Consider the following 115,343-nt stretch of genomic DNA (forward strand, 5'->3'; position numbering starts at 1 on the left):
TTGTCTTTATTCAAAGCGAAGTAAGCTTCAGCTAACACAATGTCGTTAATACCTGCGCCAACACTGTCGACTGCCACATACGTTTTGTTTTTCAACGGTTCAAGGTCATCCCCTAGCTTGGTAACCATTAATAAGTTACTGCCGCTAAGTTCTTGGCATTTCTGCGTTGCAACAACATGTCCGACCACCTTTGCGAGGATCATGGTTTATACCGCCTTATTCCAATGAGTTACTTATTTAGGCGTCCGAGAACAGCCTTGATGATTTGCTCAACATTTTCTTCAGTGATGTCACCTTGAGAAACCACCGCCTCAGCAGTCGCAGCCGTTGTTACAGTGCTGCCAAATCGGTTATCGCCAGTTGGGTTAGCCGCGGCTGGTGATGCTGCCGTAACAGGGTTACGGAAACGGTTGTCATCAAAAATACTCACTTGCGGTTGATTTACCGAAGTTGATGCTGTTGGCTGTGCAGGTGCACAAGGCTGAGCTGGCTGTCTTAAATCATCAATGGAACGTACGCCATAACCGACTTTACGGATGTTCAGCAAGTTCATCGGGCCGACGTTATCTGAACTAGAACCGCCACCAACTGCCCCACAACCGAGCGTTAAAGCAGGTGTGATATTGGTCGTTGCACCAATTCCGCCCAGTGCCGCTGGTGTATTGATCAAAATACGATTGACGGGTTTTTCCAGAGAGAATTGACGAATAACATCTTCGTTCTGCGTATGGATCACCAAGGTATGACCGAGGCCTTCGTTGGTCAGTAAGTCAACCACACGATGGCAAGCTGACTGCCAATCTTCCTCGATATACATCCCTAAAATTGGGCATAATTTTTCGCGGGAGTATGGGTTTTTCGGTGATACGGTGTCTTGTAAAGCAATCAACACACGTGTGTTAGCCGGAACAGTGAAGCCTGCACGTTGACTCAGTGTGATAGCATCTTTACCAACGACTTCAGGGTTGATAGTACCGTTCGTTCTAAGCAACATGGATGCCATGCGTTTCGCTTCATCTTCATTCATGAAGTAAGCGCCTTGAGCGAGCAGTTCACGATGAACTTCGTTGTAAATGCAACGTTCTACAATGATGGATTGTTCTGAAGCGCAAATGACACCGTTATCAAAAGTTTTACTGGTGATGATGTCACTCACCGCTTGTTTGATATTGGCGCTACGTTCAATAAATGCAGGGCCATTACCTGGACCGCCACTAATGGTTGGTGTACCGGATGCGTAAGCTGCGCGTACCATGCCTTCACCTCCCGTTGCCAAAATTAAAGAAACGTCTTTGCTGTGCATCAGCTCTTTCGTTGCTTCAAGAGTCAACATCGTGACGCCATCCACAATACCCGCTGGTGCCCCTGCTTCTAATGCGGCTTTTTTGACAATTTCTAATGTGCGGAAACTGCAAGCTTTGGCATTTGGATGAGGGGAAAAGACAATGGCATTACCCGCCTTCAAGGCAATCAACGTTTTGTAGATGATGGTAGATGTTGGATTAGTAGAAGGAACTAACGCCGTGATCACACCAAGAGGAACCCCCACATCCATGACTTTGTTGACTTTGTCATCATTAATGATGCCAACGGTTTTGAGATCTTTAATGTGTTCATAAACACGCATTGAAGCAAAAGTGTTTTTCAGGACTTTATCTTGCCACTTACCGAACCCAGTCTCTTCATTGGCCATTTTTGCCAGCTCTTCTGCATGAAGTGCGGACTCAATTGCAATGTGTTTAACGATATTATCGATTTTTTCCTGCGAAAATGTCGCAAATTCTTTCTGTGCTTGTTTCGCGTTTCTAACCAGCTCTCTTGCTAGTTGTCTGGATTGCAGATCTTTATCTAATGCAACCATGTCTTCCCCCGTATCGGAGCCAAAATTAATTCATTAACTTGTCGTGTGATTGGCTTTATCAGCCAATTACTTAGGCTTTGTGTTGCTGTGCAATTTTGCCAATATCGTTGTGTGGTCTTGCAATCACACGTGAAGTCACCACTGTTCCGATACGTTTTGCAGCCTCAACACCTGACTCAACCGCTGCGTTAACGGCACCGACATCGCCTTTAACCATCGCTGTTACCAGGCCTGAGCCAACATTTTCATAACCGATTAACTCAACATTTGCGGCTTTACACATGGCATCAGCAGCTTCAATACAAGCCACTAAACCTTTGGTTTCAATTAGACCAAGTGCTTCTTTCATAAGTAATTTCCTGTTTTATTCCGTGACTTTATACTGGGCGACGATTTTCTGAATATCACTATGAGGACGAGCGATAACCAGTGATGTCACGACGGTGCCAATACGAGAGGCGGATTCAACACCTGAATCCACGGCAGCTTTCACCGCACCTACATCGCCTTTGACCATGGCGGTAACTAAACCTGACCCAACATTTTCATAACCAATCAGCACAACATTTGCGGCTTTACACATCGAATCTGCAGCTTCAATACAAGCCACTAACCCTTGAGTTTCAATAAGACCTAATGCGTCACCCATGTTTTTTTCCTCCGGAAAAAGTTATGCCTTATGCTTAATAACGATTTTATTGATATCGTTGTGTGGACGAGCAATGACTAGTGAAGTCACAACTTCACCAACACGCTGCGCTGATTCAACACCTGAATCGACGGCTGCCTTGACTGCTCCGACATCGCCTTTAACCATTGCAGTAACGAGGCCTGAACCGACATTTTCGTAACCAATTAGCTCTACATTCGCCGCTTTGCACATCGCATCAGCCGCTTCGATACAAGCCACCAGACCTTTTGTTTCAATAAGACCTAATGCATCACCCATTGTTGTTTCCTCCGAGAAGCCTTCTTTATTTTTCTTTACCTTCGATATTCCAAGCTAATGTGTCCGAGTACATGTCCCTTGAAATATCTGGGTAATCATTTACGCCAATGGTGTCTGCGCGGTGATCTATTGAACGCAGCCTTTGGCTTCAAACTCACTATAGAACCGAAAAATAAAAACAAAATATAAATCCACAAAACTATAATATTTAGTTTTTTAATCTGAAAATTAGAGTGATTAATTAAGTTATTTACATATTCATACTGAAAAAATTAAAAATTCACGTATCTGTGTTGCAGATAAAAATGGGCTAAATAAAGATTTAGCGTTAGCTAGGTAGATTGTTAATAAAATATTATTGAGCTGATAAAGGGGGGTAATTTGTGAAATGATAACTGTGGGTCTGCTCACTTGGTTATAAGCTTTGCCTACATCAGATATCCGCGAGTTAGGTTCTAACCAAGAGATAGTCTACCTGTCATGATGTCAATTTATAGCTAAATTGAGGATATTGCAGCTTGTGAATACCACATCAGGGAATACGACAAAATAGGAAATAAAGGGAAGTGGGATCGTCAGTTAACGATGAAGTGAACGGCTTCACCGCTAAGCTTATTTATTTAATGAGAACTTAATTAATCAAATATGCTGCCAGGCTTTAACGTGCAGATATAAAGTGGAGAGTTAATTGAACTGAGTAATAAAGCTTTGTCATTGAGCTTTTGCGCATTAAGAAATAGCCCATCATGGCTATCTGACATTTCTCTCATAAAATAATCAAATATCACATTTGGCGATTCATCAATAGAAGAAGCGCTCGCCTCCCACTGACTAATACTATAATGACGCTCCGTCGGTGATATCCGTTTTGTCGTATAGTTGAATTTCACATAGCGCTGTAAATACAACCAGCCCGCTTTAGAATCGGTATAGCCCTCCACCACAATTGAGCCCTTTCCATTCGCGCCAAAATTGAAGTGAATATTGCCGTTAACGTTTTCGTCTTTCATATTTTCAAAGCGCATGATGCCTTTAGTAGAGCACACCATTAAACCATCTTGTTTATTGGAAAATAAGACTGACTGGGTATAAATCGCCACAACAATAAATAACAAAAAACTCAGTAAGCATAATACTTTTCCTGATATCTTCATGATGGTTTCCAAGAATAGTAAAAGTAGTTATCGCAATAGCTAAATGGGTTATCTTCATTGACTGCACAATGTGCAAGAAATACTCGACCTAGTCCGTTAGTCTGTAATTTGTCCCCATAGAAAAAAACAAACCGTTCTTTCTCAACACACTCTAGATTTAAGTTATTCCTAACCTTATCAAAATTTTGTACATAGTTTAGTGCGACAGTGTTATTGATCATTTTTTCATTCGACAATACATCACAATGAGTATGCTCAAGCACGGTCATATTAATCGGCACTGATGGTTGATTTGATAAATAAGCCATGACCGCGAGTAAAACGGAACACAGTAAAAAGACACCGCTAGCGAGATACCAACAGATTTCTTTTTTTTCTGGCGTCAATGTTGATTCTATTTTTTTGAGGTCTACAGGCCCAGAGATAGGTTTGGGAATTGGAGATAAAACAACCTTAGCCTCTTCTATTTCACTTAAGCTAGGGATTAACTCAGAGGGAGGAATTTTAATATCATCAATTAATTCAAGTGAAACATCTGAATTAAACTCTAATCGCCCCCTCGCCACCGTCACAATAATATTTTCAATACCATATGGACGAAATGCTTTTCTTAATATACTTAGGTATTGGTTTAAATTAGACCCTGTAAATAATTCTGTGTATTTGCCTTTCATTAAATGTGACCGTCTAGGCGGTCACCAAACTCAATAATAAAACGACTCATCGCCTGTTTCCAGTTTTGAATTGGCATACTCCATTTTTTAGAGGCTGATTCGATGGCGAGATAAACCACTTTTCTGACCGAATCATCAGTTGGGAATACTTTTCGCTTCTTAATGGCATGACGAATAACACTATTGAGTGATTCAATCGCATTTGTCGTGTAAATCGCTTTGCGGATATCATCGGGGTAAGCAAAAAACGTATTTAAATTCTCCCAATGCGCATACCAACTTTTACTGATTTGTGGGTATTTTTCATCCCAAATAAGGGCGAACTTTTCAAGTGCTATCAGGGCGGAGGCCTCTGTGGCGGCACGATACACCGTTTTTAGCCCAGCGGTGACTGCCTTGTAATCCTTCCATGACACATATTTCAGGCTATTTCGTACCATGTGTATGATACATAACTGGATTTGAGTTTGCGGATATACACTATTGATGGCGTCTGGAAAGCCTTTTAAGCCATCAACACACGCAATCAGGATATCTTGAACACCTCGATTTTTCAGCTCCGTTAAAACCGATAACCAAAATTTAGCGCCCTCATTTTCAGCCATCCACATCCCTAAGAGTTCTTTATGTCCTTCGGTGTTGATGGCTAAAGCAAGAAAAACCGATTTATTGATGACGCTGCCATCGTGACGCACCTTAACGACAATACAATCAAGGTAAACAATAGGATAGAGTGATTCTAAGGGCCGATTTTGCCACTCCTGAACTTGCTCTTTAACCGCATCAGTGACTTTTGAAATCAATGTGGGTGAGACATCCGCATCGTACATTTCTTTGAATGTGGCTACGATTTCACGGGTTGTCATGCCCTTGGCGTAAAGAGAGAGGATTTGACTATCCATTTGAGTGATACGTGTTTGATTTTTCTTGATTAGCTGGGGCTCAAAGCTGCCTTCACGGTCGCGTGGTGTGTTTAACTCAAATTCACCATCATCGGTTAACAGTGTTTTAGATGAGTAGCCATTTCGTGAGTTAGAGCCTGATTTAGGCGCATTTTTCTCATGTCCTAAATGCTCAGTTAGCTCCGCATTTAACGCGGTTTCAACGGTGAGTTTAGTGAGCATCCGAGTGAACTGATTGAGATCAGCTTCGGTTTTAATTCCTTTTGCGAACTCAGCCGCAAGTGCTTTAAGTTTTTTCTCGTCCATAATCTGCCTACTTTTTAGTTGGAGTTAACATATCAAAAGTAGGCAAATACACAATTTAAATTACAGTCTCTTAAATTACTGTTCGATGAAACTAATCCATTATCATCCCATACCGCTTTTAATACCTCATCTCGGGAAACAACGCCTCTGTGTTGAATAAAATAAAATAATAATGCATTGGCAGTTATCGACAGCTGTGTATCCACCTCATCTTCTTTTAAAGATAAAGTGCCATCAACTGCATCATATAGAATGAAAGCATTGATTTTATATTTCACTGTCGCCTCATGTGCTTATTTTATGAATAAAATTGCACTACCGTTATTATTACTATTTTTACTTATGTACTGTTTTTACTTATGGAATTTTTTCAAATGATATTGCCGTTAGCCGACTAACAATCGCATCACGTTCTTGCTGTGATAACGTTTCTCCCTCAGTCAATGACGAAAGCCACAACCCATCAGCCGCATAACGCACTAACGCGCCTAAATAACTGTTATCGAACTCATCCCCCTTTTCCAAATGGTTGGTTACCCAATCTCGCCAGCACTGACGTAACACTGGCTCAGTTGGCATAGCCAAAGACAATAACGCGAGCTGAAAACTTTCATCAGATTCTTTTAACTCACCAATATAGTGCAAATAAGCACGAGAAAAACGCCCATAGGGATTTGGATCATTATCCATAATGGTATGTATTCTCTCATCCATAATCCCCAGCAATTGCACAAACAGTGCATGAATAAGCTCTTGCTTCGTTGGGAAGTGGTGCATTAACCCGCCTTTGCTAACACCCGCTTCCCTTGCCACTGCATTAAGTGAGAGTGAAGAGATCCCTTCTCTGCCAGCAATAATACGAGCAGCTTTCAGTAACTCCACTTGAAGCTTAATGGGATCTTTTTTTCTATGCTGAGCAGATTTATTCATGCAATGAATGATACCGACCAGTCGGTATGTTTCATTTTGACTAAAATCAAGTAACCCTGATTTGTTCATGGGTAAATCTAAATAGTGGAAGAGGACTCACAATATCGAATTATGATAAGTTGTAACCCCATAATTAATTTAAAAATATCAAATATTTTTGATGTTTAGTTATCTATTTTAATTTCACTTAGTTTTGCACATCCTCAGATTATGATGTTTAATAGTGAGAGTGAAACAATGCTCTATTCAATAAATAGCGGTTTGCAGTATTCCTAACTAACTCCCCGTGAAAGAGGTTTTATCATGTCAAATCAATACAATATTGGTGTCATTGTGGGTAGTTTGCGCGCTGATTCATATAATTTAGTTGTCGCTAAAGCCATGACTAAATTATTCCCCACAAATTTCACGTTTAAATTTATCAATATTGGTGAACTCCCTCTCTATAACCAAGATGCAGACCAAAATGTGCCTCCTGTTGTGGCTAATTTCAAATCTCAAATTAAAGCCTGTGATGGCATTATTTTCGCCACCCCAGAATATAACCGTTCAATGCCTGGCGTATTGAAAAATGCGATTGACCAAGGCTCTCGCCCATGGGGAGATAATTCATGGGATGGCATCCCTGCAGGAGTGCTAGGAGTATCTATTGGCAATATTAGTACGGCTATTGCACAACAACATTTGCGTAATAGCTTGGCATTTTTGAATATGCCGACAATGAACCAACCAGAGTGCTATTTGAAGTGGTATGAGGGAATGGTTGATGAACAAGGTAATATTTCACCCAAAAGTAAAGATTTCCTACAACCGTGGGCAGATACCTTTGTGAAGTTTGTTGGTCATAATGCCAAACGTTAGCTATTAAAAAAAGGCATCACAATCGTGATGCCTGAGGTTGTTGACAAAGCGGGATAAAAGCGTGGTTTTTCCCACTTTGTGTTATCAGCCGAAAATCAATAAATTGATTTTCCTAATTTATTTTCAAAACCTATTCGACTTACCGCCAAACATAATATGTTTGTCAGTAGTCTGAGGCATCACAATCGTGATGCCTTTTTATTATCTTCGAACCCTATTTAGCTTGCGACTAAAACAATAATTAACGTCCTGCTTTTAGCTTTTGGAAATATTCTTCATAAATAATATTGGTATTCCCCACATCACTTTGCCATTCGCCTTTTTGCAGAACTTCTTCACTTGGGTAAAGTGATGGGTCATTAGCAATTTCAGCAGGTAATAATTTTTTAGCTTCTAAATTTGGTGTTGGGTAACCAATAGATTCAGCCACTTGAGCTGCAATTTCTGGACGCAATAAGAAATTAATTAACTTATGGGCCCCTTCCACATTTTTGGCGTTAGCAGGAATAGCTAAGCTATCCATCCAGAAAATCCCACCTTCTTTTGGCCACACCACTTCAATCGGTAAGCCAGCTTGCCGCGCGACGAATGCAGAACCATTCCACAACATTCCCACATCAACCTCACCTTCAATAAATGGTGTTGCTGGGTTGTCAGAGTTGAAGGCTAAAATATTTGGGCGTAATTTTTGCAACTCTTTATACGCCTCTTCAATTTGTTTCGGATCAGTCGTATTACCTGAATAACCTAATTTAGTGAGCGCAACTTGGAAAACTTCCCGTGCATCATCCATCATCAGCAAGCTATTTTTATACTCAGGTTTCCAAAAATCCGCCCACGAGGTGACAGACTGTGGGTCAACAGCTTCACCATTAATACCTATCCCTGTCGCACCCCAAATATAAGGCACTGAATAATCATTATTCGGGTCAAATTCTTTATGGATTAAGTTTGGGTCAAGATTTTTAAAATTGGTTAATTTGCTGTGATCAATCTTTTGTAGCATCCCTTCTTTACTCATTTTGGCAATAAAATAAGTAGAAGGCACCACCAAGTCATAAGCCCCTTCTTTATAGGTCTTTAACTTGGTATACATGCTTTCGTTTGATTCATAGGTGGAGTAAATCACCTTGATGCCCGTTTCTTTGGTAAATTGCTCTAATAAACCGGGGGGAACATATTCTGTCCAGTTATAGAAATACAGTACGTCTTTGTTATCGTCAGCGGCAGTTGCCGTGCCAATACTTGCAACCATTAACCCTGCTGCCAGTAGATAGGACCATTTTTTCATTACTGAGTTTCCCTCAACAAAGTGTTTTTATCCCTTAATGCATCAAGTAACCACTTGAATTATTTAGGGTATATATCTTATAGGCTAAATAAAGCCCACCCTCTCGCCATATGGCATCAAAAAAGCGCTGTTATAGAAAAAACCAACACCATCACTCATTTATGATTTCGCTTTTTTCGAGTATTTATCCCGCATCACCCATTGGCTTAAACAAACGAGCAGTAAAGACATAATCAACAATACTGTCGCCAATGCGTTTACTTCTGGGGAGACCCCGACTTTTACCATTGAATATATTTTCAATGGTAAAATCTCATAACTTGGCCCCGTAACAAATGACGAAACCACCACATCGTCCATCGACAATGTAAAACTCAGTAGCCACCCTGCCACAACCGCAGGTAGCGCTAATGGCAAAATGATTTTCCTTAAGATGGTAAACTCACCCGCACCGAGGTCACGTGCAGCTTCGAGCATCTTCACATCAAAGTCCTTTAACCTTGCATACACCGTCACCACTACAAAGGGCAGACAGAATGTAATATGGGAAAAAAGCAATGACCAAAAACCTAGCGAAACCCCAAGGATCATAAATAGAACCAATAACGAAATCGCCATGACGATATCAGGTGACATCATGACCACAAATAACATGCCACCAACAAAAGGTTTTCCTCTAAAGCGATAGCGAAATAATGCAACGGCGGTTAATGTGCCAATGGCTGTCGCGAAAGTCGCTGACAAAACCGCCATGGTTAATGAATGCCCCGCAGCTTCTAATAAGCTATCGTTATTAGCTAGTAATTCATACCATTTAGTTGAAAACCCTTGCCACTGAATACCAAAGCGCGACTCATTAAAGGAATTAACAATCAAAATGATGATTGGAATATAAAGATAAGCGTAGATGATGGCCATAAAACCACCACGCAGAGTACGTCCGATCATTCTTCATATGCCTTTTTATTCAGAAGCTTAGCTGCTCGGTAATACACATACAGCAATAACCCCATCATCACCGTGAGGAAAATGCTGGTTGCTGCCCCGAATGGCCAATCACGAATATTTAAGAACTGGCTCTTAATTACGTTACCGATCAGTAGATTTTTCGCACCACCCATTAAATCCGCGACGTAGAACAGCCCCATTGCTGGTAATAAAACCAGCAAACAGCCTGCAATAATACCTGGCATCGTTAAAGGAATGATAATTTTCACAAACCGTTGAAATTTATTCGCACCGAGATCTCTTGCAGCTTCTATATATGACTTATCCAGCTTTTCAATACTTGAATACAGCGGCATCACCATAAACGGCAACAATATATAAATGAGGCCTAGTATGACGGCTTCAGGTGTATACATAATTTTCAACGGTTTATCGATAACACCAACCCACAGTAAAAAGTCATTTAAGTACCCTTTGGTACTGAGAAAAACTTTTAACCCATAGATACGAATCAATGAATTGGTCCAAAATGGCACAATTAACAGAAACAACATCAAAGGTTGCACCCGTTTAGGTAGCTTTGCCAATATAAAGGCAAATGGATAGCCAATAACTAAACAGAAAAAGGTTGCGATCACCGCCATATTGAGCGAGTGCAGCATGACCTCTGCATACATCGGGTCAGACAAGCGAACGTAGTTATCCCACGTAAAAACTAAGTCGACTAAGTTGGTGTCGCTACGCGTCAAAAAGCTAGTACCAATAATCATGATATTAGGCAAGAAGACGAATAGCAGCAGCCAGGCGACCACCCCAGTGATAATAACGTTCTGCAAAATTTTATGTTTACGAATGATCATCCAGAACTACCTCCCAACTTTCAACCCAAGTCACAGCAACTTTTTGGTTAAGGGAGTGGTCGACATCGGGGTCATCTTCATTAAAGAATTCGCTAACCATGACAATTTTGCCATCTTCCATTTCAACCACTGAGTCTAACGTCATGCCTTTATAGTTACGCTCACGAACGTAGCCAATCAGCCCCGGATGGTTATCTGCATCATTCACTTCTTCAACGCGCAAGTCTTCAGGACGTAATAACACACTGACGTGTTGCCCTTCTTTGACAGAGAGCTCAGTGAAAATATCACATTCATGCCCTTCAACATTGGCTCGAATACGTTTATCATCAATGCGATACAATACTTTCGCATCAAAAATATTAATTTCACCAATAAATTGAGCTACAAACAGATTTTTCGGTTCCTCATAGATTTCGCGAGGAGTACCGTCTTGCTCAATTTTCCCTTCACGCATCACAATGATACGGTCAGACATGGCCAAGGCTTCTTCTTGGTCGTGGGTCACAAAAATAAACGTGATCCCCAGTTTTCGTTGAAGCGCTTTTAGCTCATTTTGCATTTGTTTGCGCAGTTTATAATCAAGCGCAGATAATGATTCATCCAGTAGTAGGACTTTCGGGCGATTCACTACCGCACGGGCTATCGCCACGCGTTGTTGTTGACCACCAGACAGTTGGTTGGGTCTACGCTCAGCAAAATCTTCTAGTTGCACCATACGCAAGGCTTGGTCGACACGTTTTTGGATTTCAGCCGCAGGCGTTTTTTGCATGCGCAGGCCAAATGCCACGTTATCGAAGACTGTCATATGAGGAAATAAAGCGTAGCTTTGAAAGACGGTATTTACAAAACGGTTTTCCGCTGGAATATCCGTAATATCTTGACCATCAAGAATAATTTGACCGCCATCGGCATCTTCTAGCCCTGCAATAAGACGTAAAACAGTCGTTTTACCGCAACCAGAAGGCCCCAGAATGGTCAAAAACTCACCGTTCTGAATGGTTAAGTCAAGCTCAGAAATAATTTGTTTGCCATCAAAACCTTTACTTAAAGATTTTAATTCAATGAGTGGTGTCAGAGAGGTTGTCTCAGTCATTTATTATACACTCTATCCCTAGGAATAATGCAGATAGAATCGCCACCGTTAAAGACTGTATAAGCTTGTCGGAGGTTTACTCTGTCAACTTAAGTAACATAAGTAAATAATTTCCCCAGCAAAGCCCAAAACCAGTAGCGCCATTTAAACTTCATAAGGCATGCATGATAAACACTGTTTTTGCAAATTGAAAGCCATTTTCACAACTTCGTTTGCCTTTCATTATGAATTCTCAATAAATAAAACAGATTTTTGAGAAAAATAAGCGACATAGCGATATATAGAATCAGTCTGTCCATATCTATAGATTTACATGATACATTCGAAGATAAAACTTAAGTCAAATTCAATGAAATTCATAGAGTTAAAACAATTCACAATAAAAATAATAATAATTATGGAATTAATAGTTTTTATTATTTTTAATTTTTTAATTCATATATTTAATGATATAAATTTTAAAACTTCATGCGAGATAAAAATACAATAAGCCTTTACCATAACTAACTCGTCGAGTTTTGATGGTAGTTATATCCAGTAGATATATATCGTGATTATATATAGAACAAAGGCAATAACTGGTAACATCTATAACAAATAATTAAAGTCGCAGTTGATAATATTATTATGTGATTTAAATCTAATTTTCATTAATCCTTATTTTTTATCTCAATAAATTTAACCAATATCATATTATTCTTTGCATCTCTTTGAATATAATAATCAAATTGATATAATTTCAATCTAAACTGTAACTTTTAGTGACTTATTTTGTGATTTTTGTTTCATTATTACACCCATAAATTTTACTTTGTATCTTTCGAGTTAAATCAATTAAAGAATAAACATAAGCCTTCGGGTGATTACCTTTGGAAATTCCACTGAAATTAATATGTGAGTGAGCAAAATGGCTAATAAAGAGTTTTTTTACCAAGAACCTTATCCATTATCTGAGGATAAAACTGAGTATTTCCAAGTCTCTGATAAATATGTTTCTGTAGAACAATTTGCTGGTAAGCAAATTTTAAAGATAGAACCTGAGGCATTAACTCTCCTTGCAGAACACGCAATTTATGAATCCCAGTTTTTTTTAAGAGCTGCGCACCAGAAACAAGTCGCCGCTATCTTACAAGACCCAGAAGCCAGCGAAAACGACAAATACGTGGCGTTACAATTACTTCGCAATGCTGAAATTTCTGCAAAAGGTATTTTGCCAAACTGCCAAGATACAGGAACGGTTGCGGTTGTTGGGAAAAAAGGCCAACAAGTTTGGACAGACTGCAATGACGAAGAGTACCTCTCTCGAGGGATTTATAATGTCTTCCAACACGAAAACCTGCGCTTTTCTCAAAATGCACCGCTAGATATGTTTAATGAAGTCAATACTGGCACAAACCTGCCAGCACAGTTTGACATTTTTGCGACCACAGGTGATGAATATCACTTCCTATTTGTTAACAAAGGCGGCGGTTCAGCAAATAAATCAGCACTTTACCAAGAAACAAAAGCCACCTTAACCCCAGCCAAGTTAAAAAATTTCTTAATTGAAAAAATGCGTAACTTAGGAACAACAGCTTGCCCGCCTTACCATATTGCCTTCGTTATCGGCGGTACTTCAGCGGAAACAACACTGAAAACAGCTAAACTCGCCTCCGCAAAATACTACGACAACCTGCCAACCACAGGTAATGAGTACGGCCGTGCTTTCCGTGATATTGAACTAGAAAATGAGTTATTAGAAGCTTCTCGTCATCTTGGTTTTGGCGCACAATTTGGTGGTAAATATTTTGCTCACGATGTACGAGTTATTCGTTTACCTCGTCATGGTGCCTCTTGCCCAATCGGTTTAGCCATTTCTTGCTCTGCCGACCGTAATATTAAAGCTAAAATTACCAAAAGCGGTTTATGGCTTGAAAAAATGGAACATAACCCAGCCCAATACATTCCTGAATCTATGCGTAACCAAGCTGAAGGAAAAGTGGTACATATCGACCTCAACCGCCCAATGAAAGATATTTTGGCTGAGCTGAGTAAACACCCGGTATCAACACGTGTTTCTCTCAGCGGGCCTCTGATTATTGCTCGAGATATTGCGCATACTAAGCTTAAAGAACGTTTAGATAACGGCGAAGAATTGCCTCAATATTTTAAAGACCACATGGTGTATTACGCAGGGCCAGCCAAAAAACCAGAAGATATGGTTTCCGGCTCTTTAGGTCCGACAACAGGTAACCGCATGGACCCTTATGTTGACCTGTTCCAATCCCACGGAGGTAGCATGCTAATGTTGGCGAAAGGCAACCGAACTCAAGCGGTAACTGATGCATGTAAAAAACACGGAGGGTTTTATTTAGGTAGTATCGGTGGCTCAGCTGCGATTCTCGCTCAAGAATATGTGAAAAGTTTAAATTGCCTTGAGTATCCAGAATTAGGAATGGAAGCGATTTGGAAAATGGAAGTTGAGGGGCTGCCTGCATTTATTCTCGTTGATGACAAAGGCAATAACTTCTTTGAACAAGTCCAAAATGAGACTTGCCGTAAATGCGTTAAATAAGATTTGCCACTCTAGCGCAATGGAATGCGCTAACTTTCGTTAGCCTATATCACTGCATAACGATGTAACATAGCAAAGAGCAGGCTTTTGGCCTGCTCTTTGGTTGTTGACAACGTGGGATAACAGTGTGATTTTTCCCGCTTTGCGTTATCAGCCGAAAATCAATCTATTGATTTTCATCATGTATTTTTAGTCATCTCTTCGGATTAATGTTAATAATAGTTAATACGGACAATCGTTGAGGCGCTAAATGGTCCTGTTTTTACCGCTCCCACCTTTTTAACCGTCGCACTGTAGTCACGTGTAATCGATGTACTCCCTAAGGGGAGTGTTCCGAAAAACTGGAAGTAATTAAATTTTATTTTTTCCGCTTTATCATCCGAAATAATTAAATTAGTCCCGTTTTTTAGATCAATGGCATACTCTCCATTTAACGGGTCTGTAGTTTCGAAGTTAATATTCATGGAAAAATTATCTAAGCAGCCCCGCTTCACCGCTTGTATCTGAAAATCTTTTTTAAACTCTTTTCCTTGATTAAGCTCAGTGATCATTAACTGACCATAGTCAATTTGCTGTGACTCTGGGTAAACTTTAATATCAGCCCCACACTTGAGAAAGCGAATACCTCGTAACCCAGTAATAGAATACTTCAAGTTTTTTGCACCATTGGTATGGTTTATCCCACCACTTCCATCAAACTGGAAAACCGTAAATTGGTTATCCCCTGTGTAGTTACCTGAAGGAGGAACAATACCCGTCACTTTGATATATAGTGTAAAAGTCACTGTTACCGTGACATTCTCTCCGCGGCGAATAGGTGGAGTCCCTAAGTTGACACGCTGCTCATTTTGTTCCAATTGTTGGCCTTGGTAATTCGCGCCTAGTAATAACCCTGTCCCAAGTTTTTGAGATTTCGGATTAAAATACATATGAACAACGTCAACAGCATTACCAAGTACATTGTCACAATAAACGGTTACTGTTAAAGGGTCGGATTGCCAAATAATAGAACCTGCCGTTGTATCAGCAGGAATGGCCAATTGACCTACAGGAACTGCGGGTTTTTCGACGACTCCAGTCCCCTTTTCCACACAATCTAATGCAAAGGTTTTTGGGCTAATAAAAACGAATAGAAATAAAATATAAAAACCATATTTTTGAATAAACTTGTGTATCATGATTTATACACCTTATATGTAAGTAATATTTAAGGTAATTTGCGTTTTAATATTACCCACTGTTAATTCATTTCTTGGTAGATAACTCTCTAGCATGGAATAAATCGTAATTTGCTGGTTATCATCAAAATAGATTGGATAACTACGGTATTCACCATTGGGGACAATATTGCCATCTTTATCCATTAATCGAATCCCATAACCATTTAGAATGGTTTTACCACCAAATAAATTACGGTCTGTACTTTCAGTTGGTTCTGAAATAAACATGATCCGAACAACCGGAACCCTATCATCGCGATTGCGTTTTGGAAAAATACAATCATCAAACTTTAGTTTGATTTCATGCTTAGGGCTTCTGTCTCCAATTTCATTAAAGTAATTCAGAGATATTGGTCCTAATTCAATATTTTGATCTATCGAGTAAAATGAAATCTTACAAGGCAATGCCACCACATTTCCCGTAAAATTAAGATCACCTCTCATCATGCTACTATCTGCATAAGCTTGGCTTCCACATAGAGATAGCATAAAAAGACATATTGAAAAGTAGCAATTTCTCATATCTAAAATCCTATTGGCTCTCTTTTGACAGCTGGCAGGTCGACGCAGCGCATTGGTAAGTCAACATTTTCATGCCACCGTAATCATCCATATAACCGGTATATAACTGATTAAAACTGCTTGCTGGTACGGGAACACTTTCCTTAGAAAGCGGGGCAATCATCACACTTTCAAAACCAGGAAAATTTTTCTGGTTATTATTACTGAGATAACCCAATGTCACATAATATTTAGTTGGATTTTCAATAAGTAATTGCCCACCTGTGTGCGTATATTTCAGCTCTTTAGCCCATACTTTATCGCTGTTATTTTCGATTTGAGGTGGTCGATAAAACATTTTGAGACGGCTTTGAATCGCAATCTGTACGACATTTTCTTTATCTGTCACCGGTGGAATTTCACGCACATTTAAATAGAACAGAGATTCTCTATCTTGTGGAAGAGCATCTATTCCCTCTGTTTTAATAATTTTAATTTGGTTTTTAGCATTCGGCTCAACGCGTTGCATTGGAGGTAAAACGGTAAAAGGTTCAGAAACCTTATTCCCTTTTTCATCTTCCATCCAAGATTGAGCTAAGTAGGGCATTGTTTTGCTTTGGTTATTAATAACCAAACTGATTGATTTATCTTTGCCTGGAAAAATGATCCGTGTACGGTCAATATTAATCGCAGCAGACGCAACTTGCATGCCGACAAAAACTAATGAAAATCCTAAAGCTACTACATACTTTTTACTCATACATCATTCCTTTATTGGCAAGGGATCAGGACTTTACCCTGATTTTTTTCGGCAATATTAGGTAAATTCAAACTACATTGGTTTGCGCCAGCAGCCCATTTCACTATGTAGCTTTCTTCTGGAGCCACACCCGTTAAATAAGCAACACCACTATCTGCAATAATTCCGACTTCTCTTCCTGTACTTAATTCAGTCACACTGGTACCAAGCGGTGGATAATTCCCATTATTCAAACGGATAACTGCTAAAATACGTTTTCCTTGGTTCGCTTTTATTCTCTGAAAACCAATTGAACCCTCAGTTAATGTTTTACCAATAATGTTGTCATTGACATCCACATCGTCAGGCAGTGTATTCATATCAATGTAAACATCTGAATTAGAAAAACTATTTAAGCTTGTCGCAACACCAATCCCAAATCGGTTCGTGACAGATTCACCATTATTAATAGAAATCCCAGCGACATTGTCACTATCAATCATCACTCGAGGTTCGTTGTTAGTCCCGTTACGGTGCATAGCTGCGCCATATTTCGTTGCTGTCATGGAGCCATACCAACTACCGCCAAAAGCACGATATGAGTTCACATTCTCTGTCGCATTAACATTCAATACGCCATAAGGCGATGAATATTGATAACTACCGCTGATATTTGGCTCAGCACGTCCAAGCTTGTGCTGGTCACCACCAACACGCATACTCCAGTAGTTATTATTCTCGTTCGGGCTGTAATAACCTACCGATTGGCCAAAGCTATGGTCATTATCTGCATATTGAGCGTCGTAACTGACTGACGCACCATTTTCAAGTGGCACGGAGAAAGAAAGGTAAATTTGATTATCATCCGTCTCTTCATATTTAATTTTATTAAGTGATAAGGTGCCGGAAATGTTTTTAATTTGCCCTATACTAAATAGCTTACTAAAACTCATACCAAAGTTTGTTGTAGATTCACTATTCCAAAATTGATGGTGAGAAGCATTAAAATAGACAGTTAAGTCCAACGGGCTGATATATTGGTTAAAAGACGCGGTATACACGTTTTTGTCACGTCTAAAATCAAGCACACCATTCGCTGCATCAATATATTGAGGCATAGTTAAGAATTCTTTTTCAGAAAACTTATAACCTGCAAATGTGACCTGCGAATTGGTAGATTCAAAACGTTTAGAATAATTTAAACGGTAGCTGTTACCCGAATAAGAGCCAAAATTATCTACATTTGCATGAGTGCGAGTAATATCAAAGGAAATAGCGCCAAACATATTCATGTTTTGCCCTATTCCTAAGTTTATCGCTTGGTAATTGTTATTATCTACCGTAGCAATTAACCCGCCAAAGATGGATGTGTCACCAAATAAACCATAGGAAGCTTCCCCTACAATAAACTTAGGGTCAACTTTCTGCGAGTGGCCAAATGGGTCAGATTTACCCATAGTAAATTTATAAAGCAGTTGGCCCTGACGAGTTAAAAATGGCAGCGATGCCGCCGTCACTTGATAAGTGGTTTTTGAACCGTCCTCTTCCTCAATGGTGACATCTAAAGTGCCTTGCACCGCTTCAGTAATATCTTGAATATTAAATGGCCCTGGAGCAACTTTAACTTGTTTAATCACACGCCCATTCTGTGAAATAATCACCATTGCATTCGTTTTAGCGATACCCGTCACTTGAGGCGCGTAACCACGTAGTGACGGTGGAAGCATTCGATTATCACTAAAAATAGATGCCCCTATAAAGCGAAAACTATCAAATAAGTCAGTCTTCAAATAAGACTCACCAAGTAAAACTTTTGCACCCATTTGAGGCAAAGCACGAAAGGCATATAACTGAGTCCAATCAAACCGTTCATTCGTTTTACCTTGGGAGCGATTATATTGATATTGATAATCAGCGCGGAAACGCCAAGCCCCTAAGTTAACGCCAGCGGTACCGTTACTACTACCACTGATTGTTTCACTATTATTTTTAGGAGCGGAATAGTTGGCAAACAGGTTATAATCAAGAAATGCACCCATAATTCCATTTTCCCATTGGGAAGGTGGAACCCAGTACGGGTCATCATATTCTAACCAAGCTTGAGGAATAGAAAATAAGATATTCTGGTTGGCTTTGTCAAAGCGATAATTAATATCTAAATTTTTAGATAGCTCAATACACTGGCCATTATTATTTTGCAGAAGTTCTTCCTTAACTTTCTTTTTTAATGCAAAAATATTTACCATCTCTGGTGTAACACAGAGTGTTGAGGTATCTTTACTCTCTTCAATAAATTTAATTAAATATTGCCCTGATAATTTTCGACCATTTAATGTAATATCCGTTAGGTATTCACCTGCAGGAATAAAGTCTGGGTTAGAAAACTGACTTAAGTCAATATTATCTCTATCCTTAGCATCAATAATATTCATATTAAATTCCACTGCATTAGACATTCCAGAAAAGGAAAATGCCAAAGCAATCGAAAATAATATTTTATTTATTTTAAACTGAGGAAATAGAGACATGATGTTCCCTGTAAGAAAAATAAAAATAAAGAAAGAAAAATAACAGGCAAATACATGCCTGTTATTTTAAATAAAAAATTACAGGTAGTTTAAAGCGTAAGTTGCTTGAGAAATGATGCTACCAGTTTCAACTTTGCTACCATTTGCTTCAACACGTGCACTGAATACTAATTTATTTGGACCATCCGCTAATGGCAGCTCAACACTGGTATCACCAACTTTCATTGTTGCGCCATCTGCGTTGATTAAACGAACACCAACACCTTTAGAAGTACCTGTATTAGCCAGTAATTCTTTTGCTGTAGTATCTGGAGTACCCGTGAAAGTTACTTTAACTTTGCTAACTGCAGGGAAGACAACTACATCGCTAGCATCTTTAACTTCACCTAAATCACAGTTTTCTAACTGGATATTATATTGAACGCTTTGGCTATATTTGTTACCCGTTTCTAATACTTTATTTGCAACTTGGCCGAGGTCAACGTTAATTGTACCGTCACCTGGGATTGAGCAAGGTGCATTAATAACTTTACCAGTAAAATTGATGACACCACTACCTTGATCTACAGGTGCTGCCTGTGCAATACCAAATGAAGAAGCGATAATTGTAGCTAATGCAATCTTAGTTAATTTCATTTATATTTTCCTATAAAAAGACGACAGATGTACCAATCACCTAATAATCAATAAATTACTAGGTTGATATTTATTTGCTGAGAATGTAAAGGTAAAAATAAGAAAGTTAGATTTTTACTAAAAAAATAAAAACACTACATTTTTATTTTTTTAGATATTTAGTTAACTTTAAATATGAATGTTTTTATAATTAGATTACTCTTGATTTTTTAAATTAATTACTTTCTTTATTGATAAAAACATCATCAATAAAAAAGCAAATCATTTCTGTATCTAAAGCGTTAGCAAGGGTGTGCAAGTTTTCAATATTTATATTGCACTCACCCCTTTCATAACGTGAAATCTGTTGTTGGCTAACACCAACAAGATTAGCTAATTCGATGCCTGAAAGCCCTAAATGCTTTCTTCTTTTTCTAATCTCTCTGCCTACTATACGATTTACATTTATCATCAACAATAGCCCAAAATAACCTAAAATATTAAATGGCTAAATTATATTACAAATCAAAAAATTTCACATAATAAATTGCACTGATTATATAAAAAATCAAAAAAGAACAAACCAATTAAAACACGAAATTTGAGTTAATTATAGTTTTCAATATATAAAAGTAAAACTGTTTGTAACGATCGATAGAATAAATTAAAGCCACTGAAACCTATCAATATTTCATTTTTTTAGTTTGCATTATCATATAAGATAAAAAACACATAATTCATATTAGTCATTATTCTTTTTTAAATAAAGAAATAACATACAACCAATTGATATTAAAGAAAAATAACAAACTACCACTATCAATGGTAATATCCAAAAATATAACAACACCTTAATTTATAATGGAATGAAGGCATTTATAATTAATTTTATATGGTATTCATTGATTCCTAAGTATTTTTATATACTTATTTTTATAAATTAATTTATTTTTTACATTTTTAATGTTTGCTTCAAAAAAACAACTAACAATGGTTTTTTTATTCTTATCATTTAATTTAATTTAATTTAATAGTATTTTTAATTACTCATAATAAGAGTTATAGGATGTAAAAAACTGCAATTTTTTTTTATTGGTCGCTATCTACTCATAAATAAATCAAGTTATTCATATTAAGAGTAATAACAATATTGATAGCCATCGATAACTCACATTTCGAGTAAAAAACAACAATCACCAACAAAAATAACGTATAAATAACAATATGTTATATTTGTTTCCAATTGTAACAAAACACAAAATTCTATTGCAGATCAACAAGGTAAAAATGAAATATAACAAAAAGAAAACATAATAATTGCACTACAGGGAGCTATAAAACGAGTAAAACAAGAGTTTTACCTCGCACTTTCACAAGAAATCAGTCAAAACAACAAGGTAAATGCTTACTATTATTGTATGTTTCACATATAGCTTAGGTTAAATTTGTGCTTTTAATACCGAGAATAAAGAGCATTTGTATGCTTGATTCACTAAATGAAAGCATTTCATTGAGGAATAATTGACCTGATACGCTTTAAACCAAAATGGACAACCTAGGAAGATTACACTTAACTAGGCTATTTTTCCGTATTATATATATTTCAACATCTCTTTTTACGTTAATTTATGTATAAAAATGCTAATATTGGTGACCAGACAGATTCATTCAATAACCTATCGTTATGGAATGAGAAAATAACTCATTATTTTTAGCTCAAATTACATGTTTTTATTTCCCTAACTAAGGAGATAAAAATGATGCCAGCACAATCACAGCTTCGGGTTGCAACTGTCCAGTTCCAACACCGTCCTAGCGATAAAACCTACAATTTAGAACGTATCCATGAGTTTATTACTCAAGCCGCCCAACAGAAGGTAAAAATACTGGTTTTACCTGAAATGTGTATTACTGGTTATTGGCACGTGCCGAAGCTACCAGATGATGCCGTTTATGCTTTAAGTGAAACTTTACATGATAGCCCGTCATTAGCATTAATCCGCCAACGGGCCATTGAATTAGACATGATTATCGGGGTTGGGTTGATTGAAAAAGGGTTAGATGGCAAATGCTACAATACTTGGGTCGCTTGTATGCCAGATGGCCAATACCATGCTCATCGTAAATTACATGCCTTTGAGCACCCCGCCATTCATAGCGGAGACAATTACACTGTTTTTGATACGCCATGGGGGGTAAAAGTCGGTATTTTAATTTGTTGGGATAATAACTTAATTGAAAATCCACGCGTCAACGCGCTACTTGGTGCAGATATTATTCTTGCCCCCCATCAAACAGGTGGAACTCATTCGAGTAGCCCTCATGGCATGAAACCGCTCGACCTCCGCCTCTGGGAAAATAGAAAAAAAAATCCTCAAGCATTATTAGATGCATGTCAAGGGGAACATGGGCGCGGATGGCTAATGCGCTGGTTACCCTCCAGAGCCCACGATAATGGCGTGTTTTATTTATTTAGTAATGGAGTTGGCTTAGATGATGATGAAATTCGAACCGGAAACGCCATGATCATAGACCCTTACGGGCGAGTAATTAAAGAAAGCTGCGCAATAGATGATGATATCGTCATCGCGGATCTTGAATTAGATTTATTGCCTACCTCGAATGGCCGTCGCTGGTTAACCGGAAGACGCCCAGAGCTCTACCGAATCATCACTGAAACTCTGGGTTACGAAACGGATATTCGCCATGTCCGTTTTGCTTCTAAGAATTCCCCTTATCATCAAGAAAAGCAATAATAGTTAAAGTCAATGGCTCGCTATAGCATTCATAATAGAAATGTTATAGCGTCTTCTATTACTAGGAACTGGCTAACAACTATGGATACTCGACTACTCCGTGCATTTATCACTCTCGCAGAGACAAAAAATTACCGCGAAGCTTCATCACGCCTATATATTAGTCAGCCAGCCTTAACAAAACAAATTCAACTTCTTGAGAAACAATTGGATATAGTACTATTTGAGCGGGGACGTCATGGTGCGGTACTATCAGATCATGGCCGCGCTTTACTGCCTTACGCAGAACACACGCTAAACCATATGGCGGAGCTGTTAAACCAAGCCGCCGCTCTTAGAGAAACTCCCCCGCTTTCTTTAAATGTCGGATTCGGTATTGCAACTTTTCACGAAGCCTCTTTTTTTGTTGCCCGTCTGAAAGAACAACTCCCCAATGTCACCATTCTATTAGAGGACATGCCCTCACATGTCATGAGAGAGAAGCTTGTTCAGCACCAGTTAGATATCGCATTTACCCGTAGTGATAAGCAAAACTCAGTGGAATACCTTGCCAGCCGCCCATTGAAAATTGAAACACTGGCGCTTGCTGTCACCAAAGACCAACAGCCACATAGTACAATCAATGATTATTTAGCCCAATATCCACTTCTGATGTTACGCGCACAACGCGGTCAGGGTCTTTATCAACAAGTTCAACATTATTTGCAATCTGAAAATCTGCATATCACGCCACGACAAGAAGCCAGTGACATTCAGACTCTAATTGCGTTAGTCGCCGCTAAGGTTGGCATCAGTCTTGTCCCATATAGCGCCAAGCAGATTGGTGGAGAAAATATCGATTTTATTCCAATTCAGGACAATGCAAATGCTCAATGGCAAGTTGATTTAGTTTGGCAAACGACATTACCGAAGACATGGCAGTCGCTTATTGAGAAATTGGTTGAGGAAACGTCAAAACAGACAATAACCCATATGTAAATTTGAGCTGATTTATCAAACTATACGAAACTGCTATTTATCGTCCATGTGATATTTTTAACTTGGTGATCCTAACTTTTTCTACGCTAGTACATACCATTATTTCTTGATTAAAAATAACAAGATTATTACCCGTACTATCGAGAGAACTCGCAAACTTAATGCCGTCAACGCCTGTAAAAACTTTGATGAATTCACAGATAAATTGAGTTGGAATATAGTCCAGATCTGAGTCGAATCGTCTCATAGGTTGGGATAAGTCTAAGCTGATCTTTTGCCTCAGCAATGTGCCTTTAATCTTTTTATTAATCTCGTTAGGGTGATAAAGGGAGGGGGGTTCTGTAAAATCAGCAATAGCAACTCTTGTAGTAACGTAAGCGCTTAATGAACCAGTAAAGCTTTACTCAACCTCACTGATTTCTACGTTCCATGGCATGAGATCCGACACATCATCTTTCGGACTTCGTTTTGGTAACTCGGTAAACAGGTGTTGGAAGTAATAATAAGGGTTCATGTCATTAGCGCGGCAAGTCATCACGAGGCTATACAAGTTTGCACTCGCCTTTGCTCCGCCTACCGACGTTGAGAACATCCAATTTTTGCGACCTGTCGTGAACGGCCTTATATCTCGTTCGGTCACATTGTTGTCGATACTTATATCGCCGTCTTCAAGGTAGGTAAGCAGCTTAGGCCACTGGTTTTGCGTATAAGTGATGGCTTTGCCAAGTAATCCTTTAGGGAGAACGTTTTGACTGTCAAGCCATTGCTTGAACTCATCTAAAATAGGTTTGGCTTCTTCTTGTCGTAGTTGGTGTCGAGATTTTGCGTTAAGCCCTTTGGCTTTCTTTTCAATACCGTATAGTTTGCTAATAAAGTTCAGTGCTTTTTCTGGCTTGCCCGCTTTTTTTGATGGTGAAGCTTTTTGAGCATCAGTGAACTTTCTGCGTACATGCGCCATGCAAGCAGCTTGAGTCACGTCCTCAAGTTTGTCGTATGCACTGTAGCCATCCGATAGCAAGTAACCAGAGTAACTACCTAAAAAGTCTTGTACGCACTCTGCTCTGCGGCTGGCTTGATAGTCGTAGATAACCACTGGGTTATTGACGAACTCACCGCTACGATAGACCCACATATATGACTTAGATTGTGCTTTCTTATCTTCTTCACGTAATACTTGAACAGTGGTTTCGTCCGCGCAGATGAGCTTTTCTTTCAATAACTCACTTTTCATTGCATCAATAATGACTTGCACTTTGCTTCCTAACTGAACGCACCAGTTGGCCAGTGTAGCGCGGCTAATATCTATACCAGAGCGATTGAGAATATCCACTTGGCGATAGAGTGGCAGAGCATCAACGTATTTTGCTGTGACTACAGCGGCGAATGCATCTGCACTCCCTAGGCTTTTAGGGATCATACTTGCGGGTTTTGGGGCTGTGATAATCTTTGTTTCAGTCTGTGTTTTTTCACACTGCCGGCAAGCGTACTTGGTTCGCTCGTGACGTATAACACTAACCTTCTGTGGGATGATTTTCAGCTCTTCAGAAGTTTCAACACCACATTGATGTAAAGGCTCGTCGCAGCAGTCGCAATAAGGGGCATTGAGTTCATGTTTATGAACTTCACGCTCGAGCTCTTTTGGAAAAGGCTTACGGCCTGTTTTTTTCTTGTCGTCGTCGGATTTAGCCGTACTCTTTTGTTGCTCCGCTTCGTTAAACGTACCTTTGGGTATTTTTTCACTTTGTGATGAGAAGCGCTTTGACTTACTTAAATTGAGCTGTTCAATCAACAACTCAATTTTGGTTTTGAGCTCGGCAACCTCCTCTTGCTTTGCCGCAAGGAGTTTATCTTTTGCTTCGTTCTGTTGGTGAAGCTCAAGCAGCATAGCTTTTAGCTGGTCGATATCATCAGGGAGGTCGGTCATGTCTGGGCTCTGGTCATCTCAATGACTTAAGTATGACAGCAAAAAAGGATCGTTCAAGCCCAACGTGACGATCAGTATCAGCGGTCACACTTCTAGATTATGAAGTGGACGATGAGCTTTGGCATGTTCGAGCGTTAACCCCGAAAGAAGCCAACCCAGTTGTTGCTTAGTAATATGAATGGCTCCGTCCTCACTGGGTCTTGGCCACTTGAAGGTCCCTTTTTCTAAGCGACGATAGTACAGCCAGAAGCCATTAGTATCCCAAAACAAGATTTTCAATTTATCTCGGGTACGATTGCAGAAAATGAACCAAGACTCACTAAACGGATCCATCTCAAGAGTCTCCGCGACAATCAACGATAGTCCATCAATGGACTTACGCATGTCCGTGACTCCAGAGATGAGGAAAACCTTACCTGTTGGTATCATTGTAGCGCTTCAAACCAAGTCTTAATTTGTTGCGAGCTAAGCGTTGCCGGCAGTTCTGCTCGAATGCCATTATTGAGAATTAACACAACACAACTTGTGCTCACGGTAGGCTCTGTCACCACGATAGGTTGAACCCTGGTTTCAGGCTCGGATTGCGTGAGCTTTTTCGACCAATAGTGAAAAGTCTGATAGCTTATGTTTTGCTCCGAGCAAAACTGCTTAATGCCTAAATTACTTTGTCGTTGCTGCTCTAGAATTGCAGTCCAGTATTCTCGTTTACTTTGTTGTTCCATAGTCCCTCCAATGAAAAAGCTACTATGGCAAATGACGAGTTTGTTTAGTATGTGTGGTTCATTAACCGCTTACGTAGTAACCGTTGAATCTAATTGAAATTTAGCTACCGTGATCTCATCCAAAAAAGTGGCTCGCACCTCATAAAGTGTTGTCGACAAATTGTCACTAAGGTACAAGTACGGAATACCTATTGGATTAGCACGACCTGAAGTCGTTAAATATTTAGGAGGACAAAGCATTTCTGTTTCATTAAAAGGATCTTGCCCCTCTTTTTGATGAAGTCTCGCTCGATAAAAAATATCACTTGGGCTTATGACAACTTGGCTTTGAAAAAAACTGTCCCAGCCAAGATCTTCTGTTAAATAATTGATATCTGTAAAATATCTTTTTTCCCACTTGAGTTGCTCTTTTAGCTGCTCCCAATAGTTTATGTTTTCATAGATTTCATCTATATAATCAGCACCATCACTCGCGCGAATAAAGTTTGTATCAATATTTTGTATAACATAATTTAGAACTTTATCTGCACACGTTTGGTTTTTAAAAAAACTCCAATCTCCCTGTAACAATTTAGATAAAGACGTTCCATGCTCTTTTGGAACTAAGTTAGTAAATAGTTCTGCAAAAAAACCATATAGCTCATCAACCCTGACAACGTCTACATCTAATGTTTTGCAAAAATCACATTGATTAATCTCACGCTGAGATATAATAAAGCCAATTATTTCAGTATCTGAAAAACATTCTTTACAAACAAATTTCATATATTAAATTGACCTTATATTAATTCATTTATAACTAACACATGATTTTTAATCGATATTTTTTTAACTGTACCTAAGCCTGGGTATTTTTTATCAGTAAAATATTTTCTCAGTTCATCTATCGCAATATTATCCAATGGTAATGAATCACAAAAAGTGATGGCCTTCTTTGTTGCCTCTGCGAATTTACCTTGTACGTTTTCTATTGAATCATTAGATTCAGATGTAAAATGGCTAATCCAAACCTCATTAGTAACCTCACTCTTCGGATAGGTGAGATGGATCACCACCGCCCTAGGAGTACTACCACCATCGACAAAATCACTAGGCAATATCGTATAATCAGAGAAACCTTGGTAGCCATCCTCTTTATAATAGAGATGCTCCTCAGTAAATTTATGCGCAGCTATAACCAAAAAATCGGAATTTCTTTGTTGTTTTTCAAATAAATCATCTAATCTAATGTAGTTTATATCAAGTAATTTCATATACTTGTCTAACCCTCGATACTTATTAGGGTCTAATAACATTAAATGAGAAATTTCATCTCGGGTAGATAATTCTTTCAACTGTTCTTCATCAGAAAATTTATCTAAACAAACTATCAAGCAATTTTCCAGATTATACTTATCTATACAAGAAAGAATATAATTACTGTTATCGGTATATATAAATGCAGGTAAATATGTTTCCCCATTTAATTCTTTCAAGTAATTCAATACATCATATCTATCCCCTGCAATCTCACCACAACAAGGATTAACGATGAGAAAAGCCTTAAAATTTTTCTCTTGAAAAATATTACATGCTAAATTCAATCCACTAAAACTAGATTTAACAGGTTCTAAAACCGGCATTACCTTATTATTTACAATGCCAGATGTAGCGAGTTCCCTTAAGGAAATCAGTTCAAACTGCCTTGCTCTTAAATATGGAAAATACATAGTTTACACCGTATTCGTTTTTAGTTTACTAATCAAATCCTCTCTATCCGCCTTTTTTAAATTCAAAGAAAGGCATATCTGATTAAGCTCATTATTTAGTTTATTAAAAAACAAATTATTAACTTTTCGTTCCTTCATTGCTTCAATAAACAAATGATTCAACTGATTATTTTCAATACTTGAAATTAACTCCTTACAAATATCAAATTGATTAAATGAGTTCATCATTGGCAACTCTTTATAGTAATTTTTTGATATTTTTAAATATTCCTTAGTGTGCAAAACATTCATCAATGTATCAATATCAACATGCTGATTTACTTTTGGCTTACGTTCTAAGTTAAATGCATTACAATCATTACTATATGAAATAACCCCAATAGAATTATCAAAATCGATATATCGCCCCAAATGCTCATGAGGGACGATAATATAAACCTCATTAAATAATTTTTTATACTCTTGGAGTTGATTAGATAACCGATAATCCTTATCTAAAATAGACTTAATTTCAAAAGCTTTCGATACACCATTAAACATAGCTAAATCTGCAATGGCATTTCCAATGCGAAATTCATTAAATATTATGGAACTATTACATCCCAATTCTTTTTTAAGCCACTGATTTAAAAATTCATTTTTTAAAACATACTCATTGGGATAATGCTTTAGCAATAACTTATAGGTCTTTTTTACAAAAGATAAATAGGTTTTACCTTTGTATTTTTCATATAGCTGATATCTATGTAGTTTTACATCAATTGATTTAAAATCGCCTTTAAACCAACGCGATACCTCACTTCTCAAAAAAAGAGAAGATAAGTCTCTAAGCTGATTCGAAGGATATGACATTTTATGTACTCTTTTCAGTATGGATCATTTATGCGTTTATTCTCTTCTATTATCTAACACCTTGAGCCATTATTCAATAACATAAATTTTACTTATTAATTGATGTGATTCGTAAAAATAGCAAACCACTGTCAGTGGCAAACGTACAATTTGTAATCTTTCGGTAATATTGTGGCTTAAGACCTTTTCCATTTTGAAGTGAGTCTTCAGAATAAAATGTCTTCTTCCTCCTCGTCTTCACCAAGGCAAAAAAACATAAAAGTAAGAACTAAGAATAATTCCGTAATTCCTATATATTAAATATTTGAACTTTGATATTTATTGTCAATATTATGATGAGATAGGCACTACTTATATGTCTGGTAATAGGTCAATCACCCCACTAAAAATCATTGCTTCTGGTGTGGCACTACCTGAAAACAAAATTTACTCCTCAATGCTTGATGAAAAGCTCAATAAACCGAAAGGTTTTGTTGAAAAACATTCAGGTATTGAATATCGCTTCCATGCAAGTCATACCGATTCACAAGCAGTGTTAGCTTCCCTGGCGATTCAAAATGCATTGCATGCGAACCATATCGTACCAAGCAGTATTGATATGCTAATTAATGCGTCTGCAATTCCCTTGCAAGCTTTGCCTTGCTCCGCAGCGCATATCCTTGAACAATCAAATTTAAATCAAGGGATTGCCTGCTTTGATGTTAATTCAAGTTGCATCAGCTTTATCACTGCGCTACAGGTTGCTGCGGGGTTATTAGCCACCAGCGCTTATCAACGCATTGCAATTGTTTCTGCGGATATCGCCTCACGTGGTATTGATTGGCAAGATAAAGAATCATCGTTGATTTTTGGTGATGGTGCAGCTTGCGTTGTTGTGGAAAAAGGGGATGGGAATAGTGGAATTATTTCTTACACACACACCACTTATACAGCAGGCATTGATTTTTGTGAAATTCGCGCAGGTGGCACAAGACGCAATCCACGTGCAGGGATGACCGATGATGATTTTCTGTTCCATATGCAGGGGAAAAAACTGTTTCGCCTCGCATCTTCTTTGATTGAAGATTTTATGCAACAGGTTTTCAGTGAATCAGGTATACAGCTCAAACAAATTGGTACCGTGATCCCACACCAAGCAAGCCATCTTTCTTTAGAACATATGCGCCAACGTGTGGGCGTAACAACTGAGCAATTAGTCGATATCTACTGCCATCGTGGGAACCAAGTTGCGGCCTCTATCCCTTCAGCATTACACGAAGCAATTATCACAGGCCGTTTCTATGAAAAGCCCAGTGCCATGCTAATTGGCACTGCCGCTGGGTTAGCGCTGTGCGCCATGGTATTAGTGCCATGAAGATCCTCGTCACAGGTGCCACGAGTGGCCTTGGTAGAAATGCAAGTGAGTACTTACTGGGGCGAGGTTTTGAAGTCGTCGCTTGTGGGCGAAACCCGCAAGCAGGAGAACAGCTAGTAAAAATGGGAGCTGAATTTATCCCTTGTGAACTGGCTCAGCTTTCTTTGCAACAGGCCAAAGAGATGATGACTGGCTGTGATGCCATTTGGCACTGCGCTGCTCTTTCTTCACCTTGGGGCAAACGCCAAGATTTTGAGACAACAAATGTTCATGCAACTCAAATTTTGGCTACCGCCGCGGGGGAAGCCAAAGTCTCACGCTTTATCCATATTTCCACCCCAGCCATTTATTTTAATTTCACCCACCAGCAAAATATTCATGAGTCCACGGTTAATAAACATTTCGCTAACCAATATGCCAGAACAAAATATTTAGCCGAAACTAGGATTGAGCAGTGCGTTAGGCAGTTTCCGACAACTCGTTACACTATTTTGCGCCCTCGAGGTTTATTTGGCCCCCATGATCGCGTTTTGCTACCGCGTTTGCTCGCCCAAATAAAATCACGTAAGGGAAAATTGGTGTTACCTAATGGGGGAAATAACCATTTTGACCTCACCTATGTGGGAAATGTGGTTCACAGCATGCAGTTGGCGACTTTCAAAGAAACACTCCCTAATGGCGCCATTTATAATATTACCAACCAACAGCCCCAAGCACTAAAACAGACATTAAATCAGTTATTTAGTGAACTCAACTTAGATTGCGAAATTCGTTCAGCTCCTTACCCTTTACTGTATGTTATTGCCAGCCTATTAGAAGCCATTGGCTATTTAACGGGAAAAGAACCATTACTCACACGCTATAGCCTTGGCGCAGCCTATTTCACCATGACATTAGATAACCAAAAAGCACAGCAAGAACTGGGTTACTATCCTTTATATAGTATGCAACAAGGTATTCATTTGACCGCTAAATGGCTGAAACAACAGGAGAACCCATGCTAAAAATTCATCAATATGAAGTGGGTTACTGCACACATCCAGGCTGTGTGGCTTTAAAAGGTGCTAGTTTTAAATCCTGTAAATTCCCAGCAAGAGCATGGCTGATTGAAGATGAACACCAGCGTTGGCTATTTGATACGGGTTATGCCACCCATTTTTATGATCACACGCGCCATGGCATTATGCGGTTATATCGAACTGTTACCCCAGTGTATTTCGAAAGCAAAGACGCCCTTGTCAATCAATTGGCTAATGATGGCTTAAAACCTAATGATATCAATGGTGTGATTTTGTCCCATTTTCATGGTGACCATATCGCGGGGCTACGTGACTTCCCTGACATCCCCATTATTTGCTCAGGAGATGGCTGGGCTAAAACACGCCCTTTAACAGGGTTTGCTGCATTGAAAAATGCCTTTGTCAGTGGTCTTCTACCAGAAGACTTTGAACAACGTACTGTATTTTATGAAGGTTTCCCAAAGGTGGCGTTACCGAATGAATTGCAAATTTTGGGCGAAGGCTATGCAGTAAATCAACAGAAGACGTTATTCATTGTGCCGCTTCCTGGGCATGCTGCAGGGCATATTGGTTTGTGTGTACTAACTGACTCAGGCTGGATATTGCTCGCAGGTGACGCAGCATGGTCTCCCACTAATTACCGTGAATTGCGCGGCCCTATGGCCATTGCCAATATCATCATGGATGATAAGCAGGCTTATTACGAAACACTCAATAAATTACATGAAATTGATAAACGCAATGTGGTTATCCAACTGTGCCACGAAGGGGATTTATTGTGATCCTCTCGATGCTTTGGCATTACTGGCGCGCTCGTCATTTGACGTTTCGCAACCGTGACGAGCTAGAAGCTTATCAACAAAAACGTTTGGCACATTTTAAGCGCAAAGTGTTATCGAAAAGCCCTTACTTTCAGCGATATATCAATCAGCCATTATCTAATTTTCCCATTATGAATAAACAAGTCATGATGGATAATTTTGATGAGATGAATACCGCTGGGCTTTCTAGCCAAAAACTTCTAGAATGTGCACAAAAAAGTGAGCAATCTCGGGATTTTGCCCCTAAAGTAGGGCGCTACAGTGTCGGGTTGTCCTCTGGAACCTCAGGCCGTCGAGGCCTTTTCGTTGTTAGCCCAGAAGAACAAAATGTTTGGTCTGGCAGCATGTTAGCTAAAATGCTACCTAAAAGTCTGTTTAGTGGTGAACGTGTTGCTCTATTTTTACGTGCTAATAATAACCTGTATGAAAGTGTCAATAACCGTTGGATTTCACTGCGTTTTTATGACCTTTTTGCAGATTTTGACCTGCAACTTACTGCACTTGAACAATATCAACCATCAATTATTGTTGCGCCAGCCCAAGTGCTATGCGCAATAGCTGACGCCATTAATCAACAGAAACTTCAACTAAATGTGCAGAAAGTCATTTCCGTGGCTGAAGTATTAGAACCCCATGATAAACAAAAATTACAGGATTGCTTCCCCAATGTTGGAGAGGTCTACCAAGCAACGGAAGGTTTTTTAGGCTGTACTTGTTCTCATGGTACTTTACACTTAAATGAAGCGTTTGTGCATATTGAGCCTAATTGGCTTGATAATAACCGTTTTTCGCCGATTATTACGGATTTTACCCGTAAAACACAGCCTATCGTTCGTTATCAACTGGATGATGTGTTAGTGGTGAAAAAAAACACCTGCCCATGTGGCTCCCCTGAAATGGCGATAGAACGCATTGAGGGTCGCTGTGATGATTTGCTTCAACTTCCGGGTTATAACGGCAAAATGGTGACGATTTTTGCAGATCCCTGTGCGCGGGTTATTGTGAATCACTTACCTGTTACTGCTGATTTCCGCTTAACACAGCAAGGCAACTCATTATATTTACAGGCTGAATGCTCTCCCATGGAGTTATCCCATTGCCAGCAACAGCTAGCAAGTTACTTTGCAAGCCAACACGTTGATATTACGCAATTAGATTGGCAATTATCATCAGCCGCTATTACGCAAGCACTCTCGGTTAAAAAGCGACGTATAACCCGTAAGGAAGTAAAATGAACAACAGGGAATTATTCACTCGCTTTATTTATTGCCTACTCGGCTGGGGAACCGTAGGTATTGTTTACCAATATACCGGGCAAGTGACTGGGCAAGCTCATATTTTACTCCCTAGTAAACTAGATAATGCCGTCCCATTTTCCCCCGATGCCATCTGGCTTTACCTCTCCTTTTTTCTGTTTATCCCACTTGGGTATTTTCTCTGTCCCCTAAGAAAAGCGCGCCCACTTATGTATGCCATGCAACTCTGTGCGCTGGTTTCTGGGGCTGTTTATTTGTGCTACCCCACGACTATGCTATACCACGATTACGACTTATCAACCTTATCCGGACTGGCTTTATCTGCTTTAATGAATATTGATAGCCCACAAAATTTACTACCTTCTCTACATGTCTCATTGACTCTCGTCGTACTGAATGCATTATGGTCAACACAACAAAAATTTCGCACGGTTCTAGCCGTAATTTGGACCCTTGCTATTTGTGCTTCTGTATTGGTGTTAAAACGCCATTTATTTATTGATGTGGTCACTGGCGCACTCACCGCTTGTGGGGCATTAGTGATTGTTCACACTGCGAAGTTTGTCTTAAAGAGAAACACTAATGAATGAATTAACCTTTCCGATTGTTTTCATGTTAGCGGTTGTGGTCGCAGAAGGTTTGGTGATAGCCAAAACACAAAAAGGAACCGTTAGCTGGCAAGAATTGGTGTTCAACCTGAACTCTGGCCATATTATGCTGTGGCTGTTTAGAGGGTTAGAGATTTTTTGTTACGGCTTTGTCGTGACCCACTACTCATTCAATCTCGTTGAAAACTGGCCAACCGCACTGGTGTGGGTGTTTACGATTTTTGCTTGGGACTTTGGCTTTTACTGGCTACACCGTTTACACCATACTTACCGTGTTTTATGGGCCGTTCATGTGGTACATCACCAAGGGGAGCACTATAACCTATCATTAGGCGTGCGTAATTCGTGGTATTCATCACTCACATCAATCCCATTCTTTATGTTGCTGGCGCTAATGGGGATCCCTTTAGAAGTGTTTATCACCGTTTCAATATTGCACTATACCATTCAATTTTTTAACCACAGTGCGCTGATCCCGCGTTTGGGTTGGTTGGAGAAATTTATGGTAACGCCACAGCACCACCGAGTTCACCATGTGAAAGAAGGGCACTATTCCAACCGTAATTTTGGTGGCAGTTTTATTTTTTGGGACAAACTATTTGGCACATTTTCCAAATTGCCTGAAACGGAACACCATTTTGGCATCAAAGGGGCTCCCGCTTCTGAAAACCCATTTATTGATAGTAATTTGCCTTTTTGGCGTATCATTAAACGTCGCAGTCAACCCAAGGAAAAACCCGCACCATTATTTCGCGTGAACCAAATCGCATTAGTAATGGGAACACTTCTCCTATTTAGCCTAGTTATTGGTTATGTCTATATTTATGGCTATGGTTATCAGGGAACGACTCAACAGCAAGTGATTTTATTTATCTTATTAGCCTTAGGTACCGTGGCACTATCAGGTATTTCAGATGGCCGCAAAATTGGCCTGATGAGCTGGTTTTTTATCGCTTGCTTACTATTAATTTGCATTTTATTTATTTGGCAATGGACAACGCCATTTTGGGTAATTTTTACCACGGCTCTGTGGCTGCATAGTTTATTAATGTTACTTGGTATCGGCAGAAAACCCATACAGGTGCGTGATGTCGCCTGAGCCGCTAAGGCCGTTAGGCTACCAACACCGCCATGATCAAGCGTTCCAAAAAGCGTTGAACAAGGCCGCTAAACACTATTTACAACAGCGTGCAGATCACCGGTTCGCTGACTTACGCTTTTATTTAAAAAGCTTGGTTTTAATCTTGTGCTGCCTAGGCAGTTACGACATAGCGCTATGTGTTAACGCGCCTTGGGCTTTTTTTATTTTTTATCCCCTGTTTATCTGTTTCGCATTATTATTGGCGATTAATTTAGTTCATGATGCTTCCCATAATGCGATTTTCAAACAGGCCAAAGCCAATTATTGGCTCAATTTTTGGGTCACTATTCCGTTGGGTTTAGACCCTGAATGTTGGCGAGTCAGGCATATTATTTTTCACCATGCTCACACCAACATTCGTCATTATGATTTAGATATCGAAGAAAATTTCGTCTTACGTCAAACGCCTTATCAGCGCTGGTACCCGTTTATGCGAGCTCAGCATCTGTATTGGCCATTAATTGCCGCAATGACTTTCCCTGCATTGATTTGGTTCTTTGATTGGATGGACAGATTTCATTTGACGCGCGTCGCCCCGCATATGCGCCATCAAGGCCGTCGTGGTATTGGGGCATTTTTATTGGCTAAGTTACTACATTTGATTGTTGCAATAGTCATACCTGCGTTTGTTATCACTGATATCAGTTTAGGTACCTTGCTACTCACTTACTTATTTAGCCAAATGCTTGCCTCCCTCGTATTTGTTGTATTAATACTTGGCACCCATTGGGCGAAAGCAACTTTTTATACGCCCCCCAAAGAAGGCAATATGCCGCATGGTTTTTATACTCATACTTTTTCAACCACTTATGATTGGCAAACCACACCTCGTTGGCTAACCTATTGGTTAGGCGGGTTAAACTTACATCTTACTCATCATTTATTTCCGAATTGGAACCACCGCCATTACCCTGCACTTGCTAAGATCATTGAGCAAACCGCCGAACAGTTTTCGATGGATTATCATTGTATTAGCGCGAAAGAATTGTTTGTTTACCAACAACAATTTTTAAAAGAGATGGGAACGGGCAAGCAAGCGGATGAGCACTAAGCCAAACAACCCAGTGCTTACTTCGCTATATTGATTATCTGTCGATAATAATATTTTGATTTATGACGCTTTTTTCACTATTACCTACCATCTGAGCAAATTTCTCTAACGGGTCAGTCCGAAAAGCATACAAACGTTTGAGCGCAAAAGGGTTATCCCCCAATTTAACTTTTCCTTGAATGGTCGTGACGGCAAGATGTAGCCCCGCATCTTTAGCCGCATCCATCGCTGATTGGTTATAACCACCAAATGGATATGCAAGGTAACGCTGCTCAGGTTCGAAACGGCTTAGAATTCTCATCGATCGTTTGAAATCCAACATGATCGTATGTTCTTTCCGGCTAAATAAAATGGGTGAATTATGGTTATCTAAACGATGTAAAAAGTGAGTATGAGATTGGATATTAAAAACATCTCGGCTATCTTTTATCTCTTGTTTATTCATAAATTGTAAGTCATGCGCTGACCATTTTTGTGGCTGTGTTTTAATCCGTGAAGAAATAATAAATAGCGTCGCCTGCTGGCGGTTATACCTTAAAATCGGTAATGCATAGCGATAAACTGATTTTAAACCATCATCAAATGTCAGCACGACTGCTTTACCTGGTAAGTTAGCAGATTTATTCAGATAATCTTCCACATCGGCAAGCGAAAGCGTTTGGTAACCCGCCTGTTTTAAATAATTCATTTGTTCACGAAATGCTTCTACGGATGTCGTCGTTGACGTGTCACGAAAATGCTTATTTTCACTGTCTTTGAGAATATGGTGATAAGTTAAAATTGGAATGCCTTTATCTAATGCTACATCATCTAAACGCACATAGCCCAGCCTATCCCCTAGGCGAATGGTTAGCCAAGCAGTCTTTTCTCCTGCTTTATCCGTTTTAATCATCCGCGATAACACAGGGTAGCGCAGGTTTTCCCATAAAGAGGCAATTTGCTTACTATTACTCTGAGTTGAGTTATATACCGCTGTTTTTTGGTGTGTGACCAAATAATCATAAATGGGATTTTGTAAATCATTTAGCCTATCCACTTCAGGTACATAACGCGGTTTTTGGTTCGAAAACGATACTGTTTTTACAAAGGCATACCCATTGCCAAACTGCATTGCACAGTAATCCCCCGAAGGAGAATAGGCATAAAAACCGTGTTCTGCATTGAGTTCTGCGACGGCTCGCATTTCTCCAGCAATCATCGCAAAAATAATTTCAGGCTGTTTTGTTTGCACTAGCTTTGGTGGGATGTCTGCCAACTGCCAATCGTCAGTGTTGTTGACGATCTCAGAAGCCAAAGATTGGGGAAGATAATTCGTAAATAAAATACAAAGCAATAAAAGAAATCGTTTAGACATGTTTTATCCACTATAAAGCTGGGTTTCCGCCATTATTCTAAACCTACTCTAGATTGAACCCCATACCCTGATAAAAATTTTTATTGTTCCCTGCTTCCCACTATTTTCACCTATTAAGCTGTTATACCAATTTTAAAGATACGCCATAATCTATCATACAAAATAAAGAGATCTAGCTCATATTTATCAGTAAAAAGCGTCATACAGGCACAATCTGTAAATCATTTGACAGTTTAATCCACTTCCCACTGCTAGATTGGCATTCAACCACCTTACAACACCTGGGAACAACAATGAAAATAAAAGAAATTAGTACTTTTATCATGCACGTACCTGTCACTAATGACCTAATTGGTGACTCAACTCACAGCATTACCCATTGGGGGATGCCGGGTGTCATGATCAAAACAGAATGTGGATTAGTCGGTTATGGTCACACAGGGACACATGCCGACATCACCACTGACCGTTTAATCACCACTATTATTGAAGATGTTTTCGGCCCAATATTACTCGGCGAAGACCCAACAGAGGTGCGCTATTTACATCGAAAACTCACTCGCAGCTCAACCAATATCTGGGTAGGTCGTGGTGGTTTGATGCAAATGGCGATTTCTGCCATCGATATCGCCCTTTGGGACCTTAAAGCTAAAGCCGCGGATCAGCCGCTATGGCAACTGTTTGGCGGTTCAAAACACAATAAAGTTAACGCCTATAACACCGACTGCGGTTGGTTAGTGCGTAGCCAAGAAGACTTAGTCGATGATTGTAAAAAAATGATCTTCGAAGAAGGCTTCAAAGCAATAAAAATGAAAATTGGTAAACCAGATCCACGCGAAGATCTACAACGTATTGAAGCTGTTCGTAACGCAATTGGCGACGATATCGACCTAATGGTCGATGCAAACGGTAAATGGGATATCAGTATTGCCAAGCAATATGGCCACCGTTTAAATGATTTCAATATTAAGTGGTTTGAAGAACCATTATGGCATGATGATGTCGCCAGCCATAAACAGCTTGCCGCTTATATGGATACACCTATCGCATTAGGTGAATTACTTTATCACAATGATTCATTTAAAGAATTTGTCTTGGCGGGTGCCGTTGATTACTTACAACCTGATGCAACACGCTGTGGCGGTTTAACAGCGGTATGGGAAATTGCTGACTTAGGTATGGCCTTTAATTTACCAGTGACACCACACCATGGCGATATGATGCAGGCACAATTGCATCTGGTAATGGCACATCCCGCTTGTTCTTTACTGGAATTTATTCCATGGACACTGGATTGCTTTGTTGACCCAGTCGAAGTCATTGATGGTGTTTATACCACACCAACCGCGCCTGGGGCAGGTACGACGTTAAAACCTGAAGCATTAGCCAAATTTAACGTGAAATAATGTTCATTCCCTTTTTCAATATTTCATTTCTAACAACATGAAAAAGGGAAATTAATAACAAGAATTATTCATTTTAAATTACTTATTTATACTCTGAATAATTCATGGTGCAATCAACAACACTGCAACTTGAAGTATGACGAGTACATTAGCTCTATACTCTACTCTGCTGGTTATTCAGCGGCGGGCTAAACACATAATAAAAATGAATAGATAACATTACTATCTTACAAAAAACTGGGGTGAACCATGTCCACCAATACGGATCATTTATCATCGGCTACCAGCAAAGCAATACGAAAAATAATACCTATGGTGGTATTAATGTTCATATTGGCTTATTTAGACCGTTCAAATATTGGTTTTGCAAAACAAGAGTTTCAATTAACAACTGGGTTAAGTGACGCTGCATACGCATTTGGCGCAGGGATCTTTTTTATCGGCTACGCACTATTTGAAGTGCCAAGTAATATTCTGTTGTACCGAATTGGCGCTCGGGTATGGTTATCGCGCATTATGGTCACATGGGGGCTAGTCTCTGCCGCCATGATGTTTGCTCATGATGAAACCACCTTTATTGTGCTGCGTTTCTTACTTGGTGTCAGTGAAGCGGGCTTCTTTCCGGGGGTTATTCTGTATTTAACCTTCTGGTTCCCACAAAATATCCGGGCACGGGTGACAGGCTACTTCTTATTTGGGGCACCACTGGCGTTTATCATTGGCGGCCCATTATCTGGCTCATTATTGTCGTTGGAAGGAACTTCATTTGCCTTCGGTTTATACGGCTGGCAGTTAATGTTTGTCGTAGAAGGCTTATTAGCATCTATTGTCGGGATTTGGGTGTTCTTTTACCTTGATGACCGCCCTGAAAAAGCCAAATGGCTGACAGCTGAGGAAAAAAGTGCACTTTCCGCTAAATTAGCCTTGGAAGAAGATGCCAAAGCAGGCCATAGCCCGAAAGGCGCCTTGAGAGCATTATTAGATATGCGCGTCCTCTACCTGTGTCTGATTTGGTTTACCGTTCAAATATGTGGCTATGGGATTTATTTCTTCTTACCAACCCAAATCGGTACGTTGTTGGGCAGTAAAGTCGGCATACTTGTAGGCTTTGTTACCGCCATTCCACCACTGTGTGCGGCAATTGCGGTTTATTATGTACCTCGTATTTCAGAACGTCTAAAAGAACGTCGTAAAGTCGCTGCCATCACCTTTATGTTAGGTGCTGCGGGAATTGCGGTTTCTGGTTTATTCGATAGCATTCCCGTCATTGCGATTATTGCCCTGTGTGTGGCAGCGGCTGGTCACTTGGCGATGCAGCCTCTGTATTGGAGCTTCCCATCTGCATACTTAGGCGGCACCGCAGCTGCATCGGGTATTGCTTTGATTAACTCAGTGGGTAACTTAGGTGGTTTTGTGGCACCAAACTTACGAGTTTGGGCTGAAACTACCTTTGAATCTGCCCGTGCAGGACTCTATTTTATCGCATTGGTCACCTTTATCGGTGGTCTGTTGATTCTGACATTAAAAAGATTAGGTATTGAAAAACGATTTGAAGATTAATTAATTATCTTTTAAATCCCTCCCGAGCCACATTAATGGCTCGGGTTTTCTATTACCTTATTTCTTATTTATGAGGTTTACTCGAATATTACGGCGGTTCATGATTGAACATAACCCTACCAAATGTCATGATAAAGTTAGCCAATCATGCAGGGAGCATTCAGATGAACATTGCGGTACAAAACAGCCAATTAGTTCTAACGCATGAAAATATTCTTGAAATATTAAAAACAAATAGTTGGTTTAGTAACTTACCTGATTATTTGATTTCCATCTTAATGACATGCGCCACATTACGTTTCTATCCAGATGGTGAAATGGTTCACTATCAGGGTGACCCTGCTCGTGGTCTATATGCGGTGATTCAAGGTTCAGTAAAAGTAAGTTCAATTTCCTCAGATGGCCGTGAATGTGTATTTCGCTATCTTTCACCAGGCAATTGGTTTGGCGAAATTGCCATGCTAGATAAATCAGCGCGCACCCATGATGCCAAAGCGATTAGCCCAACCATATTACTGACGATATCACCGAAAGACTTAACCATGATCTTGGAAAAACACCCCGTTTTTTACCAATTTCTGAATATTTTACTCTGCAAAGTGATTCGTAATGCCTTTACCATTATCAATGACAGTGCCTTATTATCTGTTTCAGCCCGACTCGCCAAACGCTTATTGAGCTTAGCAGAAGGCTATGGCGAACCTCATGAAAAAGGAATTCAACTAAGCTTATATCTCACACAAGATGACTTAGCGACCATCATTAATACCACACGGCAAACCATCAATAAGCGTTTAGTCGCATGGGAAAAACTAGGCTGGATTGATGCAAAATACGGGAAAATTATTTTAGTTAACCTCCCCGCGCTGAAGCAAATATCGGAAGATGATGAGGAATAACTAGCTGTTATCATCCATGGTTGGGCTATCTGCGAAGAAATAGCGATCCATGGTGAATTCGAAGTCATCACTGGTCGCATTGAATAACATTTTTTTGGTATTTTCCAAATGTTGCCACATAGCTTGCCGCGCCCCTTTAGAGTCTCGACGCGCTAACGCCTGCAAAATTTGGTCATGTTCATCGCACCAGCTCTCAATCGAACGGTTATCAATGTGCTCATGAAGCTTGAGCCAGTAAGGGTTACGTAAGCGTTGGCTCCACATTTGCTCAACGATCACCACCATCGCACTGTTATGGGTCGACGCGGCAATTTGCATGTGAAAAGCAAGATCCCATGTTGAATCACGAAAACGATCCTCTTTGCGAGCATGCTTTTGAATATCAACTAGTTTTAAAATATCTTCTTTGGTGGCTTGGGTCGCGGCAAACTCGGCGATATGGCTTTCAATCAATTGCCTTGCTTGTAAGAGCTCAAACGGCCCACAGCGGCTAAACTCTAATCCCGTTTCTGTATTGACTGAGTTATTAGAGCGGTTACTAATAACATGTATGCCAGATCCTTTGCGTACATCCACATAGCCTTCTACTTCTAACATAATGATGGCTTCACGGATCACAGTACGGCTCACCTTCATTTCGTCAGCAAGTAACCGTTCCGCAGGTAATTTAGTGCCAACTGGGTATTCGTCATTTTCGATACGTTCTTTGACCAGAGCCGCAACTTGTTGGTATAGGCGCGGTTCACTCTCTTGTGAGCTCATTATTTTCTCCTTTCACATAACCACCCGACTCGCTGGCCATCAATGTCCACAGTATAACGAAATTTTTCGACGATGGGTGAAATAGAACTTCACTAATAAATAAATCATAATAAATTGGTATAACATCTTTTAAAGTTGTAGACCAGATCGTATAATGAATGAAATTTAGACAACAAAAGATCATTCATACTTTTTATGGCTGATCATGCTTAATCCGATTTCCAGTTCAGGGAACGCAATATGATAAAAGATATAATTAAAATACATCCCAATGACAATGTCGCCATTACTTTAGTTAACCGACAAGCAGGGGAAACCATTAGTGTTGCAGAGCAATCAGTAACATTAAAACAAGATGTTGACCGAGGGCATAAAATTGCCCTCACCTTGATTGAGGCTGGCAATAATATTGTTAAATATGGCGCTCCTATCGGCCATGCAACGACTACCATAACGGCTGGAGAGCATGTTCATACTCATAATACCGCCACCAATTTAAGTGCCTTAAATGATTATGAGTACCGCCCTGAACACAACACAATTGCCGTTACACGGCCGGATCCAGAAGTGCAAATCTATCGCCGAGCAAATGGTGATGTCGCTATCCGTAATGAAATTTGGGTGATACCAACAGTCGGCTGTGTTAATGCACTGGCGAGAAAAATGATCGAACGCTTTAATAAACAACATAATGGCGCTTCTGATATTGATGGTGTTTATCTTTATAACCATACTTTAGGGTGTTCCCAGCTCGGTGATGACCATTTAACAACCCGTACTATTTTACAAGATATGGTTAAGCACCCTAATGCAGGTGGCGTTTTAGTCATCGGTTTAGGCTGTGAAAACAATCAAGTAGCCGCCTTTAAAGAAACATTAGGTGACTATGATGATGAACGTGTAAAATTCATGGTATGCCAACAATTAGATGATGAAATTGAAGCCGGTGTCGAGCACCTTAATACGCTTTATCAATTCGTACAGCAGGACAAACGTGAAGCAGGCAAACTGAGTGAAGTGAAATTTGGCCTTGAATGTGGTGGATCTGATGGGCTTTCAGGTATCACCGCTAACCCACTGTTGGGCTGTTTTTCTGATTTTTTAGTCAGCCATAACGGAACCACAGTGTTAACGGAAGTCCCTGAAATGTTTGGCGCGGAACAAATTCTAATGAACCACTGCCATGATGAACCGACGTTTGAGAAAACGGTCAATATGATCAATGACTTCAAACAATATTTTATTGCCCATGACCAGCCAATTTATGAAAACCCATCTCCAGGTAATAAAGCCGGAGGCATTTCGACACTCGAAGAAAAATCTCTCGGCTGCACACAAAAAGCTGGCACTAGCCAAGTAATGGATGTTTTAAAATACGGGGAGCGCCTGACAACCCCAGGATTCAACTTGTTAAGCGCGCCGGGTAATGATGCCATTGCCACCAGTGCCTTAGGAGCAGCTGGCTGCCATATGGTGTTATTTACAACAGGTCGTGGCACGCCATATGGTGGCTTTGTCCCCACCATGAAAATTGCGACCAATAATGAATTAGCCGCCAAAAAACCCCATTGGATTGATTTTAATGCAGGTGCCTTATTAACAGGAAAATCCATGGATCAGTTATTAGATGACTTCATTCAGTTGGTTGTCAAAACCGTTAATGGTGAACCTACAAAAAATGAAATCAATGATTTCCGTGAATTAGCAATTTTTAAAATGGGCGTCACACTTTAAAAACAAACTGATCCCTATTGCTTTGGTTATTATTAAGCAATAGGGATATAACTAACTATTTATATTTATTAACTTTTTCCTACCGACCTTACTTTCTATCCTAAGCCATAAGCCCCATTATCGTGACACGAAGACAATAAAGAAAAGTCACCATTTCCCTATTTTTAAGATATGGTAGGATCCATTTCGTAATGACGAATTTTAATTTATTAGCAGGGTAAATAATGATAGACCTAAAACTTAGAGAGGCCAGAGACAGCCTTTCCACCAAAGAAAAACAAGTCGCTGAGTACATTATTGCTAATAAGAAAAACATGCAAAGTATTAGCATTCAATCCCTTGCCCAAGAAAATAAGGTCAGTACCACAACTATTTTGCGCCTATGTCATAAGTTAGGCTATCAAGGTTTTAGTGACCTAAAAATTGATTTAATTTCATCGATTAATCACAAATCTTACGGCACCCTACTGCAAGAAGATATTGATATTAATGACTCGATGGAAACCGTTAATCACAAAGTAGGACTGATTGAAAAATCATCCATAGAAGAAACATGTGCTTTGGTTAATTTAAATGCCTTTAAGCAAGCAAATGAGTTAATTAGCAAGAGTAAAAAAATTGTAATTTATGGTGCAGGCAGTAGTGGATTAGTTGCAAAAGAATTTGAATATCAACTAATTAAAATAAAAAAAGATGTTAATTGTCACCTTGATTACAGCATCCAATTCAGTATTGTGAATACATTAGATCAGAACGATCTTGTCATTGTCATCTCTCATTCTGGTGAAAACCACGAATGTATCAAACTACTCACTCTTGCCAGAGAATTGAAAGTTCCGACCATTGCTATCACGAAAATGGGGCAAAGCTCGGTGTCATCGCTAGCAGAAACAGTCTTGCACACGATCTCCACGGAGCACGTTTCAAGGCTTATCCCTATTCGCTCAAAAATTTCGCAACTGACTGTAATTAATATGTTGATTACTAACTTATTTATTAAACAGTACGATGAACGAATTCAAAAACAAATTAGTACTCGTGCGGAGCGCTTTTCTCGCTTAAATAGCAATAACTAATCGGCTTTCTCCTCCTTAATATCTTCTATGTGGCTCTAAGTAGCCACTTCGATCTTGCTCACAAAAATGACCCTTTCTAGGAACTCCCCCTTTTCATTCCCCTTTTTTGTGATATTGTTACTTTAAAATAAATATATAAAAGTAATTTTATTACTAAAATAAAAAAATAAATATAAGGGGAAAAAATGAGCTCTCAAATACCTATCATACTGGCTAGCCATGGGCCTTTTGCACAAGGGTTATTGGAATGTGCTGAAATGCTAATCGGCTCTCAAGAAGATATCAGCGTGATTTCCATTCAAAGAGAAAGCAATATTAATGAGGTAAAAAAACATTTATTTGAAACATATCAAAATGTTAATAAAGGCGATGGCGTTTTAATTTTAGTGGATTTATTAGGCGGTTCTCCTTGCAATTTAGCCAGCGAGCTCGTTATTACCCAAAATGATGTTGTGCTGTACTGCGGAATCAATGTTCCTACTTTTCTCGAAATACTCAGCAACCGAGACCTCCCTTTACATGAACTTCATCAAGTCATTAATGATGTATTCCCTGACAGTTGCCTTAATGTCGGTGAACAACTTAAACCATTAGCACAAAATGATAGCGAACTTTAGGAGAATCCCATGCCAATTAATGTTGCTCGAATTGATGACAGACTTATCCATGGCCAAGTTATAACCACTTGGGTTAAAAATTTTGATATTGAACAGGTGATTATCGTCAATGACAAAGTTGCCAATGACACCGTTCAACAATCAGTTCTTACTATGGCTGCTCCACCAGATCTAAAAGTAGTCGTTTTTGGCGTCGATAAATTCATTGAAGTCTTAAAAAAAGCGGAAATTAAACGCCGCACTATGCTGCTGTTTACTAACAGTATTGATGTGAACAGGCTTGTCGAAAGTGGCTTAAAACTGGAAAAACTGAATGTCGGCGGGATGCGTATGCAAGAAGGCCGTCGTAATTTATCCCGTGCGGTTGCTGTAACACCGGATGAAGAACAAGCCTTTAGGTCACTTATCAACAATAACGTTGCCATTGAAATTCAAATGGTTCCTAAAGATCCCATTGTTGAATTGAAAACATTACTCAATTAATTCATTTAATCATACTTATTTTCACTCAATAAGTGAGGAGCCTATTATGTTAGTAGAGGCCATTTTAATTGCAATTTGGGCAGGTATTTGCTCATTGGATGATGTCGGTCCGCAAATGCTAAGACGCCCACTGCTCACCGGTACTGTGGCCGGTATTATCATGGGCGATATGGTTCAAGGGTTAGCCATTAGCGCCACATTAGAATTGATGTGGATGGGAATTGGTAATGTTGGTGCTTATTCTGCACCCGATATTATCGCCGGTTCAATTATTGGAGTTGCGCTCGGTATTGCTTCCAATGGCGGAATTGCAGCAGGTATCGCTCTTGCCGTACCTGTCTCTATTCTATGTCAGCAATTACTGATTATCTGGCGTTCTTTTGCTAGTTTTTTAAATGTCTGGGCCAGTAAATCCATTCTTGATGGCAACTACAGCGGCCTAACAAAAGTGCATTATTTCTCGACGCCACTGTGGTTTTTTATTCGTGCCATTCCCTGCTTTATTGCGGTTTATTTTGGTAGTGACTTAGTCAATAGCATATTAAATGCCGTACCTGAAAGTATTCTTACCGGTATGGGTGTCGCATCTAAACTGATCCCTGCTGTCGGTATCTGTATTCTGTTACTCATGTTGCTTAAAGGCAGAATGTGGTTTTTCTTTCTGCTCGGTTTTATGCTCACAACCTATTTAAAACTACCAATTATCCCAATTACTTTTATCGCTCTGGCATTTGCTGTGCTTTATGACATGGCATTTGCCAACAGCTTGCGCCAAACACCAGAAGAAAAAACAGCACCAACTTCCCATAAAAATGAAGAAGAGGAGTATGACCTATGAGTGAAATAACCACCTCTGAAAATAAAAAACTCACGAAAAAAGAGCTTAATGGTATGTTTTGGCGAATTCAAACCATGTCATTCTCATACAACTACGAAAAACTGCAAACAATTGGTTTTGCGCATTGTATGGTACCCGTTCTCGATAAACTTTATGAAAAAGCAGATCAAGAAACACGTATTAAAGCCATGCAACGCCATTTCGAGTTTTTTAACACACAAATTAACGCTGGCGCATTAATTCTCGGTGTCACCGCTGCATTAGAAGAAAAAACAACAGAAGAAGAAAAAGAAGCTGTCGTTTCTGTAAAAGCCGGTTTAATGGGGCCATTTGCAGGCCTAGGTGATAGCTTATTAAAATTTACGTGGTTACCTATTTGCGGCAGCATCGGAGCCGCATTTGCACTGCAAGGTAATATTATTGGCCCTATCTTAATGTTTATTCTGTTTAATATCGTCAATATCGGCACCAAATATTTCTTTATTCATTATGGCTATAACAAAGGCGTTGATTTAATCGAGCAATCGAAAAAATCAAATATTATTCAGCGAATTACTAATATAGCGAACGTTGTCGGGGTCATGGTCCTAGGTTCCTTGATAGCGACGACCGTCAAGCTTTCCACTCCGCTAACCATTGCCGTCGGTGAGCAATCTATCAAAGTACAAGAGATGTTTGACAAGGTAATACCTAACTTACTCACTCTTCTCTTTGCCCTCGGTATTTTCTTCCTTGTTCGTAAATTTCAAGGGAAACATACCGTTGCACTCATTGTCGCCATTATGGTTTTAGGTGTTATTTGTTCTGTGTTCGGAATTTTAGGATGATAAAGGGAAATATATGGAAATCGAAGTCAACAGAGTGAGTGAATCAACACTCGAAATAAAGTTTAGTGAAATTCCATCCTCTCCTCTAGCATTATATTGGACGGATAGACCTGATACTCAAGTTTATCCTGAGAATTTCATTACAGATAAATTAGAGAATACCATTACAGTTCAAGACCCATTAAATGCTAAACAACGTATCTATTTTATTTTACAAAATGCCAACGAACGTAGATTATTCGCTGAAAGAACATTGCCTATTGAGGGATTAAATAACTTCCGTGATTTTGGGGGTTATACCACAACAGACGGAAAACAGGTGAAATGGGGAATGTTATATCGCTCTAACCATCTGTTTAATCTAAATGAACAAGCAGTAAATTACATCTCCCATTTAGGGATAAACAGTATTATCGATTACCGTACTCAAAATGAAATTAACAAATCTCCTAATTGCCATGTTGGTGAAAAGAAAACGTATCATCTCGATGCTACGGCTCAAACAGCTGAATTAGCAGCACAATTTGCCGCATCACCGGATAATGAAGACAAAGCATTAATCGAAAGTGTTATCCAACATATTCCTAAAGAGATGATTAACGGCGATGGGTTACAAATATTGGAGCAATATCGCCAATTTGTAGTAAGTGATAAGTCAAAAGCTGCCTTCAAACAAATGATCGAAGTTTTACTCGATAGCCACAATGCCCCAAATATTCAGCATTGCCGAGGAGGAAAAGACCGAACGGGTTATGGTGCACTACTTGTACTTGCTATGCTAGGTGTTCCAAAAAAAGCCATCGTTGACGACTATATGCTTACTCATTTTAACCGGCTTGAACGTAACGAAATTAAAATGGCGGGATATCGAAAAATAACCCAAGACCAAAATGTACTGGATTATTTACTCTCACTAATTGATACTCAAGAATCATTTATTTTAGAAGTCTTTAATACAATGGAAGAAATATCTGGCTCTGTTGAAATGTATATTAAAGATGAACTTAAATTCACAGATAATGATATTAAGCAACTTAGAGAGATATACTTAGTTTAAATAAATTTAATTATCTTATAAATAACCACAGGTTTAATCTAATAAACCCGAGAAATTGCTTTATTTAAAATAACAGTAAAATAGCCACATAGAATACTCATTGTGGCTATTTTATTGACGAAAAAATCCTTTATTGATCATAAGACCAATAATAACTCTCGTTCGCCAATTCTATTTAATTAATTTTTTAGCTACTTTATTTTTGCCCGTAATATGCATTTTTACCGTGCTTACGTAAATAGTGTTTATCTAATAATACTTGTTGCATGGAACCTATTTGTGAACTTAATTGACGGGTAAATAAATTCATATAGGCAATTTCTTCTAACACTACGGCGTTATGCACTGCATTATCGGGGCTTGTTCCCCAAGCAAATGGCCCATGGCTATTCACTAATACGGCTGGAATATCTTTTGCTGACAGGCCTTTTTCCTTGAAGGTTTCAATAATCACATGACCCGTTTCTCTTTCATAGTCCCCTTCAATTTCACTTGCTGTCATTTTACGGGTACAAGGAATTTCACCGTAGAAGTAATCGGCATGGGTTGTCCCTAAGGCGCTCAATGGCTGCCCTGCTTGAGCCCATATCGTGGCGTGACGGGAGTGAGTATGAACAATACCGCCAATTTCAGGGAATGCTTTGTACAATGCCAAATGCGTGTCGGTATCTGAAGACGGTCGATATTTCCCTTCGACTACTTCTCCACTTTCTAACGATACCACCACCATGTCTTCTGCTTTCATGGTTTCATAGTCAACGCCAGAAGGTTTTATCACCATTAGCCCAGCTTCGCGGTCAATACCACTCACATTTCCCCAAGTAAATGTCACTAGGTTATGTTTGGGTAAGGCAAGGTTCGCTTCAAAAACCTGTTGTTTCAATTGTTCTAACATAACAACTCCCTAGCTTGCTTAAATATGCTTTAATATCAACAACAAAAATTTATTATGGTGATGTTTTTTGTGTGTTGATAACCTTTATCTGGCTATTAAGGTAAACAGATTTAGGCCATTTAAAAAGCACCTCACTTTACAAATTCGTAACAAAATCGCCTAAGTCGGTCTTATTCGGGCATATTCAGTCAAATAAAGTCATAATAAAGATGTGGTTAAATGACCGAGTTAGCCCAATATTTTTTGTTTATTAAGAGAAAAGCAAAAAAACACCGAAAATATAGTGATTCAAATCTAATTATTATGTAACAAGCCACATTAGCACTCTTAAAATTAAGATCAAAATCACTTTAGTAGGCTTTGTTTTTTTCAAAAACAGATTACTTGAATCCAATCACGACAAAAAAAAAGCAACACGGGCAGAATAAATATCGTGGAAAGAATAGGAGTTAAATATGTTACAAGCCGAACGCCATAAATTAATTTGTTCTCATGTTTCGCAGAATGGTTCGGCGTTAGTACGTGATTTAGCTCAATTGTGTCTCGTTTCTCAAGAAACTATCCGTCGTGATTTAACTGCCCTTGAGCGGGAAAATAAGATCATCCGTAGCTTTGGGGGCGCGGTAGCCATCGACCAAGAAGAAATGTCGATGGTGAATGTGATACCTTCTTCGGTCAAGCTCAGTCAAATGGTTGATGGTGCAGAGTCTTTTCGCAAAAGAACCGAAGAGCACCCTGATGCCAAGATGAAGATTTCAAAGGCCGCACTAAAATTAATTCAGCCTGGTGACTGTATTATGTTAGATAACAGTAGTACTTGCTGGTTTCTAGCACGGCAAATACCTGATATCGACATTACGGTAGTGACAAACTCGGTCAAGATTATCCAAGCCTTGGCCTGCCGTGACCGAGTGCGCGTTATTGGTATTGGTGGGGAATATTCAGAACGCCATGATGATTTTCATGGCCCAATTGCAGAAAGTATTATCCGTAGCTTTCAGATAAAAACCTTATTTCTTTCATGCCAAGGGTTCAATATCGAAAATGGTATTCGCGATGGCAGTGAAATAAACTCAAAATTAAAAAATATTATGTTACAGGTTTCCGAAAATAAAGTTTTGCTCGCGGATAATAGTAAATTAGGAAAATATGCATTTAGCCAGGTTTGTACATTTGATGATATTGACGTATTAATTACAAACAAACTAAATGATAATAGTTTTCAAGAAAAGTTCTCTAACCTTAGAATTATCGAGTGCGATAAATAAGTTATAAAAATAAAAATCATGTAACTGTGATGTAAGTAAAAAACAATAAGTTCTATTTTATTTTCTGTATTAAATAAGTGCAGGGATATTATTTACCCATAATTCCTTAGCACTTAATTATAGGCATATCTAAATATAAGAAGTTCATTATTTCTAAATAATGGAATTTCTTGATTTAGTATCCATCTACACTAAGGAATACAACTATGAACATGAAGAAGCTAGTTTTACCTTGTTTAATGAGCGTTGCACTATTTTCAAATGTCGCGATGGCTGAATCACAAAAAGCACAAAAGCCCTTTACCATGGGTGTCGTCGTTAAAGTCGGTGGTATTCCTTGGTTTAATGTTATGGAACAAGGTATTACTGAAGAAGGCAAAAAACTCGGTGTAAATGCCTTCCAAGTTGGCCCAACAACGGCTGACCCAGCGGAACAAGTTCGTGCTATCGAAGATTTAATCGCGAAAAAAGTGGATGTCATTGGCGTTGTCCCTAACGACGCTAAAGTGCTTGAGCCTGTATTAAAACGTGCCCAAGACGCTGGAATTAAAGTTATTACCCACGAATCACCAAATCAAAAAAATGCAGATTGGGACTTTGAATTACTTGATACCCAAAGCATGGGTGCTAACCATATGAGAGACATGGCGGCCTGTATGGGTGAAGAAGGCAAATACGCCATGTTTGTGGGAAGCCTGACAGTACCATTAGTGAACGAATGGGCCGACGCTGCAATTGCTTACCAGAAAGCGAACTACCCGAAAATGCAAATGGTCGATGACCGCTTTGGTGTTGCCGAATCCGTTGATGACTCAATGCGTACAGCTAATGATTTGTTATCTAAGCACAAAGACTTAAAAGGTATCATGTCATTTGGTTCACAAGGCCCTATCGGTGCAGGCCGAGCCATTGATAAACGCCGTAAAAATGATGAAACCTGTGTATTCGGGACATTCACACCTGGCCAAGGCATCAAATTACTGGAAAAAGGCGCAATTGATGGCGGCTATATTTCGAATCCAAAAGTCGCAGGACAAGTATTTGTACAGGTGGCGACTGCCATGATGAATGGTGAAGAAATTAAAGATGGCGTGTCTATTGGTGATATGGGTGAAATCAAAGTCAGTGGCAACACGATTTTGAGTGACAACCCCGTTAATTTGAATATTGAAAATACGAAAAAATTGGTCGAAGTCGGTCTGTAATTTCACCTTGTCAAAATAATGTTCAAAACAAAAATACAATATTTATCAAGATATTAATTTTAATGTTCTTTGAGTTCGAGTCGCCTGCACTAACGCAGCGGCTCGAACTCATCACGAACAAGCCAACACCAATTTATTTGCAGTAGGAATTGTACTTATGACAAGCACCTCAAAAGCTGACAAATCCGATCCACTCATTACCTTGCGCGACCTTTCCAAAAGCTTCGGTGGTCACCGTGCATTACGCAATATCGATTTGACGCTCAACAAAGGTGAAGTGCACTGTTTAGCGGGCACCAATGGGTGTGGGAAAAGCACATTAATTAAAACCATCAGTGGTGTCTATGCCCCTGATGACGGTAGCAAAATTGAAATTGATGGAAAAAGTTATCACCGGTTGACGCCAGATAAAGCGCGTGAATTAGGCGTACAAGTTATCTACCAAGATTTGTCGTTATTTCCAAATTTAACCGTTGCCGAAAATATCGCCTTTGAGCTGAACCTCAAAGGCTATTTTGGCTGGTTTCGCAAAAAACAACTACGCGAAAAAGCGCTAGAAATCCTCAATGAACTGGCTTTCACCATTGACCCCGACACACCTGTGCAATTTTTACCCATTGCTCAACGCCAACAAGTTGCTATCTGCCGCGCCCTAGTTGCTGATGCACGTCTGGTCATTATGGATGAACCAACGGCTTCATTGACCCGTACAGAAGTCAACCAACTACTCTCAACGGTTAATTACCTAAAAGATAAGGGTATTACTGTTGTTTTCGTAAGTCACCGACTAGAAGAAGTGAAAGAGATTTCTGACCGCATCACGGTGATCCGCGATGGCCAAAAAATTGGGACTTGGCCTGCTGAAGGCTTAACTACCCGCAAAATTACTGAGTTAATGACTGGCTTAGACATTGTCCATGAACGCAAGCCACCCAATAATGCGGAAGACCGACGCACAGTACTTGAGCTAAAAAACCTCAGTCGAGCTGGGCAATATCGTGATATCAACTTAAATTTAAAACGCGGTGAAGTGTTAGGTTTATGTGGTTTGTTAGGTTCAGGCCGTACCGAATTAGCATTATCGTTATTTGGTATTACCCATCCAGATAGCGGCGAATTATTTATCGAAGACAAGCCTGTTAAGTTAAAAAACAACACCGACGCCATTAAGCGTGGCATTGGTTATGTCTCTGAAGACCGCCTGACTTTAGGTGCCATTTTACAACAATCCATCGCAGACAATATGGTGATTTCGATTCTTGATCGACTCAAAACACCTTGGCATTTAATCGATGAAAAACAGTGCCAAGAAATCGTACAAGAGTGGATAGCCGACTTAGATATTAAAGTCACCGACCCAAATAACGCCCTTTCAACACTTTCAGGCGGTAACCAGCAAAAAGTGGTACTTGCCAAATGGATTTTAACTCGCCCTAAAGTACTGATTTTAGATTCGCCAACCGTTGGTGTTGATATCGGTGCAAAAGACAGTATTTACAAGCTGATTCACCGTTTATCAGGTGTCGGTATCTCCATTTTATTAATTACCGATGAAGCCTCCGAAGCTTATTACAATTGCGACAGAATTTTACATATGAAACAAGGCGCTATCGTCAAAGAAATTGTGACAGATTCCATCAATGAGCAACAATTGGAGGAAATCATCAATGGCTAATTGGCAAAAGTTACGACCACAATCTGTCGAAGGTTGGCTGACTTGGGTCATTCTTATCATGGTGGTGTTCTTCACATTGATGAGTCCACAATTTCTGACTATTCAAAATTTACTCGACCTCAGTGAAAGCTATGCGGTGACGGGGATTTTCGCCTTAGGATTATTTGTGGTTCTCGTCACTGGGGGTATTGATATTTCGTTTGCTGCAGTGGCTTCCGTAGTGCAATACGTGATTGCGACTTGGTTATTACAAGGCTTTATTGCAAGCCCTGCGGTCAGTATCACATTAGCGATTATCATCGGTATCGCCTTTGGATTAATCAATGCCATTTTAATTTATTCGCTGAATGTTGTGTCGATCATTATCACCATTAGTATGCAATCACTGCTGTTTGGGATGCTGATGTGGTTAACCAATGGGCACAGTATTTATGACTTGCCAGATTGGTGGGTTGACCCTGTGACTATCCTGCCTTTTGAAGTGGATGGCGAATATTACCAAGTTGGCTTGCCGTTAATTGTAATGCTAGGCATTGCCTTCTTAACGTGGATTTTAATGAATAAAACCCACATCGGCCGTCAGTTATACGCTGTTGGCGGCAGCCAAGAATCTGCATCTCGTATTGGTATCCGTGTTTCAGTGATTTACCTGTTTGCTTACGGCTACCTTGGCGCGATGGCAGCGATTGGCGGTATGTTGCAAACCTACCGAATGAGTGAAGTGGTACCGAGTGCCCTTGTGGGCGGAGAGCTAGATGTGCTTGCCGCGGCTGTACTGGGTGGTGCCAGTTTATCCGGTGGGCGAGGCTCAGTGATAGGCACACTCATGGGCGTTTTCCTGATTGGTATCTTGAAAAACGGCCTTAACCTGATTGGTGTTTCAAACTACTTCGTCAATATCGTCATCGGGATGGTCATTCTCATTGCGATTTGTATTACCCACTACAAAAAACGTAAAGAGACGGACGTAGGTTTTGTTTAACAGGAATATCACCATGAAAAAAAATCTTTTTTTTAAAATTGATGGCTCTGTTATCGGACTGCTTTCAATCTTTGTTTTGGCTGTCGCTGCGTTTAGTATCGCCATGCCAGGGCACTTTTTTACCCAAAATACCTTTTTAAGTATCACGTTTCAGTTACCTGAGTTGGGCTTACTCACCTTTGCCATGTTTGTTCCTATGTTAAGTGGCGGGTTGAACCTTGCCATTATTAGCACTGCTAACTTAACGGGGCTCTTTATGGCTTGGGTGTTTATCAATTACCTCCCAGTGGATGCCAGTACTAGCACACAGCTAATGTGGTTGGTCTTCGCATTAATCGGCGCAACCGTGATTGCGGTCATCATCGGTAGCTTAACAGGGCTGATGATTTCTCATATCGGAGCCCACCCGATCTTAGTGACCCTCGGTACAATGACGATTATCAGCGGCATTGGTGTTTACCTAACCAAAGGAGCAGCGCTGAGTGGCATGCCGCCCATTGTTCGTGCCATTGGTTCCGATACGGTGCTTGGGGTACCAATTGCGATGATTATTTTCATTGTTACCGCAATTCTCTTAGCGCTGTTTCTAGGCTGTACTCGGCTAGGTAAAAATATCTATATGAGTGGCAGTAACATCAATGCAACGTGGTTCAGCGGTATTCGTACCGACCGTGTCATGATTGCGATATACACCATTTCTAGCCTGTTATGTGTATTAGCTGGGCTCATCATGATGGCTCGCTTTAACTCTGCACGTATGGGCTACGGGGACTCCTATTTACTGCTCACCATTCTTGCCATCGTATTAGGTGGAACTAACCCATTTGGGGGGGTTGGTAAGGTTAGCCGAGTGTTCTGTGCCTTATTGGTTTTACAGGTCATTGCGACAGGTTTAAGCCTGCTAGGCGTGAGCCTGCACTTTAACCTCGCTGTTTGGGGGATCACGCTCATCTTGGCATTAGCATTCAAGTTCTTCAAAGAAAAATGGAGTGCTAAACGTGCGATGAACCGCAACCAACGCCTTAATAAAGCATCGACACAAAGTTAATTTTTCAAGGGGAAAACCATGCGCAAGCATCCAATTGGTATTTATGAAAAAGCATTACCGAAAAACAGCAGTTGGTTAGAAAAATTAGTTATCGCAAAATCTGCGGGTTACGATTTTGTGGAAATGTCAGTAGATGAAACTGACGAGCGTTTAGCTCGGTTAGACTGGAGCACCGCAGAACGCCTGGAAGTGGTTAGAGCCATTCAAGAAACAGGCATTCGCATTCCAAGTATGTGTTTATCCGGCCATCGCCGCTTTCCTTTCGGTAGCCATGATGAAGGCACTCGCATGATGGCCTATACCTTAATGGAAAAAGCCATTAAGCTCGCTCAAGACTTAGGTATTCGTACTATACAGCTTGCGGGTTATGACGTTTACTATGAAGAGCAAGATGCCGAAACGATTGCTAATTTCGAAAAAGGCATGCAATGGGTCAGTGAAATTGCAGCCGCTTCTCAAGTGATGTGTGCAGTGGAAATCATGGATACGCCTTTTATGAATTCCATTAGCAAATGGCAAACGCTTTCCGATAAGATTCGCTCACCTTGGTTCAGTGTGTATCCTGATGTCGGTAACTTAACCGCGTGGGGTAATGATGTCGAAAAAGAATTCACCCAAGGAATTGAACACGTCGCAGCGATTCACTTAAAAGATACGTATGCAGTGACCGAAACCTGCAAAGGCCAATTTCGTGATGTGCCTTTCGGCGAAGGCTGCGTAGATTTTGTTAATTTATTCAAATTATTAAAACGTTTAAATTACCGCGGTTCCTTCCTGATTGAGATGTGGACAGAAAAAGCCGATGAGCCGCTGATTGAAATTATCAAAGCCCGTCATTGGATGGAAGACAAAATGCAACAAGCAGGCTGGTACAACGCCTAAAGGAGCCGATAATGAATGCATTTTTTATGGGTGTTGACCTTGGTGGTACCGTCATTAAAGCGGGTATCTACACCGCAGAAGGCCAAGAAATTACCGTTGCTGAACATTCTTTTCCCACTGAGAGTCCACAAGCAGGTTTTAGTGAACGCAATATGGAGATGCTGTGGGAAGCGGCTTGCAGTGTGATTCGCCAAGCGATTCAAAATAGCCAACTCAGTCCCGCCCAAATTTCCGGTGTCAGCTTTTCTTCTCACGGCAAAGGGCTGTACTTACTCAATAGCCAAGGAAAACCGGTTAGGAATGGGATTGTGTCATCTGATTCACGCGCTCAATCTATTGTTGATGAATGGCACCAAGACGGCACCGCGGATAAAGCTTATCCATTGAGTTTACAGCAATTATGGGCTTCTCATCCTGTGGCGCTGTTACGTTGGTTAAAACAACACGAGCCCGATAATTATCGCGATACTCAACATGTTTTGATGGTCCACGATTACATTCGCTACCGTCTAACCGACCAAATTGCCTGCGAAGAAACCAATATTTCTGGCAGCCAATTATTTAACCAAACCCTGTCGAGTTATGACCCTAAATTATGCCAACTATTTGGTATTGATGAGGCAAATGACAAACTAGCACCGGTGATTAATTCGGCTCAACTTGCAGGAACGGTAACCCACAAAGCCGCTGCTGAGTCTGGACTTGTAGAAGGAACCCCTGTATTTGGTGGCTTCTTTGACGTGGTGGGTGCAGCGTTGGCGTCAGGGGTGAGCCAAAAAGATAAACTCAGCGCCGTAGCCGGAACTTGGACCATTTCAACCCGTGTCTTCGATGAAATTGTGCCTTCAGATTACCCATACGTATGGAGTAAATACTGTATTCCAGGTACCTATTTTGTCCACGAAGGCAGCCCGACTTCCGCCAGTAACCTCGCGTGGTTCACTCGTCACTTCTTCAATCAACGTTTGCAAGATTATAACGTACTGAATCACTGTGTGGCTGAAGGGGCAACACGGCCAAATGATATTCTGTTTTTTCCTTGGCTGTACGGTTCTAACTACCACAGTAATTTGCATGGTGGTCTACTCGGTTTGAGCTCACACCATACGGATGCTGATATTGTTTATGCTATCTATCAAGGAATTGTGTTTTCACATTTGCTACATCAAGACCGTATTGTTGGCCTTGATAACACAACAGAATCTATTCGTTTCACGGGTGGCCCAACACAGTCACCACTGTGGATGCAAATGTTCTGTGATGCCAGTAACTTGCCGTTAGATGTCGTCAATGTACAGCAATCAGGTTGCCAAGCCGCTGCACTTTGTGCCGCAGTCGGAACAGGTTACTATTCAGGTTTTGATGTCGCTATTGCGGCAAGCACACCCAAAATCACGACTTACCAACCAAACGCCGTTGGGTATCAACAGTTACGTGATAAATTTGCCCGCTTTAAAGCAGTTGCAGATGCATTGAGTCAATAACTTGTTGAATAAAAATAAAGGCAGAACTGATAGCTCGGTTCTGCCTTATTTTTTGACATATTAATTGTCAGCGACAACTTTGGTATTAACTGTGGCTGGTGATAATACGGTATCCTGCGGCAAGCTATCGTACTTCACAAACTCGTCCCGTGGGAAAACAAAGACATCGATATCTTTTTCAGGTGTGATAGTCTCCGCCACGATACTTTTCGCTGGGGAGGTTAGGTTAGTTTCTACTCCTAACCACGACGCGAAGTAATCAAATAAATTCCACTCACTTAACATTTCATCGCGAAATTCACGTTTAGTATCATCCGAATTGATGACTACTAATGGGACTTGATATGCCCCTTTCACGAGTTGACCATGGCGTAAGTATAGATTTCCGTCTTTGATATACCCTTTATACTCTGCTTCCAGTGCTTTTACGTGCTGCTTATTGGCTTTGACTAGCCCTTGCCCATGGTCAGAAAAATATAAAATGGAGAACGGGTAATCCCCATTTTTATTATTTTCTTGCAAGATACTATAAATATCGCCAATAAAATCATCACTCAGTTTAATCGCTGAAACATAACAGTTCGCTATACTTCCCCAGCCAGTATCAAATTGCTCAGGGTTAATGTTGTAATTATTTTTAACGAGTTCGCAAGCTCCTTTCGGCCAACCATCATGGTGAGGCCCCCACATATGAACAAAAATGACTTTTTCTTTCTCTGACGGGTTATTTAACGCAGCTTTAAAGGCAGGTAACATTTTAAAATCATTGGTGAGTTTATTCACACTGTCATCAACGACAAACTTTTCTTGCACGAAAAGGTTTTCAAAACCAGGCTTGCTGTCTCTAACCGGTAAAAAATAATTCGCCTTTAGAAAATAATTTGTAAAGCCAATTTCATCATCACCAAAACTGCCATTATTACCGATATAATAAGTTTCATAACCCGCTTTGTTGGCTAAATCAACAACTGAATTATTATTGTAATACGGCTTTTCATGGTGCTGTGTGATCGTCTTTAAATCATTTTTCGCTAAAGCTCGCGTTAAGGTCGGTACCGTATTGGATGCCGCACTAATAAAATTATTGAAAAAACGCCCATTTACCGATGAAAGAAACGGTGTATTTTCTAATGGGTAGCCATAAGTATTCATATAATTCTTATTGGTACTTTCACCAATAATGACAACTTTTATCTTATATTTATCATCGTTTTTTTTAGTAATTTGAATATCACTAGCCGTATTCACGCCATAGCAAATATCTGCATTGCTTTTTGCTGCTTGAATTAACTCAGGTGTACAGGCTTTTTTATAGACGCCGGCACTTTCATTGGTATTTGCTTGAGCCCATGAAACGCTAGCTAACAGAAGCACACTATAAAGTGTGGTTAATTTCATTACTTTCATACTCAGAGCCTCATCTTCGTAACTTATTATATTTATGAGTTGCTGTGGTGTAGCCAGGGTAGAGTTTGTGAAATAATGTAGCATTGCACTAAAATTTCACACCTTAATTAATATATTGAAATATTATTTCATTAAAAGACGAAGAAGACGAAATTGAGATACAACTAACAATAATTAATTATGAAGAATCACGCATTTACTAGGCATATTTTCATGCTAGCTGTATATCAAGAAAGATAAAAAATTAGTAATCAACTAGTTATATACCATAAATTCATTTATCAGAATGAATAATAAGCGTTACACCCATTACATATAGAGTTGTGATAAAGATCTGCAATTAAACATTAATCGCCATTTGATTAGTGATACAGCTCTAATTTTGCTCTTTCCTCACTAGAAAGCATTATGGAACCGGTTCCATAATACATTATTCGCAATGACAAATGGGCAAAATACCCTTTAATCAGACAGAGGAAAGTCATGAGCAAACACATTATTGTTGTCACTGCGGCCTATGGGGCGCAAACCGTAAAACAATTAGGCGGCCAACAAGCCTTATTCGAAATGATTCAAAACAGCCATGCAGATGGCGTGGAGATCCGCCAAGAGCTTTTGCTGCCGAATGATAGCCTGACGGATATTGCTGATAAGCTACAAGCAAGGCAACTAAAAGCTGTCTATTCTATTCCTGATACCCTATTTCAACAACGAGCTCCTATCGCAATCACCAAATTACAAGGCTATTTCGAAGATGCCAAACAACTCAATGCACGCTTTTTAAAACTATCACTTGGTGAGCTACCTGAGTGCTATGACTTATCCGAAGTTATTGGTGTCACCAATCAATACACCACCCAATTAGTGATTGAGAACGACCAAACAGAAGCCGGTGGTCATATTGCGCCTCTTGAACGCTTTTTTGCTGATGTCAAAACCCAGAATATGCCCATAAAAATGGCGTTTGATATGGCGAACTGGCATTGGCATCAGGAAGATCCGCTAAAAGCTGCACATATTTTTTCCCCTCAAGTCGCTTACATTCACGTTAAAGCCTGCCAATTACGTGACAATAAACGTGTTGCAGTGGCACTTGATGACAGCGATGGCACTTGGAAAGAAGTGCTAAACGCCCTACCGAATGACGCTCCTTGTGGTATCGAGTTTCCACTCGAAGGCGATGATTTACATGCAGTCACTGAACACTATGTTTCTCTGTTAAAGACTTTCTAGGTTAGAGGGAGAGTTAATTTAATGAAAAATCAATTAGATGTAGTTACTCTTGGCGAAGCCATGATGATGTTCGTCGCCACGCAAACAGGAAAATTGCATGAGGTCGAAAACTTTGTTCGCCGTGCTGCAGGAGCAGAGCTCAACGTTGCTGTTGGCCTTTCACGCCTTGGGTTAAGAACAGGATGGATAAGCCGCTTAGGTAATGACTCTTTCGGGCGTTTTATCCAAGCCACATTAGATAATGAACATGTGGATACTCAATGTGTTACGGTAGACTCTCATTACCCAACAGGCTTTCAACTTAAATCTAAAGCTGAAAATGGAACCGATCCCATCGTGGAGTATTTCCGTCAAGGCTCTGCGGCAAGCCATTTAGATTTAACCGATTTTAATGAAAATTATTTCTTATCCGCACGCCATTTGCATTTAAGTGGTGTGGCAGCCGCGCTTTCACCCACCAGCTACCAACTGTCACTGTATGCCGCGAAATGGATGCGAAATGCAGGTAAAACACTATCATTTGACCCAAACTTGCGCCCTTCTCTATGGAAGAGTGAAACAGAAATGGTGAAACAGCTCAACCAACTCGCGTTTCAAGCTAATTGGGTTTTACCTGGCTTAAAAGAAGGCAAAATTCTGACAGGTTTCGACCAACCCGAGTCTATTGCTGATTTTTATCTCGCTCACGGTGTTGAAGCCGTTGTGATTAAAACCGGAGAACACGGCGCATATTATAAAACAGCGGATAACCAGCAGGGCATATCTCCTGCCGTTCATGTTAAACACGTCATTGATACCGTTGGAGCTGGCGATGGCTTTGCCGTTGGCGTCATTAGCGCCTTACTTGAAGGCTTAACATTACCGCAAGCTGTTGCAAGAGGTAATTTTGTTGGAGCAAGAGCCATTCAAGTTATAGGTGATAGTGAAGGTTTACCAACCCAAGCGCAACTGCAGCATGAAATGGCATTACTCTACGTAGCCACCACTAAAGCGGTATGTTAAAAGGAAATCGATTATGACAATGAATACTCCAGCAATGTCACGTTGGTGGCGCATCATGCCAATCGTGTTTATCACCTATAGCCTTGCTTATTTGGATAGAGCAAACTACAGCTTTGCCGCCGCTGCAGGTATCAACGCTGACTTAGGCATTACCAAAGGGATGTCGTCACTACTCGGCTCATTATTTTTCCTTGGCTATTTCTTTTTCCAAATACCAGGCGCTATCTACGCGGAAAAGCGCAGTGTCCGCAAACTGATTTTTGCCTGTATTTTTCTCTGGGGAATGTTTGCCAGCTTAACGGGAATGGTCAGTAATATCCCAATGCTAGTGATTATTCGCTTTAGTTTGGGTGTCGTTGAAGCCGCCGTGATGCCAGCGATGCTCATCTATATCAGTAACTGGTTCACTCAATCAGAACGCTCACGCGCCAATACCTTTTTAATTTTAGGTAACCCAGTCACGGTGTTGTGGATGTCCGTGCTATCCGGTTATCTCATTCAAGCGTTCGGTTGGCGTGAAATGTTTATCATTGAAGGGGTTCCAGCGATTTTGTGGGCTTTTTTCTGGTGGAGAACAGCACGTGATAAACCAAGCCAAGTGAATTGGCTAAGCCAGACTGAAAAAGAGACATTAGATAAAATTCTCAGTGACGAACAGAAAAACATCAAACCTGTCCGTAACTACCGTGAAGCTTTTAAATCACGTAACGTGATTTTACTGTGCGCCCAGTATTTTTGCTGGAGCATCGGTGTGTATGGCTTCGTACTGTGGCTGCCATCTATTATTCGTGGAGCATCTAACCTTGGGATGGTAGAAACAGGCTGGCTTTCTGCCGTTCCTTACCTTGCGGCAACCTTAGCGATGATCCTCGTATCATGGGCATCTGACCGTATGCATAACCGCAAACTATTCGTTTGGCCAATGCTTTTACTCGGTGCGATTTGCTTCCTCGGTTCGTACTTACTCGGTAGCACGAATTTTTGGTTCTCTTATACCTTATTAGTGATTGCGGGTGCAGCAATGTACGCCCCATATGGGCCCTTCTTCGCTATCATTCCTGAAATGTTGCCAAAGAACGTTGCAGGTGGTGCAATGGCATTAATCAATAGTATGGGCGCATTAGGTTCATTCTTTGGTTCATGGTTTGTTGGCTATTTAAATGGAGCAACAGGTAGCCCAAGTGCTTCGTATATGTTTATGGGACTCGCATTATTAGCCTCGGTTTTCTTTACCTTGATAGTCAAACCAAACCAAGAACAAAACAGTGATGTTGTCATCACGAAGCATGCTTAAAAGGGATACTATGAAACAGAATATTATTTTATATAAATCCATTCCTACGGATCAACTTGAACGGCTACAGCAACACTTTAATGTTACTGTATTTGATAGCGTTACACCTGAAAATCTCGCTAGCTTTAAACAAGCGTTATCCCGCGCTGACGGCATTATCGGGGCCAGCTATCCTATCACGGCAGATGACATTGCCAATGCTCCGAATTTGAAAGCGGCATCGACCATTTCCGTTGGTGTCGATCAATTTGATATTGATGCAATGAATGCTAGAAAGATTGCATTAATGCATACACCTAATGTATTAACCGAAACCACCGCCGATACCATTTTTACGTTAGTGCTTTGCAGTGCACGCCGCATTATCGAAATGGCTGAGATGGTCAAAAATGGCCAATGGACTCAAAGTATTGGTGAAGATGCATATGGCAGTAATGTGAATGGGAAAACTATCGGTATTTTAGGCATGGGCCGCATTGGCTATGCCGTTGCCAAACGCGCTTATTTAGGCTTCGGGATGCCAGTTCTCTATTACAATAACCATATCCACCCCGATGCAGAAACCCAACTTAAGGCACGTCGTTGTGACCTCGATACGTTGCTGGCAGAATCGGATTTTGTCTGTGTCGTGCTGCCATTATCAGCGTCAACCGAAAAGTTGATCGGTAAAAATGAGTTGGCAAAAATGAAACCCAGTGCATTTTTGATCAACGGTTCAAGAGGCCGTATCGTCGATGAAGCCGCCCTGATCGATGCATTAGAAAGTGGCACAATTCGCGGGGCGGGTTTAGATGTGTTTGAGGTGGAGCCGCTTCCAAGCAACTCTAAGCTACTCACGCTGCCAAATGTGGTTGCTCTGCCGCATATCGGTTCCGCCACCCATGAAACCCGTTATGCTATGGTCGAATGTGCCGTTGATAACCTAATAGCGGCTTTAAAAGGTGACCTAAGCCAAAACTGTGTTAACCCTGAAACAGCAAAATAACTCAGAACCTAAAGAACCCTAATTTGTTAGGGTTCTTTGCCTATTTACCCATCAATGCGCATGAGCGCGTCCCGGGCGAGCAACATTGCTTCGTTCACACTCGGTCAAAAATTGGATAGAATTCAGTTTACTGGTTGATGGTGCTAAATAATATAATCCAACGGTTTTTTGACTGGGTGAGTAAATCTCCAACATGCCATTGACATCAGAATAATAATCACCTTTATTTATCACGATGTTAAAATCTTTTATTTTCTCAACGCGTCGCTGCTCTGTACTTTTCACTAGCGGATAACTCATATACTCATAGCCAACAAAATCAACAATATTGACCTGACCATTATTGAAAAAGACTTGTACCTTACTTGCCCCTGTTGGAAAGGTAAATTTGCCGTTACGTTCTAATGTGATGTGATTATAGCTTTGGTCAACTTGGCAGGTATATTCTTTGATGCCGCTTCTGGTGCTACACCCCGCTAGAACAATGCTAGCTAGCAATAATATCCCTATCTTTTTCATATGTTCCCTATGCCCTCAAAATGGTTATAACATAATCTGCATATCAGTATACATGCAACAAACCTTAAGCCAAATTGAGAAATAGTAACGAAATTTTAAGAACCGAATAACTTAGCCCCAAAGACTACAATGTCGTCGATTTTCGGATCAGCAATTCCCCATTAAATAAATATTGCATTGGTGGCTTATCTGGGTTTTCAAGTTTTTCCAATAAGCACTCCACCGCTTTATGCCCCATTTCCGCTGTCGGTTGAGACACTGAGGTTACCCCTTGCCCAGCCAATGCCGCCCATTCGAGGTTATCGAAACTCAAAAAGCCAATATCCGTTCCCCAACGTAACCCTTGTTTATTCATGACATACGCCAGCTGCAAGGTCAGTACGCCATTAGCGGCAACAATCACTTTGCGCATACCACGATGTGCAGTACAAAAATCGGCAACAATGGCCTCTAATTTTGCAGGGTCAGGCAAGGTCACTTCATGAAATTCGCTTTGGATATGTTGATGGCTCTGCGATAACGCTTGAAAGGTCTGTAAGCGCTCTTGGCGTGCGCTGTTATACACAATGGGCTCAGTCACGAAGCAAATCGCTTCAAACCCTTGTTCAATCAGATGATTAAAGGCCATTTGTGCAGAAGCGGGGTTATCTAGCCCCACCATGTCACTGGGAAAATTGTCGATTTTTCTATCTAACAAGACGAAAGGTAGGGTGGTTTCTTTCAGCACTTCAATGAATTGTTCGTTAACACCCGCTGAATTTATGATAAGCCCATCAACGCGGTAACCTTTTAGCAATTGAATAAATTGGCATTCACGCTCAATGCTGTTATCTGCATTGCAAACCACGGTCATGAAACCTTGTTTGATTGACTCGGCTTCTACCCCTTTTAATACTTCAACAGAGAATGGATTACCAATATCGGCAATAATCAAGCCAATCAAGCCTGTCCGCCCATGTTTCAAGCTGCGCGCCATTTGGTTTGGGCGATAGTTTAATTCACGAATGGCGCTTTCAATGCGTTGACGTAAATTATCAGAAAGCAAATGAAATTCACCATTCAAATAACGTGAGATACTGGTTTTCCCTGCCTGAGCTTTGGCAGCGACATCTTTGATCGTGGCAACTTTTTGCGTTTTCGGGGCCATAGCTTCAGGTTTTTCCATTCTCTAGAAACATCACCAAGAGGTTATCTTACTCGAATAAGCATCATTTTACTTGTGGTATTGCGTTAACTTGCTGTTTTAACCATTGAATAAAAATATCCGCCTTCGGGTTTCGTTTATCATTTAGCATCGCAAAATAGTGGCGCTGTTGGCACTTCAGCGAAATATCACCAAATGGCATTACCAGTTCTTGGCGCTTTAAGCGTTTTTCAACTAATTGTTTACGTCCCATCGCCACACCGGCATGGTTCATTGCGGCAACAATCGCTAAATCAGAGCGATCAAAGCATAGGTTTCGGCGATGAGGAAACAAGGTTAATTGGTAATGTTCACTCCACGCCTTCCATTCATCATAATCAGAGTTACTGCTCCAAGCTTGTCTATCATGTAGCAAAGTACAATTTTTCAATTGATGAATATTATTAAGCAAATCATGTTGTTTAGCATATTGCGGACTACAGACCGGAACAATTGACTCTGACATTAAATCTTCACAATATAAATTGGGCCGAGTAATATCATCATAATAAATAGCAATATCAATGCCATAGCCACGAAAGTTAACGTCATCGTTGCCCGTTAATAGATTTAACTGAATTGAGGGATATTGGTTAGCAAAATCCGCAATTTTGGGAATTAACCAACACTGGGCGATGGATGGTCGTGAATACACCGTAAGTTCACCCGAGATTTCTTGGTTCTTGATATCAATAATTTCTTGGTTAATATCATCCAAATTTTTGCGTAGTGCCCAATAAATTCGCTCACCATCAATCGTCAGCTCAATACGCCGATGAAAACGCTCAAATAATTTAAAACCTAACTCCCCTTCTAACGTATTAATTCGGTGGCTAACTGCACTGGGTGTTAATGCCAGCTCCTCTGCCGCTAATGCAAAAGAGCTATGCCGTGCTGCTGCTTCAAAGGTATGTAGGCGCGATAGCTGATAACTTGATAGCCGTTTATTCCATTGAATAAATCCAGATTGCTCAAATTGATTGAAATTTTCTGACATCAACGCCTCCAATAAAAACAACGATACTCAATGATTTCTACAATACCCTTTTTAAGATGAATTTAGATGACCCAAAGACGCTATCCTCCGTTTTATATGACTAATATCACACCTTTGAGTTAATTTGATTCATCTAAAGCTCGTGTTTCATCGTTTGTCACCACTGAATATTTATTATCCAATAGAAAAACAATAACAAGATGATCAGAGGTAGGATATGGACTCTACAATGTGGATGATTGGTACTTTAGTTATCAGTATTTTACTAATCATCGTTTCAATTATTAAATTTAAGTTTCATCCCTTTTTAGCACTTTTACTCGCCAGCTTCTTTGTTGGTATCTCCATGCAAATGAATCCATTGGAGATGGTCAACGCTATCGAAAATGGCATTGGGGGTACACTTGGTTTCTTAGCTGCCATTATCGGGCTAGGAACTATTCTTGGAAAAATGATGGAAATCTCCGGGGCAGCAGAGCGAATTGGAGTGACATTACAAAAAAGCCGTTGGTTGACTCCCGATGTCACCATGGTACTCATTGGGTTAATCTGCGGTATCACCCTGTTTGTTGAGGTCGGTGTGGTGTTACTGATCCCGCTCGCATTTTCCATTGCCAAAAGAACCAATACTTCATTATTAAAGTTAGCGATCCCATTGTGTACTGCGCTGATGGCCGTCCATTGCATCGTACCGCCACACCCTGCAGCTCTATTTGTCACAAATGAATTAGGTGCTGATATTGGTACGGTGATTGTTGCAGGGCTAGCCGTAGGCCTAGTCGCGTCATTAGTCGGCGGGCCACTTTTCCTCAAATTCTTAGGTAATCGCTTACCGTTTAAAACCGTGCCAGAAGCGTTCTCAGATCTTGAGGTACGTGAAGAAAAAGACTTACCTTCTTTAGGTGCCACACTGTTCACGGTGTTATTGCCAATTGCCCTCATGTTAATCAAGACAGCCGCTGACTTGAACATGAGCAAAGATAGCCAGTTATTTACCTTCTTACAGTTTATTGGTAACCCAATAACCGCTATGTTTATTGCTGCTTTTGTCGCTTATTACATGTTAGGGATAAGACGTAACATGGGTATGAGCGTATTACTCAGCAAAACCGAAGAGAGTTTTAGCTCAATCGCTAATATTTTATTGATTATCGGTGCGGGCGGGGCATTTAACGGTATCTTAAAAGGCAGTGGACTGAGCGATTCCTTAGCGATGGTGTTATCTGGTATTGATATGCACCCAATTTTACTGGCTTGGCTAGTCGCCATTATTCTTCATGCCGCTGTCGGTTCTGCCACCGTTGCGATGATGGGTGCAACGGCGATTGTGGCTCCGCTAATGCCAATGTACCCACACATTAGCCCAGAAATCATGACATTAGCCATTGGCTCAGGCGCAATTGGCTGCACTATCGTCACTGATTCATTGTTCTGGTTAGTCAAACAGTACTGTAATGCGACTTTAGCCGAAACATTCCGTTTTTATAGTGTCGCCACGTTGATTGCGTCTTTCGTCGCGCTGGCCGGGACTTTTGCACTTTCATTTGTGATTTAAAAGAGAGTAATTATGACTCAGATAAATGTTGATAAGTTAATTGCTGACTACCCTTTAGTTCAGGACTTAATCGATTTAAAGCAAATTGCGTGGTTCAACCCAAAGGTCACGACGACCCAAGCGGGTTTGCCTTATGTCGGGCTAACCATTGAAGATGTTCAAGATGCAGAAGCGCGCTTAACCCGCTTTGCGCCTTATTTGATGAAAGCGTTTCCAGAAACTCAAGCGACACAAGGGATTATTGAATCTGAAGTTATCGATATTCCCAACATGCAGGCCGCGCTGGAAAAACGGTATCAAACGCCAATAACAGGGAAAATGTTACTGAAAAAAGATAGCCACCTGCCAATTTCAGGGTCAATCAAAGCCCGCGGTGGCATCTATGAGGTTTTAACCCATGCAGAAAAATTGGCTTTAGAAGCTGGTTTATTATCAACAGATGATAATTACAAAATTTTATTCTCAGAACAATTTCGTCAATTCTTTAGCCAATACCGCATCGCGGTGGGCTCAACCGGTAACCTTGGCATGTCCATCGGTATTATGAGCGCTAAACTTGGCTTTAGCGTCAGCGTGCATATGTCCGCAGATGCCAGACAATGGAAAAAAGACAAATTGCGTTCACATGGTGTGAATGTTGTGGAATATGAGCAAGATTACAGCATCGCCGTTGAACAAGGCCGTAAAGAAGCAGAAAAAGACCCAAACTGCTTTTTTATTGATGATGAAAACTCCACAACCCTATTTCTTGGCTATGCCGTCGCAGGCCTTCGCCTAAAAAAACAATTTGTAGAACAAGGGATTACAGTGGATAACGACCACCCGCTATTTGTCTATTTACCTTGTGGTGTTGGTGGTGGCCCCGGTGGCGTTGCTTTCGGGTTAAAACTCGCCTTTGGGGATGCCGCCCATTGCTTATTTGCAGAACCAACGCATTCACCTTGCATGTTGTTAGGAGTACATACCGGGTTACATGATGGCGTGTCAGTTCAAGAGATTCGTATCGATAATATCACTGCCGCTGATGGCCTTGCCGTTGGCCGCGCATCCGGTTTTGTGGGGCGCGCGATGGAGCGGTTGATTGATGGTTATTACACTATCGATGATAGCGAAATGTATAACCTGTTAGGCTTACTCAACCAGACCGAATCTATTAAATTAGAGCCTTCGGCCTTGGCGGGTATGACTGGCTGTGTGCATGTCACGCAAAACACAGATTATTTGCAATCCAAATCACTCACGCCTAAGCAACTGGCCAACGCAACACATCTGGTATGGGCAACAGGTGGCGGTATGGTGCCCGCAGATGAGATGCAAAAATATTTATCACAAGCCAATCTAAGTTAACAATTAACATGTTCAAAGCCCTCCTCACGTTAAATGATATGAGGGCTTTTTACCATCAGCCGCAAATTATTAGTTTTGCAATGATTGCCCCGGTAATGGGACTAAATCACTTTCAATATAGCGTCTCACTAAAGTCGCGAGCGCGACTAATGAGTCCAAATGAGTCCTTTCCCAACCGTGGGAGCTATCTAGTGCGAAACATGCTAAAGCCGCACGAATATCCCATCCTGCATCAATTGCTGCAGCACTATCCGAACGATAGTGTTTAAACGTATCGCGGACGTGAGGAATGTCATACTGCTGGCATAATTGTAATAAATGCCGCGTAATTGCTAAATCAAACGGGCCGGTTCTGTCGCGAAAAGCTAAAGTGAGTGCGTCATCCCGTGTAGTTTGGTCAGGGGCAGAAACAGAGTTATCAATCGCTAATAATTCTTGAACCTGCGGACCAAAACCGTGGGTGCCTCCGATACCGACCTCTTCTGAAATCGTGAACATCATTTGGCAAGATACCGCTGGCACAATACCGTCATCCACCAGTGATTTTAATGCGGCTAACATCACTGCACATCCGGCTTTATCATCCAAATGACGCGATACAATAAAACCGTTATCAATGAATTCGGGTTGAGCATCCACTGCAACAATATCACCGACGTTTAAGCCATGGGATTGCAAATCAGCAAAGTTATAACAGGGGGCATCAAGGCGAATTTCTAAATTATCCCAATCGGCTACTTGGGTATCTACCTCAGTATTAAAACGGTGCCCTGAGGCTTTTAATGGCAAAATTGTCCCACGATATTGGTGATCATCACTAAATACTGTCACCCTTGCACCTTCCGCAAAACGGGCTGCCCATGTGCCTGTATTACGCAGTGCCAAACGCCCATTCGGTTTGAGTTGTGTCACCATCGCCCCTAATGTATCAAGGTGTGCGGCCAATGCACGTTTAGGTTCTTCAGAACCGAGTGTGATATAGAGCACCCCGCGGCGTGTGTATTTTGGTGTAAACCCCAACTCCGACAACCATTGGTGAGTTTGCGCAACGGCTTGTTCAGTCATCCCTACAGGGCTAGGTGTGCATAATAATGTTTTTAATACAGAGGTCAGATATACTTTATCTATCATTATATTACCTATCTTCACTTAAGAAACGTTCTTGTAATGTGGCTTGTAGCGCTAACATGGCTTGTTCTGCATAAGCCATATGTGCTTCCATTACCGATTGAACTTTAGCGGCATCTTTACGGCGTAAAGCCTCGATTAATTGATATTGGTATTCGATGCCTTGACGCCTGTCGACAGGCTCAGGTTTTAAATAAATGTCCTGACAAACGGCTAAGTCTTTGAGTAAGCGTTGTAAAAAATGGCAGATAAACACTAATAAAACGTTATCGGAATAGCTGGCGACCACCGCATGAAAATCCAGTTCTGCCATTCGTTGCTGCCAGCGTTCATTTTCATCTACGGGCTCATGGTCATAAATGGCGATGGTATCGTACAGCTTTTGAATTCCTGCGTTATCGATATTATCAATGGCACTGACTGCTACCACCGGTTCTAATAATTTACGTAACGTATAAATATCCTTGATTGATATATCCCGCGTAAATAAATAGTTCGATAACAAACTCATCGCTCGCGCTTCAGTCATTGAATCAATAAACGCGCCACCACCAGGCCCAGTTTTTGTTTTAATTAACCCTTGAACTTCCAATGACTTTAATGCTTCTCTCACAGTGCTTTTGCTAGCGTTATAATGTTCAATTAACTCTTTTTCTTGTGGCAAACGGTCACCGGGTATGAGGTTATTGGCCATAATGGTTTCTTTTATCGCATTGACGATTTCATCAGTACGTTTAATACGCACTGACTCTATCGTCATTGGCTTATTGGTGCTCATATTAGCTTCTCAACTGGTTTAAATAAGTTTCTAATCGACTGAATCAACACGAATTCGTGGGGCACTTGCCAATAAATTTCGCGTATATTCATGCTCCGGTGCGGCAAATAAGCTGCGGGTATCTCGACATTCTAGCAAATCCCCTAAATAGAGTACGGCAACTCTATCTGCAATCGACTCCACTACCGCCAAATCATGGCTAATAAATAAATACGATAATGAAAACTGTTGTTTAAGTTGTTCTAATAACAATAAAACTTGCGCTTGTACCGAAACATCCAGCGCACTAACGGGTTCATCAAGTACCAATATTCGTGCATCCGCAGCTAATGCTCTCGCAATCGCTAACCGCTGTGCCTGCCCTCCTGAAAACTCATGAGGATAGCAAGCTAAAGCGTCGATTGGCATATTGACGGCTTCGAGTAATTCCGCCAAACGCTTCGCTCTTTGTGATGTGTTCATGTGCTTTAAGTATTTCAATGGAACCGTTAATGTCTCGCCTATCGTTTTACGGGGGTTCAAAGATGCAACCGGGTCTTGAAAAACGTACTGAATGGCTTGCCCAAATGAACGTGAACCATGTTGCAGCCATTCGGCACGAGTTTGCCCTAATACCGTGATTTCCCCCGAGGTTTCACGCTCCAACCCAACTAAAATACGCGCTAAGGTACTTTTTCCAGAGCCACTCTCCCCTACAACAGCAAGGGTTTCACCTTTATAGAGCGATAATGAAATATTTTTTAGTGCGTGAACTTGGCGTCCACGAGGGTGAAATAGGCTTCTTGGCTGCCCAAAGGTTTTCACCAACTGATTAACTTCAATCACTTTTTTCATTAAACCTCCTATGCCGATGTTAAATCATTACCATTGGGCTGATGACCATAAAGTTGTTGGACTTGTTTTAAAAATCCGCGCCCTTCCCCTAATTTAGGGACACTGGCGATCAGGCGTTGTGTGTAAGGATGCTGAGGCTGGCGTAATACCGTTTGTGTCTCCCCTGTTTCAACTATCTCACCTTGCTGCATGACGGCAACACGGTCGCAAATTTGGTTAATAACCGCGAAATCATGGGTAATAAATAAGAGTGCAACACCGCGTTCACGGCGTAGTTGGTTGAGTAACTCTAAAATACGCGCCTGCACCGTAACATCTAATGCGGTGGTCGGCTCGTCGGCAATAATCAACACAGGATCATTAGCCAATGCCATCGCTATCCCTACCCGCTGGCGCTGCCCGCCCGAAAGCTCATGGGGGTAGGCATCAAAACGCTCCTGCGCATCTGGGATCCCAACGCTATCCAATAATTCAATGGCTTTATTTTTCGCCTCATAGAATGACAACGATTGGTGAGCAGTAATGGCCTCACGCAATTGCACACCTATGGTAAATTGCGGATGGAGTGTCGTCAGCGGGTCTTGGAAAATATAGGATACCTTCGCACCGCGACGGCGCTGCATAACAGATAACGGTAATGACAACATTTCTTCATGTTCTACATAAATACCACCAGCGGTAACCAACGCAGGAGGCGATGCAAGCAACCCCATTACCGATAAAGCCGTAACACTCTTACCCGAACCGCTTTCTCCAATTAGCCCTAAACATTCCCCCGCACCAACGGTAAAACTGATCCCTTTTACCGTTGGGCGTAATTGATTTCCTTGGCGAAAAGCGACCGACAAGTCTTTGACTTCTAATACCACTTGTTCGCCTCCCGTTTTCGCAGGAATATTAACTCTGTCAGTCTGTGTCATCGGTTGTGATCGCTGTAAGGCTCCTGATTTTAACCGGGGATCAAGAATGTCACGCACGCCATCCCCTAACAGGTTAAAACTAATCACAATAAGAAAGATCATAATACCGGGTACCAATGCCACATGAGGAGCAACAAACATTTGTGCGCGCCCTTGCCCTAGCATTGAACCTAAATCTGCATTCGGTGGTTGAGTACCTAGCCCTAAAAATGACAAGCCTGCCGTCTCTAAGATCATCCAGCCAATGGTCGTTGACATGGTAACCACAATGATTGGCAAGACATTCGGTAACACTTCCGTTAATAGGACTTGTAGGTGGTTTTTACCTGACAACCTTGCAGCTTGAATAAAGTCTCTATCACGTAACCCCACCGTTAACCCACGAATATTCCTAGCAAAAAAGGGAATATTCACTAATGCGATAGCATACAACGCATTGAGTAGCCCTGGCCCAAGTACCGCTACAATCGCTAAGGCTAATAAAATGTATGGAAATGCCATTAGCATATCAATACAACGCATCAATAATGTATCAGTACGATGGCCTATATACCCAGCTACCAAGCCAATTAGGGTGCCGAATATTGCCGCAATTAGTGTTGCGGAAATACCGACCAATAGGGATACTCGCGTTCCCCACAGCAATCGAGACAAAATATCTCGCCCTAAATGGTCAGTACCTAATAAATGGCCAGATGAAAAAGCGGGAAGTAGCCGATTAACTAAATCTGTTTCATCAGGATTAGCAAGAGGTAGCCAAGGCGCTAAAAATGCCAAGAGCATAATGATAGATAACGTAAATAAGCCCAAAGTTGCTAAACGGTTCGCCAGTAATAATGAGCCAATCGATTGGCGATGACGATGCTGAATAACAGGGGTCACTGACTGGCTCATGATTTCAACCTCGGGTCTAACATGGCTTGCGCAACATCCGCAAGTAAATTGATAAAGACATAGGACGCTGCTGCAATCAATACGCCCCCTTGAACTAAAAACAAGTCACGGGTTACCACAGCCTTCACTAACATGGCGCCTAGCCCCGGCCACTGAAAAACGGTTTCAATGTACACCGCACCACCAAAAACAAAGCCCGCTTGGATACCAATGACTGGGATAACGGAAACCAGTGCCATGCGAAATGCATGGCGAAAAATCACTTTGTGTTCGCTCAAACCTTTTGCTCTTGCGGTGCGAATAAAATCAAGCCGCAATACTTCTAACATTGCTGTACGCGTCAGGCGCGCTATCACCCCTGTTGCGACTAATGAAAGCGTCACTGCGGGTAAAACAAGGTGATGCAATAAATCGCTCAGGCCACCGCCTTGCCAAATATCGTACATTCCTGATGCCGGAAACCATTGTAATTGAACAGAAAAAAGCATAATCATCAATAAGCCGATCCAAAAAGATGGCATTGAGATACCCAATAAAACAGCAAGTGTAATAAATCGGTCACTCCAACTGAATTGGCGAATGGCGGAAAGGACTCCGGCCAGTAACCCTAAAACTGAACTCAGTAACAACGCACTTCCGCCCAAAATTAATGTGGCAGAAAATCGCTCTAAAACTTCATCAACGACAGGCCGGTTAAGAACAAATGAACGGCCAAAGTCACCCGAAATTAAATTATGCATCCAAATAAAATATTGCTGATATAACGGCTTATCCAACCCAAGCTCTGTTTTTACTCTAGCCACATTTTCAGGAGTCGCCCAAGGGCCAAGCAGCGCTTGAGCAGGGTCTCCAGGGATCATTGCCATGATAAAAAAGACAATTAACGTCAAACCAATCAGTATGGGTATGGTCGCTAAAATGCGTTTCAAACAGTATAACCACATAGTTTTTCCCCATAAAATCAAAAGATTAATTGAATATTTAATTCACATTAATCAATCTTTACGAACGTCTTTAAGTAATAAGTTAAAGTTAGGCTGCAATTTGAAATGTTTAACATGCTCATTAGCGACCGCATTTTGCTTCCAATTCGCCACAAATAACCAAGGGGCATCTTGATGAACAATTTTTTGTACTTGCCGATATAACTGGGCGCGCTCCTCGAGATTATTGGTGACTCGAGCTTTGTCTAATAACCTATCGAGCTGCTTGTTACTGTAATAACCAGAATTGAACCCGCCTTTATCCGGCCAAGAAGCGCTATGTAAGGTTAAAAAGGGTAAAGTATCTGGGTCATTCGTCATCCACGCCATTTCGGCCATATGCGCTTGTTTTAGACCTGCATTGACCTTTGATAGGTAAGTATTCCATTCAAAGGTTTGAATTTCGACAGATAGCCCAACCGCTTTCAGGTCTGCTTGAATGGCTGTCGCCATGGGGATCGGGTCTAGCATCCCTGAGCCCCCTTCCGTGACATAAAAAATAACTTTTTGCCCTTGAGCCCCTGCTTCTGCTATTAATTGACGTGCTTTTTCAGGGTCATAAGGATAAGCCTTGGTTTCTGCATCAAATGCCCAATCAAATGCCGATGGGATGGGCCCTTGTGCTACCCCCGCAGAGTCCTGAAGAATGTATTTCACAATATTGTCTTTATTTACCGCATAGTTAACGGCTTGCCTCACACGCACATCATCAAACGGTGGCTGAGACGCATTGAGCATGGCATACCAAACATGAGGCCCTACGGCTTCATAAACATAAAAGCGGTTGTCATTAACAAATAATGGGACGTTATCAGCAGGGACTTCCACCATGGCATCAATTCCCCCCGATAACATTTCGGCTACCCGAGTATTGGCGTCAGTGATAGGCCGAAAAACAACATGTTTTAAACTGGGTTTACCATCCCAATAGTCTTCATTAGCGGATACGACCACCCTTTGGTTTGCGGTCCACTCATCAAACTTGAAGGGACCTGTTCCGCTGGGGTGCCGGCTAAAGTCTTTGTCATATTTCTTTACTGCTGTGGGTGAAACAATCAGCCCTGCAGGTGTCGCTAAGTTCGATAAAAACGGGGCAAACGGTTCTTTTAAGGCAAACACCACCGTTTTATCATCTGGAGTTTCTATCTTGTCTATTGCAGAAAAGAAAAATGATAATGGGAATGGCCCTGTATGGTAGTACGGGTGCTGGTTATCCAACATTCGCTCAAATGTGAATTTAACTGCATCCGCATTGAATGGGCTACCATCGTGAAATTTTATATTCTCGCGTAAATGGAAAGTATATGTCAGGCCATCATCACTAACAGACCATGATTGGGCTAAAGCAGGTTCAAGCGTTAATGTACCGTCCGCATTGCGAACTAACCCTTCGTACAAGTTAACCAAAATTCGAGAATCATTCGCAGCGGTTGCCACTTGTGGGTCTAATGACTGCGGCTCAGCAACTTGCCCTAATAATAAGACATCAGGATGGTTCACCGCCAATGTCGGTAGCGAAATAAAGCATAAAAGCCAAAAACTGGCTATCCACCTACATAAACGCATTTTCATTTGCTTCCCCCTGAGTGCTGACATTGCTATATGATTGTGAAATGTGATTTGTGTCAATTTTGTTAATAATTTTACCTTTTTCTTTATTTATGATGATAAATTATATTTCAAGCAAGAATTTATAATGATAAATTTGATCAAGGTCTAATTTATGAGGTGTAAAATGACATTTTCAATTGTGGCGCGCTGCCCATTGACAGGAAAAATAGGTGCAGCGACGGCAACGGGTGGCCCTGCGGTTGGTGCATTGGTCTTACATGGCAAAAGCCAAACGGGGGCAATCGCAACTCAAGCAATGACCAACCCCATTGCTGGCTTAACAGGTATTGAATATTTGCAGCAATGCCATAATGCGAATAAAAGCTTAGATCATCTGGTTAAGGAAGATATTGACTGTGAACGGCGACAATTAATTATTATGGATAACTATGGTGATACAGCTGATTGGACAGGTCAATATTGCTTACCTTGGTGTGGAAGTCTATCGGAACCCAACTTAGCCATTGCTGGAAATATGTTAGTAGGTGAACAGGTTCTAAGCGCTATTTATCAAAGCTATCATAAAAATGCTCATCAAGATCTGGCTGATCGATTACTCATTGCCATGCAAGCCGGTGCCGATGAAGGTGGTGATTATCGAGGCATCCGCTCCGCTGCATTAAAAGTATGGAATGACCGGCAATACGCAGACATTGATATTCGCTGCGATTGGTCAGAAGCACCGCTATCAGCGCTTGAAACCATCCTTCAACAGGTTCGCTCCGAGGATTATGCTAATTTTTTCGCACAAATTCCCACAGGAAATGAACATATCACTAATAATTGAACCTATCATGGTGCATATCGACTAATAAAGTAAAATAACTGAATGATATGTACCTAAAATAAAAAGAGTCATCTGTTAAATGACTATTAACCGCATGAATCGCTCTGTATTTTTTATCATTAAAGCCAGTTTAGCTTATTATTCAATTTATCATTCATTACTTAATCTTAATTATTCACTCTTGTCATACGTCCTATTACTTTTTACTATTCGTTGCCATCAGAAAATAAGTGGTTATTTTTAACAACATTAAAAATAATGAAAAACATCTATTGCTTTAAATTTATCTAATTCTATCTCATAAATGATTACGATAATTAACCTTAATAAAGACTAGGTTATTTATTTTTGTTTAGATACTTCACCACAGAAAAAAAATAACATTTATTATCAACTTGTTATACACCAACTCCCCAGCTAACCTAGTGGACAATATTTATGCAACCTAACCAATCAATATTAAATACGTTTAAATACTGCAAGCCTTAACAAATGGATGATTAATAATCAAATGAACAAAAATAGCTCAAAAAGTACATTTAAAACTCATTTATATATTAATTTCCCAATTTTAGAACTTAAGGGATATTCAGAATTTTCATCTATGGTGAAATATTAATCTCCCTCTTTGCCCCCCTCATCAATTATTGCCTTTAAGCTAAATTTTCATATTTACACCTGTACACTTTTAATGACATTAACATTAAAAAAATATTAATTCTTATATCTCTAAAATAAAGTAATCACCTACAAAGCCTTTACAGCACTGAGTAGATCAATTTACGTCGCATTTCATTTCAATGACCTTTATTAACAAATACTACCGCCACTTAACAATTACAAAATATATGATAAGATCATTATCTCAATTTGAAATTATTTACTATATAAAAAACAAGATTGTTATTGAGGTTATAGATGAAAATCTCGAGAAGAAAGCTATTATTAGGGGTTGGTGCTGCTGGTGTTCTAGCAGGAGGTGCTGCGGTTGTTCCTATGATCAATCGTGAAGGTCGTTTTGAATCGACTAAATCACGCGTACCCGCTGTTGCTGGTACAGAGGGCAAATTACCAGAGTCTGCGGATGCAGTCATCATCGGTGCTGGCCTTCAAGGGATCATGACCGCAATTAACCTTGCAGAGAAAGGTCTTAATGTTGTTATCTGTGAAAAAGGTGTTGTGGGCGGTGAGCAATCAGGCCGTGCATATAGCCAAATCATCAGCTACAAAACCTCTCCAGCTATTTTCCCTTTACACCACTATGGGAAAATTCAATGGCTCGGTATGAACGAAAAAATCGGTGCTGATACCAGCTACCGTGTTCAAGGCCGCGTTGAAGTGCCTTCAAGCGAAGAAGATTTAGAAATTTCAAGAGCGTGGATTAAGTCTGCATCTGAAAACCCAGGTTTTGATACGCCTTTACGTACCCGTATGATTGAAGGTACTGAACTGGCTAATCGTCTGGTTGATGCGCAAACCCCATGGAAAATTGGTGGTTTTGAAGAAGACTCTGGTAGCCTTGACCCAGAAGTTGTTACGCCAACGATGGCAAACTACGCTAAATCAATCGGTATTCGCATCTACACTAATTGTGCAGTACGTGGTATTGAAACTGCAGGCGGCAAAATTTCTGATGTTGTCACTGAAAAAGGTGCAATCAAAACGTCTCGTGTTGTTCTGACGGGGGGTATTTGGTCGCGTCTGTTCATGGGTAACTTAGGTATTGACGTTCCAACACTAAACGTTTATCTGTCACAACAGCGTATTACTGGCGTACCAGGTGCACCAAAAGGTAACGTACACTTACCTAACGGTATTCACTTCCGTGAACAAGCTGATGGGACTTATGCTGTTGCACCACGTATCTTTACCAGCTCTATTGTTAAAGACAGCTTCCTGTTAGGCCCAAGATTCCTACATGTATTAGGTGGCGGTGAATTACCATTAGAATTCTCTCTTGGTAAAGACTTATTCAACTCCTTCATGATGGCAACATCTTGGAATTTAGACGAGAAGACACCATTCGAAGAGTTCCGTACGGCAACAAATACACCAAACAATGAACACTTAGATGGCGTTCTAGAAAGACTGAGAAAAGAGTTCCCAGTATTTAAAGAGTCTAAAGTGGTTGAGCGTTGGGGTGGTACTGTTGCACCAACGGATGATGAAATTCCAATTATTTCAACCATCGAGCAGTATCCAGGTCTGGTCATCAACACCGCTACAGGCTGGGGTATGACAGAAAGCCCTGCATCTGGTCGATTAACGGCAGAATTGTTAATGGGTGAAACACCATTTATCGACCCTACGCCGTATAAACTTTCTCGTTTTAACTAAAAAACGGGAAAAATAACGATTTTTACTGTGGATCTATTAGCGAATAGTTTAAAGTTAAATGAAAGTTTAATTTTTGATAAAATTAATAGATCCTATTTACTTTGATAATGTTAAGGAGTTTACATGCGCTATAAAACTTTATTGCTTTCTCTGCCTTTGATTTTAGGTGTAGCAAGTGCGAATGCAGCTGATGATGTTAAACGCGTTCCAGTGAAAGGATTCCCTATCTCTGAATCAGTAGAAATCAATGCGGGCAACCTCATTTTCCTAAGCGGAAAAGTTCCTTCTAAAATCTCTGCAGACGCTAAAGAAGGCGTTTTAGAGTCTTATGGTAATACCGAAGCACAAACAATCAACGTATTAAAACAAATCCAAGCTAACCTCGAAGGTATGGGTTTGACAATGAATGACGTTGTTAAAATGCAAGTATTCTTAGTTGGTGGTGAAGAAACTCAAGGTACTATGGACTTCGCTGGCTTCATGGCCGGTTACAATAAGTTCTATGAGTCTGAGAAAATTACTAATCTGCCAGCTCGTTCTACCTTCCAAGTCGCTAAACTGGCTAACCCAGCTTGGAGAGTAGAAATAGAAGTGACAGCGGTACGCCCTGCTGCAAAAAAATAAGTTATTCAATAACGAATAGCTAAACGATAATGAGGCATAGTAATGTGCCTCATTATAATAACACTTCTTAATTGCCACATCTTTCAACATTCCCTCACAGACTGTCATTATTGCTTCCTGTATGCTATTGCTTAAAGTTCTTCAATAAATAAACGTGCTATGCTGCAATCATTAGCACTGCAATCATTAGGGTAAAAATGAGTCATCGCATCAAATAAGGCAATATATGATTAAAGAGTCTCTCAAGATCCACGGTAAAAAACAGTTTGAAATCAAGCAAAAAGTTCTATTGCCTCGTAAATCAAAAGAGATCCGCTATCAGGTCGAAAGTTTTTTCTTTCTTCCATCATCATTGCAAGTCAACCCTGATCTATACACGCCATCAAGCCTTCAACGTAGCCTCAAAAACTATATCCGCTTAAGCCCACCCACGGTTAAGCTTTCAGCTTTACCAGAAGAAAATGGCGAATTAGATGACTTAAAACGCTGGTTAGAACAATGTGACCCATTAACCCCCCCCTCATTGGACGAGTATGAGAACAAGTTAAAACGCTATGCTTTAACCTTTAAGCGCACGGTACGAATTAATGTCAAAATGATAAGCCAAAACGCCCAACGACAAACAGATGAATACTTAACCGAGTTTATGGCGAACATGGCGAAATGCCTCGGGGTTTATCGGGCGTTAGCGCCACTGGCGGAAAAAATTGAAGAAAGCATTCGCTCAAATGCATTTTCTTATTGCGACGAATTTATGACCTACTACACCATGAATTATTTGCGTGATTTATTAGCTGAGAAGCAAATACCGTTACGTGAAGAAATCCGTCATTTTTGGTATCAAGAAATGCGTTACCTAAAGAAACAATACCCTGATTGTTTTCCCAGTGATGAAACTGATGCCGAATTAGTGACATATCGTCGCAATTTATTGAAAAAATACATCAATCGCTACCTTTACTTAGAGATCCGCCATAAACGTGGGTTGCCATTATTATTGCACTCCATTTATGGTATCGCAGCAGCAATCTCAATGATTTTTGCCACGTTAATCGCCTTTCTTTGGCAAGGAAAATATGGCGCGTTGAGTGCAAATTTATTTTTAGCTATGGTTATTGGCTATATTTTCAAAGATAGGCTGAAAGAAATTGGTCGTGAGCAACTCTATCGCGTTTTCCAAAAGTGGATCCCGGATAGACAGCTACGTATTTATCGTGAAGGTGTTAAGGCCCCTGTAGGGTTATGCAAAGAATCTTTTCGCTTCATCAGTGAAAACATGCTCTCCCCTGATATCCGTGAAATGCGACAAAAATCCCATTGGGTTAATTTAGTTAATGTCCAACGTATGGAAGATATCCTGTATTACCGCAAAGATGTATTGCTTCATAACCGCCATTCGGTGTTTGAAAAAAACCAATCATCAATTGCTGATATCACACGCTTTAATATTTCAGATTTTCTAAAATATATCGATATTAGCTATGAAGAACTCACTGTAAATGATGATGAACCTGCAATCATTGGTGAAAAGGTCTACCATATTTACCTTTGCCGCCGTGTCACAATTAACAAAAAAACCTACAATGAGCTGGCGCGTTTAGTGGTTAATGCCGATGGGATAAAACGCTTAGAAGTGTTGCAACCACTGGACTTGCTGACAACCGATGAAGACATTGAAATTTCACCGCAATGAATTCATTCTGCCACTAACGGTCTTCTATTCGGTACATTTAGGTTGTAGCCAACACCGCTACAGCTCAAACTATGATAACCATTTAATTTTCTAAATCATTCGAACTGTAGCAAGGCGGCAAGAGAAGATATCTCGGGGAGCATACAAAAGTATGTGACCCGGAGTAGCTGAACGTAGCCAACACCGCTACAGCTCGAAGGATGATAACCATTTAATTTTCTAAATCATTCGAACTGTAGCAAGGCGGCAAGAGAAGATATCTCGGGGAGCATACAAAAGTATGTGACCCGAGTAGCTGAGCGTAGCCAACACCGCTACAGCTCGAAGGATGATAACCATTTAATTTTCTAAATCATTCGAACTGTAGCAAGGCGGCAAGAGAAGATATCTCGGGGAGCATACAAAAGTATGTGACCCGAGTAGCTGAGCGTAGCCAACACCGCTACAGCTCGAAGGATGACGAAAATTTAGTAGTAGAGAGCAATATACTGATCATCCACCCGTTTAATATCAACCGGAGTATCAAAAATATCCTCAATAATGTCAGATTTCATGATCTCTTCTGGCTTACCGTGATAAGACAGGCGGCCGTTTCTCAGAGCGACAATATAGTCCGAATAAACGGAAGCGAAATTTATATCGTGGATTACTAAGATAATGGTTTTGCCTAGCTCATCTGCCGCTTTACGCAGCAGTTTCATCATGATCACCGCATGTTTCATATCCAGGTTATTCAATGGCTCATCAAGTAAAACATATTCTGTATCTTGACATAAAACCATTGCGACATAAGCCCGTTGGCGTTGGCCACCCGATAATTCATCTAAATAACGGTGACGTAAATCTGACAAATTTAGAAAAGAGAGTGACTCATCAATTTTCTTTTTATCGTCAATGGTTAAACGGCCTTTAGTGTATGGGTAACGCCCAAAACCAACCAATTCCTCGACTGTTAAACGGCTGGCAAATTGATTTTCTTGGCGTAAAACTGACAAACATTTCGCTAATTTATCACTCGGTGTTGTCGATACGTCTAAATCATTCACTTTGACGTAACCACCGTGATCAGGCTGTAACAAGCGCCCAATTATCGACAACAGTGTTGATTTACCTGCACCATTAGGCCCGATGATTGAGGTAATACCGCTATTTTTAATTGTTGTTGTTACGTTATCTAAGACTTTAGTATCCTGATAACTTTTCGATATCTGACTAATTTCAATCATACTAAAACCTTCTTAACACCATATAAATAAAGAAAATACCGCCGACAAACTCGATAACAACTGATAATGTCCCAGCCATATTTAAGCCATATTCTAGAATCAACTGCCCACCAATCAACGCAATGACACCAAGTAGAAAGGAAACGGGTAGCAAATAGCGGTGTTGGCTACTGCCAGCCACTAAATAAGCTAAATTCGCGACCATCAAGCCTAAGAATGTTAAAGGCCCAACTAATGCTGTAGAAACTGCAACTAATATTGAGATAAGCAACAAAATGACAGTGACTTGCTGGCGATAATTAATTCCTAGATTCACCGCATTGGCTTGCCCTAACGCGATAACGTCAAAACAATAACGCATGCGCCACAATAGGACACCGACGACTGCCGTAATCATTAATGTGAATAGAATTAGCTCAGGTGTTCCCTTTGTGAAGGTAGCAAACATCCGGCTTTGTAAAATAGAAAACTCATTGGGGTCCATTAAGCGCTGTAGTAATGTCGCTACACTGCGAAATAATGTGCCAAGAATAATACCCACCATCAATACTAGGTTGATATTCATTTTAACTGACACAAATAACCAGCGATAAAGTAGTACGGAGAACAGCACGAGTAGTGTGGACTCTAATAAAAACTTACCAATATTCAATAACCAAGAGGATGGAAAGCTATCGGTATAGAAGACAAAAATGGTTTGTAATAATATAAATAATGCTTCTAATCCCATGATAGATGGGGTCAATATCTTATTATTAGCAATCGTTTGAAAGAGAACTGTTGAAACCCCTGAGGCGAAAGCCACCACAATCATGGTGAGAACAATATAGCCTCGGTGCGGCAAAATGTAAGCAAGGTTATTGCCCAAATTGACCGTCATATAAAGAACAATGGATAACAATGATAATGCCAGTAGTATCCCTATTCTTTGCAACGGCGTTACCCCTTTTTTCGGTAACGCTATTGATGAATTAACTTTTTGCATAACGTTGTTGCTTCAACAATAAATATAAGAAAATCACCGCGCCAACAACACCTAAAATCACACTTGCAGGGATTTCAAATGGATAGCGAATTAAGCGCCCAATAATGTCACAGAGTAAAACTAAGCCACCACCAGCAAGACAAATCCATGGAATGGTTTTACGTATGTTATCGCCCATCACTAAGCTCACCAAATTTGGAATAATTAAGCCTAGGAAAGGTAAAGCCCCAACCACCACAACCACCACGCCACTGATTAAGGCGATGATTGATAAACCGATAGTCATTACTTTACGATAATTTAGGCCAACATTAATTGAAAACTCACGTCCCATACCGGCAACCGTAAAGCTATCTGCAATCCAGCAAGCAATTAATGTTAATATTCCAACTAACCACAACAGTTCATATCGACCTTGAATGATGCTAGAAAAGTCACCACTCATCCATGCACCAAGAGATTGCAACAAGTCGAAATAATAAGCGGTAAAGATGGTCAATGCGCTAATCACTGCACCTAACATAATCCCAACCAAAGGGACGATCAGTGCCGATTTTAAAATTACGCGACGCAATAGCATCATAAACAGCATGGTGCCAAGAAGTGCAAAACCACTGGCAACCACCATTTTGGTCATAATGCTTGCCGCAGGGAATAATATCATTACCACAAGTAAGCCTAAGCTAGCTGACTGGGTTGTTCCTGCAAGAGAAGGCTCCACAAAACGGTTTTGCGTTAATAATTGCATGATTAGGCCTGCAACGCTCATCGCGCTACCAGCTAAAATCAAAGAGACAGTTCGGGGAATTCGGCTAATAAAAAAGATGTCTTGCATCTCTGGGTCGGTGAAAAGCGAAACGGGTGACACGTCACCCGCTCCAATAAACAAGCTTAATACCGCTAAAACCAATAACGCGATAATTCCACAAAAAAGATAAAGCGTTTTCATCGGTTATTTTGCTTGGCTCTTCTCTAATGCTGTATTGATATCGTCCATTAACTGGGAATAAGTTTGGATCCCACCCGCAATATACACGGCAGTTGGGTCAAGGTAAGTAATTTGGCCTTTTTCCCATGCTGCTGTTTTTCTCACTAATGCGTTATCTAATACTTCCGCAGCAGGCTGTGCATCCGTTTTGCCAATTGCGCTGTCACGGTCGATAACAAATAACCAGTCTGGGTTTAATTTCACCAGTAATTCTGCATTAACGATATTACCGTGGCGACCAGTGTTTTCTTCAAACACATAAGCTGGTTCGAAACCTAACACATCAAAAATAAAGCCAAAACGTGAGCCTGGGCCATATGCGGAGATTTTACCGCCGCTGACTAAGATCACCATTGCTTTGCCCGCAGTAGGCGCTTTAGCTTTGATACCTTCAATTTTTGCATTGAAGTCAGTAATGAGTTTTTTGGCTTGCTCTTCTTTACCAAACAATGCGCCAAGCTCATTAGTACGCTCAGTTAAACTACCAATGAAGTTTTTGTTATCTATGTCTAATGAAATAGTTGGAGCAACACCACTGAGTTTGTCATAGGCATCACGGGCACGGCTTCCACCTAAAATCAGGTCAGGTTTAGCATTACTTAATGTTTCATAAGCAGGTTCAAATAATGTCCCGCCATTGACGTATTCAGAGCCGCTATATTTTGTTAAGAATTCAGGGAAGTGAACATTGGTTTGAGGAACACCGGCAACTGGGGCTCCGAGTGCATCCATGATGTCCAGTGTTTCCATGTTCATCACAATGACTTTTTGAGGGTGACGAGGAATTTCAGTTTTGCCTTGGGCATGTTCTATTGTGATAGTTTGTTTTTCTGCGACTTGAGCTGTTTCTGTAGAGTCTTTCGCGTTATCACAACCCGCTAATACTAATGCTGATAACAAAGCAATACCCGAAACTAATGATTTTGCAAACATCTAATTTCCTCCGTCCATCGATAAAAGTACTGATGATAAAATTTGGTGATCCACAATGTAGCGTATATTACACGCAAATAAGCGCAAATGATATTAGTTTGCATTTGCATTCGCTGAAAAGTTGTTACAACGCACAAAAACATCAATTTAATTTTTTGAATCTATGAGTTTTAAAGTGTCAAAAGGCAAGAGAGAGATACAAAACGAGGAGAACGCTATAAAAGAAAGGGTTGGCAGTTTGTTACGACACTTAATTCAAAAATAAATAGGTTGAGTTTTCTACTGTACGTGTTTGCTTAGCGACTTTTATTACAGTTAGGCGACATAAAATCGTCATCTCAACCTATTTATCATTAACAACCAGTTAAAGACTTATTATTGCGTATCATCCAGCCGCCCATTTTCACTGAGCTGAGAGCTGATATCTTCAAGGAACCAATCAATTGGTGTTCCCATCAAAAATGCCAGTTTAAACAAGTGAAACAAATCAATCTTGATTTTGCCTCTTTCATAGCGTGAAATCTGTTGTTGACTAACACCTAATAACTGAGCTAACTGAAACCCTGTATACCCCAGTTCTCTACGCTTTTCTAAGATCCTCTGACCTACCATATAATGGATTTTTTCACTGCCATTTTCTGAATACATATTTTCACCATTTATTAAGGCACAGTTAAAATAAGGGCTGCGGCACCTTCAAACTGACCGGCTTGAACTCGGCCATTAGTACCTAATACAGCTTTCATGGTTACCGAATTTGTTCCACCAGCAGGCACATGAATTCTGTAACCAGCTTCTCCTGGCGTATCGTTTCCACCTAGATACAAATTCGCGTATAAACTGTTATCCGGTCGTAAATTAACACGACCATTTGTCACGTTAACACCTGTGGCAATCACTAGCACATCCATCGCTAAGTTACAGGTCACACTAATGTTTACTTGTTTTGATTGACCAGCAAGTTCAGCTTCGCTAATCGAACCAAAGTTGATATCAGGGATCGTATTGTTAATCTTACAAGCCCCAATCGGTGGAGGCGCAATACCACATAATGAGCCGGGAATTAACCCACCGTTACTCGTAACCCCAGTACGATCTTGGTAAAACAGCCCCACACATTCCTGATTATTCTGTAGCCTAACCCCAGTATGAACAGCCCACTGTGTTGCTGGAGCTGTCGCCTTTGCCAAAACACCGGGTATATTCTGAACGTCACGCATGTATTCATACCTAGAAATTTCGGCCAACTCGACGGTTGCCGCCCCTGGTGTTCCAGCAGCTGTATGCTTATGGCTTATGGTGAGATAGCATTTCGACCACCTAAAGCAAGGATTACGCGTAGTTGGCAATTCAGGATCCCAGCGAGCAATGACGTACTTATAGTTTGCATCCCCATTATTTGGGTTATTACCGGGCTTTGATTCAGTGATATAGGAAAAAACAGAGGCTGATGCAGTAGATGAAAACATGACTGCACCAATTAATAGCGATAAAAATACTTTCATATTAGTCACAGCCTTATTATTCATAATCTAATTTAAATGTTGCTACAGCACTGTAAGGCCCTACTTTTATTGTCTTATTTGCAATAGCATCTGGTTCACCTTTTAAATAGGCATAGAACCTCAATTGGTTAGCACCATCTTGTAACGTTAACTTCGAGCCTTTCTGGTCAATAGCCAGTGGTGTTTTATCTGAGTTTTGTAACCCCACTGCGAAACCAGATGCAACACTACCTGTTGATAATGCAATAAAACCAGGAAGTGCGAGATTAGGTGTTCCTGAAAACGTCACTTCCACAAATTTGCCTATCGTTGTGTCACAGTCGGCCAGTTTAATCGCAAACTCTTTAGGCGGAGTTTCACCATAGGCGTAAAAGTTTTTTCTGGTGTATCAAAAAATTCCATCAGGATGTTTTCATCACCCGGTAAAATAGTGCAGGGTTCCTCCACTAAATTACCGATAATCCTTAAATTATCAGGCACAGCGAAAGCAGTGCTAACGTTGATAAGTAAGGCACTAGCTACTGCACATTGAATTAGTTTGTTCATTATTGATACTCCGCTAGCAATGTCCCTGTTGCGGCAAAGCCTCCTTCAGGCAACGTAACTCCCAATCTCTTTACAGGAACAACCTCTAAAACAGGTGGTTGCCCATAGCTAATCTTTAACGGTTTATTAATTTCAAAACCGAGGCCATTTTGGGTAATACGCATGCCAAGATCTCGAACATTAGTTTCCAGTGCCGACTTATCAAAATCTGTTGCTGTCCCTTTGATAGTTAGCATTAAGTCCCAACCTTTTAAGTTTTCTTCACACTTCAATGCGTAATTAATCGGTTTCGCAAAGTTAACGCCATCAACCTTATGTAAACCAATGTCTTTGTATTCGATGACGTGAACTTTATCTTCAAAAACAGTGCAAGGCGGTGGAAGTAACAAGGTTCCAGTAAATTCCACATCGTTTGCCATCGCAGCGCTAACAGGTATAACTAACAAACTCATTATCAGAGGAAGTCTTTTCATTATTTTTTTCATTATTTTCCCCTCACTGATAATCAAGTTTGATAGTGACGCCCGCATGAAAAACCCCACCCTTTGTTAATGTTGTGGATAAATCACGAACAGGTATGGCTTCAAATTGAGGCGCATTTGGGTACACAAACTTGACCTCTTGGTTCAATCGAAGCTTGCTTCCGTTATAACGAAAAGCAATCCCTAAACCCGGAAGATCTGTTTCAATTGCCCCACTATCAAAAGATGCAGGAATACCAATCAACGTCATTTTCATTTGTGATGTTGGCCTTTTTTCACAATTAATATTGTAATTTATGGGCTTCGAATAGGCGTTACCGTCAATTCGGGTACTCATGATCTCATCAAAATTAACTTTGATTATATTTCCACCATTAATTTTGCAAGGCGGTGGAGCCAAAACAACCCCTTTAATCGGTACGGTTATCATACCTGGCGTAATTGTCGCCCTTGTACTTCCTGATGGGCTAATACGCGAATCGGGTAATCCTGCATAGGAAACCGATGTAAAAAATATTCCAGCGAGACATGATGCCAGCAGGTACCGCTGCTTATTTAAATCACTCATAATCCACCTTAAAGTCCATTACGGCGCTGAAACTTCCTTCCGTCAGTTTTTCGGGAGTTCTCACTGGCGTTACAAAATATTGAAGTGTGCCTTGCGGTGCATCGAGAAATTGTGGACGACCACGACTTCCTAACCTGATATCTTCTCGTTGTGCATCCGTCACTTCTAACGCCACGCCAGAGACACCTTTTACACTTAACATTTCTGGAAAATGTTGATCCGATACGGCAACAAAAGAAACCGTTATCACCGGTTGCATTGCATCCCAAAGTGCACGACCCGTTCGAGTGTCTTTCATTCGACTTTCCGTACGAATGCAGTGCCTAAATTCTAATTCGAATGACACTGGCTCAGCTCTATCACCAGGTTTACGGAGTGAATAAGAAGGGATCTCCCCTAGAGACACTTCTTGGCGCTTTGAATTGGTCACATCCATCGTACAAGGTGCCTCGGTCATCATGCCATTTACTGTCAATGTTCCGTGTAATCCATCAATATCCCAGCTACTTATTCCAAAGGTAAATACTGGAACTAAGCCAAATAAGATAGTGCTGAACTGGAGAGTCCTTTTCATACATTATTCTCCGTTATCTGTCCATCGAAGATTCAACTTTGCAAGTTGTACCGGCGCAACCAAACGTCAATTTAGGCCTTCCACCATAATCATTGATATAAGTTAGAACGGGTTTTGCCCCCATCGCACTTGCACTACCCTTAAGCATTCCGTTACTTTTTGGTGAGATCATCACAGGCTCAAATTGCTTCACCGTATCTCCTCCCACTCTTGAACTTGCATCCACAATCGTGACAAAGTAAGCAGTTGGATTTGTGATTTCGTAGGCATCTCCTTTACGCGTTAACGTAATTTTTTCCTGCCATGGATTTTCTAAATCCGTACGAGTGGCGTATAACGCTTTTGGTCGATAAAACAATTTAATACGCGTCTGTAATGCAATCTGTAAAACGTTAGCTTCTTTACTACGTGGTGGAATCTCACGTAAGTTAAAGTAATAAACACTTTCTCTGTCTTGAGGTAATGTAGCGATATCAGGAAGAGATTGAATTTTAACCTGGCTACCTTCACCTGGTTCTACACGTTGAACTGGTGGTAAAACCGTGAGTGGGCTTTCAATTTTGTTACCATTAGCGTCTTCAATCCAACCCTGCGCAAGATAAGGTAATTCTGTGTTTTCATTCTTAATATTCAAGCTAATGGTTTTTTCAGTCCCATTATAAATAACGCGTGTTCTATCAAGTGCAATAGCAGCCAGAGCCTGCCCGCATAGCACCGCAGATAACGTGATTGTTGTAGTAAAAAATGCAATTTTTTTAATATTCATAAGTACCAACTATTTATAAAATCAAGCAACTTGGGTTACTCTGTATAATCTGTGCTGTAAGCAATATCCGGTGGTTTTAATAACCAACGCTGACTGGGTGCTACGCCCTGTTTAATCGGTGCAGGCTTGTAAACTGGTGCTGGCTGCCCAACAGGAACGGCTTTTGCTGGCATATACCCAGGTTCAACACTGGGGCTGCTTGTACACGGTAATAACAGTGAGTTAAATTCAGCCGTGGTAATATTTTCTGGAACCTGAATTTTGCACTGCGTGCTTCCATCCCAATGCACATCTAAAACTTCATTTGGATTGACACCAGAGATATACACAGAGCCATTATCAGTCACGATACCGAGCTCTCTATTTTTTTCATTTCTCACTGTGGCGCCAAATGGCGGATAACTTCCATCGGCCAATGCCAATCTCACCATAGTTTTAATACCCGATAACACTTCAAACTCACGATAAGCAACCGCCCCTTCGGTCAGCGTAATTGGCTGAGATGTCCGAATAGCTTCCACATTGTCAGGCAATTGAGTCACATCAATATGTGTATTAGTACGGTAATAATCACTGATATCAGCAACTACCGCTTTACCAAAAATATTGGTTTCCGTGGTCGGCCCGAAACCTTGAATAGGCACATTTTTCACACCTTCAGTACCCACCATCACACGGCTACCACCTGGGGTATTAATGCGGTGCAATGCAGCACCATGCCCTGTGACTGTTGCACCACCTTGTAAAGAAAATGCAGCTGAGGTAGTATCGCCATTGATATAGCTGGTACTTGCAGTAAGTGTTGCTAAATCAGCGTAACGTGTATAGAAACCATCAATAGTTCCACGGCCTCGGTTACTCACCCCAGTACCCACACGATAGTTCGTCTTATCATCAATGGAATCAAAATAACTGACAGTGTGTGAGTTACCATCTCTTGTCACCATATTGTTGTAGCTAATTGATGCTCTATCTGCCCATGGCAAAGAGAGGTTCATGTATAGCCCATCGTCATTATTTCTATTATCAAATTTGTTGCGGAATGCCGTTAAACTTAAATTGATATTTTTAAAACGACCGATATTGAAATATTTCGCAATAGAAACGTTATAACGTTTTGCCGCTGGCTTATTCCAATAGGTTTCGTGGTTATAGTTCAGATACGCGGTTAGGTCTGCATTCGTGAAATACTTATTAAATGTAATCGTATACAGCTCTTTACTATTATCGAATTCCACACCTCTATAACGACGATCGAGGTACTGGTTCATACTCATAAAGTCACGTTCAGAGAATCGGTATCCTGCGAAAGTGACTTGGCTATCATAGTCTTCAAAACGTTTTGAATAACTTAAGCGATACGATGCCCCCGTATAGATTTTGTTATCTGTTTTCAGTTTCGCGCGTGACTCGGTGACATCGAATGAAATTGCACCAAAGGCGAGTAAATCTCGACCAACACCGAGTGATAACGCGTTATAGTCACCTGCTGCTATTGCACCGCCGAATAATGACCAACCGTTGGAGACCCCCCAGCTAAATTCCCCCGTAACAAACCCTTGCCCTTCTGTTTCATGTTCCATATTATTCGGTCGGCCACCTGCAATCTTAAACAGAACTGAGCCTGGACGAGTTAAATAAGGAATGGAGGCGGTATTCATTTGGAATTCTTGTACCGAGCCATCCTGCTCTTCGACGCGTACATCTAATTTACCGCTAACCGCATCACTTAAATCTTGAATACGGAAAGGCCCCGGAGCAACTTGTGTTTCATAAATAACACGTCCTTGCTGAGTCACGATCACTTTTGCATTGGTTCTTGCAACGCCAGTCACCTCCGGTGCATAGCCACGTAGGTTTGGTGGTAGCATTCTTTCGTCAGAGATCAGGCTGGCCCCCATATAACGGAATGAGTCAAATAGTCCTGAACGTAAAAATTGCTCACCCATCGTGAGCTTTGCATTTAGCTCTTTTACTGCTCTATAGGCATAATATTGGCTCCAATCCCATTTACGGTCGGTCGATTGCCCATTAGTGCGATTATAACTTGCTTGCCAATCTGCCCTAAAACGCCACGCACCAAGGTTAAAGCCAGTTGTACCGTTACCAGTAACTGACTGGGTATTGGCTGAATCCGCAGGCCTTGTTAAGTTAGCATTCAAGTTATAGTCAAAAATTAGGGCGGGTACACCTTCATCCCAACGAGATGGCGGATCCCAGTTATCAGAAGTAAATTCGATATAAGCCTGAGGTACAGTAATTGTGACTGTTTCTTTGGCTAAAGAACCGCTTACTGTCATTCCAGGGATCGTTTCTGGAATTAAACATTGGCCATTTTTAGCAAACTCAACCTTTTTCTTCCATTCATCGCGCAAAGCAATATGTTCAACAACATCTGGCGTTAAACAAGGCTCCGTCATACTTGGATCATTAGGATCCTCGATATATTCAATATCAAAAATGTCAGCTAAGTCGCGATTATTTAAATTAATTTTAAATGGATATTTCCCTGGCATTACATAGCCCGCACGAGAGAACTCGTTTAAGGAAATATTTTTTTTATCCTGAAGATCTAAAACATCTGTATTAAACTCAATACTATCATTATTTGCATTAGCTAAATTTATATGAGCAATAGCAAGAAACACCATGGTAGCAACAGGCGTTAAAAAATAACTTACTGAGTTATTAAATACTTTATTTTTACTTTTTAATTGCAGAGCCATAATAGTCCCTTAGTAATAACTCAGTAATAATCCATTTTAAAACGGATAGTTGTCTGATAATTTCCTGGTTTTAAGCGTTTATTATTAGGTACTACCTGCACCTTATAGTGCAGAGTTGTCTCCCCTGCTCTGATGGGTAAATCCGGCATTGCCTTACCAGGTATTGCAACATTTCCAGCTGTGTCAGAAATTTTTACTGACAATCCGTTTGCATGCCCGAAAACATCGAAGCTGCGGCCATCTGTCGGGCCATCAAATGTAATATTGAAAGTTTGCCAATTAGGAGTTCCAGGAGTTACCGGTGTTAGAACACAATTGATAAGGCGTATAGAGAAATTACTTGCAGGGCTTTCTCTATCGTTAATTATCTGGCTAACCGGTACAGTTGTTATGTTAACTGATTGATCTCGGCTATCTGCATCAATTGCACAAGGGCTCTCAATAATTGAACCACCCATAGTGACAGTTCCTTTGAACTGACTTTGTGCCCGAGAATTTTGATTTTGCGCACTAACTATCGGGGCAAATATCATTCCTGAAAGCACCATGACAATGATGCCAAAGTGATTCATAGCGACTCCATTTCAACTTAATAACCAATTTCAACGCATTAAAATTAGTGCCCATACATCCTTGTACGGGCTATACCAATTACTGGTAGCTCAGAGCAAATGTTGCAATTGCATCAAATTCACCTGGTACAGCTGGTTTGTTTGCTGCATCATCATCGCCTTGCAAATAAGCTTGGAAACGCAATGTGTTCGCACCAGTTAATAAAGTTTGAGATGGTGATTTAGCACCTAAAGCAATTTTAGTTCCGTTGTAATCAGTGATCACGATACCCGCGTTTTTCGCAGTACCAGCAATAGCTAAACCATCAGTTACCGAAGTACTTGGAATACCAGTAAATGTAGTTTGAACAGTTTTCAGAGTCGTGATATCACACTGCTCTAATTGGATGTTGAAATCGCGAGCAATACTTTTACCGCCACCGTTTAATGCAGATGTTGCGATAGCACCCATTGGTACTTCAAATGCTTGAGAACCTGGTGGAATTGAGCAAGGAGCATCAATGATTGAACCTTTAAAAGTGACTTGGCCGCCACCTTGGTTTGCAGAAGCAGAACCAGCAACCACTGCCAGACCTAAACCTAATACTAAAGCAAGTTTATTTAATTTCATTTTATACATTTCCATTAGATAAAAAGACAATACAAATTAAAATAACAAGTTATTATTAATCTGATTATTTTAATTTTTTTCTTAAAATATATTCGGTTAGTAAACATTAAAGATTGACACTAATAACCATTCCTATTTATCAAACTCCATTAATAAATAAGACAATTAAACAATGCATCAATGCGTTGCCATTATTATATCTCATTTTAATCATGTCAAATCCAGCAATTAATTAACAACCTTCACTGTAAGTTAGTGATATATATATAATATCCACAATATACTCTATTTTGAATACACCATTACAGGATAAACAAGTGATGCATACCTAATTAAATTGATTTTTTCTTAATAAAAAACCACAAAATAAACCCATTCAATATTAATAAAGTTTTTTATACTCATAAAACGGGTTCTTGTTAGTGAAAAAAAATGGTTCAGAAAATAACGCTAACATTAAAACAAGCCTAAATTATTAAAACGAAATTTTTATCGGTGGATAATTAATCAGAAATATCCCAAAAAAAAGAATTAAATAATTTCATAATATTTCTTAATTCATTAATTGTTACATTTATCTTGAAAATTAAAAAATAAAAATAATGGTAGCAATATCAAATATATATCCAACAATTAACATACATAAAAATATAGAAATCAGCGAAAAAAGAACAATATCATAAAACATTTTTTTAAATTAAAATAAAAATAGAAACAATTAAGTGAAAATTTAAAAAAAGGCATGATCGAGAAAAACCTTGGCATTACAAAATATTTCAAAAGGTAATTAAAGGTAATTTTTAATTAATTTATAAATACAAAAACCTTATCTTAAGACCTGAAAATTTCAAAAAAATATTTTCAATAACAATTGAATTATTTCATAATGAAATTAACCCATTTAATTAAGATAAGTTAGATAAAATAATTTATTAGAAAACTCACAATGAGTAAGTATGATATCTTAAATTGTTATCGATAATTACATCACTGACATAATAGTGAAATTAAATATAGAGACCCTACATTTAAGTAAAAACACTAATCAAGTAAAACATAATTCATCTTTATCTTTAACATTATCGACATACTTATTTTCGCATTTGTAGGTAGCTAAAAACTTAATGTACTACTCAAGAACAAAGGAACTAAAATATGATGAAAGTAGATATTATTGAGTCAAATATAAAATAGATTGATCTCAATCAGATTAAGAACAATCTATGCTAGCTTAGTTTGATGTCAATACGTCTTTATTTTCTTGATAGGGTATTCATTGAGATGGTACATGTGAGTAGGCAAGAAGCCATATCATGCTCTAAGCATCGGTGGGTCGGCAGATAGTCTCTAACTAGTCAAAATATAAGATAAGAAGTAGAAATTTTACTGCCACTTCGTGGCATCAGAGTTTGAGGCGATTCCCAACAAGGATGACATTTCTTCGATTACTCTATGAGAACTGCTCCTCAATAGTGTTATTGAATTAGTTCTTCAGCTGTAAAGCAACATACAACAATACCTTACTTTCAATCGTTAATAGATCTAATTTTGTTATCTCAGATATCCTTTTTAAACGATAATCTAATGTATTTCTATGAATAAACAACTCGTTAGCTGTTTCACGAGATAATAAATTATTTTTAAACCAGACTGTTAATGTTTTAATTAGCACACCATTAGAATCTTCATGTAATAATGTATTCAATGGTTTTAATAGTTCTTCTGAAGACCATTTAAAATTTAAACCGTATAATAAAACCGGTAGCATAATATCTTGGTAACAGTAAATTTTTAACTGGGGTTTCTTAGCTTTCCCTACTTGCATGGTAATTTTAGCCGTCTCATATGATTTTTTAATCGATTCCTCTGCTGGCTCTAAAAAAAAATTACCTAATGATATTTTCACTTGTAATTTAAATAACTTCTGAATGTCTGATTCTAATTTTATAATTTTCTTTTTTGCATTATCAATATCCCATCGATTGAACTTATTTAGCGCAGGAGTTAAACAAACAATTTCCGTCAAAGATTGAATAGCGACTAAGTTATCAGGATTCTTATATTCAATTAGCTTTTTAATTTCTTGCAATTCACTAAATGCACTATTCACACCTAATTGGCCACTATCTAATTCAATAATTATAGCAACTCGTGGAATAGAAAAATTAATATTAAGCTTTTTAGACCATTCAGTTATATTATCGGGAATTGTTCCATTTTCGATATAAGTTAGAATAATTTCTTCTTTAAAACGATCGTTTAAATTCAAATGGTTATAAATCTCTGCCTGCTCTAGCATCATTACGGCTGTCATTGAAACCAACTCCCCAAATTGTTTAATTTGGGTTGGTTCTCCTGTTAATCCTATTACACCTATAATTTTACTATTCAAATAAAGAGGTAAATTAACACCTGGTTTAACCCCATGTAAATGATTTGCAGTGGCGTCATCAATAACAACCGTTCGCTTTTGCTTTATTGCAAGCAAAGCGCCTTCATGAAATTCTCCTAATCTATTACTATCTCCACTTCCTATAATGCATCCAGTTTCATCCATAACATTAATATTGCAATCAATAATTTTCATGGTTCTATCAACAATTTCTTGCGCTAATTTGGAGGTAAGACAATAATCATACATATTTCAACCTCTTTTGCTGGTGCTGTAAAATAGAAATAAACTTTCCAATCATAAATTTCAATAATGTTTATTTTTAATTTAATTAACTCCAGTATTCAATATTCCTTGAAAAAATCAAGAAAAATAAATTTCATTTAAAATACAGCAAACAAAGCTAAATTTTAAAACTATTATTTCAATTTTTATTATCTATTTTAATATTCAGCGTATTCGCAATATTTTTAGTACAATTAAATAAATTACTTTCAGCATTATTTAAAGCTTCTTTTAGTGAACTAATTTTATGCAAAATACTAAACGCTGAATCAATACCATATTGTTGTAAATGACTGAGATCATCACCAAGGCTTCCAACAATGGCAATAACGGGTATTTTATGTTTTCTCGCTAACTGAGCGACGCCAAAAGGCACTTTGCCATTTAAACTTTGGCTATCTAACCGCCCTTCACCTGTAATAACTAAATTTGCTCCTACCATGTGTGATTCAAGGTTCAAGGTTTGTGCAATAATATCGAAGCCAGGCTTGAGTTCCGCTTTGAGAAAAGCAAGTAAGGCTGCTCCCATTCCTCCTGCAGCACCGGCTCCTGCAATATAATGAACTTCAACATGCAAATCTCGCTTAATGATATCTGCAAAATGTTCTAAATTTTTGTCTAACATTTCAACATGTTCATTTGTCGCCCCCTTTTGAGGGCCAAATATCACAGATGCGCCATTTCTCCCTATTAATGGGTTCGAAACATCACAAGCAATACTAAATTGGCACGCTTTTATCCTCGGGTCCATTGTGCTGACATCAATACTCGCTAAATCGGCAAGTGCTTGCCCTCCTAATTTAATTTGTTGCCCATGAGAATCTAATAATTTGGCCCCAAGTGCTTGCAACATTCCTGCTCCGCCATCATTGGTTGCACTTCCACCTATACCAATAATAATCTGCTTTACCCCAGTATCTAGGCAGGCCTTTATCAACTCTCCTGTGCCATATGATGTCGTTAGTAATGGATTTCTTAATTCAATAGGGACTAGCTCTAGCCCACTTGCCGCAGCCATTTCAATAAATGCTTGCTGTTTATTTTGAGATAAACCATAGAATGCCTGAACACTCGTACCTAAAGGACCAATAACATCAAGATGATAGATTTCCCCATTGGTAGCCTCAACCATCGTAACAACTGTACCCTCACCACCATCCGCAATAGGGCACTTAACATAAGTTGCATGCGGAAAAACCTCTTTGAACCCGTTTTCAATAACCGTTGCGACTTTCAATGCAGATAAACTCTCTTTAAATGAGTCAGGTGCAATGACTATTTTCATAAAAATAATCCTTTAGAAATTTTTATTATCAATAAGTTAAAAATTCAGGTGGGTACTCGCCCACCTGATACGACTTTTTATTATTTCGGTTCATCGAGTAAGAGGATCATAATTAAGCCAATCACCGCACAGATACCAAAGTAAGAGAAAACAGCATCAAACTTACCGGTCATATCTAACAATAACCCTGCCATCATAGGTGAAACGAAGCCACCTAAGTTTCCTCCACTATTTACAACAGATATCGCAATTGGATAGTTATTATTATCAGCGACTCCCATTGGATAAGCAGTAAATGCAGGCCAGCCAATATTCAAGAACAAACCAACCGAGAAAAGGGCAAGTGCAACTGCGCTCGTGCTTTCGGGTACATTCAACATCACTAACATCATCGCAATCGTCGCTACTGCGGTAAAAAGCATGGTGGGTTTGCGACGACGACCAAAAACTTTATCAGAGATCCAGCCACCAAAAATCGAGCCGATAAACCCACCAACAAATGGCATTGATGCAACAAAGCCCATTTTCATAAATGAAAAGCCTTTTTCATTTACCAGATAAGAAGGTATCCAGGTTAATATTCCATATAAAATACTGACCATCATGAAATAAGAAATAGTATTACACCAAATATTTTTAGATTTAAATATTTGGGAAGCTGAACTTAATGGAGTGACTGATTTAACACGAATAAATTTATCTAGCGTATTAAATTTAGGACTCAGAACAATATTGCCTTCTATTTTCTTTTCTGCAATTTCTGAATTATCGGCACGAATATAATCTAATTCACTTTGTGAAACAAAGCGACTTTCCTCTGGTTTTGTTCTAACAAATAAATACCAAATAATAGCGAGAAAAATACCGGGAATAGCAAACAGAATAAAGACCCAGCGCCATCCATAAGTTAATGCAATCCAAACGACTAATGGTGGAACAATAATAGGTGCAAACATCGTTGAGGCAATATAAACCCCAGTGGCAGTTGCTTTTTCTTTTGCTGGAAACCAGTTATTAATTGTCGACGTTAGCCCGACAGGGGTTGGCGCCTCTGCCATACCTAGGCCGAGACGCAACCACTTAATTGCAAAGGCAGATTGGGCTAAACCAATAAACCAAGTCATGGCAGAGAAACCGAGAATGGATAATGACACCATTCCTCTGATCCCACGTTTTGCCATCCAAAAGCCCGCGGGTATTTGGCATAAAGCATAACCGAGGAAAAACATACTCGCGAGAGAACCCGCTTCTAAATTAGTTAATTTAAACTCATCAGTAATAAAAGGTAGAACCGCACCAATATTACTTCTGTCTGCATAATTTACAGCATAGACGATAAAAATCAGGGCTAATACCACCCAACGATAATTCGTCTTTGGCTTAATCGGATTTGAATTTATCATTATTTTCGCTCCAGAGCAGTTTATTATTTAATACACGTTTTATTACCTGCTTTTTTAAGAATGAAACGATCCCTGCTAATTCATTAAAATTAACATTTAGGAACGTTATTTAATTTAAACTTACTTCAACTAATTTTATTTACTCGACAAGCTATGCATTGTTTCTTTTAATAAAGGATACAGCCCATTGTAAATATTAAACTGCTTGTTATAAGTATCTTGTGTTTTTTTATCTTGATTTGGTGTGAATGTGATATCTTCTGTTTTTATAATCGGTAAATCAGGGTCATTAATGCCACAGAAAAAACCGGCTCCTGTCGCACCAACCATTGCCGCGCCAAAAGCCGCTGCATCTGCTGTTTGGGCAATATTATATTCAACCTGAAGAATATCCGCTTTAATTTGAGTCCATAATGTATTACGTGATCCGCCTCCTACGCTGAGTAATTCATCTAATATCACTCCCCATTTTTCATTAGCAATATTCAAGATCTGTTTTAAACCATATGCTGTACCTTCAAATGCCGCCCTGACCATATCATCGCGAGTATGATTTAGACGTAAGCCTATCCACGCTCCCGATGCATTAACATCCCAAATAGGGCTACGTTCTCCAGCTAAATAAGGCAGATAAATTAAGCCATTGGCACCAGGTACTGATGATTTTGAAAATATTTCCAACTGTTCATGGTCATTAACTTCCGGCCAAACCGCCTGGTTTAGCCAACTGAATGTCCCCCCAGTTGTCGACATCGCTCCATGGGCCAACCATTGATTGGGAACGATGTGATATCGGTTCATAAAACGAGGGTCAAAATTTGGCTCTTCTAAGCAAAACGTAATGACTCCCGATGTTCCTGTTGATTCAAAAGCCGTTTCAGGGTCAAGTAACCCAACCGCGAATGCTGCAGCGGCGGTATCTGCCGACCCTAAAATAATTGGCGTATTTTCTTTTAATCCCGTTTCTTGAGCGGCTTCTTTACTCACTTTACCAACCACAGAGGTGCATTGGTAAATCGGCGGCAAAATATCGTGATTAAACTTCCAATACCTTAATAGTTCTTTTGACCACTTAGGTGCTTTAGACAAAACGACTGCGCCAGAATACGCGGCTTGGGTCGGGTCAATGGCGGCTTTTTGACTTCCTAACTTTAAAGATAAAAAGCTATTAAGTAGAACGACCTTATGAACTTTTTGCATTAATTCCGGCTGTTGTTCTTGTAGCCATCCTAACGTTCCCACCCAACATGCAGACGGACTTGGACTATTACAAGAAAGTGCCCGAACATGCGTTATATTTTCCCCGAGTGTTTGCTGTATGAAACCTTCGGAACGCCCATCGAGGTAAGTAATCCCATTTGCGACAGGTTTATTATGTTTATCCAATAAAACCAGCGTTGGGCAAGCAACAGAGAAACTCACAGATACGATATTCTTTACTTGAGAAGTCACTTCTTTAACTGCATCTGCGGTCTTTTTCCAAAAGTCATTTAAGTCAATTTCATGATTTTTGGGAGATTTGGAAATAATATTGGTATCACGTGAAGCCTTTGCCAATAATTCTCCATGGAAATTAAATGCACAAACTTTCACACTACTGCTACCTGCATCAATTCCCAAATAGACACTGTCCATCATGCTGCCTCCAACGCCTGCTTTTAATTGTTATGTATAATAATTTTAATCGCGTCACCTTTTTGAGCGGTTGCCATGGCCTCGTTAATCTCATCTAAAACAAATCGGTGAGTCACTAATTTCTCAATATCAATTAAGCCAGAAGAAATCAGTGTCAAAGCTTGTTGGTATCCTTCCCGGCTTAACGCACTGGCTCCCGTAAGAATAAGCTCGTTGTAGTGAATAATATTGACATCAATTTGCGCCATATCATCTTTTGAAAAACCAGCGAACAAGTTAACTCGCCCGCCTTTTCTAGCGAGTTCCAACGCAGGATTAACTAATCCAGGGATGCCAATGGCAATAATCACAACATCTGCCCCCACACCTTCCGTCAAGCCTTTTACGACATCCAGTAAGTTTTCTTGCTGGCTATTAACGACGCGTGTTGCACCGCAATTTAACGCAGCCTGTTGGCGCTGTTCATTGAGTTCACTCACAATAATATTTGTCGCACCTGAGAAACGCGCAAGTTGCACGTGCATTAACCCGATAGGCCCCGCACCAATAATGACCACCGTATCACCGAGCTCAATACCCACATTTTTTTGTCCATTGATACAGCAAGCTAACGGCTCAGCTAATGCTGCGGCTTCAAAAGACATCCCTTTCGGTATCTTAAAGACATTACCCGATGACAAAGCAACCTCTGGTATTCGAACATATTCCGCAAAAGCGCCATCAAATTCATAACCGATTGCTTGGCGGTTTAAACAGACATTTTCTTTACCGATACGACAATAAACACAAGAACGGCATGGCACGACAGGGTCAACAGCGATTGCGTCCCCGACGTTTAGGTCAGTCACATTTTCACCGACTTCGACAATTTCCCCTGAAAATTCATGCCCTATTACAGAAGGGTAACGCACGCCTTTGGTTTTTTTACCGGAAATAATCCGTCCGTCAGTTCCACAAATCGCGGCTGCCTTGACTTTAATAACCACATCGCTTTTACCAACTTGTGGATATTTAACGTCTGCCACTCTAAGTTCATTAGGCGCATACAATACCGCTGCTTTCATTTTTTCCTCCCCATGCATGACAGCTATGACCGTTGGTTATTTGCCACCCGCTTGCTTATATTCCGCGATAGCTTGGTCAACCGAACAATCATCATTGATTAATGCATTCAGAGCCTTAATGACTGCTGTTGGGTTTTCGTGCTGCCATACGAAGCGCCCGTATGTCACACCACCAACACCAATATCTAATGCTTTACGTGTATTTGTTAGGAAGCTAAGAAGATCACTCCCCATATCACCACCAGCTAAAGCAACCATTGCTGGGCAGCTATCAACGACTGATTTAAATGTCTCAGGGGAACCTGACCAAAGTGTTTTGATGATATCGACACCTAGCTCAGCGCCTGCGCGAACACAGTAAGCGAGATTTTTCGCATCAAAACTATCTTCAATCATTGGACCTTTTGGATAAATATGCGCGACTAAAGGCAGTCCCGCGGAAGCAGCGGCTTTCGATACTTGGCCTAAAAATGTCAATTGCTGTGCTTGTTCAGGTCCGCCCATAATACAGCCGACTGAAATTGCATCTGCTCCTAAACGAATCGCTTCTTCAACGTCAGCAACGGGTGTGTCATAAGCTTCATGGTAAGGTATGGAATAACTTGTCGCTTTCATGATGATAGAAACATCGGAAGCAACATACGGAGGATAAACCTTTTCAATAATACCTTTATGCATCGTAATGGCATCAGGTGCACCCGCAACAACCTGTTTCATGACAGATTTAATATCACCAATTCCCGGTAATACACCACGTGTAATCGGATGATCCATAGTAATCGCAAGAAGGCGGCCAGATTTTTTATTTAATAATCTTTTTAAACGAATTTCTTTTCCTAAAAACATATTAATGACCTCTTTAAATCAATAAGTGAATTAATTAACTAAATTTTGAGGATGGCCAGATAAAAAGGCTTCGATATTATCCATCATCATGTCTGATAAGGTTTGTATGGCTTCAAAACTAGCCCATGAAATATGAGGGGTAAGAATAAAATTTGATAACTGAGTTAATTTCATCATATAGCTTTCTTTTTCGGGTGGTTCTGAAATACAAACATCAAACCCTGCACCTAATATTTTATTATTTATTAGAGCGCCATATAATGCTTCTTCATTAACGATCCCACCTCGTGCTGTATTAATTAAAATACAAGACGGTTTCATCTGTTCGAATTCTGAAAAACTAATTAAATCCTTGGTGGATTTGAGTAATGGACAATGAATGGAAATAATATCACTTTTCGCAATAACATCCTCAAATGGTGTATATAGTGGGCCCATATTATTCGTGCCTTTGTATGTGGAAAATAACACCTTCATACCAAAAGCTTTTGCGATATCAGCAACTGCCTTACCTAAGACACCATCACCAATAATACCAAGCGTCGACCCAGCTAAATTATTAATTTTATAATCAAAATAACAAAACTGGCCTGATTCTTGCCAACGACCATTTCGTACTGATTGTGCATAGGCTAATAAGCTACGACGTAAGGCTAAAATCAAGGTAAACGTATGCTCAGGCACTGTATTTATTGCATAATTTCTGATGTTAGAAACTAATATATTACGCTCATTACAAGCACCAATATCAATCACATCCGTTCCTGTTGCAGCGACAGAAATGAATTTGAGTTGCTTTGCAGATTCAATAATTTTTTTAGTGATTTTTACTTTATTGGTAATAATAATTTTTGCATTTTTCACTCGCTCAATAATTTCATCTTCCGATGTTTTCCCATATAGTTCTAAACTATATTCTTTATTTATTTTCTTAATATTTATTCCTTCAGGGAAAGTGTCATGATCGAGAAACACGATTTTAACTGTCATTTTTATTACCACCCAATTAATCAACAAAATGAATGTCAATTAGACTTTTTGATTTAATAAAATTATATAATTCGCTTATCAGGAAGGCATTGTAAGAATGACTAGTTTTTAACGTGAAAAATTGAATATAATTGTGCAAATGCACAATTTGTTATGAATTCGATCACAAGAATGTGATGAATAAAAAAATCGGCCACTTAAAACAAGTGACCGATATAAAATAAAGTGAGTTAATAATACAACATTAGAAAAAGGTCGGCATTTCCTCTATAACATCATATTTATCATCAACAAGATAAATCACTTTCCATTTATCAAATGTAATACAGGGGGGAGATGTCCCAAATATTAGTATATCGCCAACTTGGAAATCACAATTTTCATCAAAAGATAAAATGGCATGTTGGTCCATTAAACCGACTGTTTTTGCACTATTAGTTTGAAAACAGACTGGCTTACCCTCTCGATATTGCATTAGAGGCTGAGGCAAACCTGCATCAAAGGCGACATCCCTTTTACCAAAATTAACAATCGCTCGTCCTTTCTCAGGCACAGACTGAATTAATGCCACGATTTCCATCGCTGGCATTAAATCGCCATCTAACTGGCAGGCCACACTGTCCCGCATTTTCAATGCGTTCTGGGCTTCATCATAAATACCGTGGTCATGTGTAATATAGCATCCAGAGCGGATCACAAACCGAATAGGTTTAGAAAGATGAAACTCTGCCATCTTTTTACTGACCAGATCATACCAAACTGAACCTGCCCCAGTTATTAATAACTCCCCTGAATAGCGTGCAAATACACCTAAGTTATCCAGTTTTTGACTGGTGGTTAACACTCGCTGTAAAAATTGCTGTATCTCTTCAATATCCTTTTGGGCATCATCGCTATGAATAACGCCTTCGTAGAATTCAATGCCAGCAATCATTAAAGAAGGAAGTTTGGTTAACTCATTTGCCAATGTGATGGCTTCTTCTTCACTTCGACATCCACAGCGTCCACCATTAACCCCTAACTCAATCAGAACATTTATGGTTAAATCTAACGATGAAAAAATGGCAGCCAGCTGTTTTGCATGAATCACATTATCAACACAACAATAAATATTGGCTTGATTTAATTGCACTAGTTCCGCAAGTAATCGAATATTGGTTTTACCCACGACTTGATTAGCAATAATGATATTCTTAACACCTGACTCCACTGCCACCTTGGCTTGATAAGCTGTTCCTACACTTAGCCCCCATGCACCTTGAGCAATTTGTCGTTTAAAAATGGCAGGCGTCATGGTGGTCTTACCGTGTGGAGACAACGAAACATTCGCCACATTCGAATAATGCTGCATCCATGCAATGTTATTCTCCAATTCATTACGCTTTACTACCACCGCTGGTAAACACACATCCTCATGTAGGACATTCACCGAAATACCATCCTGATTTAATATGGCTGACTTATGAACTACGCCCGCCAATGCATTCAGTTTCGTCATTATCTTCCCTCAACTTGCTGGTTACTGACTTTTGGCTGTGTTTTCTCTTTCGTGAGTAATGTTTTCTAGTACTTCTTCACGACTGAGTTTATTCTTTGGTGTTATCAATGTCACAACAACCGCACAGACCAAACTGATGACTAATGCAGGGATTACTGGGTTGCCTAATTTTGCGGACCATTCTGGCGTCAAAATGATCGCTAATGATGTTGAACTTCCCGCAACCAATGCAGCAATACAACCTTGCCAGTTAAAACGATGCCAGAATTTACCCAATAACACGGTTACACACAGGCCTGACATAATCATTGATATCATTTTGGTAATGTAGCCGATAATGTCATTCGAAGTTAATGCAAAGACAAGTGCTAACAAGATGACGCCAAGTAAGAAGATACGAGATAAATTGATCGCTTTCTCAGGTGGTGGCATCTTACCAGTTACCATCGTATAGATATCACGTAGGATAATAGAAACACCCGCGATAGCATCTGAGCTACCTGATGACATATTGGCAGACATACCTGCAATCAATACCACCATCGCTAACACGTGCGGTAAAGCATTAGTTGCATATAAGAAAGCAAAGCTGCTGTTTTCTAAATTCGGCTCCATCACATGCGTTGCCATCCCGATAATCGCAGGTAGGAACGAAAACCCCATATACAGTAACCCTGTAATAATAAAGGACTGGCGGATAGCTTTAGTTGATGCTGCTGAATAAATACGTTGGCGATATGACGGTGTCGCTAATACACCAATGCCAATGACCACAGCCAATGATATCGCAGGTAAAACGCCTAATTTACCAATACCGAATAAAGTAAAGGCGTCAGGGTCTGTACTCTTAACAACAACATCCCAACCACCAACATAGCTTACCGAAGCAACCGCTAGAATGATAAACCCGAGGAATAAAACAATTGATTGCAGTGTATCAATCCATGAAACCGCTTTATAGCCACCAATCCCCACGTAAAAAACAAAGCCAACCGCGATAATGATCTTCGCAACAGTAATATCAATATCTGCCGCCCATGCTAGATATAAGCCGCCTCCAAGAATATGAGCGCCGAGCCAGCCTATCGATGCCAAGAATATTAATAGCGCAACCAAGTTTTTCACTAAACGGCTGCCGCCTGTGTAATAGCAGATCTCTTCACTCATGGTCATAAAGCGATAATTTCTTACTGGTGCAAATAGCCAAGCCGTTAGTAAGATCCCCGTCGCTCCACCAATCCCATACAACATTCCCGCCCAGCCATTGGAATAGCCAAAACTGACTGCACCGATACTCGAGCCCGTTCCCACCATCGTCCCGACGGTTGAACCGAGAGTGAGTAGCATCGGGAGCTTTCTGCCCCCAAGAATGAAGTCTTCACCGGTTTTTTGATGCCTTGTGACGTACCAACCCACAAACATCATCACAAATGCATATAACAAAAACCACATTAAGAAATTATTATGTTCCATAGTAGCCTCTCATCGCCTTAGCAATTAAGATTTGAATTTGCTGTTGAAGCAGGTAATATCCACTTCAACCATACAATCGACGACAAGGTCAGCGACAAAGCACACCCGTGCAGGTGGATTAACTGCAAAGAATTGCTGAAATACTTTATTAAAAGATTGGAAATAGCGCGCATCACTTAATACCACTTTCATATGCACTATATCTTGCGTCGCAAATCCCGCATCTTTCATAATGTTTAAACAATTCTCGATAGCCAATTTAGATTGAGCGATAATTCCGCCATCAATCACTTCCCCGTCAATCATGGGTGTTTGCCCTGAAACATACAGCCATCCGTCAGCTAACACGGCCTTAGCAAAAGGCAAAGATTGCCCGCCAGTACCTTTTGAGCCTTCAATTCCGAATCTTTTAATCATTTTTATCTCTCTTTTATTTATTTCTTTCTAAGAATTTACCTGCTCTATTCCCTGTCATTTCTTTTTTGGTATAGGTCAGAACACCATTAACAAACACATATTCAATACCATCCGCTTTTTGTTTTGGGTCTTGGAACGTGGCTGTTTCATTAATTTTTTTAGGGTCAAATACAACGATATCTGCAAAATAATTTTCTTGGATAAGGCCTCTATCCTTTAAAGAAAAACGTTGTGCTGACATGCCTGTCATTTTGTAAATCGCGGTGGTCATTGGGAAAAGCTGCTCATCACGGCTATAGTGGCTAATAACTCGTGGAAAAGTTCCCCAAAGGCGTGGATGTGGATTAGGGTCACGTGGTAAGCCATCAGAACCCACCATACTGCTTGGATGCTGTAACACACGACGAACATCATCTTCGTGCATTTGGAAATAAATCGCTCCCGCAGGAACAATTTTTTCAGCAACTTGGAAAACATCGCTACTCCACATAGCGGCTATTTCTTTTAATGTCTTACCCGCAACGTCAGGGAATGGTGTCGACCAAGTTATTAGGATGTCATAGTCTTCAGTAAGTTGTGTGATATCTAAGTTTGATTAACCCGCACGATATGGGTAACAATCACAATTGATATCCTGCATAGCTTGGTATTTTTCAATGAGGGCAAGCGTTTCTTTTGTACGTCCCCAGTTTTTTGCACCAGCGCACTTATGGTGGGAAATTTGCACAGGAACTTTTGCATGACGGCCGATATGGAAGGCTTCATGCATCGCATCAATGATACCGTCATATTCAGTTCGCATATGAGTGGTATAAATTCCCTGATGCTCTGCTAATAATTCAGCCAACTCACAAATTTCTTCAGTCGAAGAATTAATTGCGTTACCGTAAGATAAACCAGTGCTTAATCCTAAAGCCCCTTCATCTAACGCACAGGCCAATACTTGCTTCATATGAGCGATATTGTCTTGTGTCGCGGGTTTTAATAAGTCTGTCACACAATTATTTCTTAAGGTTGTATGCCCTATTAACGTCGCAACATTAACGGTTGGCATCACATTATTAATTTTTTGTTTATAACTGGATAAATCAGAAAATTGAAATTCGTTTAACTCACCTAATAAATTAATTGGGTCAGGAACTTCATCCTTTAATGTTGCACACGCTGCACTGATACCACAATTACCAACAATAATTGTCGTTACACCTTGTGATGTTTTTTCAATATATTCAGGCTTATCAATCACAATTAAATCGTCATGAGTATGCACATCAATAAATCCAGGTGATAAAATCAAGCCTGAGCAGTCAATTATTTTTTCAGTATCTTCACTTATATTTTTTGATATTTTAATAATCCGTTCATCTTTAACTGCAATATCACTGACAAACTCGCTTTTACCACTACCATCTATTACAGTGGCATTTTTAAAAACATAATCGTATTTCATTTTAATATCTCTTCAGGATTAATTAGTTTGATTTTTAAATGCGATATATGCAGATATAAATGCTTTCGCTTTTTCTCTGGTTTTCTCTGGTGTTTGGCCTATTTGGTAAAGATCATTTCCCAGTCCTGCACCATGGCAGCCAATACCTAGGTATTCATGCAGATTATTCGGAGTGATGCCTCCTACCGCATAAATAGCAATATTTTTTGGGAGCACTGACATCAGCGATTTCACATAATTAACCCCAAAAGGCGCTGTAGGGAAAATTTTTAAATTAACAGCACCGGCGTCAATCGCGGTAAAAGCTTCTGTTGCTGTTGCACAACCTGGAAATATTTCCATCTTATTTTCAAAAGCAGTAGTGATCACAGAAACGTTAATATTGGGAGTGACAATAATTTTAGCGTTCATTATTGCCAACTTTTCAACATTACTTTTATTGAGTACAGTACCGGCACCAATTTTTAATTTATCTCCATAGTTTTCAATCGCTAATGGAATACTTTTTTCCCACTCGGGAGAGTTAAGAGGAATTTCTATATAATTAAAACCTTCATCTGCAAGGATAGCGATATGTTCTAAAACTTCGTCAGGTTTTATTCCCCGTAATATTGCAATAAGCGGTATTTCATTTTTAGAATTCATAACAATCACCTAATAAAAAACCATTAATAGTATTTATTTGTATTGCATTTCTTTTAATATTGAAATTGCACCCAATCCAGAAAAAGGTTGTTCCTTTTTATCGTCTAATAGGCGTATTTCCCCAGTGAAATAACTATCATTTTTAATTAATTCTTTAAGTGCATCTGCTAAAATAGGTTTTCCACTAATAACGATTTTTATATCGCTAGTAATATTAAGAGCTTGGCTATGTTTTATTGCGAGTAAATCTGACGCCAAAATAGCTCCCAATAAAAAACTTGAGCGTTGGTCAAGTGTCGCTTCCGTAAAAAGGTCTAGTAGCCTCACCGAAAAACAACTTCTCGCAATCCCCACTTGTAGACTAAGTTCAGCACCTCTGCGTAAATATTCTTTATCTAAATATTGAACAAACTGGTGTTCTAAAGAACTGGCTAAGATAGTCTGGTGCGTTAATGTATCGAAAATTTCCCCTGCCATCGTTGTTGCCAATGCAACCACATTATTATTTTCATCAAGACGTACAAACTTAGAATGTGACCCGGGCAAAATGACTAAGGCTGGGCCAAGATCCGGTTGCTGTGTTAAAATGCCAAAAACTTCAACTTCTTCACCGCGCATTACATCTATACTTTCAATTGAATCAAACGTCATATTTGTCACGTTATTTTTAACGCCTGGTATAAAAATAATCGGCTTTTCACTGATCTCTTTGATAACACAAGGCATTGTGGCCTTAGCAAGTTGCTGCATTGAAACAGGAGTCACTTGGTGAGGTAAGTGACACAGCCCAATTTCGGATGTAATCATACCTGATGCAACGAGCTGATAATTTTCTCTTTCTTCAGCACTCACCCCTGACAACAGCTTATCTAGTACTGTTTTTATCGATTGAATTAACAGCGTTTTATCGCCATTTTTTGCACAATCCCTAATACCAACTTCAACACTTTGTTCACGAACAACCGTGTTATTTTTCCATGCTCTAACTCGGGTATTCGTTGTCCCTGTATCAATGGTCACTATCAACATGTTTATCCCTTTAAAATAACGGAACATCGTTCCTTTTTTAATAAAATACATCAAAAATTAGGAGTCTCGTTCCGTTTTTATAAGAATAACGACAGCGATCACGATCAAAAAGTCAAACTCAATGAAGATCAATACACTACGTACTGTATGTTTTTTCAGAGAAAAAGGTAACATCGAGGTAAAAATGGAACGACGTTTAAAAAATGAGTACAATGAGAGGGCTTAGCGTGAGTGAGGAACCTACGATGACGAAAGAAAGTCAAGAAAACTCGTCGAATATCGACAGAGTACTGACCATACTTGAAGAGATTAGTAACCATTCTGACGGAATTTCTTTGGCCGAATTGGTCAAAAATACGGAGATTCCAAAAACCACGGCTTTTCGTGTATTAAAAACACTAAAAGAGCGTCAATATGTCAGCTTAGACCATCTTACAGAACGCTATAACCTTGACTTAAAAAGCCTCGAATTAAGCATTAAAGGCTTAATGAATGTTAATTTAGTTGAAGTTTCAATCCCTTATTTAAAAACGTTGTCGAGTTCAACGTTTGAAACTTGCTTTTTAGGAGTTTATAACAGTGGCCATGTGGTCTACCTCTATAAAAGTGAAGGAACGCTATCCATTCAAACCTCCGCAAAACTGGGTGCTCGACTACCCGCTTATTGTACTGGTATAGGGAAAGCTTTATTAGCCTTCCAGCCGTTAGAAGAAATTGATGCTGTACTAGATAAACCATTAACCAAATACACTGAAAAAACAGTTATCGATCGCATGAAACTGTATGAAGTTTTGGCTGATATTCGTTTAAAAGGCTTTTCTTTAGATGATGAAGAAAATGAAGAAGGGCTCACCTGTGTAGCAAGGCCGATATTTAATTATACCGGTAATATTATCGGCGCGATTAGTGTCGCTGGGCCGACTCACAGAATGGTTTCCAAAATAGACCGTGTTAATGAAGAACTTGCCCACGTTTGCTTACTGATTTCCCGCCGCCTTGGCTATATTGAGCCAACCAACACTAAATAAAACAAAAAACCCCATCTCCTATGAGATGGGGCGCCAAAATAGCAATATTTGTTGTTTACACAAGAACAAGTTGTACAAAAGCAATGTATTGGCCCACCTCCTTGTGGAACCCAAACCTAATGGCGATTTCTCACCAATTGATACCGACGAGTCAGGTATTCGATAGGTGCACTCCAAATGTGCACTAAACGGCAGAATGGGAAGAGTAAAAATATCGTCATCCCCAACACAATATGCAGTTTAAAAACAATGCCAACCCCTTCAAGGTAATTGGATGCCCCCCAATGGAATGTCACAATAGACTGTGCCCATCCCACTAATTTCAACATTTCGCTACCATCCATATGTTGTGCTGAGAATGGAATGGTAAGTAACCCTAAGCAAACTTGCACCACCAGCAAGGTTAAGATCATGATGTCACCAAAGGATGAAGTTGCTCTCACTCGTGGGTTTGTCAGGCGGCGCTTCAATAGCATCGCGCCACCAATTAACATCATCACACCTGCTGATCCCCCACCAATCATCGCCATTAACTGCTTAATGTGCATTGGCAGAAAAGATTCATACATCCAATGAGGCGTTAACATACCTAAAAAGTGCCCGACAAAAATCCCAATAATCCCCAAATGGAATAAGTTTGATGCCAAACGCATGTTCTTTTTATCCAACATTTGGCTGGAACCCGCTCGCCACGTGTATTGCCCGTAATCGTAACGTAACCAACTACCGACAATAAATACCGTCCCAGCGATATAGGGGTAAATATCGAAGAAAAATTGATTGATAAAATTCATTTTTGAACTCCTACATGGCTGCCCACACTGAGATCCAAATACTGTGGTACCACCGCATTGGCGAAGCGATGTTGATGCGCTGCAACTTCGCTACCACATGTTTTTTCATCGGCAAAAAATTTCACTTGCTCCTCTTCCCAAACTGCATCTAGCGCCTCTGGGGTATCATCCCGTACTTCGGTTGCTACTTGTTTGCTTAATTGCTCCGCAGCAATGTCGCTATGGGAAAGCTCAAGTAAAAAATCAAATAAAACAGAGAAACGGCTTTCTCGCTGTTTCAACCTTTCCCCTAACAGCGCTAAAATTGGCGCAATATCCTGTAACCCCTCGATAGTTTCATCGGTCGGTAATGCCGTGAGGTATTCCAAATAAATGGGCAAATGATCGGGTAATTCACGGCAATCAATGTGCAAACCCTGTTGCTGATATTGAGCCATTAAATCAACCATCGCTTGCCCTCGGTCTCGGGATTCGCCATGTACATGCTCAAATAGCAATAATGATGTCGCGCGCCCTCTATCAAACAGTTCACAATATTGCGCCTGCATATCAAGTAAGTCTTCGTTGAGATACTCACGCACAAACACCATCAGTTGAACAGCCCGTGTGACAGGCAGCTCATCAGCCTGTTCTAGCGCTTCAATGAGCTCATCACGATGTAACCAAAGCGCTTCCGAAGGGTATTCCAATAACCGAGAAATCACTTTTAGTGTCATCATAGTGCTTTCTCCTGATTATTTTTTGGTGTGATATCAATGGCGTCAATGCGCCTGCTATTAAATAAATTCGCTTTGCTATCGCTGCCATGGCAACCATCACCAAAACTAAAGCCACAAGCTTTCGCTTCAGGGAATGCTTCACGCGCCAATTCTCGATGACTGGAAGGAATGACAAAACGGTCTTCATAGTTAGCAATGGCTAAATAGCGGTACATTTCTTGTGCCTGAGCTTGTGTTAAGCCGACTTGCTCTAATGCACTGGTATCACATTGGTTTTCCACGGTTTCTGCCCGTTTGAAATGGCGCATCGCTAACATACGTTTTAACGCCAATAACACCGGTTCGGTATCCCCTGCGGTTAACAAATTCGCAAGGTATTGCACTGGAATGCGTAAACTTTCGACATCCGGCAATACACCTTTATTAGCTAATAGCCCTGAATCCGCCACTGACTGGATCGGTGACAAAGGTGGTACATACCACACCATTGGTAACGTGCGGTATTCAGGGTGTAATGGCAGAGCTAAGCGCCACTCCATCGCCATTTTGTACACTGGAGATTTCTGTGCCGCATCGATCACACTTAATGGGATCCCTTGTTTTTGCGCTTCTTCAATCACTTTTGGATCATGGGGATCAAGGAAAACATCAAGTTGGCTCTGGTAAAGGTCGGTTTCCTTTTCGACACTGGCAGCCGACTCAATTTTATCGGCGTCATACAGCAATACCCCTAAATAACGGATACGACCAACACAGGTTTCAGAGCAGACCGTTGGCATGCCTGACTCAATACGTGGATAACAGAAAATGCATTTTTCTGATTTACCACTTTTCCAATTGAAATAGATTTTTTTATACGGGCAACCGGTTAAGCACATACGCCAGCCGCGGCATTTGTCTTGGTCAATCAACACAATACCGTCTTCTGAGCGCTTATAAATTGCCCCACTTGGGCAGGTCGCGACACAAGCTGGGTTTAAACAATGTTCACAAAGGCGTGGTAAATACATCATGAATGTATTTTCAAACTGCCCATACATCTCTTTCTGAATATGTTCAAAGTTTTTATCTTGGGCTCGTTTGGCGAATTCACCGCCTAAATCATCTTCCCAGTTTGGTCCCATTTTCACGTTACTCATTCGCTCACCAGTAATTAATGAACGAGGGCGTGCTGTCGGTACGTGCTTACCTTCTTTAGCATTTTTTAAATGGCCGTAGTCATAATTAAACGGCTCATAATAATCATCCAAAGCAGGTACATCTGGGTTAGCGAAGATTTTTGATAAAACGCCAACTTTGTTCCCCATACGTGGAACCAATTTACCCTTAATGGTGCGGATCCAGCCTCCTTTCCATTTTTCTTGGTCTTCCCAATTATGGGGGTAACCAATACCTGGTTTGGTTTCGACGTTATTAAACCATGCGTATTCTACCCCTTCGCGGCTAGTCCACACGTTTTTACAGGTCACTGAGCAAGTGTGACAACCAATACATTTATCAAGGTTTAGCACCATGCCGACTTGAGAACGAATTTTCATTATGCTTTCTCCTTTCCGCTCAAGGTCT

109 protein-coding genes and 2 pseudogenes (2 of these 111 cut by a window edge) are annotated in these 115,343 nt (G+C 40.1%); 39 read left to right on the plus strand and 72 right to left on the minus strand.

From position 1 onward, the window contains the following. The 10 genes and pseudogenes from P3L44_RS17615 to P3L44_RS17660 all read right to left on the minus strand — a co-directional run. Nucleotides 1-203, minus strand: partial view of a EutN/CcmL family microcompartment protein gene (locus P3L44_RS17615; protein ID WP_004259057.1) — the 5' portion only. The gene continues 55 nt to the left of window position 1, outside the view; 203 of the gene's 258 nt are visible here — the first part of the coding sequence; its start codon is at nucleotides 201-203; its stop codon lies off the left edge, out of view. A 26-nt stretch (nucleotides 204-229) separates the two neighbouring features. Continuing rightward, the gene (locus P3L44_RS17620; RefSeq protein ID WP_272662813.1) at nucleotides 230-1,861 is read right to left on the minus strand and encodes an acetaldehyde dehydrogenase (acetylating); all 1,632 of its coding nucleotides are present in this window, start codon (nucleotides 1,859-1,861) and stop codon (nucleotides 230-232) included. 70 nt (nucleotides 1,862-1,931) lie between these two features. Further along, nucleotides 1,932-2,210 (minus strand): BMC domain-containing protein, encoded by a 279-nt coding sequence (locus P3L44_RS17625; protein WP_004259063.1) that lies wholly within the window; start codon nucleotides 2,208-2,210, stop codon nucleotides 1,932-1,934. A 15-nt stretch (nucleotides 2,211-2,225) separates the two neighbouring features. Further along, nucleotides 2,226-2,510 (minus strand): BMC domain-containing protein, encoded by a 285-nt coding sequence (locus tag P3L44_RS17630; protein ID WP_004259066.1) that lies wholly within the window; start codon nucleotides 2,508-2,510, stop codon nucleotides 2,226-2,228. A gap of 21 nt (nucleotides 2,511-2,531) precedes the next feature. Continuing rightward, nucleotides 2,532-2,810, minus strand: a complete 279-nt coding sequence (locus P3L44_RS17635; protein ID WP_004249182.1) for a BMC domain-containing protein — start codon at nucleotides 2,808-2,810, stop codon at nucleotides 2,532-2,534. 635 nt (nucleotides 2,811-3,445) lie between these two features. Continuing rightward, complete coding sequence (locus P3L44_RS17640; protein ID WP_272662814.1) at nucleotides 3,446-3,964, minus strand: FidL-like protein; 519 nt, start codon at nucleotides 3,962-3,964, stop codon at nucleotides 3,446-3,448. Then, entirely contained in the window at nucleotides 3,961-4,638 is a 678-nt protein-coding gene (locus P3L44_RS17645) for a winged helix family transcriptional regulator (protein WP_316928251.1), read from the minus strand. The genes P3L44_RS17640 and P3L44_RS17645 overlap by 4 nt, the downstream gene beginning before the upstream one ends. Then, complete coding sequence (locus tag P3L44_RS17650) at nucleotides 4,638-5,846, minus strand: IS256 family transposase (protein ID WP_193834265.1); 1,209 nt, start codon at nucleotides 5,844-5,846, stop codon at nucleotides 4,638-4,640. Before P3L44_RS17650 ends, P3L44_RS17645 begins: the two co-directional genes overlap by 1 nt. A 71-nt stretch (nucleotides 5,847-5,917) precedes the next feature. Beyond that, nucleotides 5,918-6,124, minus strand: a pseudogene (locus P3L44_RS17655) (winged helix-turn-helix domain-containing protein); the annotation flags it as partial. Nucleotides 6,125-6,203: 79 nt separating this feature from the next. After that, on the minus strand, nucleotides 6,204-6,776 hold the full coding sequence (locus P3L44_RS17660; RefSeq protein WP_140171881.1) for a TetR/AcrR family transcriptional regulator: 573 nt from the start codon (nucleotides 6,774-6,776) through the stop codon (nucleotides 6,204-6,206). 303 nt (nucleotides 6,777-7,079) lie between these two features. On the opposite strand from P3L44_RS17660, the gene P3L44_RS17665 reads away from it, so the two are divergent. After that, the gene (locus tag P3L44_RS17665) at nucleotides 7,080-7,637 is read left to right on the plus strand and encodes an NADPH-dependent FMN reductase (RefSeq protein ID WP_136135365.1); all 558 of its coding nucleotides are present in this window, start codon (nucleotides 7,080-7,082) and stop codon (nucleotides 7,635-7,637) included. 241 nt (nucleotides 7,638-7,878) lie between these two features. Here the strand turns inward: P3L44_RS17665 and potD are convergent, their stop codons facing one another. The 4 genes from potD to potA form a co-directional block, all read right to left on the minus strand. Then, nucleotides 7,879-8,928, minus strand: coding sequence for a spermidine/putrescine ABC transporter substrate-binding protein PotD (potD, locus tag P3L44_RS17670; protein WP_140171718.1), 1,050 nt, complete (start codon nucleotides 8,926-8,928; stop codon nucleotides 7,879-7,881). Between the two features lie 159 nt (nucleotides 8,929-9,087). Further along, a complete protein-coding gene (potC, locus tag P3L44_RS17675) occupies nucleotides 9,088-9,876 on the minus strand; it encodes a spermidine/putrescine ABC transporter permease PotC (protein ID WP_004259098.1) in 789 nt (262 codons plus the stop codon). Beyond that, nucleotides 9,873-10,736, minus strand: coding sequence for a spermidine/putrescine ABC transporter permease PotB (gene potB, locus P3L44_RS17680; RefSeq protein ID WP_004259100.1), 864 nt, complete (start codon nucleotides 10,734-10,736; stop codon nucleotides 9,873-9,875). The genes potC and potB overlap by 4 nt, the downstream gene beginning before the upstream one ends. Next, nucleotides 10,723-11,832 (minus strand): spermidine/putrescine ABC transporter ATP-binding protein PotA, encoded by a 1,110-nt coding sequence (gene potA, locus P3L44_RS17685; protein WP_004259102.1) that lies wholly within the window; start codon nucleotides 11,830-11,832, stop codon nucleotides 10,723-10,725. Before potA ends, potB begins: the two co-directional genes overlap by 14 nt. 907 nt (nucleotides 11,833-12,739) lie before the next feature. On the opposite strand from potA, the gene P3L44_RS17690 reads away from it, so the two are divergent. After that, the gene (locus P3L44_RS17690) at nucleotides 12,740-14,386 is read left to right on the plus strand and encodes a fumarate hydratase (protein WP_272662835.1); all 1,647 of its coding nucleotides are present in this window, start codon (nucleotides 12,740-12,742) and stop codon (nucleotides 14,384-14,386) included. Nucleotides 14,387-14,598: 212 nt separating this feature from the next. Here the strand turns inward: P3L44_RS17690 and P3L44_RS17695 are convergent, their stop codons facing one another. From P3L44_RS17695 to P3L44_RS17720, 6 genes are all read right to left on the minus strand, one after another. Beyond that, complete coding sequence (locus tag P3L44_RS17695) at nucleotides 14,599-15,564, minus strand: fimbrial protein (RefSeq protein ID WP_004259112.1); 966 nt, start codon at nucleotides 15,562-15,564, stop codon at nucleotides 14,599-14,601. 12 nt (nucleotides 15,565-15,576) lie between these two features. After that, nucleotides 15,577-16,053 carry a fimbrial protein gene (locus tag P3L44_RS17700; protein ID WP_226617002.1) on the minus strand — a complete coding sequence of 159 codons (477 nt, stop codon included), beginning with the start codon at nucleotides 16,051-16,053 and terminating at the stop codon, nucleotides 15,577-15,579. Nucleotides 16,054-16,138: 85 nt separating this feature from the next. Beyond that, the gene (locus P3L44_RS17705) at nucleotides 16,139-16,867 is read right to left on the minus strand and encodes a molecular chaperone (RefSeq protein WP_004259120.1); all 729 of its coding nucleotides are present in this window, start codon (nucleotides 16,865-16,867) and stop codon (nucleotides 16,139-16,141) included. Nucleotides 16,868-16,878: 11 nt separating this feature from the next. Beyond that, a complete protein-coding gene (locus P3L44_RS17710; protein WP_272662834.1) occupies nucleotides 16,879-19,374 on the minus strand; it encodes a fimbria/pilus outer membrane usher protein in 2,496 nt (831 codons plus the stop codon). Between the two features lie 78 nt (nucleotides 19,375-19,452). Continuing rightward, nucleotides 19,453-20,010 carry a fimbrial protein gene (locus P3L44_RS17715; protein WP_004259129.1) on the minus strand — a complete coding sequence of 186 codons (558 nt, stop codon included), beginning with the start codon at nucleotides 20,008-20,010 and terminating at the stop codon, nucleotides 19,453-19,455. A gap of 214 nt (nucleotides 20,011-20,224) precedes the next feature. Continuing rightward, entirely contained in the window at nucleotides 20,225-20,461 is a 237-nt protein-coding gene (locus tag P3L44_RS17720) for a helix-turn-helix domain-containing protein (RefSeq protein ID WP_004259130.1), read from the minus strand. A gap of 1,288 nt (nucleotides 20,462-21,749) precedes the next feature. Between P3L44_RS17720 and P3L44_RS17725 the strand changes: the two genes are divergently transcribed. Beyond that, entirely contained in the window at nucleotides 21,750-22,745 is a 996-nt protein-coding gene (locus P3L44_RS17725; RefSeq protein WP_272662836.1) for a nitrilase family protein, read from the plus strand. 81 nt (nucleotides 22,746-22,826) lie between these two features. Continuing rightward, complete coding sequence (locus P3L44_RS17730; protein ID WP_094961563.1) at nucleotides 22,827-23,723, plus strand: LysR family transcriptional regulator; 897 nt, start codon at nucleotides 22,827-22,829, stop codon at nucleotides 23,721-23,723. A gap of 37 nt (nucleotides 23,724-23,760) precedes the next feature. Here the strand turns inward: P3L44_RS17730 and P3L44_RS22165 are convergent, their stop codons facing one another. From P3L44_RS22165 to P3L44_RS17760, 7 genes are all read right to left on the minus strand, one after another. Further along, complete coding sequence (locus tag P3L44_RS22165; protein ID WP_410480039.1) at nucleotides 23,761-23,970, minus strand: RES domain-containing protein; 210 nt, start codon at nucleotides 23,968-23,970, stop codon at nucleotides 23,761-23,763. A gap of 153 nt (nucleotides 23,971-24,123) precedes the next feature. Further along, nucleotides 24,124-25,647 (minus strand): IS66 family transposase, encoded by a 1,524-nt coding sequence (gene tnpC / locus P3L44_RS17735; RefSeq protein ID WP_316928252.1) that lies wholly within the window; start codon nucleotides 25,645-25,647, stop codon nucleotides 24,124-24,126. An 84-nt stretch (nucleotides 25,648-25,731) separates the two neighbouring features. Then, on the minus strand, nucleotides 25,732-26,076 hold the full coding sequence (gene tnpB, locus P3L44_RS17740; RefSeq protein ID WP_034167512.1) for an IS66 family insertion sequence element accessory protein TnpB: 345 nt from the start codon (nucleotides 26,074-26,076) through the stop codon (nucleotides 25,732-25,734). Beyond that, nucleotides 26,073-26,369, minus strand: a complete 297-nt coding sequence (gene tnpA / locus P3L44_RS17745) for an IS66 family insertion sequence element accessory protein TnpA (protein ID WP_094961085.1) — start codon at nucleotides 26,367-26,369, stop codon at nucleotides 26,073-26,075. The genes tnpB and tnpA overlap by 4 nt, the downstream gene beginning before the upstream one ends. Nucleotides 26,370-26,438: 69 nt before the next feature. After that, nucleotides 26,439-27,134, minus strand: a complete 696-nt coding sequence (locus P3L44_RS17750) for an RES family NAD+ phosphorylase (protein ID WP_272662682.1) — start codon at nucleotides 27,132-27,134, stop codon at nucleotides 26,439-26,441. Between the two features lie 14 nt (nucleotides 27,135-27,148). Then, entirely contained in the window at nucleotides 27,149-28,078 is a 930-nt protein-coding gene (locus tag P3L44_RS17755; protein ID WP_272662683.1) for a sce7725 family protein, read from the minus strand. 3 nt (nucleotides 28,079-28,081) lie between these two features. Then, entirely contained in the window at nucleotides 28,082-28,930 is an 849-nt protein-coding gene (locus P3L44_RS17760; protein WP_272662685.1) for a sce7726 family protein, read from the minus strand. 355 nt (nucleotides 28,931-29,285) lie between these two features. Between P3L44_RS17760 and P3L44_RS17765 the strand changes: the two genes are divergently transcribed. From P3L44_RS17765 to P3L44_RS17795, 7 genes are read left to right on the plus strand one after another with little or no spacing between them, the layout of a single operon-like run. After that, on the plus strand, nucleotides 29,286-30,284 hold the full coding sequence (locus P3L44_RS17765) for a 3-oxoacyl-[acyl-carrier-protein] synthase III C-terminal domain-containing protein (RefSeq protein WP_272662687.1): 999 nt from the start codon (nucleotides 29,286-29,288) through the stop codon (nucleotides 30,282-30,284). Further along, nucleotides 30,281-31,288, plus strand: coding sequence for an NAD-dependent epimerase/dehydratase family protein (locus P3L44_RS17770; RefSeq protein WP_272662688.1), 1,008 nt, complete (start codon nucleotides 30,281-30,283; stop codon nucleotides 31,286-31,288). Before P3L44_RS17765 ends, P3L44_RS17770 begins: the two co-directional genes overlap by 4 nt. Next, the gene (locus P3L44_RS17775; RefSeq protein WP_140171727.1) at nucleotides 31,282-32,085 is read left to right on the plus strand and encodes an MBL fold metallo-hydrolase; all 804 of its coding nucleotides are present in this window, start codon (nucleotides 31,282-31,284) and stop codon (nucleotides 32,083-32,085) included. The genes P3L44_RS17770 and P3L44_RS17775 overlap by 7 nt, the downstream gene beginning before the upstream one ends. Continuing rightward, nucleotides 32,079-33,359 carry a F390 synthetase-related protein gene (locus P3L44_RS17780; protein WP_227528998.1) on the plus strand — a complete coding sequence of 427 codons (1,281 nt, stop codon included), beginning with the start codon at nucleotides 32,079-32,081 and terminating at the stop codon, nucleotides 33,357-33,359. The genes P3L44_RS17775 and P3L44_RS17780 overlap by 7 nt, the downstream gene beginning before the upstream one ends. Then, entirely contained in the window at nucleotides 33,356-33,970 is a 615-nt protein-coding gene (locus P3L44_RS17785) for a phosphatase PAP2 family protein (RefSeq protein WP_272662690.1), read from the plus strand. Before P3L44_RS17780 ends, P3L44_RS17785 begins: the two co-directional genes overlap by 4 nt. After that, entirely contained in the window at nucleotides 33,963-35,087 is a 1,125-nt protein-coding gene (locus tag P3L44_RS17790; protein ID WP_112307534.1) for a sterol desaturase family protein, read from the plus strand. Before P3L44_RS17785 ends, P3L44_RS17790 begins: the two co-directional genes overlap by 8 nt. Beyond that, complete coding sequence (locus tag P3L44_RS17795) at nucleotides 35,077-36,180, plus strand: fatty acid desaturase family protein (RefSeq protein ID WP_140171730.1); 1,104 nt, start codon at nucleotides 35,077-35,079, stop codon at nucleotides 36,178-36,180. Before P3L44_RS17790 ends, P3L44_RS17795 begins: the two co-directional genes overlap by 11 nt. Nucleotides 36,181-36,214: 34 nt before the next feature. Here P3L44_RS17795 and P3L44_RS17800 read toward each other — a convergent pair whose 3' ends face one another. Then, complete coding sequence (locus P3L44_RS17800; RefSeq protein WP_140171731.1) at nucleotides 36,215-37,534, minus strand: polysaccharide deacetylase family protein; 1,320 nt, start codon at nucleotides 37,532-37,534, stop codon at nucleotides 36,215-36,217. A gap of 293 nt (nucleotides 37,535-37,827) precedes the next feature. On the opposite strand from P3L44_RS17800, the gene P3L44_RS17805 reads away from it, so the two are divergent. The 3 genes from P3L44_RS17805 to P3L44_RS17815 all read left to right on the plus strand — a co-directional run bounded on the left by P3L44_RS17805 (nucleotide 37,828) and on the right by P3L44_RS17815 (nucleotide 41,399). Then, nucleotides 37,828-38,940, plus strand: coding sequence for a mandelate racemase/muconate lactonizing enzyme family protein (locus P3L44_RS17805; RefSeq protein WP_272662691.1), 1,113 nt, complete (start codon nucleotides 37,828-37,830; stop codon nucleotides 38,938-38,940). 249 nt (nucleotides 38,941-39,189) lie between these two features. Further along, a complete protein-coding gene (locus tag P3L44_RS17810; protein WP_096864484.1) occupies nucleotides 39,190-40,500 on the plus strand; it encodes an MFS transporter in 1,311 nt (436 codons plus the stop codon). Between the two features lie 164 nt (nucleotides 40,501-40,664). Next, nucleotides 40,665-41,399 (plus strand): Crp/Fnr family transcriptional regulator, encoded by a 735-nt coding sequence (locus P3L44_RS17815; RefSeq protein ID WP_099975398.1) that lies wholly within the window; start codon nucleotides 40,665-40,667, stop codon nucleotides 41,397-41,399. Here the strand turns inward: P3L44_RS17815 and exuR are convergent, their stop codons facing one another. Next, nucleotides 41,400-42,161 carry a transcriptional regulator ExuR gene (gene exuR, locus P3L44_RS17820; RefSeq protein WP_140171733.1) on the minus strand — a complete coding sequence of 254 codons (762 nt, stop codon included), beginning with the start codon at nucleotides 42,159-42,161 and terminating at the stop codon, nucleotides 41,400-41,402. It abuts the gene before it with no gap. 240 nt (nucleotides 42,162-42,401) lie between these two features. Between exuR and P3L44_RS17825 the strand changes: the two genes are divergently transcribed. From P3L44_RS17825 to P3L44_RS17855, 7 genes are all read left to right on the plus strand, one after another. Beyond that, nucleotides 42,402-43,895, plus strand: a complete 1,494-nt coding sequence (locus tag P3L44_RS17825; RefSeq protein ID WP_272662692.1) for a UxaA family hydrolase — start codon at nucleotides 42,402-42,404, stop codon at nucleotides 43,893-43,895. 224 nt (nucleotides 43,896-44,119) lie between these two features. Further along, nucleotides 44,120-44,971: a MurR/RpiR family transcriptional regulator gene (locus tag P3L44_RS17830; protein WP_164456082.1), complete on the plus strand. Its 852-nt coding sequence runs from the start codon at nucleotides 44,120-44,122 to the stop codon at nucleotides 44,969-44,971. Nucleotides 44,972-45,156: 185 nt separating this feature from the next. Next, complete coding sequence (locus P3L44_RS17835; protein WP_096864482.1) at nucleotides 45,157-45,588, plus strand: PTS sugar transporter subunit IIA; 432 nt, start codon at nucleotides 45,157-45,159, stop codon at nucleotides 45,586-45,588. A 9-nt stretch (nucleotides 45,589-45,597) separates the two neighbouring features. Then, nucleotides 45,598-46,071 carry a PTS system mannose/fructose/N-acetylgalactosamine-transporter subunit IIB gene (locus P3L44_RS17840; RefSeq protein WP_140171736.1) on the plus strand — a complete coding sequence of 158 codons (474 nt, stop codon included), beginning with the start codon at nucleotides 45,598-45,600 and terminating at the stop codon, nucleotides 46,069-46,071. 46 nt (nucleotides 46,072-46,117) lie between these two features. Then, nucleotides 46,118-46,909: a PTS mannose/fructose/sorbose/N-acetylgalactosamine transporter subunit IIC gene (locus P3L44_RS17845; protein ID WP_004907885.1), complete on the plus strand. Its 792-nt coding sequence runs from the start codon at nucleotides 46,118-46,120 to the stop codon at nucleotides 46,907-46,909. Further along, entirely contained in the window at nucleotides 46,906-47,736 is an 831-nt protein-coding gene (locus P3L44_RS17850; RefSeq protein WP_110591158.1) for a PTS system mannose/fructose/sorbose family transporter subunit IID, read from the plus strand. The genes P3L44_RS17845 and P3L44_RS17850 overlap by 4 nt, the downstream gene beginning before the upstream one ends. 13 nt (nucleotides 47,737-47,749) lie before the next feature. After that, the gene (locus P3L44_RS17855) at nucleotides 47,750-48,793 is read left to right on the plus strand and encodes a tyrosine-protein phosphatase (RefSeq protein WP_272662695.1); all 1,044 of its coding nucleotides are present in this window, start codon (nucleotides 47,750-47,752) and stop codon (nucleotides 48,791-48,793) included. A gap of 196 nt (nucleotides 48,794-48,989) precedes the next feature. On the opposite strand, the gene araD is transcribed toward P3L44_RS17855, so the two are convergent. Beyond that, nucleotides 48,990-49,688, minus strand: a complete 699-nt coding sequence (gene araD / locus P3L44_RS17860) for an L-ribulose-5-phosphate 4-epimerase (RefSeq protein WP_272662697.1) — start codon at nucleotides 49,686-49,688, stop codon at nucleotides 48,990-48,992. Nucleotides 49,689-50,143: 455 nt separating this feature from the next. Between araD and P3L44_RS17865 the strand changes: the two genes are divergently transcribed. From P3L44_RS17865 to P3L44_RS17895, 7 genes are all read left to right on the plus strand, one after another. Continuing rightward, the gene (locus tag P3L44_RS17865) at nucleotides 50,144-50,956 is read left to right on the plus strand and encodes a DeoR/GlpR family DNA-binding transcription regulator (RefSeq protein ID WP_272662699.1); all 813 of its coding nucleotides are present in this window, start codon (nucleotides 50,144-50,146) and stop codon (nucleotides 50,954-50,956) included. Nucleotides 50,957-51,168: 212 nt separating this feature from the next. Continuing rightward, on the plus strand, nucleotides 51,169-52,161 hold the full coding sequence (locus tag P3L44_RS17870) for a substrate-binding domain-containing protein (RefSeq protein WP_036958239.1): 993 nt from the start codon (nucleotides 51,169-51,171) through the stop codon (nucleotides 52,159-52,161). A 157-nt stretch (nucleotides 52,162-52,318) separates the two neighbouring features. Continuing rightward, entirely contained in the window at nucleotides 52,319-53,836 is a 1,518-nt protein-coding gene (locus P3L44_RS17875; RefSeq protein ID WP_094961581.1) for a sugar ABC transporter ATP-binding protein, read from the plus strand. Further along, nucleotides 53,829-54,818 (plus strand): ABC transporter permease, encoded by a 990-nt coding sequence (locus tag P3L44_RS17880; protein WP_272662701.1) that lies wholly within the window; start codon nucleotides 53,829-53,831, stop codon nucleotides 54,816-54,818. Before P3L44_RS17875 ends, P3L44_RS17880 begins: the two co-directional genes overlap by 8 nt. A 13-nt stretch (nucleotides 54,819-54,831) precedes the next feature. Then, the gene (locus P3L44_RS17885; RefSeq protein WP_272662703.1) at nucleotides 54,832-55,866 is read left to right on the plus strand and encodes an ABC transporter permease; all 1,035 of its coding nucleotides are present in this window, start codon (nucleotides 54,832-54,834) and stop codon (nucleotides 55,864-55,866) included. Between the two features lie 18 nt (nucleotides 55,867-55,884). Next, entirely contained in the window at nucleotides 55,885-56,748 is an 864-nt protein-coding gene (locus P3L44_RS17890; RefSeq protein ID WP_272662705.1) for an L-ribulose-5-phosphate 3-epimerase, read from the plus strand. Between the two features lie 11 nt (nucleotides 56,749-56,759). Continuing rightward, nucleotides 56,760-58,232, plus strand: a complete 1,473-nt coding sequence (locus P3L44_RS17895) for an FGGY-family carbohydrate kinase (protein ID WP_272662707.1) — start codon at nucleotides 56,760-56,762, stop codon at nucleotides 58,230-58,232. Nucleotides 58,233-58,292: 60 nt separating this feature from the next. On the opposite strand, the gene P3L44_RS17900 is transcribed toward P3L44_RS17895, so the two are convergent. Further along, nucleotides 58,293-59,639, minus strand: a complete 1,347-nt coding sequence (locus tag P3L44_RS17900; RefSeq protein WP_272662709.1) for a phosphoethanolamine transferase — start codon at nucleotides 59,637-59,639, stop codon at nucleotides 58,293-58,295. A 483-nt stretch (nucleotides 59,640-60,122) separates the two neighbouring features. Between P3L44_RS17900 and P3L44_RS17905 the strand changes: the two genes are divergently transcribed. Genes P3L44_RS17905 through P3L44_RS17920 form a run of 4 tightly spaced genes read left to right on the plus strand, consistent with a single transcriptional unit; the run spans nucleotide 60,123 to nucleotide 64,153 of the window. Further along, on the plus strand, nucleotides 60,123-60,872 hold the full coding sequence (locus P3L44_RS17905; protein ID WP_140171745.1) for a sugar phosphate isomerase/epimerase family protein: 750 nt from the start codon (nucleotides 60,123-60,125) through the stop codon (nucleotides 60,870-60,872). A 21-nt stretch (nucleotides 60,873-60,893) separates the two neighbouring features. Then, nucleotides 60,894-61,874 carry a sugar kinase gene (locus P3L44_RS17910; protein ID WP_110731640.1) on the plus strand — a complete coding sequence of 327 codons (981 nt, stop codon included), beginning with the start codon at nucleotides 60,894-60,896 and terminating at the stop codon, nucleotides 61,872-61,874. A gap of 13 nt (nucleotides 61,875-61,887) precedes the next feature. Next, nucleotides 61,888-63,168: an MFS transporter gene (locus tag P3L44_RS17915; RefSeq protein WP_272662711.1), complete on the plus strand. Its 1,281-nt coding sequence runs from the start codon at nucleotides 61,888-61,890 to the stop codon at nucleotides 63,166-63,168. 10 nt (nucleotides 63,169-63,178) lie between these two features. Continuing rightward, a complete protein-coding gene (locus tag P3L44_RS17920) occupies nucleotides 63,179-64,153 on the plus strand; it encodes an NAD(P)-dependent oxidoreductase (RefSeq protein WP_140171747.1) in 975 nt (324 codons plus the stop codon). 51 nt (nucleotides 64,154-64,204) lie between these two features. On the opposite strand, the gene P3L44_RS17925 is transcribed toward P3L44_RS17920, so the two are convergent. The 3 genes from P3L44_RS17925 to dsdC all read right to left on the minus strand — a co-directional run bounded on the left by P3L44_RS17925 (nucleotide 64,205) and on the right by dsdC (nucleotide 66,852). Continuing rightward, complete coding sequence (locus P3L44_RS17925) at nucleotides 64,205-64,672, minus strand: hypothetical protein (protein ID WP_272662713.1); 468 nt, start codon at nucleotides 64,670-64,672, stop codon at nucleotides 64,205-64,207. Between the two features lie 124 nt (nucleotides 64,673-64,796). Then, a complete protein-coding gene (locus P3L44_RS17930) occupies nucleotides 64,797-65,837 on the minus strand; it encodes a LacI family DNA-binding transcriptional regulator (protein ID WP_094961590.1) in 1,041 nt (346 codons plus the stop codon). Between the two features lie 43 nt (nucleotides 65,838-65,880). Beyond that, entirely contained in the window at nucleotides 65,881-66,852 is a 972-nt protein-coding gene (dsdC, locus tag P3L44_RS17935) for a DNA-binding transcriptional regulator DsdC (RefSeq protein WP_164565563.1), read from the minus strand. A 217-nt stretch (nucleotides 66,853-67,069) separates the two neighbouring features. Here dsdC and dsdX point away from each other — a divergent pair, with 217 nt between their 5' ends. After that, nucleotides 67,070-68,407: a D-serine transporter DsdX gene (dsdX, locus tag P3L44_RS17940; RefSeq protein ID WP_164565564.1), complete on the plus strand. Its 1,338-nt coding sequence runs from the start codon at nucleotides 67,070-67,072 to the stop codon at nucleotides 68,405-68,407. A gap of 12 nt (nucleotides 68,408-68,419) precedes the next feature. Continuing rightward, a complete protein-coding gene (gene dsdA, locus P3L44_RS17945) occupies nucleotides 68,420-69,754 on the plus strand; it encodes a D-serine ammonia-lyase (protein WP_272662716.1) in 1,335 nt (444 codons plus the stop codon). Nucleotides 69,755-69,823: 69 nt separating this feature from the next. On the opposite strand, the gene P3L44_RS17950 is transcribed toward dsdA, so the two are convergent. Genes P3L44_RS17950 through P3L44_RS17975 form a run of 6 tightly spaced genes read right to left on the minus strand, consistent with a single transcriptional unit; the run spans nucleotide 69,824 to nucleotide 76,863 of the window. Continuing rightward, on the minus strand, nucleotides 69,824-70,885 hold the full coding sequence (locus tag P3L44_RS17950) for an osmoprotectant NAGGN system M42 family peptidase (RefSeq protein ID WP_036958059.1): 1,062 nt from the start codon (nucleotides 70,883-70,885) through the stop codon (nucleotides 69,824-69,826). A 4-nt stretch (nucleotides 70,886-70,889) separates the two neighbouring features. Continuing rightward, nucleotides 70,890-71,660, minus strand: coding sequence for a FadR/GntR family transcriptional regulator (locus P3L44_RS17955; RefSeq protein WP_004259240.1), 771 nt, complete (start codon nucleotides 71,658-71,660; stop codon nucleotides 70,890-70,892). A 30-nt stretch (nucleotides 71,661-71,690) separates the two neighbouring features. Continuing rightward, the gene (locus P3L44_RS17960; RefSeq protein ID WP_140171752.1) at nucleotides 71,691-72,494 is read right to left on the minus strand and encodes an ABC transporter ATP-binding protein; all 804 of its coding nucleotides are present in this window, start codon (nucleotides 72,492-72,494) and stop codon (nucleotides 71,691-71,693) included. Nucleotides 72,495-72,502: 8 nt separating this feature from the next. Further along, on the minus strand, nucleotides 72,503-74,308 hold the full coding sequence (locus P3L44_RS17965; RefSeq protein WP_272662718.1) for a dipeptide/oligopeptide/nickel ABC transporter permease/ATP-binding protein: 1,806 nt from the start codon (nucleotides 74,306-74,308) through the stop codon (nucleotides 72,503-72,505). Next, on the minus strand, nucleotides 74,305-75,252 hold the full coding sequence (locus P3L44_RS17970; RefSeq protein ID WP_272662720.1) for an ABC transporter permease: 948 nt from the start codon (nucleotides 75,250-75,252) through the stop codon (nucleotides 74,305-74,307). The genes P3L44_RS17965 and P3L44_RS17970 overlap by 4 nt, the downstream gene beginning before the upstream one ends. 51 nt (nucleotides 75,253-75,303) lie before the next feature. Next, nucleotides 75,304-76,863, minus strand: coding sequence for an ABC transporter substrate-binding protein (locus P3L44_RS17975; RefSeq protein ID WP_136134282.1), 1,560 nt, complete (start codon nucleotides 76,861-76,863; stop codon nucleotides 75,304-75,306). Between the two features lie 163 nt (nucleotides 76,864-77,026). Here P3L44_RS17975 and P3L44_RS17980 point away from each other — a divergent pair, with 163 nt between their 5' ends. From P3L44_RS17980 to P3L44_RS17995, 4 genes are all read left to right on the plus strand, one after another. Then, nucleotides 77,027-77,689: a DUF1028 domain-containing protein gene (locus tag P3L44_RS17980; RefSeq protein WP_140171755.1), complete on the plus strand. Its 663-nt coding sequence runs from the start codon at nucleotides 77,027-77,029 to the stop codon at nucleotides 77,687-77,689. A gap of 918 nt (nucleotides 77,690-78,607) precedes the next feature. After that, complete coding sequence (locus P3L44_RS17985) at nucleotides 78,608-80,026, plus strand: NAD(P)/FAD-dependent oxidoreductase (protein ID WP_004259261.1); 1,419 nt, start codon at nucleotides 78,608-78,610, stop codon at nucleotides 80,024-80,026. 123 nt (nucleotides 80,027-80,149) lie between these two features. After that, a complete protein-coding gene (locus P3L44_RS17990) occupies nucleotides 80,150-80,650 on the plus strand; it encodes a RidA family protein (protein ID WP_004259262.1) in 501 nt (166 codons plus the stop codon). Between the two features lie 226 nt (nucleotides 80,651-80,876). Then, the gene (locus tag P3L44_RS17995) at nucleotides 80,877-82,343 is read left to right on the plus strand and encodes a hypothetical protein (protein ID WP_272662722.1); all 1,467 of its coding nucleotides are present in this window, start codon (nucleotides 80,877-80,879) and stop codon (nucleotides 82,341-82,343) included. Nucleotides 82,344-82,810: 467 nt separating this feature from the next. On the opposite strand, the gene P3L44_RS18000 is transcribed toward P3L44_RS17995, so the two are convergent. From P3L44_RS18000 to P3L44_RS18135, 28 genes and pseudogenes are all read right to left on the minus strand, one after another. Beyond that, entirely contained in the window at nucleotides 82,811-83,569 is a 759-nt protein-coding gene (locus P3L44_RS18000; protein ID WP_004259268.1) for an ABC transporter ATP-binding protein, read from the minus strand. 1 nt (nucleotide 83,570) lies between these two features. Next, the gene (locus P3L44_RS18005) at nucleotides 83,571-84,554 is read right to left on the minus strand and encodes an iron chelate uptake ABC transporter family permease subunit (protein ID WP_272662483.1); all 984 of its coding nucleotides are present in this window, start codon (nucleotides 84,552-84,554) and stop codon (nucleotides 83,571-83,573) included. Then, nucleotides 84,541-85,503, minus strand: a complete 963-nt coding sequence (locus tag P3L44_RS18010) for an ABC transporter permease (RefSeq protein ID WP_125890591.1) — start codon at nucleotides 85,501-85,503, stop codon at nucleotides 84,541-84,543. The genes P3L44_RS18005 and P3L44_RS18010 overlap by 14 nt, the downstream gene beginning before the upstream one ends. Nucleotides 85,504-85,506: 3 nt before the next feature. After that, nucleotides 85,507-86,475, minus strand: coding sequence for a siderophore ABC transporter substrate-binding protein (locus P3L44_RS18015; protein WP_125890592.1), 969 nt, complete (start codon nucleotides 86,473-86,475; stop codon nucleotides 85,507-85,509). 375 nt (nucleotides 86,476-86,850) lie between these two features. Next, nucleotides 86,851-87,123, minus strand: coding sequence for a helix-turn-helix domain-containing protein (locus tag P3L44_RS18020; protein WP_004259284.1), 273 nt, complete (start codon nucleotides 87,121-87,123; stop codon nucleotides 86,851-86,853). A 14-nt stretch (nucleotides 87,124-87,137) separates the two neighbouring features. After that, nucleotides 87,138-87,980 carry a fimbrial protein gene (locus P3L44_RS18025; protein WP_004259287.1) on the minus strand — a complete coding sequence of 281 codons (843 nt, stop codon included), beginning with the start codon at nucleotides 87,978-87,980 and terminating at the stop codon, nucleotides 87,138-87,140. Nucleotides 87,981-87,996: 16 nt separating this feature from the next. Further along, entirely contained in the window at nucleotides 87,997-88,314 is a 318-nt protein-coding gene (locus P3L44_RS18030; protein WP_316928283.1) for a fimbrial protein, read from the minus strand. After that, the gene (locus tag P3L44_RS18035) at nucleotides 88,284-88,526 is read right to left on the minus strand and encodes a hypothetical protein (protein ID WP_272662481.1); all 243 of its coding nucleotides are present in this window, start codon (nucleotides 88,524-88,526) and stop codon (nucleotides 88,284-88,286) included. The genes P3L44_RS18030 and P3L44_RS18035 overlap by 31 nt, the downstream gene beginning before the upstream one ends. Beyond that, nucleotides 88,526-89,011 (minus strand): fimbrial protein, encoded by a 486-nt coding sequence (locus tag P3L44_RS18040; protein WP_036958061.1) that lies wholly within the window; start codon nucleotides 89,009-89,011, stop codon nucleotides 88,526-88,528. The genes P3L44_RS18035 and P3L44_RS18040 overlap by 1 nt, the downstream gene beginning before the upstream one ends. Nucleotides 89,012-89,021: 10 nt before the next feature. Continuing rightward, nucleotides 89,022-89,576, minus strand: a complete 555-nt coding sequence (locus P3L44_RS18045; protein WP_272662479.1) for a fimbrial protein — start codon at nucleotides 89,574-89,576, stop codon at nucleotides 89,022-89,024. Then, nucleotides 89,569-90,150, minus strand: a complete 582-nt coding sequence (locus tag P3L44_RS18050) for a fimbrial protein (RefSeq protein WP_140171759.1) — start codon at nucleotides 90,148-90,150, stop codon at nucleotides 89,569-89,571. The genes P3L44_RS18045 and P3L44_RS18050 overlap by 8 nt, the downstream gene beginning before the upstream one ends. Before the next feature lie 13 nt (nucleotides 90,151-90,163). Next, entirely contained in the window at nucleotides 90,164-90,916 is a 753-nt protein-coding gene (locus P3L44_RS18055; protein ID WP_272662477.1) for a fimbria/pilus periplasmic chaperone, read from the minus strand. Nucleotides 90,917-90,951: 35 nt separating this feature from the next. Beyond that, nucleotides 90,952-93,642, minus strand: coding sequence for an outer membrane usher protein (locus tag P3L44_RS18060; RefSeq protein ID WP_272662475.1), 2,691 nt, complete (start codon nucleotides 93,640-93,642; stop codon nucleotides 90,952-90,954). 20 nt (nucleotides 93,643-93,662) lie between these two features. Beyond that, complete coding sequence (locus P3L44_RS18065; RefSeq protein ID WP_272662473.1) at nucleotides 93,663-94,214, minus strand: fimbrial protein; 552 nt, start codon at nucleotides 94,212-94,214, stop codon at nucleotides 93,663-93,665. A 79-nt stretch (nucleotides 94,215-94,293) separates the two neighbouring features. After that, entirely contained in the window at nucleotides 94,294-94,824 is a 531-nt protein-coding gene (locus P3L44_RS18070; protein WP_272662471.1) for a fimbrial protein, read from the minus strand. 1,483 nt (nucleotides 94,825-96,307) lie between these two features. Then, complete coding sequence (locus P3L44_RS18075; RefSeq protein WP_110591140.1) at nucleotides 96,308-97,465, minus strand: sugar diacid recognition domain-containing protein; 1,158 nt, start codon at nucleotides 97,463-97,465, stop codon at nucleotides 96,308-96,310. A gap of 175 nt (nucleotides 97,466-97,640) precedes the next feature. Continuing rightward, complete coding sequence (locus P3L44_RS18080) at nucleotides 97,641-98,786, minus strand: glycerate kinase (protein WP_004907817.1); 1,146 nt, start codon at nucleotides 98,784-98,786, stop codon at nucleotides 97,641-97,643. Between the two features lie 80 nt (nucleotides 98,787-98,866). After that, nucleotides 98,867-100,189, minus strand: a complete 1,323-nt coding sequence (locus P3L44_RS18085) for an MFS transporter (protein WP_272662469.1) — start codon at nucleotides 100,187-100,189, stop codon at nucleotides 98,867-98,869. Between the two features lie 135 nt (nucleotides 100,190-100,324). Then, nucleotides 100,325-101,827, minus strand: a complete 1,503-nt coding sequence (locus tag P3L44_RS18090) for a xylulokinase (protein ID WP_272662468.1) — start codon at nucleotides 101,825-101,827, stop codon at nucleotides 100,325-100,327. Between the two features lie 20 nt (nucleotides 101,828-101,847). Further along, nucleotides 101,848-102,888, minus strand: a complete 1,041-nt coding sequence (locus P3L44_RS18095) for a zinc-dependent dehydrogenase (protein WP_272662466.1) — start codon at nucleotides 102,886-102,888, stop codon at nucleotides 101,848-101,850. Nucleotides 102,889-102,924: 36 nt separating this feature from the next. Beyond that, the gene (locus P3L44_RS18100) at nucleotides 102,925-103,734 is read right to left on the minus strand and encodes a class I fructose-bisphosphate aldolase (RefSeq protein WP_272662464.1); all 810 of its coding nucleotides are present in this window, start codon (nucleotides 103,732-103,734) and stop codon (nucleotides 102,925-102,927) included. Nucleotides 103,735-103,764: 30 nt separating this feature from the next. Beyond that, the gene (locus P3L44_RS18105; RefSeq protein ID WP_196725347.1) at nucleotides 103,765-104,724 is read right to left on the minus strand and encodes a D-2-hydroxyacid dehydrogenase; all 960 of its coding nucleotides are present in this window, start codon (nucleotides 104,722-104,724) and stop codon (nucleotides 103,765-103,767) included. Between the two features lie 244 nt (nucleotides 104,725-104,968). Next, nucleotides 104,969-106,222, minus strand: a complete 1,254-nt coding sequence (locus tag P3L44_RS18110) for an amino acid deaminase (protein ID WP_272662462.1) — start codon at nucleotides 106,220-106,222, stop codon at nucleotides 104,969-104,971. A gap of 21 nt (nucleotides 106,223-106,243) precedes the next feature. Beyond that, nucleotides 106,244-107,695: a sodium:solute symporter family protein gene (locus P3L44_RS18115; protein ID WP_272662461.1), complete on the minus strand. Its 1,452-nt coding sequence runs from the start codon at nucleotides 107,693-107,695 to the stop codon at nucleotides 106,244-106,246. Between the two features lie 24 nt (nucleotides 107,696-107,719). Then, nucleotides 107,720-108,112 carry a RidA family protein gene (locus tag P3L44_RS18120; RefSeq protein WP_272662459.1) on the minus strand — a complete coding sequence of 131 codons (393 nt, stop codon included), beginning with the start codon at nucleotides 108,110-108,112 and terminating at the stop codon, nucleotides 107,720-107,722. Between the two features lie 13 nt (nucleotides 108,113-108,125). After that, nucleotides 108,126-109,562: pseudogene (locus P3L44_RS18125) on the minus strand (N-acyl-D-amino-acid deacylase family protein). Between the two features lie 18 nt (nucleotides 109,563-109,580). Beyond that, entirely contained in the window at nucleotides 109,581-110,207 is a 627-nt protein-coding gene (locus P3L44_RS18130; protein ID WP_272662458.1) for a 2-dehydro-3-deoxy-6-phosphogalactonate aldolase, read from the minus strand. 33 nt (nucleotides 110,208-110,240) lie between these two features. Next, complete coding sequence (locus P3L44_RS18135; RefSeq protein WP_164560877.1) at nucleotides 110,241-111,236, minus strand: 2-dehydro-3-deoxygalactonokinase; 996 nt, start codon at nucleotides 111,234-111,236, stop codon at nucleotides 110,241-110,243. A gap of 245 nt (nucleotides 111,237-111,481) precedes the next feature. Between P3L44_RS18135 and P3L44_RS18140 the strand changes: the two genes are divergently transcribed. Then, nucleotides 111,482-112,264 carry an IclR family transcriptional regulator gene (locus P3L44_RS18140; protein ID WP_272662457.1) on the plus strand — a complete coding sequence of 261 codons (783 nt, stop codon included), beginning with the start codon at nucleotides 111,482-111,484 and terminating at the stop codon, nucleotides 112,262-112,264. A 116-nt stretch (nucleotides 112,265-112,380) separates the two neighbouring features. Here P3L44_RS18140 and narI read toward each other — a convergent pair whose 3' ends face one another. The 4 genes in view from narI to P3L44_RS18160 are tightly spaced (each overlapping or abutting the next) and all read right to left on the minus strand, a layout consistent with a single transcriptional unit that may run on beyond the window. Further along, complete coding sequence (gene narI / locus P3L44_RS18145; protein ID WP_004259342.1) at nucleotides 112,381-113,058, minus strand: respiratory nitrate reductase subunit gamma; 678 nt, start codon at nucleotides 113,056-113,058, stop codon at nucleotides 112,381-112,383. After that, nucleotides 113,055-113,777 carry a nitrate reductase molybdenum cofactor assembly chaperone gene (gene narJ / locus P3L44_RS18150; RefSeq protein WP_004259346.1) on the minus strand — a complete coding sequence of 241 codons (723 nt, stop codon included), beginning with the start codon at nucleotides 113,775-113,777 and terminating at the stop codon, nucleotides 113,055-113,057. The genes narI and narJ overlap by 4 nt, the downstream gene beginning before the upstream one ends. Further along, on the minus strand, nucleotides 113,774-115,315 hold the full coding sequence (narH, locus tag P3L44_RS18155; RefSeq protein WP_004259350.1) for a nitrate reductase subunit beta: 1,542 nt from the start codon (nucleotides 115,313-115,315) through the stop codon (nucleotides 113,774-113,776). The genes narJ and narH overlap by 4 nt, the downstream gene beginning before the upstream one ends. Continuing rightward, nucleotides 115,315-115,343, minus strand: partial view of a nitrate reductase subunit alpha gene (locus P3L44_RS18160; RefSeq protein WP_140171763.1) — the final stretch only. Its footprint extends 3,733 nt past the window's final position; 29 of the gene's 3,762 nt are visible here — the last part of the coding sequence; the start codon falls outside the window, past its right edge; the stop codon is at nucleotides 115,315-115,317. Before P3L44_RS18160 ends, narH begins: the two co-directional genes overlap by 1 nt.

It is taken from the genome of Providencia sp. PROV175 (assembly GCF_032707045.1).
Lineage (GTDB): Bacteria > Pseudomonadota > Gammaproteobacteria > Enterobacterales > Enterobacteriaceae > Providencia > Providencia hangzhouensis.

Coding starts and splice junctions, on each gene's coding strand:
- P3L44_RS17965 (WP_272662718.1), bottom strand. CDS start 74,308: ATGAGCCAGTCAGTGACCCCTGTTATTCAGCATCGTCATCGCCAATCG.
- P3L44_RS18100 (WP_272662464.1), bottom strand. CDS start 103,734: ATGTTTTTAGGAAAAGAAATTCGTTTAAAAAGATTATTAAATAAAAAA.
- P3L44_RS17995 (WP_272662722.1), top strand. CDS start 80,877: ATGATTAAAGAGTCTCTCAAGATCCACGGTAAAAAACAGTTTGAAATC.
- P3L44_RS17825 (WP_272662692.1), top strand. CDS start 42,402: ATGATAAAAGATATAATTAAAATACATCCCAATGACAATGTCGCCATT.
- P3L44_RS18045 (WP_272662479.1), bottom strand. CDS start 89,576: ATGAGTGATTTAAATAAGCAGCGGTACCTGCTGGCATCATGTCTCGCT.
- P3L44_RS17985 (WP_004259261.1), top strand. CDS start 78,608: ATGAAAATCTCGAGAAGAAAGCTATTATTAGGGGTTGGTGCTGCTGGT.
- P3L44_RS18070 (WP_272662471.1), bottom strand. CDS start 94,824: ATGAAATTAAATAAACTTGCTTTAGTATTAGGTTTAGGTCTGGCAGTG.
- P3L44_RS18110 (WP_272662462.1), bottom strand. CDS start 106,222: ATGACGAAACTGAATGCATTGGCGGGCGTAGTTCATAAGTCAGCCATA.
- dsdC (WP_164565563.1), bottom strand. CDS start 66,852: ATGTCAGAAAATTTCAATCAATTTGAGCAATCTGGATTTATTCAATGG.
- araD (WP_272662697.1), bottom strand. CDS start 49,688: ATGTTAGAACAATTGAAACAACAGGTTTTTGAAGCGAACCTTGCCTTA.
- P3L44_RS18095 (WP_272662466.1), bottom strand. CDS start 102,888: ATGAAAGCAGCGGTATTGTATGCGCCTAATGAACTTAGAGTGGCAGAC.
- potC (WP_004259098.1), bottom strand. CDS start 9,876: ATGATCGGACGTACTCTGCGTGGTGGTTTTATGGCCATCATCTACGCT.
- P3L44_RS17665 (WP_136135365.1), top strand. CDS start 7,080: ATGTCAAATCAATACAATATTGGTGTCATTGTGGGTAGTTTGCGCGCT.
- tnpA (WP_094961085.1), bottom strand. CDS start 26,369: ATGGAACAACAAAGTAAACGAGAATACTGGACTGCAATTCTAGAGCAG.
- P3L44_RS18055 (WP_272662477.1), bottom strand. CDS start 90,916: ATGAATATTAAAAAAATTGCATTTTTTACTACAACAATCACGTTATCT.
- P3L44_RS18140 (WP_272662457.1), top strand. CDS start 111,482: ATGACGAAAGAAAGTCAAGAAAACTCGTCGAATATCGACAGAGTACTG.
- P3L44_RS17775 (WP_140171727.1), top strand. CDS start 31,282: ATGCTAAAAATTCATCAATATGAAGTGGGTTACTGCACACATCCAGGC.
- P3L44_RS17850 (WP_110591158.1), top strand. CDS start 46,906: ATGAGTGAAATAACCACCTCTGAAAATAAAAAACTCACGAAAAAAGAG.
- P3L44_RS18085 (WP_272662469.1), bottom strand. CDS start 100,189: ATGATAAATTCAAATCCGATTAAGCCAAAGACGAATTATCGTTGGGTG.
- P3L44_RS17815 (WP_099975398.1), top strand. CDS start 40,665: ATGAACATTGCGGTACAAAACAGCCAATTAGTTCTAACGCATGAAAAT.
- P3L44_RS18000 (WP_004259268.1), bottom strand. CDS start 83,569: ATGATTGAAATTAGTCAGATATCGAAAAGTTATCAGGATACTAAAGTC.
- P3L44_RS18060 (WP_272662475.1), bottom strand. CDS start 93,642: ATGGCTCTGCAATTAAAAAGTAAAAATAAAGTATTTAATAACTCAGTA.
- P3L44_RS17980 (WP_140171755.1), top strand. CDS start 77,027: ATGACATTTTCAATTGTGGCGCGCTGCCCATTGACAGGAAAAATAGGT.
- P3L44_RS17835 (WP_096864482.1), top strand. CDS start 45,157: ATGAGCTCTCAAATACCTATCATACTGGCTAGCCATGGGCCTTTTGCA.
- P3L44_RS17895 (WP_272662707.1), top strand. CDS start 56,760: ATGAATGCATTTTTTATGGGTGTTGACCTTGGTGGTACCGTCATTAAA.
- P3L44_RS17900 (WP_272662709.1), bottom strand. CDS start 59,639: ATGAAAGTAATGAAATTAACCACACTTTATAGTGTGCTTCTGTTAGCT.
- P3L44_RS18135 (WP_164560877.1), bottom strand. CDS start 111,236: ATGTTGATAGTGACCATTGATACAGGGACAACGAATACCCGAGTTAGA.
- P3L44_RS17930 (WP_094961590.1), bottom strand. CDS start 65,837: ATGGAAAAACCTGAAGCTATGGCCCCGAAAACGCAAAAAGTTGCCACG.
- tnpC (WP_316928252.1), bottom strand. CDS start 25,647: ATGACCGACCTCCCTGATGATATCGACCAGCTAAAAGCTATGCTGCTT.
- P3L44_RS17620 (WP_272662813.1), bottom strand. CDS start 1,861: ATGGTTGCATTAGATAAAGATCTGCAATCCAGACAACTAGCAAGAGAG.
- P3L44_RS18065 (WP_272662473.1), bottom strand. CDS start 94,214: ATGAATCACTTTGGCATCATTGTCATGGTGCTTTCAGGAATGATATTT.
- P3L44_RS17990 (WP_004259262.1), top strand. CDS start 80,150: ATGCGCTATAAAACTTTATTGCTTTCTCTGCCTTTGATTTTAGGTGTA.
- P3L44_RS18015 (WP_125890592.1), bottom strand. CDS start 86,475: ATGTTTGCAAAATCATTAGTTTCGGGTATTGCTTTGTTATCAGCATTA.
- P3L44_RS18050 (WP_140171759.1), bottom strand. CDS start 90,150: ATGAAAAGGACTCTCCAGTTCAGCACTATCTTATTTGGCTTAGTTCCA.
- P3L44_RS17630 (WP_004259066.1), bottom strand. CDS start 2,510: ATGGGTGACGCATTAGGTCTTATTGAAACTCAAGGGTTAGTGGCTTGT.
- P3L44_RS18120 (WP_272662459.1), bottom strand. CDS start 108,112: ATGATTAAAAGATTCGGAATTGAAGGCTCAAAAGGTACTGGCGGGCAA.
- P3L44_RS17710 (WP_272662834.1), bottom strand. CDS start 19,374: ATGTCTCTATTTCCTCAGTTTAAAATAAATAAAATATTATTTTCGATT.
- P3L44_RS17865 (WP_272662699.1), top strand. CDS start 50,144: ATGTTACAAGCCGAACGCCATAAATTAATTTGTTCTCATGTTTCGCAG.
- potA (WP_004259102.1), bottom strand. CDS start 11,832: ATGACTGAGACAACCTCTCTGACACCACTCATTGAATTAAAATCTTTA.
- P3L44_RS17705 (WP_004259120.1), bottom strand. CDS start 16,867: ATGAGTAAAAAGTATGTAGTAGCTTTAGGATTTTCATTAGTTTTTGTC.
- exuR (WP_140171733.1), bottom strand. CDS start 42,161: ATGAGCTCACAAGAGAGTGAACCGCGCCTATACCAACAAGTTGCGGCT.
- P3L44_RS17950 (WP_036958059.1), bottom strand. CDS start 70,885: ATGATAGATAAAGTATATCTGACCTCTGTATTAAAAACATTATTATGC.
- P3L44_RS17625 (WP_004259063.1), bottom strand. CDS start 2,210: ATGAAAGAAGCACTTGGTCTAATTGAAACCAAAGGTTTAGTGGCTTGT.
- P3L44_RS17975 (WP_136134282.1), bottom strand. CDS start 76,863: ATGAAAATGCGTTTATGTAGGTGGATAGCCAGTTTTTGGCTTTTATGC.
- tnpB (WP_034167512.1), bottom strand. CDS start 26,076: ATGATACCAACAGGTAAGGTTTTCCTCATCTCTGGAGTCACGGACATG.
- P3L44_RS17845 (WP_004907885.1), top strand. CDS start 46,118: ATGTTAGTAGAGGCCATTTTAATTGCAATTTGGGCAGGTATTTGCTCA.
- P3L44_RS17700 (WP_226617002.1), bottom strand. CDS start 16,053: ATGATGAGAGGTGATCTTAATTTTACGGGAAATGTGGTGGCATTGCCT.
- P3L44_RS17955 (WP_004259240.1), bottom strand. CDS start 71,660: ATGAGCACCAATAAGCCAATGACGATAGAGTCAGTGCGTATTAAACGT.
- potB (WP_004259100.1), bottom strand. CDS start 10,736: ATGATCATTCGTAAACATAAAATTTTGCAGAACGTTATTATCACTGGG.
- P3L44_RS18080 (WP_004907817.1), bottom strand. CDS start 98,786: ATGAAAATAGTCATTGCACCTGACTCATTTAAAGAGAGTTTATCTGCA.
- P3L44_RS18005 (WP_272662483.1), bottom strand. CDS start 84,554: ATGCAAAAAGTTAATTCATCAATAGCGTTACCGAAAAAAGGGGTAACG.
- P3L44_RS18040 (WP_036958061.1), bottom strand. CDS start 89,011: ATGAAAAAAATAATGAAAAGACTTCCTCTGATAATGAGTTTGTTAGTT.
- P3L44_RS18025 (WP_004259287.1), bottom strand. CDS start 87,980: ATGAAAGTATTTTTATCGCTATTAATTGGTGCAGTCATGTTTTCATCT.
- P3L44_RS17635 (WP_004249182.1), bottom strand. CDS start 2,810: ATGGGTGATGCATTAGGTCTTATTGAAACAAAAGGTCTGGTGGCTTGT.
- P3L44_RS17795 (WP_140171730.1), top strand. CDS start 35,077: ATGTCGCCTGAGCCGCTAAGGCCGTTAGGCTACCAACACCGCCATGAT.
- P3L44_RS17760 (WP_272662685.1), bottom strand. CDS start 28,930: ATGTCATATCCTTCGAATCAGCTTAGAGACTTATCTTCTCTTTTTTTG.
- P3L44_RS17875 (WP_094961581.1), top strand. CDS start 52,319: ATGACAAGCACCTCAAAAGCTGACAAATCCGATCCACTCATTACCTTG.
- P3L44_RS17870 (WP_036958239.1), top strand. CDS start 51,169: ATGAAGAAGCTAGTTTTACCTTGTTTAATGAGCGTTGCACTATTTTCA.
- P3L44_RS17725 (WP_272662836.1), top strand. CDS start 21,750: ATGCCAGCACAATCACAGCTTCGGGTTGCAACTGTCCAGTTCCAACAC.
- P3L44_RS18115 (WP_272662461.1), bottom strand. CDS start 107,695: ATGGAACATAATAATTTCTTAATGTGGTTTTTGTTATATGCATTTGTG.
- P3L44_RS17650 (WP_193834265.1), bottom strand. CDS start 5,846: ATGGACGAGAAAAAACTTAAAGCACTTGCGGCTGAGTTCGCAAAAGGA.
- narH (WP_004259350.1), bottom strand. CDS start 115,315: ATGAAAATTCGTTCTCAAGTCGGCATGGTGCTAAACCTTGATAAATGT.
- P3L44_RS17880 (WP_272662701.1), top strand. CDS start 53,829: ATGGCTAATTGGCAAAAGTTACGACCACAATCTGTCGAAGGTTGGCTG.
- P3L44_RS18020 (WP_004259284.1), bottom strand. CDS start 87,123: ATGTATTCAGAAAATGGCAGTGAAAAAATCCATTATATGGTAGGTCAG.
- P3L44_RS17765 (WP_272662687.1), top strand. CDS start 29,286: ATGTCTGGTAATAGGTCAATCACCCCACTAAAAATCATTGCTTCTGGT.
- P3L44_RS17660 (WP_140171881.1), bottom strand. CDS start 6,776: ATGAATAAATCTGCTCAGCATAGAAAAAAAGATCCCATTAAGCTTCAA.
- P3L44_RS17810 (WP_096864484.1), top strand. CDS start 39,190: ATGTCCACCAATACGGATCATTTATCATCGGCTACCAGCAAAGCAATA.
- dsdX (WP_164565564.1), top strand. CDS start 67,070: ATGGACTCTACAATGTGGATGATTGGTACTTTAGTTATCAGTATTTTA.
- P3L44_RS17910 (WP_110731640.1), top strand. CDS start 60,894: ATGAAAAATCAATTAGATGTAGTTACTCTTGGCGAAGCCATGATGATG.
- P3L44_RS18105 (WP_196725347.1), bottom strand. CDS start 104,724: ATGACAGTTAAAATCGTGTTTCTCGATCATGACACTTTCCCTGAAGGA.
- P3L44_RS17925 (WP_272662713.1), bottom strand. CDS start 64,672: ATGAAAAAGATAGGGATATTATTGCTAGCTAGCATTGTTCTAGCGGGG.
- P3L44_RS18090 (WP_272662468.1), bottom strand. CDS start 101,827: ATGATGGACAGTGTCTATTTGGGAATTGATGCAGGTAGCAGTAGTGTG.
- P3L44_RS17805 (WP_272662691.1), top strand. CDS start 37,828: ATGAAAATAAAAGAAATTAGTACTTTTATCATGCACGTACCTGTCACT.
- P3L44_RS17770 (WP_272662688.1), top strand. CDS start 30,281: ATGAAGATCCTCGTCACAGGTGCCACGAGTGGCCTTGGTAGAAATGCA.
- P3L44_RS17970 (WP_272662720.1), bottom strand. CDS start 75,252: ATGTGGTTATACTGTTTGAAACGCATTTTAGCGACCATACCCATACTG.
- P3L44_RS17905 (WP_140171745.1), top strand. CDS start 60,123: ATGAGCAAACACATTATTGTTGTCACTGCGGCCTATGGGGCGCAAACC.
- P3L44_RS17640 (WP_272662814.1), bottom strand. CDS start 3,964: ATGAAGATATCAGGAAAAGTATTATGCTTACTGAGTTTTTTGTTATTT.
- P3L44_RS22165 (WP_410480039.1), bottom strand. CDS start 23,970: ATGAGACGATTCGACTCAGATCTGGACTATATTCCAACTCAATTTATC.
- P3L44_RS17885 (WP_272662703.1), top strand. CDS start 54,832: ATGAAAAAAAATCTTTTTTTTAAAATTGATGGCTCTGTTATCGGACTG.
- P3L44_RS17960 (WP_140171752.1), bottom strand. CDS start 72,494: ATGAAAAAAGTGATTGAAGTTAATCAGTTGGTGAAAACCTTTGGGCAG.
- P3L44_RS18075 (WP_110591140.1), bottom strand. CDS start 97,465: ATGTATGATTATTGTCTTACCTCCAAATTAGCGCAAGAAATTGTTGAT.
- P3L44_RS18035 (WP_272662481.1), bottom strand. CDS start 88,526: ATGAACAAACTAATTCAATGTGCAGTAGCTAGTGCCTTACTTATCAAC.
- P3L44_RS17840 (WP_140171736.1), top strand. CDS start 45,598: ATGCCAATTAATGTTGCTCGAATTGATGACAGACTTATCCATGGCCAA.
- P3L44_RS17800 (WP_140171731.1), bottom strand. CDS start 37,534: ATGTCTAAACGATTTCTTTTATTGCTTTGTATTTTATTTACGAATTAT.
- dsdA (WP_272662716.1), top strand. CDS start 68,420: ATGACTCAGATAAATGTTGATAAGTTAATTGCTGACTACCCTTTAGTT.
- P3L44_RS17890 (WP_272662705.1), top strand. CDS start 55,885: ATGCGCAAGCATCCAATTGGTATTTATGAAAAAGCATTACCGAAAAAC.
- narI (WP_004259342.1), bottom strand. CDS start 113,058: ATGAATTTTATCAATCAATTTTTCTTCGATATTTACCCCTATATCGCT.
- P3L44_RS17720 (WP_004259130.1), bottom strand. CDS start 20,461: ATGATAAATGTAAATCGTATAGTAGGCAGAGAGATTAGAAAAAGAAGA.
- P3L44_RS17755 (WP_272662683.1), bottom strand. CDS start 28,078: ATGTATTTTCCATATTTAAGAGCAAGGCAGTTTGAACTGATTTCCTTA.
- P3L44_RS17645 (WP_316928251.1), bottom strand. CDS start 4,638: ATGAAAGGCAAATACACAGAATTATTTACAGGGTCTAATTTAAACCAA.
- P3L44_RS17750 (WP_272662682.1), bottom strand. CDS start 27,134: ATGAAATTTGTTTGTAAAGAATGTTTTTCAGATACTGAAATAATTGGC.
- P3L44_RS17730 (WP_094961563.1), top strand. CDS start 22,827: ATGGATACTCGACTACTCCGTGCATTTATCACTCTCGCAGAGACAAAA.
- P3L44_RS18130 (WP_272662458.1), bottom strand. CDS start 110,207: ATGAATTCTAAAAATGAAATACCGCTTATTGCAATATTACGGGGAATA.
- P3L44_RS17920 (WP_140171747.1), top strand. CDS start 63,179: ATGAAACAGAATATTATTTTATATAAATCCATTCCTACGGATCAACTT.
- potD (WP_140171718.1), bottom strand. CDS start 8,928: ATGAAAAAATGGTCCTATCTACTGGCAGCAGGGTTAATGGTTGCAAGT.
- P3L44_RS17790 (WP_112307534.1), top strand. CDS start 33,963: ATGAATGAATTAACCTTTCCGATTGTTTTCATGTTAGCGGTTGTGGTC.
- narJ (WP_004259346.1), bottom strand. CDS start 113,777: ATGATGACACTAAAAGTGATTTCTCGGTTATTGGAATACCCTTCGGAA.
- P3L44_RS17785 (WP_272662690.1), top strand. CDS start 33,356: ATGAACAACAGGGAATTATTCACTCGCTTTATTTATTGCCTACTCGGC.
- P3L44_RS17690 (WP_272662835.1), top strand. CDS start 12,740: ATGGCTAATAAAGAGTTTTTTTACCAAGAACCTTATCCATTATCTGAG.
- P3L44_RS17915 (WP_272662711.1), top strand. CDS start 61,888: ATGACAATGAATACTCCAGCAATGTCACGTTGGTGGCGCATCATGCCA.
- P3L44_RS18010 (WP_125890591.1), bottom strand. CDS start 85,503: ATGAAAACGCTTTATCTTTTTTGTGGAATTATCGCGTTATTGGTTTTA.
- P3L44_RS17715 (WP_004259129.1), bottom strand. CDS start 20,010: ATGAAATTAACTAAGATTGCATTAGCTACAATTATCGCTTCTTCATTT.
- P3L44_RS17830 (WP_164456082.1), top strand. CDS start 44,120: ATGATAGACCTAAAACTTAGAGAGGCCAGAGACAGCCTTTCCACCAAA.
- P3L44_RS17855 (WP_272662695.1), top strand. CDS start 47,750: ATGGAAATCGAAGTCAACAGAGTGAGTGAATCAACACTCGAAATAAAG.
- P3L44_RS17695 (WP_004259112.1), bottom strand. CDS start 15,564: ATGATACACAAGTTTATTCAAAAATATGGTTTTTATATTTTATTTCTA.